Origin of the sequence: Nocardia sp. NPDC050799 (genome assembly GCF_040654015.1) — a bacterium.
In the GTDB taxonomy this organism is placed as follows: Bacteria; Actinomycetota; Actinomycetes; order Mycobacteriales; family Mycobacteriaceae; genus Nocardia.
The window spans coordinates 1-115343 of record NZ_JBFAHF010000025.1 but is presented as its reverse complement, the minus strand read 5'-3'; the positions used below and the strand labels follow the sequence as shown (position 1 = coordinate 115343).

105 protein-coding genes, 2 tRNA genes and 2 pseudogenes are annotated in these 115343 nt (G+C 68.5%); 58 read left to right on the top strand and 51 right to left on the bottom strand.

What is annotated here, in order from left to right:
• Window positions 1-45: 45 nt before the first annotated feature.
• From AB0H42_RS24300 to aceE, 6 genes are all read right to left on the bottom strand, one after another.
• Window positions 46-1479, bottom strand: coding sequence for a carboxyl transferase domain-containing protein (locus AB0H42_RS24300; protein WP_357059544.1), 1434 nt, complete (start codon window positions 1477-1479; stop codon window positions 46-48).
• A gap of 124 nt (window positions 1480-1603) precedes the next feature.
• Window positions 1604-2854, bottom strand: coding sequence for a KasA/KasB family beta-ketoacyl-ACP synthase (locus AB0H42_RS24295; RefSeq protein ID WP_357059541.1), 1251 nt, complete (start codon window positions 2852-2854; stop codon window positions 1604-1606).
• 10 nt (window positions 2855-2864) lie between these two features.
• Window positions 2865-3167 carry a meromycolate extension acyl carrier protein AcpM gene (gene acpM, locus AB0H42_RS24290; RefSeq protein ID WP_030524039.1) on the bottom strand — a complete coding sequence of 101 codons (303 nt, stop codon included), beginning with the start codon at window positions 3165-3167 and terminating at the stop codon, window positions 2865-2867.
• A 129-nt stretch (window positions 3168-3296) separates the two neighbouring features.
• Window positions 3297-4211: an ACP S-malonyltransferase gene (locus tag AB0H42_RS24285; protein ID WP_357059539.1), complete on the bottom strand. Its 915-nt coding sequence runs from the start codon at window positions 4209-4211 to the stop codon at window positions 3297-3299.
• A 128-nt stretch (window positions 4212-4339) separates the two neighbouring features.
• Window positions 4340-5674 (bottom strand): helix-turn-helix domain-containing protein, encoded by a 1335-nt coding sequence (locus tag AB0H42_RS24280; RefSeq protein ID WP_357059536.1) that lies wholly within the window; start codon window positions 5672-5674, stop codon window positions 4340-4342.
• A 10-nt stretch (window positions 5675-5684) separates the two neighbouring features.
• Window positions 5685-8495 carry a pyruvate dehydrogenase (acetyl-transferring), homodimeric type gene (gene aceE, locus AB0H42_RS24275; RefSeq protein ID WP_357059562.1) on the bottom strand — a complete coding sequence of 937 codons (2811 nt, stop codon included), beginning with the start codon at window positions 8493-8495 and terminating at the stop codon, window positions 5685-5687.
• A gap of 244 nt (window positions 8496-8739) precedes the next feature.
• Here aceE and AB0H42_RS24270 point away from each other — a divergent pair, with 244 nt between their 5' ends.
• The 5 genes from AB0H42_RS24270 (at window position 8740) to AB0H42_RS24250 (ending at window position 11192) form a co-directional block, all read left to right on the top strand.
• Window positions 8740-9294, top strand: a complete 555-nt coding sequence (locus AB0H42_RS24270; protein WP_357059533.1) for a hypothetical protein — start codon at window positions 8740-8742, stop codon at window positions 9292-9294.
• A gap of 129 nt (window positions 9295-9423) precedes the next feature.
• Window positions 9424-9846, top strand: a complete 423-nt coding sequence (locus AB0H42_RS24265; protein WP_030524044.1) for a DUF3052 domain-containing protein — start codon at window positions 9424-9426, stop codon at window positions 9844-9846.
• Window positions 9847-9912: 66 nt separating this feature from the next.
• Complete coding sequence (locus tag AB0H42_RS24260; protein WP_063059853.1) at window positions 9913-10377, top strand: peroxiredoxin; 465 nt, start codon at window positions 9913-9915, stop codon at window positions 10375-10377.
• 31 nt (window positions 10378-10408) lie between these two features.
• A tRNA-Val gene (locus tag AB0H42_RS24255) sits at window positions 10409-10483 on the top strand.
• A gap of 217 nt (window positions 10484-10700) precedes the next feature.
• Complete coding sequence (locus AB0H42_RS24250; protein WP_357059531.1) at window positions 10701-11192, top strand: hypothetical protein; 492 nt, start codon at window positions 10701-10703, stop codon at window positions 11190-11192.
• Window positions 11193-11683: 491 nt separating this feature from the next.
• On the opposite strand, the gene AB0H42_RS24245 is transcribed toward AB0H42_RS24250, so the two are convergent.
• Window positions 11684-11989, bottom strand: a complete 306-nt coding sequence (locus AB0H42_RS24245; protein WP_357059528.1) for a hypothetical protein — start codon at window positions 11987-11989, stop codon at window positions 11684-11686.
• A gap of 159 nt (window positions 11990-12148) precedes the next feature.
• Here AB0H42_RS24245 and AB0H42_RS24240 point away from each other — a divergent pair, with 159 nt between their 5' ends.
• Window positions 12149-13090: a helix-turn-helix transcriptional regulator gene (locus AB0H42_RS24240; RefSeq protein WP_357059525.1), complete on the top strand. Its 942-nt coding sequence runs from the start codon at window positions 12149-12151 to the stop codon at window positions 13088-13090.
• A gap of 334 nt (window positions 13091-13424) precedes the next feature.
• A complete protein-coding gene (locus tag AB0H42_RS24235) occupies window positions 13425-13769 on the top strand; it encodes a hypothetical protein (protein ID WP_357059523.1) in 345 nt (114 codons plus the stop codon).
• 44 nt (window positions 13770-13813) lie between these two features.
• Here AB0H42_RS24235 and AB0H42_RS24230 read toward each other — a convergent pair whose 3' ends face one another.
• Entirely contained in the window at window positions 13814-14989 is a 1176-nt protein-coding gene (locus AB0H42_RS24230; protein WP_357059520.1) for a helix-turn-helix domain-containing protein, read from the bottom strand.
• A 126-nt stretch (window positions 14990-15115) separates the two neighbouring features.
• On the opposite strand from AB0H42_RS24230, the gene AB0H42_RS24225 reads away from it, so the two are divergent.
• The 6 genes from AB0H42_RS24225 to AB0H42_RS24200 are packed head-to-tail and all read left to right on the top strand — an operon-like array spanning window position 15116 to window position 21591.
• A complete protein-coding gene (locus AB0H42_RS24225) occupies window positions 15116-16144 on the top strand; it encodes an NAD(P)-dependent oxidoreductase (RefSeq protein WP_357059518.1) in 1029 nt (342 codons plus the stop codon).
• On the top strand, window positions 16144-16797 hold the full coding sequence (locus AB0H42_RS24220; protein ID WP_357059515.1) for a hypothetical protein: 654 nt from the start codon (window positions 16144-16146) through the stop codon (window positions 16795-16797). The genes AB0H42_RS24225 and AB0H42_RS24220 overlap by 1 nt, the downstream gene beginning before the upstream one ends.
• An 11-nt stretch (window positions 16798-16808) precedes the next feature.
• Window positions 16809-17666 (top strand): fumarylacetoacetate hydrolase family protein, encoded by an 858-nt coding sequence (locus tag AB0H42_RS24215; RefSeq protein ID WP_357059512.1) that lies wholly within the window; start codon window positions 16809-16811, stop codon window positions 17664-17666.
• Window positions 17663-18937 carry an MFS transporter gene (locus tag AB0H42_RS24210; protein ID WP_357059509.1) on the top strand — a complete coding sequence of 425 codons (1275 nt, stop codon included), beginning with the start codon at window positions 17663-17665 and terminating at the stop codon, window positions 18935-18937. The genes AB0H42_RS24215 and AB0H42_RS24210 overlap by 4 nt, the downstream gene beginning before the upstream one ends.
• A 9-nt stretch (window positions 18938-18946) precedes the next feature.
• Window positions 18947-20074, top strand: a complete 1128-nt coding sequence (locus tag AB0H42_RS24205) for a zinc-binding dehydrogenase (RefSeq protein ID WP_357059507.1) — start codon at window positions 18947-18949, stop codon at window positions 20072-20074.
• Window positions 20071-21591, top strand: a complete 1521-nt coding sequence (locus AB0H42_RS24200; protein ID WP_357059504.1) for a CoA-acylating methylmalonate-semialdehyde dehydrogenase — start codon at window positions 20071-20073, stop codon at window positions 21589-21591. The genes AB0H42_RS24205 and AB0H42_RS24200 overlap by 4 nt, the downstream gene beginning before the upstream one ends.
• Window positions 21592-21769: 178 nt before the next feature.
• Here AB0H42_RS24200 and AB0H42_RS24195 read toward each other — a convergent pair whose 3' ends face one another.
• Window positions 21770-22255, bottom strand: a complete 486-nt coding sequence (locus AB0H42_RS24195) for a hypothetical protein (protein WP_357059502.1) — start codon at window positions 22253-22255, stop codon at window positions 21770-21772.
• A 266-nt stretch (window positions 22256-22521) separates the two neighbouring features.
• Here AB0H42_RS24195 and AB0H42_RS24190 point away from each other — a divergent pair, with 266 nt between their 5' ends.
• Window positions 22522-23499 (top strand): YdcF family protein, encoded by a 978-nt coding sequence (locus AB0H42_RS24190; RefSeq protein WP_357059499.1) that lies wholly within the window; start codon window positions 22522-22524, stop codon window positions 23497-23499.
• A 104-nt stretch (window positions 23500-23603) separates the two neighbouring features.
• Window positions 23604-23816 carry a hypothetical protein gene (locus AB0H42_RS24185; RefSeq protein ID WP_357059496.1) on the top strand — a complete coding sequence of 71 codons (213 nt, stop codon included), beginning with the start codon at window positions 23604-23606 and terminating at the stop codon, window positions 23814-23816.
• Window positions 23817-23829: 13 nt separating this feature from the next.
• Here AB0H42_RS24185 and AB0H42_RS24180 read toward each other — a convergent pair whose 3' ends face one another.
• Both AB0H42_RS24180 and AB0H42_RS24175 read right to left on the bottom strand, forming a co-directional pair.
• On the bottom strand, window positions 23830-25077 hold the full coding sequence (locus AB0H42_RS24180) for an MFS transporter (protein WP_357059494.1): 1248 nt from the start codon (window positions 25075-25077) through the stop codon (window positions 23830-23832).
• A gap of 77 nt (window positions 25078-25154) precedes the next feature.
• The gene (locus tag AB0H42_RS24175; RefSeq protein ID WP_357059491.1) at window positions 25155-25772 is read right to left on the bottom strand and encodes a TetR/AcrR family transcriptional regulator; all 618 of its coding nucleotides are present in this window, start codon (window positions 25770-25772) and stop codon (window positions 25155-25157) included.
• 429 nt (window positions 25773-26201) lie between these two features.
• Between AB0H42_RS24175 and AB0H42_RS24170 the strand changes: the two genes are divergently transcribed.
• Window positions 26202-26834: a hypothetical protein gene (locus tag AB0H42_RS24170; protein ID WP_357059489.1), complete on the top strand. Its 633-nt coding sequence runs from the start codon at window positions 26202-26204 to the stop codon at window positions 26832-26834.
• Between the two features lie 258 nt (window positions 26835-27092).
• On the opposite strand, the gene AB0H42_RS24165 is transcribed toward AB0H42_RS24170, so the two are convergent.
• From AB0H42_RS24165 to AB0H42_RS24145, 5 genes are all read right to left on the bottom strand, one after another.
• A complete protein-coding gene (locus AB0H42_RS24165; protein WP_357059559.1) occupies window positions 27093-28043 on the bottom strand; it encodes a cytochrome P450 in 951 nt (316 codons plus the stop codon).
• Between the two features lie 843 nt (window positions 28044-28886).
• On the bottom strand, window positions 28887-29420 hold the full coding sequence (locus tag AB0H42_RS24160) for a DUF3145 domain-containing protein (RefSeq protein ID WP_357059487.1): 534 nt from the start codon (window positions 29418-29420) through the stop codon (window positions 28887-28889).
• Between the two features lie 101 nt (window positions 29421-29521).
• The gene (locus AB0H42_RS24155) at window positions 29522-30346 is read right to left on the bottom strand and encodes a serine hydrolase domain-containing protein (RefSeq protein ID WP_357059484.1); all 825 of its coding nucleotides are present in this window, start codon (window positions 30344-30346) and stop codon (window positions 29522-29524) included.
• A 296-nt stretch (window positions 30347-30642) separates the two neighbouring features.
• Window positions 30643-31773, bottom strand: a complete 1131-nt coding sequence (locus AB0H42_RS24150; RefSeq protein ID WP_357059482.1) for an NDMA-dependent alcohol dehydrogenase — start codon at window positions 31771-31773, stop codon at window positions 30643-30645.
• A gap of 303 nt (window positions 31774-32076) precedes the next feature.
• Window positions 32077-33141 (bottom strand): phosphotransferase family protein, encoded by a 1065-nt coding sequence (locus tag AB0H42_RS24145; protein ID WP_357059479.1) that lies wholly within the window; start codon window positions 33139-33141, stop codon window positions 32077-32079.
• 79 nt (window positions 33142-33220) lie between these two features.
• Between AB0H42_RS24145 and pabB the strand changes: the two genes are divergently transcribed.
• Window positions 33221-34690 (top strand): aminodeoxychorismate synthase component I, encoded by a 1470-nt coding sequence (gene pabB / locus AB0H42_RS24140; RefSeq protein WP_357059477.1) that lies wholly within the window; start codon window positions 33221-33223, stop codon window positions 34688-34690.
• A 79-nt stretch (window positions 34691-34769) separates the two neighbouring features.
• Window positions 34770-35159: a hypothetical protein gene (locus AB0H42_RS24135; RefSeq protein WP_357059474.1), complete on the top strand. Its 390-nt coding sequence runs from the start codon at window positions 34770-34772 to the stop codon at window positions 35157-35159.
• Window positions 35160-35163: 4 nt separating this feature from the next.
• On the opposite strand, the gene AB0H42_RS24130 is transcribed toward AB0H42_RS24135, so the two are convergent.
• Window positions 35164-35649 (bottom strand): hypothetical protein, encoded by a 486-nt coding sequence (locus AB0H42_RS24130; RefSeq protein ID WP_357059471.1) that lies wholly within the window; start codon window positions 35647-35649, stop codon window positions 35164-35166.
• Between the two features lie 88 nt (window positions 35650-35737).
• Here AB0H42_RS24130 and AB0H42_RS24125 point away from each other — a divergent pair, with 88 nt between their 5' ends.
• On the top strand, window positions 35738-37735 hold the full coding sequence (locus AB0H42_RS24125; RefSeq protein WP_357059468.1) for a TerD family protein: 1998 nt from the start codon (window positions 35738-35740) through the stop codon (window positions 37733-37735).
• A 19-nt stretch (window positions 37736-37754) separates the two neighbouring features.
• On the opposite strand, the gene AB0H42_RS24120 is transcribed toward AB0H42_RS24125, so the two are convergent.
• Window positions 37755-39200 carry a DUF1254 domain-containing protein gene (locus AB0H42_RS24120; protein ID WP_357059465.1) on the bottom strand — a complete coding sequence of 482 codons (1446 nt, stop codon included), beginning with the start codon at window positions 39198-39200 and terminating at the stop codon, window positions 37755-37757.
• Between the two features lie 92 nt (window positions 39201-39292).
• Window positions 39293-39586 (bottom strand): hypothetical protein, encoded by a 294-nt coding sequence (locus tag AB0H42_RS24115; RefSeq protein WP_039823503.1) that lies wholly within the window; start codon window positions 39584-39586, stop codon window positions 39293-39295.
• A gap of 220 nt (window positions 39587-39806) precedes the next feature.
• Between AB0H42_RS24115 and AB0H42_RS24110 the strand changes: the two genes are divergently transcribed.
• Window positions 39807-40082 (top strand): hypothetical protein, encoded by a 276-nt coding sequence (locus AB0H42_RS24110; protein WP_030524066.1) that lies wholly within the window; start codon window positions 39807-39809, stop codon window positions 40080-40082.
• Window positions 40083-40319: 237 nt separating this feature from the next.
• Here the strand turns inward: AB0H42_RS24110 and AB0H42_RS24105 are convergent, their stop codons facing one another.
• The 3 genes from AB0H42_RS24105 to abc-f all read right to left on the bottom strand — a co-directional run bounded on the left by AB0H42_RS24105 (window position 40320) and on the right by abc-f (window position 43818).
• Entirely contained in the window at window positions 40320-41495 is a 1176-nt protein-coding gene (locus tag AB0H42_RS24105) for a macrolide family glycosyltransferase (RefSeq protein WP_357059463.1), read from the bottom strand.
• 11 nt (window positions 41496-41506) lie between these two features.
• The gene (locus AB0H42_RS24100; protein WP_357059556.1) at window positions 41507-42115 is read right to left on the bottom strand and encodes a CatB-related O-acetyltransferase; all 609 of its coding nucleotides are present in this window, start codon (window positions 42113-42115) and stop codon (window positions 41507-41509) included.
• A gap of 95 nt (window positions 42116-42210) precedes the next feature.
• Window positions 42211-43818: a ribosomal protection-like ABC-F family protein gene (gene abc-f / locus AB0H42_RS24095; protein WP_357059460.1), complete on the bottom strand. Its 1608-nt coding sequence runs from the start codon at window positions 43816-43818 to the stop codon at window positions 42211-42213.
• Window positions 43819-43972: 154 nt separating this feature from the next.
• On the opposite strand from abc-f, the gene AB0H42_RS24090 reads away from it, so the two are divergent.
• Entirely contained in the window at window positions 43973-44611 is a 639-nt protein-coding gene (locus AB0H42_RS24090; RefSeq protein WP_357059458.1) for a TetR/AcrR family transcriptional regulator, read from the top strand.
• A 92-nt stretch (window positions 44612-44703) separates the two neighbouring features.
• On the opposite strand, the gene AB0H42_RS24085 is transcribed toward AB0H42_RS24090, so the two are convergent.
• Entirely contained in the window at window positions 44704-45351 is a 648-nt protein-coding gene (locus AB0H42_RS24085; RefSeq protein ID WP_357059455.1) for an enoyl-CoA hydratase/isomerase family protein, read from the bottom strand.
• Between the two features lie 20 nt (window positions 45352-45371).
• Window positions 45372-46016, bottom strand: coding sequence for a helix-turn-helix domain-containing protein (locus tag AB0H42_RS24080; RefSeq protein ID WP_357059452.1), 645 nt, complete (start codon window positions 46014-46016; stop codon window positions 45372-45374).
• A gap of 310 nt (window positions 46017-46326) precedes the next feature.
• Here AB0H42_RS24080 and AB0H42_RS24075 point away from each other — a divergent pair, with 310 nt between their 5' ends.
• Window positions 46327-46566 carry a DUF6374 family protein gene (locus AB0H42_RS24075; RefSeq protein ID WP_357059449.1) on the top strand — a complete coding sequence of 80 codons (240 nt, stop codon included), beginning with the start codon at window positions 46327-46329 and terminating at the stop codon, window positions 46564-46566.
• Window positions 46567-46604: 38 nt separating this feature from the next.
• Here the strand turns inward: AB0H42_RS24075 and AB0H42_RS24070 are convergent, their stop codons facing one another.
• The gene (locus AB0H42_RS24070) at window positions 46605-48335 is read right to left on the bottom strand and encodes a BCCT family transporter (protein ID WP_357059446.1); all 1731 of its coding nucleotides are present in this window, start codon (window positions 48333-48335) and stop codon (window positions 46605-46607) included.
• A gap of 342 nt (window positions 48336-48677) precedes the next feature.
• Here AB0H42_RS24070 and AB0H42_RS24065 point away from each other — a divergent pair, with 342 nt between their 5' ends.
• Window positions 48678-49691 (top strand): NAD-dependent epimerase/dehydratase family protein, encoded by a 1014-nt coding sequence (locus AB0H42_RS24065; protein ID WP_357059443.1) that lies wholly within the window; start codon window positions 48678-48680, stop codon window positions 49689-49691.
• A 141-nt stretch (window positions 49692-49832) separates the two neighbouring features.
• The gene (locus AB0H42_RS24060) at window positions 49833-50300 is read left to right on the top strand and encodes a MarR family transcriptional regulator (protein WP_357059440.1); all 468 of its coding nucleotides are present in this window, start codon (window positions 49833-49835) and stop codon (window positions 50298-50300) included.
• 22 nt (window positions 50301-50322) lie between these two features.
• Here the strand turns inward: AB0H42_RS24060 and AB0H42_RS24055 are convergent, their stop codons facing one another.
• The 4 genes from AB0H42_RS24055 to AB0H42_RS24040 form a co-directional block, all read right to left on the bottom strand.
• Window positions 50323-51117 (bottom strand): acyl-CoA thioesterase domain-containing protein, encoded by a 795-nt coding sequence (locus tag AB0H42_RS24055; RefSeq protein ID WP_357059438.1) that lies wholly within the window; start codon window positions 51115-51117, stop codon window positions 50323-50325.
• 277 nt (window positions 51118-51394) lie between these two features.
• Window positions 51395-52051, bottom strand: coding sequence for an isochorismatase family protein (locus tag AB0H42_RS24050; protein ID WP_357059436.1), 657 nt, complete (start codon window positions 52049-52051; stop codon window positions 51395-51397).
• A 79-nt stretch (window positions 52052-52130) separates the two neighbouring features.
• Window positions 52131-53279, bottom strand: a complete 1149-nt coding sequence (locus AB0H42_RS24045; RefSeq protein WP_357059433.1) for a chorismate-binding protein — start codon at window positions 53277-53279, stop codon at window positions 52131-52133.
• A gap of 9 nt (window positions 53280-53288) precedes the next feature.
• Window positions 53289-54095 (bottom strand): SDR family oxidoreductase, encoded by an 807-nt coding sequence (locus AB0H42_RS24040; protein WP_357059430.1) that lies wholly within the window; start codon window positions 54093-54095, stop codon window positions 53289-53291.
• Between the two features lie 86 nt (window positions 54096-54181).
• On the opposite strand from AB0H42_RS24040, the gene AB0H42_RS24035 reads away from it, so the two are divergent.
• Complete coding sequence (locus AB0H42_RS24035) at window positions 54182-55834, top strand: AMP-binding protein (protein WP_357059427.1); 1653 nt, start codon at window positions 54182-54184, stop codon at window positions 55832-55834.
• A 47-nt stretch (window positions 55835-55881) separates the two neighbouring features.
• Here AB0H42_RS24035 and AB0H42_RS24030 read toward each other — a convergent pair whose 3' ends face one another.
• The 8 genes from AB0H42_RS24030 to AB0H42_RS23995 form a co-directional block, all read right to left on the bottom strand.
• Window positions 55882-56124 (bottom strand): phosphopantetheine-binding protein, encoded by a 243-nt coding sequence (locus AB0H42_RS24030; RefSeq protein ID WP_357059425.1) that lies wholly within the window; start codon window positions 56122-56124, stop codon window positions 55882-55884.
• An 8-nt stretch (window positions 56125-56132) separates the two neighbouring features.
• Complete coding sequence (locus AB0H42_RS24025; RefSeq protein WP_357059554.1) at window positions 56133-56969, bottom strand: siderophore-interacting protein; 837 nt, start codon at window positions 56967-56969, stop codon at window positions 56133-56135.
• 2 nt (window positions 56970-56971) lie between these two features.
• On the bottom strand, window positions 56972-58309 hold the full coding sequence (entS, locus tag AB0H42_RS24020) for an enterobactin transporter EntS (RefSeq protein ID WP_357059422.1): 1338 nt from the start codon (window positions 58307-58309) through the stop codon (window positions 56972-56974).
• Window positions 58306-59304: an ABC transporter substrate-binding protein gene (locus tag AB0H42_RS24015; RefSeq protein ID WP_357059419.1), complete on the bottom strand. Its 999-nt coding sequence runs from the start codon at window positions 59302-59304 to the stop codon at window positions 58306-58308. Before AB0H42_RS24015 ends, entS begins: the two co-directional genes overlap by 4 nt.
• Window positions 59305-59382: 78 nt before the next feature.
• Window positions 59383-66498, bottom strand: coding sequence for an amino acid adenylation domain-containing protein (locus AB0H42_RS24010; RefSeq protein WP_357059417.1), 7116 nt, complete (start codon window positions 66496-66498; stop codon window positions 59383-59385).
• Between the two features lie 152 nt (window positions 66499-66650).
• Window positions 66651-67496 (bottom strand): ABC transporter ATP-binding protein, encoded by an 846-nt coding sequence (locus tag AB0H42_RS24005; protein ID WP_357059414.1) that lies wholly within the window; start codon window positions 67494-67496, stop codon window positions 66651-66653.
• Between the two features lie 7 nt (window positions 67497-67503).
• The gene (locus AB0H42_RS24000; protein ID WP_357059411.1) at window positions 67504-68583 is read right to left on the bottom strand and encodes an iron chelate uptake ABC transporter family permease subunit; all 1080 of its coding nucleotides are present in this window, start codon (window positions 68581-68583) and stop codon (window positions 67504-67506) included.
• Complete coding sequence (locus tag AB0H42_RS23995; RefSeq protein ID WP_357059408.1) at window positions 68580-69548, bottom strand: iron chelate uptake ABC transporter family permease subunit; 969 nt, start codon at window positions 69546-69548, stop codon at window positions 68580-68582. The genes AB0H42_RS24000 and AB0H42_RS23995 overlap by 4 nt, the downstream gene beginning before the upstream one ends.
• A gap of 635 nt (window positions 69549-70183) precedes the next feature.
• Here AB0H42_RS23995 and AB0H42_RS23990 point away from each other — a divergent pair.
• The 5 genes from AB0H42_RS23990 to AB0H42_RS23970 all read left to right on the top strand — a co-directional run bounded on the left by AB0H42_RS23990 (window position 70184) and on the right by AB0H42_RS23970 (window position 74509).
• Window positions 70184-70828 (top strand): MspA family porin, encoded by a 645-nt coding sequence (locus AB0H42_RS23990; RefSeq protein ID WP_357059405.1) that lies wholly within the window; start codon window positions 70184-70186, stop codon window positions 70826-70828.
• Between the two features lie 66 nt (window positions 70829-70894).
• Entirely contained in the window at window positions 70895-71557 is a 663-nt protein-coding gene (locus AB0H42_RS23985; protein ID WP_357059404.1) for an MspA family porin, read from the top strand.
• A 313-nt stretch (window positions 71558-71870) separates the two neighbouring features.
• Complete coding sequence (locus AB0H42_RS23980) at window positions 71871-72413, top strand: YaeQ family protein (RefSeq protein ID WP_357059401.1); 543 nt, start codon at window positions 71871-71873, stop codon at window positions 72411-72413.
• Between the two features lie 67 nt (window positions 72414-72480).
• Window positions 72481-72927, top strand: coding sequence for an SgcJ/EcaC family oxidoreductase (locus AB0H42_RS23975; RefSeq protein WP_357059399.1), 447 nt, complete (start codon window positions 72481-72483; stop codon window positions 72925-72927).
• 235 nt (window positions 72928-73162) lie between these two features.
• Complete coding sequence (locus AB0H42_RS23970) at window positions 73163-74509, top strand: MFS transporter (RefSeq protein WP_357059396.1); 1347 nt, start codon at window positions 73163-73165, stop codon at window positions 74507-74509.
• On the opposite strand, the gene AB0H42_RS23965 is transcribed toward AB0H42_RS23970, so the two are convergent.
• On the bottom strand, window positions 74450-75109 hold the full coding sequence (locus AB0H42_RS23965) for a response regulator transcription factor (RefSeq protein ID WP_357059394.1): 660 nt from the start codon (window positions 75107-75109) through the stop codon (window positions 74450-74452). The genes AB0H42_RS23970 and AB0H42_RS23965 overlap by 60 nt on opposite strands.
• Window positions 75106-76119 (bottom strand): histidine kinase, encoded by a 1014-nt coding sequence (locus AB0H42_RS23960; RefSeq protein ID WP_357059392.1) that lies wholly within the window; start codon window positions 76117-76119, stop codon window positions 75106-75108. Before AB0H42_RS23960 ends, AB0H42_RS23965 begins: the two co-directional genes overlap by 4 nt.
• Window positions 76120-76294: 175 nt before the next feature.
• On the opposite strand from AB0H42_RS23960, the gene AB0H42_RS23955 reads away from it, so the two are divergent.
• The 3 genes from AB0H42_RS23955 to AB0H42_RS23945 are packed head-to-tail and all read left to right on the top strand — an operon-like array spanning window position 76295 to window position 78375.
• Window positions 76295-76570, top strand: a complete 276-nt coding sequence (locus AB0H42_RS23955) for a hypothetical protein (protein ID WP_357059389.1) — start codon at window positions 76295-76297, stop codon at window positions 76568-76570.
• Window positions 76567-77064 carry a CBS domain-containing protein gene (locus tag AB0H42_RS23950; RefSeq protein ID WP_245713224.1) on the top strand — a complete coding sequence of 166 codons (498 nt, stop codon included), beginning with the start codon at window positions 76567-76569 and terminating at the stop codon, window positions 77062-77064. The genes AB0H42_RS23955 and AB0H42_RS23950 overlap by 4 nt, the downstream gene beginning before the upstream one ends.
• 27 nt (window positions 77065-77091) lie before the next feature.
• The gene (locus AB0H42_RS23945) at window positions 77092-78375 is read left to right on the top strand and encodes an ArsB/NhaD family transporter (RefSeq protein ID WP_357059387.1); all 1284 of its coding nucleotides are present in this window, start codon (window positions 77092-77094) and stop codon (window positions 78373-78375) included.
• 218 nt (window positions 78376-78593) lie between these two features.
• Here AB0H42_RS23945 and AB0H42_RS23940 read toward each other — a convergent pair whose 3' ends face one another.
• Entirely contained in the window at window positions 78594-79916 is a 1323-nt protein-coding gene (locus AB0H42_RS23940) for an NtaA/DmoA family FMN-dependent monooxygenase (RefSeq protein WP_357059384.1), read from the bottom strand.
• A 278-nt stretch (window positions 79917-80194) separates the two neighbouring features.
• Window positions 80195-80878: an NAD(P)H-binding protein gene (locus AB0H42_RS23935; protein WP_357059380.1), complete on the bottom strand. Its 684-nt coding sequence runs from the start codon at window positions 80876-80878 to the stop codon at window positions 80195-80197.
• A gap of 60 nt (window positions 80879-80938) precedes the next feature.
• On the opposite strand from AB0H42_RS23935, the gene AB0H42_RS23930 reads away from it, so the two are divergent.
• Window positions 80939-81328 carry a helix-turn-helix domain-containing protein gene (locus AB0H42_RS23930; RefSeq protein WP_357059377.1) on the top strand — a complete coding sequence of 130 codons (390 nt, stop codon included), beginning with the start codon at window positions 80939-80941 and terminating at the stop codon, window positions 81326-81328.
• Here the strand turns inward: AB0H42_RS23930 and AB0H42_RS23925 are convergent, their stop codons facing one another.
• Entirely contained in the window at window positions 81329-82753 is a 1425-nt protein-coding gene (locus AB0H42_RS23925; protein WP_357059374.1) for a WGR domain-containing protein, read from the bottom strand.
• Between the two features lie 200 nt (window positions 82754-82953).
• Here AB0H42_RS23925 and AB0H42_RS23920 point away from each other — a divergent pair, with 200 nt between their 5' ends.
• From AB0H42_RS23920 to AB0H42_RS23890, 7 genes are all read left to right on the top strand, one after another.
• Window positions 82954-84123, top strand: coding sequence for an FAD-dependent oxidoreductase (locus AB0H42_RS23920; protein WP_357059372.1), 1170 nt, complete (start codon window positions 82954-82956; stop codon window positions 84121-84123).
• A gap of 115 nt (window positions 84124-84238) precedes the next feature.
• Window positions 84239-85183, top strand: coding sequence for a TIGR03564 family F420-dependent LLM class oxidoreductase (locus AB0H42_RS23915; RefSeq protein ID WP_357059370.1), 945 nt, complete (start codon window positions 84239-84241; stop codon window positions 85181-85183).
• 245 nt (window positions 85184-85428) lie between these two features.
• Entirely contained in the window at window positions 85429-86229 is an 801-nt protein-coding gene (locus AB0H42_RS23910) for an ABC transporter permease (RefSeq protein WP_357059551.1), read from the top strand.
• Window positions 86226-87287 carry a glycine betaine ABC transporter substrate-binding protein gene (locus tag AB0H42_RS23905; protein ID WP_357059368.1) on the top strand — a complete coding sequence of 354 codons (1062 nt, stop codon included), beginning with the start codon at window positions 86226-86228 and terminating at the stop codon, window positions 87285-87287. The genes AB0H42_RS23910 and AB0H42_RS23905 overlap by 4 nt, the downstream gene beginning before the upstream one ends.
• 38 nt (window positions 87288-87325) lie before the next feature.
• Window positions 87326-88072, top strand: a complete 747-nt coding sequence (locus AB0H42_RS23900; protein ID WP_357059549.1) for an ABC transporter ATP-binding protein — start codon at window positions 87326-87328, stop codon at window positions 88070-88072.
• 160 nt (window positions 88073-88232) lie between these two features.
• Window positions 88233-89204 carry a prolyl aminopeptidase gene (pip, locus tag AB0H42_RS23895; protein WP_357059367.1) on the top strand — a complete coding sequence of 324 codons (972 nt, stop codon included), beginning with the start codon at window positions 88233-88235 and terminating at the stop codon, window positions 89202-89204.
• A gap of 147 nt (window positions 89205-89351) precedes the next feature.
• A complete protein-coding gene (locus tag AB0H42_RS23890) occupies window positions 89352-89801 on the top strand; it encodes a nuclear transport factor 2 family protein (RefSeq protein ID WP_357059364.1) in 450 nt (149 codons plus the stop codon).
• 265 nt (window positions 89802-90066) lie between these two features.
• Here AB0H42_RS23890 and AB0H42_RS23885 read toward each other — a convergent pair whose 3' ends face one another.
• Together AB0H42_RS23885 and AB0H42_RS23880 are read right to left on the bottom strand one after the other, a co-directional pair.
• Window positions 90067-91227: an alkane 1-monooxygenase gene (locus tag AB0H42_RS23885; RefSeq protein WP_357059361.1), complete on the bottom strand. Its 1161-nt coding sequence runs from the start codon at window positions 91225-91227 to the stop codon at window positions 90067-90069.
• A 235-nt stretch (window positions 91228-91462) separates the two neighbouring features.
• On the bottom strand, window positions 91463-92749 hold the full coding sequence (locus AB0H42_RS23880; RefSeq protein WP_357059360.1) for a lipase family protein: 1287 nt from the start codon (window positions 92747-92749) through the stop codon (window positions 91463-91465).
• A gap of 402 nt (window positions 92750-93151) precedes the next feature.
• Here AB0H42_RS23880 and AB0H42_RS23875 point away from each other — a divergent pair, with 402 nt between their 5' ends.
• On the top strand, window positions 93152-94399 hold the full coding sequence (locus tag AB0H42_RS23875) for an amidohydrolase (RefSeq protein ID WP_357059359.1): 1248 nt from the start codon (window positions 93152-93154) through the stop codon (window positions 94397-94399).
• Window positions 94400-94784: 385 nt separating this feature from the next.
• On the opposite strand, the gene AB0H42_RS23870 is transcribed toward AB0H42_RS23875, so the two are convergent.
• Both AB0H42_RS23870 and AB0H42_RS23865 read right to left on the bottom strand, forming a co-directional pair.
• The gene (locus tag AB0H42_RS23870) at window positions 94785-95051 is read right to left on the bottom strand and encodes a hypothetical protein (protein ID WP_357059357.1); all 267 of its coding nucleotides are present in this window, start codon (window positions 95049-95051) and stop codon (window positions 94785-94787) included.
• A 176-nt stretch (window positions 95052-95227) separates the two neighbouring features.
• Window positions 95228-95536: a hypothetical protein gene (locus AB0H42_RS23865; RefSeq protein ID WP_357059354.1), complete on the bottom strand. Its 309-nt coding sequence runs from the start codon at window positions 95534-95536 to the stop codon at window positions 95228-95230.
• A 134-nt stretch (window positions 95537-95670) separates the two neighbouring features.
• Here AB0H42_RS23865 and AB0H42_RS23860 point away from each other — a divergent pair, with 134 nt between their 5' ends.
• Both AB0H42_RS23860 and AB0H42_RS23855 read left to right on the top strand, forming a co-directional pair.
• On the top strand, window positions 95671-96876 hold the full coding sequence (locus tag AB0H42_RS23860) for a helix-turn-helix domain-containing protein (RefSeq protein ID WP_357059352.1): 1206 nt from the start codon (window positions 95671-95673) through the stop codon (window positions 96874-96876).
• Window positions 96877-96941: 65 nt separating this feature from the next.
• Complete coding sequence (locus tag AB0H42_RS23855) at window positions 96942-97538, top strand: hypothetical protein (protein ID WP_357059349.1); 597 nt, start codon at window positions 96942-96944, stop codon at window positions 97536-97538.
• 26 nt (window positions 97539-97564) lie between these two features.
• Here AB0H42_RS23855 and AB0H42_RS23850 read toward each other — a convergent pair whose 3' ends face one another.
• A complete protein-coding gene (locus tag AB0H42_RS23850; RefSeq protein WP_357059347.1) occupies window positions 97565-98752 on the bottom strand; it encodes a Fic family protein in 1188 nt (395 codons plus the stop codon).
• A gap of 368 nt (window positions 98753-99120) precedes the next feature.
• On the opposite strand from AB0H42_RS23850, the gene AB0H42_RS23845 reads away from it, so the two are divergent.
• Window positions 99121-99759, top strand: coding sequence for a site-specific integrase (locus tag AB0H42_RS23845; RefSeq protein WP_357059345.1), 639 nt, complete (start codon window positions 99121-99123; stop codon window positions 99757-99759).
• Between the two features lie 48 nt (window positions 99760-99807).
• Here the strand turns inward: AB0H42_RS23845 and AB0H42_RS23840 are convergent.
• Window positions 99808-99881, bottom strand: a tRNA-Ile gene (locus AB0H42_RS23840).
• A gap of 260 nt (window positions 99882-100141) precedes the next feature.
• Between AB0H42_RS23840 and AB0H42_RS23835 the strand changes: the two genes are divergently transcribed.
• The 3 genes from AB0H42_RS23835 to AB0H42_RS23825 are packed head-to-tail and all read left to right on the top strand — an operon-like array spanning window position 100142 to window position 102302.
• The gene (locus AB0H42_RS23835) at window positions 100142-100885 is read left to right on the top strand and encodes an SDR family oxidoreductase (RefSeq protein WP_357059342.1); all 744 of its coding nucleotides are present in this window, start codon (window positions 100142-100144) and stop codon (window positions 100883-100885) included.
• Between the two features lie 16 nt (window positions 100886-100901).
• The gene (locus tag AB0H42_RS23830; RefSeq protein ID WP_357059340.1) at window positions 100902-101885 is read left to right on the top strand and encodes a saccharopine dehydrogenase NADP-binding domain-containing protein; all 984 of its coding nucleotides are present in this window, start codon (window positions 100902-100904) and stop codon (window positions 101883-101885) included.
• A 48-nt stretch (window positions 101886-101933) separates the two neighbouring features.
• Window positions 101934-102302 (top strand): hypothetical protein, encoded by a 369-nt coding sequence (locus AB0H42_RS23825; protein ID WP_357059337.1) that lies wholly within the window; start codon window positions 101934-101936, stop codon window positions 102300-102302.
• Between the two features lie 7 nt (window positions 102303-102309).
• Here AB0H42_RS23825 and AB0H42_RS23820 read toward each other — a convergent pair whose 3' ends face one another.
• Window positions 102310-103149: a helix-turn-helix transcriptional regulator gene (locus AB0H42_RS23820; RefSeq protein ID WP_357059335.1), complete on the bottom strand. Its 840-nt coding sequence runs from the start codon at window positions 103147-103149 to the stop codon at window positions 102310-102312.
• Window positions 103150-103453: 304 nt separating this feature from the next.
• Here AB0H42_RS23820 and AB0H42_RS23815 point away from each other — a divergent pair.
• From AB0H42_RS23815 to AB0H42_RS23805, 3 genes and pseudogenes are all read left to right on the top strand, one after another.
• Window positions 103454-103904, top strand: a pseudogene (locus tag AB0H42_RS23815) (nitroreductase/quinone reductase family protein).
• Between the two features lie 1002 nt (window positions 103905-104906).
• On the top strand, window positions 104907-105428 hold the full coding sequence (locus AB0H42_RS23810) for a hypothetical protein (RefSeq protein ID WP_357059332.1): 522 nt from the start codon (window positions 104907-104909) through the stop codon (window positions 105426-105428).
• A 126-nt stretch (window positions 105429-105554) separates the two neighbouring features.
• Window positions 105555-106229, top strand: coding sequence for a VTT domain-containing protein (locus AB0H42_RS23805; protein WP_357059546.1), 675 nt, complete (start codon window positions 105555-105557; stop codon window positions 106227-106229).
• Between the two features lie 24 nt (window positions 106230-106253).
• Here the strand turns inward: AB0H42_RS23805 and AB0H42_RS23800 are convergent, their stop codons facing one another.
• Window positions 106254-107789: an aldehyde dehydrogenase family protein gene (locus tag AB0H42_RS23800; RefSeq protein ID WP_357059329.1), complete on the bottom strand. Its 1536-nt coding sequence runs from the start codon at window positions 107787-107789 to the stop codon at window positions 106254-106256.
• Between the two features lie 221 nt (window positions 107790-108010).
• On the opposite strand from AB0H42_RS23800, the gene AB0H42_RS23795 reads away from it, so the two are divergent.
• From AB0H42_RS23795 to AB0H42_RS23770, 6 genes are all read left to right on the top strand, one after another.
• Window positions 108011-108469: a DNA-binding protein gene (locus AB0H42_RS23795; protein ID WP_357059326.1), complete on the top strand. Its 459-nt coding sequence runs from the start codon at window positions 108011-108013 to the stop codon at window positions 108467-108469.
• Window positions 108469-108942, top strand: a complete 474-nt coding sequence (locus AB0H42_RS23790) for a Zn-ribbon domain-containing OB-fold protein (protein ID WP_356993640.1) — start codon at window positions 108469-108471, stop codon at window positions 108940-108942. The genes AB0H42_RS23795 and AB0H42_RS23790 overlap by 1 nt, the downstream gene beginning before the upstream one ends.
• Window positions 108935-110005, top strand: coding sequence for a lipid-transfer protein (locus AB0H42_RS23785; RefSeq protein ID WP_357059323.1), 1071 nt, complete (start codon window positions 108935-108937; stop codon window positions 110003-110005). Before AB0H42_RS23790 ends, AB0H42_RS23785 begins: the two co-directional genes overlap by 8 nt.
• The gene (locus AB0H42_RS23780) at window positions 110002-111156 is read left to right on the top strand and encodes a thiolase domain-containing protein (RefSeq protein WP_357059320.1); all 1155 of its coding nucleotides are present in this window, start codon (window positions 110002-110004) and stop codon (window positions 111154-111156) included. The genes AB0H42_RS23785 and AB0H42_RS23780 overlap by 4 nt, the downstream gene beginning before the upstream one ends.
• 169 nt (window positions 111157-111325) lie before the next feature.
• Complete coding sequence (locus AB0H42_RS23775) at window positions 111326-112525, top strand: beta-ketoacyl synthase N-terminal-like domain-containing protein (RefSeq protein WP_357059318.1); 1200 nt, start codon at window positions 111326-111328, stop codon at window positions 112523-112525.
• A gap of 10 nt (window positions 112526-112535) precedes the next feature.
• Window positions 112536-113273, top strand: a complete 738-nt coding sequence (locus AB0H42_RS23770) for a TetR/AcrR family transcriptional regulator (RefSeq protein WP_357059315.1) — start codon at window positions 112536-112538, stop codon at window positions 113271-113273.
• Window positions 113274-113462: 189 nt separating this feature from the next.
• Here AB0H42_RS23770 and AB0H42_RS23765 read toward each other — a convergent pair.
• Window positions 113463-113552 (bottom strand): annotated as a pseudogene (locus AB0H42_RS23765) (helix-turn-helix domain-containing protein); the annotation flags it as partial.
• Between the two features lie 669 nt (window positions 113553-114221).
• Between AB0H42_RS23765 and AB0H42_RS23760 the strand changes: the two are divergent.
• Complete coding sequence (locus tag AB0H42_RS23760) at window positions 114222-114827, top strand: DUF6461 domain-containing protein (protein WP_357059312.1); 606 nt, start codon at window positions 114222-114224, stop codon at window positions 114825-114827.
• Window positions 114828-115343: the final 516 nt, after the last annotated feature.

Genomic DNA, 115343 nt, shown 5'->3' with positions numbered 1-115343 from the left:
ACACCTTCTCGGTATCCGCCCCCAGCACGGGAAGCACCGCCGAAATCACAGCGGGATGTTCTTGTGGTGGCTGGCCCGGCACGGCGCCGCCGCCAGCGCGGCCGCGATCTTGCTGCGCGTATGCGCCGGGTCGATGACCTCGTCGACCACCCCGATCGCTACCGCCCGCTCCACCCCACCGGCGATGGCTTCGTGTTCGGCGGTGAGCCGTTCGTGCAGCGCTTCCCGCTCTTCCTCCGGCGCCGCGGCCAGAGCTTTCTTGTGCAGAATCCCGACTGCTGCCTTCGCGCCCATCACCGCGACCTCCGACCCCGGCCAGGCGTAGACCGCGGTGGCGCCCAGGGAGCGGGCATTCATGGCGATGTAGGCGCCGCCGTAGATCTTGCGGGTGACCAGCGTGACCCGCGGTACCCGGGCTTCGGCGAAGGCGTGCAGCAGTTTGGCGCCGCGGCGGACTACGCCGTCCCATTCCTGGCCGACGCCGGGCAGGTAGCCGGGGACGTCGGTGATGACGACCAGCGGGATACCGAAGGCGTCGCAGAGGCGGACGAACCGGGCGGCTTTCTCGGCGCTTTTGGAGTCCAGGCAGCCGCCCAGCCGCAGCGGGTTGTTGGCCAGGACACCGACGGTGCGGCCGGCCAGGCGGCCGAGGCCGGTCACCATGGAGCGGGCGTAGCCGCCCTGGAGCTCTTCGAAGCTGGATTCGCCGTCGACATTGTCGAGGAGTTCGTGCACCAGCGGTTTGACGTCGTAGGCGCGTTTGGCCGAGGCCGGCAGCATGGCCTGCAGGTCGACATTTCCGTGCTCGGCGGCGACGAGGTCGAATTCGCCCTGTTCGGCGAACATGGAGACCAGGCGGCGGGCGCGGTGCACGGCGTCGGCTTCGTCGTCGGCGACGATATGGGTGACGCCGGATTTCTTGCCGTGGGTTTCCGGGCCGCCGAGGGTGGCCATATCGACCTGTTCGCCGGTGACGCTGCGCACCACATCGGGGCCGGTGACGAAAACGCGGCCCTCGGGGGCCATGATCACGATATCGGTGAGCGCGGGACCGTAGGCGGCACCACCGGCCGCGAAACCGAGTACCACCGAGATCTGGGGAACCCGGCCCGAGGCGCGAACCATGGCCTCGAACACCAGGCCGACCGCGTGCAGGGCCTCCACCCCTTCGGCGAGCCGAGCACCACCGGAATGCCACAGACCGACCACCGGCGCGCCGGAATCGATGGCGGTGTCGATCGCGTCGACGATATGCCGGCAGCCCTCCACGCCCATGGCGCCGCCCATCACGGTGGCATCGGAGCAGTAGGCGACGGTGCGGACGCCGTCGACCTCACCGACGGCCGCGAGCACACCCGACTTGTCGCGCGCGTGCAGCGGCAGCACCGTGCCGGGGTCGAAGAAGCGCTGGAGCCGCCCGAGGGGATCACGCGGATCGGTCGCGGTTTCCTGATGGCGGGCCGGAGCGATAGTGGTCATCGCGTTCTCTCCTCGAAAATGTGCGCCCGAAACGCGGGCCACTTGGTGTCGAAGCCCGGACGGGGCCGCCCGGAAGAAACCCGGCGGCCCCGTCTATGGGTCGTCGAACAGTTCGGACGGACCGTCAGGCCCGGCCGAAGGCGAGCGCGACATTGTGCCCACCGAAACCGAACGAATTGTTGATCGCGTACTCGATCTCCTGGCGCCGGGCTTCGCCCTTCACCACATCGAGGTCGATCTCAGGATCCTGGTTCTCCAGGTTCAGGGTGGGCGGCACGATACCGTCCCGGATGGCCAGCACGGTGAGCACGGACTCCAGCGCACCGACGGCGCCGATGGAATGTCCGAGCGCCGATTTGGGCGCGTAGACCGAGGCGTGGTTGCCGACGGCCTTGTTGATCGCCTTCGCCTCGGCGGTGTCACCGATGGGGGTGGCGGTGGCGTGGGCGTTGATATGGGTGATGTCCTGCTTGGACAGACCCGCGGTCTGCATGGCCCGGGTCATGGCGCGGGCGGCGCCCGTGCCCTCGGGGTCCGGTGCGACCAGGTGGAAACCGTCGGAGGTGATACCGGCGCCCAGCAGCCGGGCGTGGATGGTGGCACCGCGCGCCTTGGCGTGCTCCTCGGTTTCGAGGACCATGAGCGCGCCGGCTTCGCCGAAGACGAAGCCGTCGCGGTCCTTGTCGAAGGGACGCGAGGCGCCCTTCGGGTCGTCGTTGCGGGTGCTCATCGCGCGCATCATGGTGAACGCGGCGATCGGTACGGCGTCGATGAAACCTTCGACGCCGCCGGTGACGACCATATCGGCATCGCCCATGACGATCATGCGCCACGCGTTGGCGATACCTTCCGAGCCCGACGAGCACGCCGAGACCGGAGTGACCACTCCTGCCCGGGCCTTCAGCTCGAGACCGACGACGGCGGACGGCCCGTTCGGCATGACCATCTGAACAGCGAGCGGCGAAATCTTGCGATATCCGCCGTTCTTCAGTTTGTCGACCGAATCGATGAGCGCGTCACCGCCACCCAGTCCAGTGCCGATGGCCACACCCAGCCGATCCAAATCGACGTCCGGGCTGCCCGCATTACGCCAGACCTCGCGGCCGAGCACGGTCGCGAGCTGCTCGACATAGGCCATCCGACGGATCTCGACCCGGCTCAGCAGGCTGTCGGGACGAACTTTCAGATGGCCGCCGATGCGGACCGGTAGGTCGTATTCCTCGATGAAGGAATCCTCGAGAACGTCGATACCGCTCTCGCCGTTGAGGAGACCCTTCCACGTCGCATCGACGTCACCCGCGATCGACGTGGACGCCGCCAGGCTCGTGACGACGACATTCGGGAAGTTCCCGTTCAAGGTGGAAGGAGTGGTCACGGTGTCGGCCCTACTCGGCGTTGTCGAACTTGGCCTTGAGCTCGGCGGCGGTGTCCGCGTTCTCCGCCTCGAGCTTCTGGATGTAGGCGACGGCGTCGCCGACGGTCTTCAGGCTGGCCAGATCCTCGTCCGGGATCTTGACCCCGTACTTGTCCTCGGTCTGAACCGCGATCTCGACCATGGACAGCGAGTCGATGTCCAGGTCATCGACGAAGGACTTCTCGACGGTCACCTCGGAGGGTTCGATACCCGTAACCTCTTCGATGATCTTGCCGAGTTCCTCGACGATTTGTTCCTGGGTCAGAGCGGCCACTTCGTGGCTCCCTTCTAATTTTCTCGGGTAGGGCTCTACATATTTCTTCGGGCCGAGACGACGCACGGTTACGTCGCTTCGGTGCCGTGCTCCCGTCGAGGGTTCGTCGGAAACACGGCCGTAGGCAAGCTAGCCGGAGCTCGTGAGCTCGGCCAGCGCGGGGATGTCCTCCGGGGTCTTCAGCGCCAGGTTCGGGGTGCCTTTGAGCTCCCGTTTGGCAATGCCGACGAGGGTTCCCGCCGGTGGCAACTCCGCCACCGCCGAAACACCGGCCTGCCGGACGGATTCGGTGCACAGGTCCCACCGGACGGGCCGGGTGACCTGCGCGGCGAGCTTAGCCACCGCGTCCGCGCCGGACTCGACCGGCTTGCCGTCGGCGTTCGACAGCAACGGGCGAGTCGGCTCGTGCGGGGTGATCTCGGCGATCGCCGCCGCCACCGCCTGTTGAGCGGGAGCCATGAACTCGGTGTGGAACGCGCCCGCCACGGGAAGCGCCCGTACCCGGGCCTTCTCCGGCGGATTCGCGGCCAGTTCGGCCAGTGCGTCCAAGCGTCCCGCCGCCACGATCTGACCGGTGGCGTTGCGGTTGGCCGGGACCAGTTCCAGTTCTTCGAGCCGCGCCAGCACGGTGGCCTCGTCGCCACCCAGCACCGCGGACATGCCGGTCGGTTCCAGCGCGCACGCCTTCGCCATTTCGGCACCGCGGATGGCTGCCAGCGTAACTGCTTGGTCGGCGGAGATCACGCCGGCGACCGCCGCGGCGGCGAGTTCGCCCACCGAATGGCCGGCCACAATGGTGTCGACCGGCACCCGCCGATCGCCGATCTCGGCGAAGGCAAGCAGCGCGGCGGCCACCACGAGCGGCTGGGTCACGGCGGTGTCGGTGATCTCTTCGGCGGTCGCTTCGGTCCCGAGCCGGATCAGATCCAGGCCGGAATCCTTCGACCACAGTGCGAGGCGGTCACGAGCGCCGGGCAGGTCGAGCCAGGGCGCGAGCATGCCGGGTGTCTGAGAGCCCTGTCCAGGGGCGAACAACGCGATCACGTACCTAAGAAAACACTGTGAGACCCCTTTTGCGAGATGTCGACGTGGATGAAGCTTGCCGACCGCTTTTGTATGGTCTCCACAAAAGCCCGCGTGGTGTGTCCGGATCGACCGAATTGGGGTTCGCGTTACAGCCCGCCCTTGTCCAATGGGACAAAAGAGTCCTCTGAGGTTTGTGACGACGATTCGTTACGCGTTCGTGTCAAACGACCGACGGTGGCGGCGATTCGTAACACATACGCATCCCGCGGATTGAGCGGATCACGACCGGTTACTTCCCCGATCCGCTTCAGGCGATACCGCACAGTATTTGGATGAACGTACAGTTGACGGGCGCACATCTCGACCGCACCACCGCATTCCAGGTAGGCATCCAGGGTGTCCGCGAGGGCGGCACCGGCAGAAGCCAACGGAAGGACAAGGTACTCGACGAGCGCGTCGACCGCACCTCGATCGCCGAGCAGCGCCCGTTCGGGCAGTAGTTCCATGGCGTGCACCGGGCGCGGAGCCTCCCGCCAGCCGATCACCGCCTCCATCCCGGCGAGCGCCTCCAGGGCACTGCTGTGCGCGGCGCCGAGGGTGCGCGTGGTCGGTCCGATCACCACCGGGCCGTCCGAGAATGCCTCGGTGAGCAGATCGGCCATGAACGGCGAGGTGTGCAGGGTGTCGCCCAGGGTGCCGCTCACCACCATCACCAGGCGGGCACCCTGGACCACCGCCAGCGCCGCCCGGCCGTGCCGGGCCGCGATGGTGTGCACCGCGCCGACCACCGACACCCCCTGATCCCGCGGCGGCGTACCCACCAGGACCGTCGCGGGGGCGGTCGCGTCCCAGTTCAGGGTGGCCGCCCGGGAGAGCATGTCGGGACCGGTGTCGCCGCGCACCACCGCGTCCACCACCAGCGCTTCGAGCCGGGTATCCCAGGCGCCCCGGGATTCGGCCGCGCTGGCGTACACCGAGGCGGCCGCGAAACCGAGCTCACGCCCGTATCGCAGAACCGCCTCGGTGAGCGCGACCAGTTGCCGATCGTTACGCGCCAGCGCCGGCAGCCACTGCTCGAAGAACTCCATGGCCACCCGCACCATGTCCACGGTCTGGCGCAGCGTCAGCCGCCGCGCCAGATCCTGCGGAATGACCTGGAAGGCGTCCAGGCTGAACCGGATATCACTATCCGGGTCCTGGAGCCATTCCAGGAAGTTGACCACCGCGGTCTGCACCAGCATCTGCACACCGGCGCGCTGCGCGGCGTCCAGATCGGCGAAGAACGGCAGCCGATCCTGCATCGACCCCACGGCTTCGGTGGACAGCCGCCCGGAGAACTGCTTCACGCGTCTGAGCAGCGTGTCCGGTAGTGGGTCGCGGGTCTGCCGGTTCGGCGACAGCGCGCCGGTCGGCAGGTACACCTCGTGCTCGCTGGAGCCGTCGGAGACCCGGCGCGGACGGGGTGGTCTGCGTTCGATCATCGAACCGCCGTCACTCCGCGTCTCCGGCGCCGCCGGCGGTGAACTCCGGCGCGGCCGACACATCGTCGATGCGGTACCGGGCGGCGGCCTCGGCGGCCTTCGCCGGATCCAGCTTGCCGATCCGGCCCAGTCCGGCCAAAGCGGCGACCACGATGGATTCCGCGTCGACATTGAACACCCGGCGTGCGGCCGGCCGGGTATCGGAGAACCCGAATCCGTCGGTGCCCAGCGTGGTGAAATCGCCCGGAACCCATTTCCGGATCTGATCCGGTACCGCGCGCATCCAGTCCGTAGCGGCCACGAACGGGCCCTGCGCATCGGCCAGCGCCCGGGCCACGTAGGGCTGCCCCGCGTCCTCACCCGGGTGGTGCAGCGCCTCGATCTCGAGTTCGAGGGCCTCCCGGCGCAGCTGACCCCAGGAGGTCACCGACCAGACGTCGGCGGCCACACCCCAGTGGTCGGCCAGCAACTGCTGGGCCCGCAGACCGTCGGGCACGGTGACACCGGAGACCAGGATCTGCGCCCGGACATCACCGGCGCCACCCTTCTTGTACAGGTACAGGCCCTTGAGCAGACCGTCCACGTCGAGACCCTCGGGCTCGGCGGGCTGCTGGTAGGGCTCGTTGTACAGGGTGAGGTAGTAGAAGATGTTCTCCCCACCGAACCCGTCCACGCCCGGCGTACCGCCGTACATCCGGCGCAGGCCGTCGCGCACGATATGGGCGATCTCGAAGGAGAACGCCGGATCGTAGGAGACCACGGCCGGGTTCGTGGCCGCCAGTAGCAGCGAATGGCCGTCGTTGTGCTGCAGGCCCTCACCGGTCAGGGTGGTCCGGCCGGCCGTCGCGCCGAGGACGAACCCGCGGGCGAGCTGATCGGCCGCGGCCCACAGCCCGTCGCCGGTGCGCTGGAACCCGAACATCGAATAGAAGATGTAGAGCGGGATCATCGGCTCGCCGTGGGTGGCGTAGGAGGTACCGACCGCGGTGAACGACGCGGTGGAACCGGCCTCGTTGATGCCCTCGTGCAGGATCTGCCCGACCGCGCTCTCCTTGTAGGCGAGCATCAGTTCCGCGTCGACCGAGGTGTAGAGCTGGCCGTTGCGGTTGTAGATCTTCAGCGAGGGGAACCACGAGTCCATACCGAAGGTGCGGGCCTCGTCCGGGATGATCGGCACGATGCGCTTGCCGATCTCGGGGTCGCGCAGCAGTTCCTTCATCAGCCGCACCAGCGCCATGGTGGTCGCCACGTTCTGCTTGCCCGAACCCTTGCGTACCGATTTGTACGCCTCGTCACCGGGCAGTTTCAGCGGTGCGATGTTCGTACGCCGCTCCGGCAGGAACCCGCCCAGCGCCTTGCGGCGATCCAGCATGTACTGGATCTCCTTGGTCTCCGGGCCCGGGTGGTAGTACGGGGGCAGGTACGGATCCTTCTCCAGCTCGGCATCGCTGATCGGGATCCGCTGCAGGTCGCGGAAGTCCTTGAGGTCCTGCAGGGTCAGCTTCTTCATCTGGTGGGTCGCGTTGCGGCCCTCGAAATGCTTACCGAGGGTGTAGCCCTTGATGGTCTTGGCCAGGATCACCGTCGGCTGGCCCTTGTGCGCCAGCGCCGCCGCGTAGGCCGCGTACACCTTGCGGTAGTCGTGACCGCCGCGCTTGAGGTTCCAGATCTCCTGGTCCGACAGATCCTGCACCAGCGCCTTGGTGCGCGGGTCACGGCCGAAGAAATGGTCGCGGACGTAGGCGCCGTCGTTGGCCTTGTAGGTCTGGTAGTCGCCGTCGGGCGTGGTGTTCATCAGGTTCACCAGCGCACCGTCGCGGTCGGCGCCCAGCAGCGCGTCCCACTCCCGGCCCCAGATCACCTTGATGACATTCCAGCCGGCCCCGCGGAAGAACGACTCCAGTTCCTGGATGATCTTGCCGTTACCGCGGACCGGGCCGTCGAGGCGCTGCAGGTTGCAGTTCACCACGAAGGTCAGATTGTCCAGACCCTCCATGGCCGCCACATGGGCGAGACCGCGCGATTCGGGTTCGTCCATCTCGCCGTCGCCGAGGAACGCCCACACATGCTGATCGGAGGTGTCCTTGATCCCGCGATCGTGCAGGTAGTGGTTGAACCGCGCCTGGTAGATGGCGTTCATCGGGCCCAGGCCCATCGACACCGTCGGGAATTCCCAGAAATCGCTCAGCAGCCGCGGATGCGGATACGAGGGCAGGCCCTTGCCGAGGCCGCCGTGGCTGTACTCCTGGCGGAAACCGTCGAGCTGATCGGTGCTCAGCCGGCCCTCGAGGAAGGCGCGAGCATAGATACCGGGCGAGGCGTGACCCTGGATGAAGATCGAATCGCCGCCGCCGGAATGGTCCTTGCCGCGGAAGAAATGGTTGAACCCGACCTCGTAGAGCGCCGCCGAGGACGCGTAGGTGGAGATATGCCCGCCGACGCCGATACCCGGGCGCTGCGCGCGGTGCACCATGATCGCCGCGTTCCAGCGGATCCAGGCCCGGAAGCGCCGCTCGGTCTCCTCGTCGCCGGGGAACCAGGGCTCGTTCTCGGTCGGGATGGTGTTGACGTAATCGGTGGACGTCAGCGAAGGAATGGAGACCCGCCGCTCACCGGCGCGTTCGAGCATCCGGAGCATCAGGTAACGGGCCCGGCCGGGACCTTCGCGCTCGAGCATCTCGTCGAACGACTCGAGCCATTCGCTGGTTTCCTCCGGATCTATATCCGGTAGGTAAGACGCCACTCCTTCACGAATCACACGGACTCGGCCACCGGCGGGCGAGCCGTTGGCGTCGCGAGGGGTGGGAGCGGAACCCGGCACAGCGGATTCCGCCGGGACGCCAGAGTGGATCAGATCGGTCAAAACTGCTCCTCGTACAGGGGGTGGTCGAGCTGATGGCTGCGGTGACCCCGAATGGCCCGCTGGTGTGCGGATCACTCGTGACGACTTTTCCGGGCGTACCCGCGCACTCGCGTGGCACGTCCCACATCATCATGTCAGCCGCCGATCCAGTACCGTTCGACAGGCACGTCTCACTGCGGTTACCGAGGAGTCGGGGAGGACGATGGAAGGGCTGGACCCGCGCCGGTTCGGGCTGGTGTGCGCCGCGACGGCCCTGGTGGCAGGCGCCGCCGTGGCCGGGTGCGCACAGCAGGTCGAAGGTATCGCGACGCCGAACGCCGCCGAGGCGACCTCCTATCGCGCATACGCCTCCTCCTCGTCCGCCGCCGCCACCTCGTCGCAGATCGCGGCCGCCCGGGACAAGGCCATCTCCGACAACTGCACCCTCTTCCCGGGCACCACCGGGGTCGGGGTGAGCAAGTACAACGAGTTCGTCGACGCCCACGACAACGACGCCCCCGACTACGACGCCAAACGCGACGGCGCCGTGACCGCGCTCGAGGACGCCGCCAAACAGGTCGAGGGCGGAGTGAACACCGCGGGCGCGCAGCTGCCCGACGAACTGCGGACGAAGTTCGTCGCCTACGTCGACTCGGCCCGGGCCCTCGCCCAGGCCACCCGGGAGATGACCTACGCCTCCCCCGTCGGACCGCTCAACGACGCCAGCAAGCGCGTCAACGACGCGCGCAACGCGGTACGCGATGCCTGCCCCAAGTAATCCGGATCGCCCGTCACCAGCGGTTTCCCGCGACATAGAAAATTCGATCCACCCGATCGGCTTGCGTTAGGGCCGATAACCATGTTCGCTTGCAGATATCTGTAGTCGGGAGTTGAGGAGGACGCCACCGTGGTCGCCGCGGCGGACGATCAGAATTTCGCTCAGAAGCTTGGCATCACCCACGGCATGGTTGTCCAGGAGCTGGGCTGGGACGAGGACACCAACGACGACCTCCGGGCCGACGTCGAGGAGACCTCCGGCAGTGAACTGCTGGACGAGGACTCCGACGAGGTCATCGATGTCGTCCTGCTGTGGTGGCGGGACGGCGACGGGGACCTGGTCGACGAGCTGATGGAGGCGATCGGCCCGCTCGCCGACGACGGCTTCATCTGGGTGCTCACCCCCAAGACCGGTAACGACGGCCATGTCGATCCCAGTGAGATCGCCGAGGCCGCACCCACCGCGGGGCTCACCCAGACCTCCGCCATCAAACTCGGCGAATGGTCCGCCAGCCGTCTGGTGCAGCCCAAGGCCCCCACCAAGCAGCGCTGAGCCGCCCATAGCTGTACGCGCGCCCCGCGCCACGGGGTGCGCGCACCCGAGATTTGGAGGATCCTCATGCCCCTAGAGGTCGGTGCCCAGGCGCCGGAGTTCACCCTCAAGGACCAGAACAATCAGGAGGTCTCGCTGTCGGACTACCGCGGCGAGAAGAATGTCCTGATCGTGTTCTACCCGCTCGCCTTCACCGGCATCTGCCAGGGCGAGCTGTGCAAGGTCCGCGACGAGCTGCCGCGGTTCCAGAACGACAACACCGAGATCCTCGCGATCTCCGTCGGCCCGCCGCCCACCCACAAGATCTGGGCGGCCGAACAGGGCTACACCTTCCCGCTGCTGTCGGACTTCTGGCCGCACGGCGCGGTGGCCCAGCAGTACGGCGTCTTCAACGACGTGACGGGTTTCGCCAACCGCGGCACCTTCGTCGTGGACCGCGAGGGAATCATCCGTTTCGCGGAGATGAACGGCCCCGGAGAGCCCCGTGACCAGGCGGCTTGGGAGAAAGCGCTCGCCGCGCTAGATTCATAGACCGTTCCCCTCGGACACCGTCCGGGGGTCCGGGCGTATAGCTCAGCGGTAGAGCTCTGGTTTTACACACCAGCGGTCGGGGGTTCGAACCCCTCTGCGCCCACCAGTTCCGACCCAGGTCAGGGCCGGTTTACCCACTCTCGCCCGATTCCCACTGCCGGTCTGGTCCGCAACCAGTCCGCAGCGCCAGAACTTCACCCCAATTCATGCGCCCTCAGTCCGGGCTAGTCCGTCTTGAATGCCGCGTCCAGAGCGGCCCGCGACTGGCGGCGCACGGCCGGGAAGATGTGCCCGTACAGGTCGCCGGTGAGCTTGATGGAGGAATGCCCCATCCACTCTTGGATCTGACCCTGTGGGAGGACTCGGTGCGCACGCTGTCCTCGTCCGCGGCGGCGACCTCGCAGGAGCTCGCGTCACGCTCGCTCCCGACGGCCGCCGAACTGGACGGGCAGATCAAACGGGCACTGGATCCGGCGCTGCCGGATTCCGAGCGGACCGCGCTGATCGCGGACGGGGAGGCGTTCGCGCAGGCGATTCCCGATATGTACAAGGCGCTGCAGGACAATCCACGGGCCGTGTACGGCGTCACCGATCCGGTGTTCGACAACCACGACGGTACGGTGACCGCGACCTTGCGACTGGACAAGGACGGCTCCGGCACGGCCGTCCGTACCACCGTGATTCAGGTCCTCCCCGTTCGTGCGCAGAATCGACGCGAAGCTGTGCCGGAGAGAGTGCAGGGTCACCGCACTGTCGATACCGGCGAGTTCGGTCGCCGGGGCGAGCACCCGCTTCGCGAAGTTGTTCCGCCGTAGCGCGGTGCCCGATGCCGCGGTGGATACGAACTCGCCACCGTCGCGCCCGGCGCACAGTTCCTTCAGCGGCTGTTCCAGATGGGTCGGGATGAATACGCGTCGGAGGCAGAAGGGTCTGCAATGGATGGGCCGCAGAAATTGAGCGAAAGCGCGTTCCCAGCGGCGCGCCACACCGTTCCCGCAACCCTGCTGTAAACCCACCCGCGCAAAATTGGCCGTTCCGGCGTAACACACAGTGGCACAACCCTTTTCATGGGCCTACGGCCTGTCTCACACCCACCTAGGACCGCCACACACGGCTTACAGTCAAATATGGGCCCTGACCTGCGGTTATTTCCCCGAAGGGCCGTTTCTGGCCGCCTATCGACGCCGAAACCTCTTGTCGCTGTGTCCATCTCGCTCGGCGGGCCGATCGCCGGGTACGGGTAGGACCACGGCCAGCACTAGCACGGCCAGCGGAATACCGGCCGCCACGACCAGGCCGAGCGCGATCAACGCCCGCCCACCAGTACCGACCAGCGCGCGAAGGACAACCGGGGTAGCACCGTTTCCAAGTCGGCGACGTCCATTATCCGGTTCAACTCCAGCGGGCCGAGGTGGTGCGGGCCGGGCATCACCACGGCGTCCACGTCGGCCGCGCGCACCTGGTCGGACAGCGGGAGCACGGACACTACTTCCGGCCAGATCACCAGGTAGCCGAGATGACGCGCCAGACGCTGGACCTGTGCCCGGTCCCATGCCATAGACGTGCTGATGTCCAGATCTACGTATCCGAGTGCGGTCGGCCGGTTGCGCATCGGGTGCCCCTGTCCCTGTGTCCCCTGCGGTCGGTGGTGTGCACCTGCCGCCGAGGAATTCACCCGGCGGCAGGGCCGAATTCGACGCTATGCGTACAGGGTTCGCGCGCCTACGGTTTCGGCGTCCACAGGTGTCCGCAGCCCGTTTACGCTGGAGTGGTGGAAACCGGGGCACTCATGCGAGCCGCTCGTGAGGCGGCGGGTATCTCTCTGCGCTCGATGGCGGAACGGACCTTCTACAGCAAGACCTACCTATCGGCTATCGAGACCGGACAACGCCCTATACCCGCCGGGGTCACCACCGCCTATGAACGAGTGCTCGGGACCACGGACCTGGGCCGACTGACCACCGTTGCGCGCTCGGCCGCGAGCGTGGACACCAGGGCCCTGTCCGACGTGGCCGTGATGCTCTCGGCAACGCGCCGGATCGAGGATGCGACAGGCGCGCTCGCGGTACTCCCGGCAGTGCGCGGTATGGCGACGATGACCGAGGAGTTCGCACAGTCCGCGCGAACTGCGCACTCCGCTGCCGCGTCGGCACTGGCGTCCGAGGTCACCCAGTATCGGGGCTGGCTTGAACACGCGGTGGGTGCGGACGCCGCAGCCCGGCGCAGCCTGTCCACGGCCGTGGAGCTTGCCGCCGGGTCCGGCGACCCGGACCGGCTCGTGCACAGCCTCGGTTTCGCGGGATACGTCGCGTGGAGCGCGACCGGCGATTACGCCGAGGTGATCGCCTTGTCAGACGCGGCGCTGGCCGTCCGAGGCGCTCACCCTGTCCTTGTCGCCTACGCCAGGATGCGCCGGGCCGAACTGCTTGCCGCCCGTGGCGAGACGCGGCATGCCCGTATCGCCCTTGCCGAGGCGGACGCGGCCACCGAGGCGGCGGACGGTGTGGAACCGCCGGAGGCGATGTACTGGTGGACGCCCGGTTTCGGCGGTGTCCAGCGGGCAGGGGTGCTGTCGATACTGGGAGACACGGCCAGCGCCGCAGCGGAAGCGGCGGACGGACTGGCCGATATGCCCGCAGAGCACCTCCGGACCGAATGGCTCGCGTCCGCGCTGCGCCGTGTCGACCCGGACATGAGCCCGATCGGCGGGTAGGCATGGTGCCCGCGCGGGAGTCCGCACAGTCCGCAACCGGTCCGCAGAAGCGGACTGTAACCGTATGAGGACGCATGAAGCGGAGTACACCAGCGTGCATGATGCGCGCTGGTAGACGGGCAATTCCGGGAATCTGCGTAAGCGGCCATGAAAAGCCGTCTACGCAGAACCGGCAATTTACACACCAGCGGTCGGGGGTTCGAACCCCTCTGCGCCCACCATCCTGAAGCCGACGTGTGGGACCACATCAACATTCCCGCCGTCGCGGAGACCAGCGAGCTCGGCGCGGCGATGACCTCTGAACAGCGGGCGAAGGCGTGCGGTGGAACCGGCGTTGGACGTGGGCGCGTCCGAGATCGCCATCGAAGGCTTCGCCGCCCGCGAGACGTACACCCGCGTCGTTGGGGATGCGCTGCGCCGCTACAAGACTGACCGGCCGATCCGGGTCACGAGCTGGCCGCCTCGCGGATCTGCTCGCAGTGGCGGTGCCGCACAGGCTCGCAGCGCCGCGCTGCGGCAAGCGCTGGAGGTCGGTACGTGCCGGATCGCCGGTCACCTGCCGCGCTCGAACAGGCTTCTCACATCCGGTGGGCCGCAGCGCGGGATTTGGTCATTGGTGGCGGGCAACCATCTTCAGGGCCAGGCGGTGCCGCGGGCGTCGTCGCCGACGACGGTGTAGATTTGCGCACCGCCGTCGGAGATGGCAGTCACAGTGCCGTCCCGTCACGCTGTGTGCTCTCGGTGAGCCCGCAACCGCCGCCTCCGCAGGGCCAGCGCGATCTCGACAATGTCGGGGAACGTCGTCGGGTTCCGGCCGGTCAGCTCCTGAATCCGGCGCACCCGGTGGTTGACGGTGTTCGGGTGCAGGTAGAGGGCCCGGGCAGTCGCGGACTGGGAGAGGTTCTCGGCCAGCAGAGTTTCCAGGGTTTCGATGAGGTAGGGGCGGCTCAGCAGCGGCCCGATCACCGCGTCGTACAGCGCATCCGCCGCCACGATGTGTCCACCGAGCATGATGTCCACCAGTGCCTCCCGGTACTCGACGACCGTCACCGGCCCGTCCGCCCGCGTAGCCGCGACCTGTACCGCCTCCAGGGCCTGCCGGCACGAGCCGGTGCTGGCGGCCAGCGAGTCGGCGGCGTCCCCGATCCCGCAGATCAACGGCACGGCGCCGCTCGCCGTGGTCAGTACGGCGCGCAACCCGGCACGGGCCTCATCGTCGCCCGCGGAGTGGCAGGCGAGGATCAGCAGCGCATCCTCCACATCGGCCATCACGATGTGACGGAACCGGCCCCGCCACAATCGCGGCAGTCTGCGCTGCAGGGTTTGCGCGCCCGCTTCCCCGCGGTCCCGGACCGCCGCCGCGATCCATCGGCCGTGCGTCCCGATACCGAGTGTCCGCGCCCAGCGGTCGAACCGGGCAGGGCTCACATCGAGGCCGCGGGCCAGCGAGGTGACCAGTTCATCGGCAACCCGGCGGCGTTCGGCCTCGATGGCGCTCGAGGTGTCCCAGTAGGAGTTGATCATCGCGTCGGTGAGCGCGTCGAAGCAGGAAATTACCAGGTCGGCATAGGTCTCCGCCGCCGCGCCCGCGTGCGCCACCAGATCCAGCACGAGCACCCGCTCGGTCTGCCGGTACGCCTGGATGATCGACTCCAACGGCACCTCCTGGTTCGCTCGGCGCGCGCCGAGCTCCCGGGCGGGGCGTCGCTCCTCTTCGGTGGGCCCGCCACCGCGGTGTGCTACGCGCACCGCGAGTTCCAGGTTCTCGCGCACCGACGGGATCAGTTCGGCGTAGGAGAACCGCTCCTCGACGTAGCCGGGGTAGACGTGCCACATCCGCGTGGCAGCCCGTGTGGTCAGCACGTCGAGATCCGGCGAGTACGGCGATTGTGGGAGCACCATAAAATCCTACGGCCACATATGTCGGAATCGGGCCATAGCTCCAAGAGGACACACAATGCGAGGGTGGATCTGTCGGCGCCGACGGGTACGCCGACGACGCGTACTCACAAAGGAGGGCCGACGGTGGCCGACATCGCAGCAGACATCACCGCGCTCGAGGAATCCCTCACCACTCCCACCCCCGAGGTGGTCGACGATATCGCCCGGCTGGAGGGCGACATCGTGATACTCGGGGTCGGCGGCAAGATCGGCCCGAGCGTGGCCGGGATGGCCGCGCGGGCAATTCGGGAGGCCGGGATCGACAAAACGGTCCACGGGGTGGCGCGGTTCTCCGATCCCGCCGCTCGCGCCACGCTGGAGCAGTACGGGGTGCGGCCGGTCCCGGCGGATCTCACCGACGACGAGCAGCTCGCCGCGCTCCCGGACGCCGCCAACGTGATCTACATGGCGGGCAACAAGTTCGGAACCGTCGGCAACGAGCACTTCACTTGGATGATGAACACCTACCTGCCCGGACGGGTGGCGCAGCGGTACCGCGACTCGCGGATCGTCAGCTTCTCCACCCTGGTTACCTACCCCCTCGCGGACGTCGCCACCGGCGGGTCCCGGGAGGCCGACTGGCCCGGAATCGTCGGCGAGTACGCCGCATCCTGTGTGGGACGCGAACGAATGTTCGAGTACTTCTCCCGCAAGCACGGGACCCCGGTGCTGCAATTCCGGCTCGGCTATTCGATCGAGACACGCTACGGCGTGTTGCAGGAGATCGCCGCAGCCGTGTACGGGGGCATCCCGATCCCGTTGGCGATGGGCCACGCCAGCGTAATCTGGCAGCGAGACGTCGCCGCGTACGCCATCCGCTCACTGCACTTGGCGGACTCCCCGCCCCGCAAGCTCAACATCACCGGCCCGGAAATCGCTTCCGTCCGAAGGCTGGCCGAACTGTTCGGTGAGCGATTCGGCCGCGCGCCCGTCTTCGAGGGCACGGAGACCGGCACCGCGTACGTCATGGACGGCACCGAGCTGCAGACAGCTTTCGGCTTCCCGAGCACCACGCTGGCCGACATGATCGACATGGTCGCCGACTGGGTGGTGAAGGCCGGGCCCACCATCGGCAAGCCGACCAAGTTCCAGCAGCGGGACGGGGCGTTCTGATGGGCGGCTTCGAGACCGTCCTGGGTACCGGGGCGATGATCAACTGGCTGACCGTCGAGAACACCGATGTGCCGCTGTTCGACGACTGGTACAGCTACGAGCACCTCCCCGAGCGGGTGTCCACGCCCGGCTTCCGCCGGGCCCGCCGGTTCGTGGCGAGCCACCCCGTCTCGGACACCTCGACGGACTTTCTGACCGTTTACGAAACCGACGACGTGGACGTGCTCTCCTCCGCACCCTACCTGGCCAAGCTGAACACACCGACCGAGCTGACGCGCCGCGTCGTCCCGCTGTTCAAGGAATTCCGCCGGTGCGCGGCTCGGACCACCGCCGTCTTCGGGGCGGGGTCCACCGGCCGGGTGCTCGCCGCCGAACTGGATCCGGCGGCGGACCGGGCAGCCCTGCGGGCCACGGTGCCCCGGCTGATCGCCGAGCACCGCCTGCACGCCGGCTCGTTGTACGAGCCCGACGCCGCTGTCAGCGCCGCGAAGTCGGCCACCGCCGAGGGGCGCGACACCGCCTCCCAGCAGCACGCCGAGAGTGCGCTGTTGCTGCTCGAGCCACACACCGGGGTCGGTCCGCAGGACCTGGCCGCCGACCTACCCACCATTGCCCGTGAGTTCGAGCTGGTGTTCGAGCTCCGATCGAACTGAAGGAGACCGCTGTGCGGATCGCCACCGTCCACGACCGTCTGGCCCTGCTCACGCCAGCCGGCGCCCTCGATGTCGCAACCGCCAGCAACGGCGAGTTCGGCCCGGACCCACAGACCGCCTTCGACGACTGGGTAACTTTCCGGGAGTGGGCCACGACCGCGCACGGCGACGCGGTGGCGTTCACGCCCGAGGACCTCGGCCCGCCTGTCCCGCGGCCCCGCCAGGTCTTCGCGATCGGGCTGAACTACACACGCCACGCCCACGAGTCCGGGCTACCGGTCCCCACCCAGCCACTGGTGTTCACCAAGTTTCCCAGCGCGATCACCGGGCCGGCCGGGGAGATCGTGCTCAGCGGGCCCACCGTGGACTGGGAAGTGGAGCTGGTCGCCGTCATCGGCACCGAGGCGCGCAATGTCACCGAGGCCGACGGCTGGTCCCACGTCGCCGGACTGACCGCGGGACAGGATCTCTCCGACCGTACCCTGCAGAACGCGGGCGCGCCGCCACAGTTCAGCATGGGCAAGTCCTACCCGGGGTTCGCGCCGATCGGCCCGTATCTGGTCACTCCCGACGAGCTGGCGGACCCGGACGACCTCCGGGTCGTGACCACTGTGGACGGTGCGGTCCGCCAGGACTCCCGGACTTCCGACCTGGTGTTCTCCATCCCGCAGCTCGTCTCGTGGCTCTCCGGTGTGGTCACCCTGCTGCCCGGGGACCTGATCTTCACCGGCACCCCCGAGGGTGTCGGCCTCGGCCGCACGCCTCAGCTCTACCTGCACCCCGGCGAGGTGCTCGAAACCACCATCGAGGGCATCGGCACCATGCGCCACACACTCCTCCCTCCAACGACGAAGGGTCCCAGGATATGACCACACAGACCGGGCGGGTGACCGCGGCCGCGGTGACCGCGGCCAGCGCCTACACCCCGCGTCAGCGCAGACTTATCCTCGCCTTCGCGATCGTCGGCGCGCTCATCGAGAGCATGGAACTGAACCTGCTGAGCTTCCCGCTACGGGACCTGGCGGCTTCGTTCTCGGTGAGCAGTCAGGCCGTTGTCGGCGTGATCACCCTGCAATCGCTGGCGTCCATCGCGGGCGGCTTCCTGTTCGGCTGGCTCGCCGACCGGTACGGCCGCCGGCTGACCTACGTGACGTTCACAGGGTTGTACTCGGTCGCCGCGGTGGCGGGCGGGTTCATCACCGATTTCGAGCTGTTCACCGCGACTCGCGTGGTCGCCGGCCTGGCGATGGGCGGGGCGTTCGGCGTGATCTTCTCGATGTTCGCGGAGAGCTGGAAGTCTCCGAAGCGGGGGCTGATGGGCTCGGTGCTGCAGGGCATGTTCATCGCGGGCACGCTGATCACCCAGCTCGTGCTCTACACGACGATCTCGGCTCTCGGCTCGGACTCCGGCTGGCGGTCCGGATTCATCGGGATCGGCCTCGGCTGCCTGCTGATCGCGGCGGCGGCCGCGATCTGGCTGCCGGAGTCGAAAGTCTGGCAGGCCGCCCGATCGGCTCCGAGCGTATCCGCCGACGGTGCACCCCGGGGCCGCCCGGACGCCGCCCTCGTCCGCGGCGGTCTGTTCCTCACCCTCTGTACCACGGGCGTGTTCGCGGCCAGCTACTCCTACATCACCTTCGCCCCGACCTTCCTGCGCGAGGTCGTCGGAGCCGACCTCGCGACGTCGACGCTGGTCCTGACCCTCGGGACACTGCTCGGAATCGCCTCGTACGTCGTGGCCGGCGCCGCGTCGGACCGGGTCGGCCGGCGGAAGGCGACGCTGGGTGCGGGCGTCGTGGGCGTGCTGGGTTTCGGCGCCTTCGCACTGCTGGCCTCCGGCAGCCCCCTGCTGGCGATCATCGCACTGATGGGACCGGCGATCGGCTACGCGGGCTTCGGCGTACTGGGCACCTGGATCTCCGAGTACTACCCGACGCGCTTCCGCGCCTTCGGCTCCGGCGCCACCTACTACGTCGCGCGCGGTGTCGGCTCCGGGCTGTTCCCGCTGGCCACGTTGTCGTTCGCGGGCGGAGACCTGCGGTACGCGCTCGCGCTCGGCGGTATCGGCGCGATCGTCGGGCTGATCGGCTGCCAGTTCGTGCCGGAGACCGTGAACAAGATCATCAGCGCAGATCAGTAGGGAGAGACGATGACGGACACAATGCTCGCCGCGGTGTGGGAACGCGCGGACGAACCCTTCCGGTTGGAAGAAATCCGGCGGCCCTCGCCGCGGCGCGGGGAGGCGCTGGTGCGGGTCTCCTCGTGCGGCGTCTGCCATACCGACCTGCACGTGATGAAGGGCGAAGTAAACTTCCCGGCGCCGGCGGTACTGGGCCACGAGATCTCCGGGCAGGTCGTGGAACTGGGCCCGGACACCACCTCCACGACGGTACAGGTCGGCCGGCAGGTGGTCGGTGCGTTCATCATGCCGTGCGGCAGCTGCCGGGCCTGCGGCCGCGGCCGGGACGATATGTGCAGCGAGTTCTTCGGGCAGAACCGGCTCCGGGGGGTGCTCTACGACGGCAGCACCCGGCTCTACCGCACCGACGGCACCCCGCTGGCCATGTACTCGATGGCCGGGTTCGCCGAGTACGCGGTCGTCCCGGTCACCGCACTGGCCCCGCTACCCGACGGCCTCGACGCCGAGTCCGCCGCGGTCCTGGGGTGCGCGGGCCTCACCGCCTACGGGGCCGTGCACAACGCGGCCGCACTGCAGGCGGGCGAAACCGTCGTCGTGGTGGCAGTGGGCGGTGTCGGGTCCAGCATCATCCAGCTCGCCAAGGAACGCGGCGCCACCACCGTGATCGCCGTCGACGTCGACGCGGACAAGCTCACCGCGGCGCGCGGTCTCGGCGCCGACCACGTCGTGAACTCGCGGGACACCGATCCGGTCTCCGCCGTGCAGGACATCCTCGGCGGCCGCGGCGCCGATGTGGTCTTCGAAGTGCTCGGGCTGCCGCAGACCTTCGAGCAGGCGGTCCGGATGGTCGGCGACGGCGGCCGGATGGTCGCTGTCGGGATCGCGGCGGGGGCCGCCAGTGCCGCTGTCGAGATCACCCCGCTGGTCCGGCGCGGGGTCCGGATCATCGGTTCGTTCGGTGCACGGACCAGGGTGGACCTGCCCGCCGTCGTCGGATCGGCGGCGACAGGGGCACTGTCGCTGCCGGACACCGTCACTCGGCGGTACCCGTTGGAGCGGGTCAACGAGGCATTCACCGATCTGCGGGACGGACGAATCCGTGGCCGCGCGATCGTCCACATGGGAGAGAACGCATGAAGACACTCAACTCTCAGCGAACCGCGGTCCGCCGGCTCCATCACTGGATCGCCGGGAAGCCGGTGGCGGGATCCGCTGACTCACTGGGACCGGTCACCGATCCCGCGACGGGCGAGGTGACCGCCCAGGTGCCGCTGGCCTCGGCGGAAGAGGCCGCCGAGGTCGTCGCGGCGGCTAAGGCGGCGTTCCCGGGATGGCGGGACACCTCACTGGCCAAACGCACCCGGATCCTGTTCCGCTTCCGCCAACTGCTCGACGAACGGGCCGACGAATTGGCCGCGATCATCACTTCCGAGCACGGCAAGGTTCTCTCCGACGCCGTCGGGGAGGTGGCCCGGGGTCAGGAGGTCGTGGAGTTCGCCTGTGGTGCTCCACATCTGTTGAAGGGCTCTGCCACCGAGAACGCCTCCACCGCCGTGGACGTGGAGTCGATCCGCCAGCCCCTCGGCGTCGTCGGGATCATCTCGCCGTTCAACTTCCCGGCCATGGTGCCGATGTGGTTCTTCCCGGTGGCGATCGCCGCGGGGAACACGGTGGTGGTCAAACCCTCCGAGAAAGTGCCGACCGCGGCGCTGTGGCTGGCGGAGCTGTGGCAGGAGGCGGGCCTGCCCGACGGTGTGTTCAACGTCCTCAACGGAGACAAGACTGCCGTCGACGCCCTGCTGACCAACCCGGACGTCAAGTCGATCTCCTTCGTAGGATCGACTCCGATCGCCCGGTACGTCTACGAGACCGGCACCGCCCACGGCAAGCGCGTGCAGGCGCTCGGCGGAGCGAAGAACCATATGGTGGTCCTACCGGATGCCGATCTGGATCTGGCCGCGGACCAGGCGATCAACGCCGGCTTCGGCTCAGCCGGGGAGCGCTGCATGGCGATCTCGGTCGTGGTAGCCGTGGGAGAGGTCGCGGACGCGCTCGTCGACAAGATCGCCACCCGTGCCCGGGACCTGCGCACGGGGGACGGGCGCCGGGGCTGCGATATGGGCCCGCTCGTGACGGAGGCGGCCCGGGAACGGGTCTCCGGTTACATCAATGCCGGTGCCGCCGCGGGCGCCACCCTCGTCGTGGACGGCCGGACCGGCACCTTCGATGCCGAGGGCGACGGCTTCTTCGTCGGGCCCACCTTGTTCGACCACGTCACCCCGGACATGTCGATCTACACCGACGAGATCTTCGGCCCGGTGCTCGCGGTGGTCCGCGTCGGCACCTACGATACGGCCGTGGAGCTGATCAACGCGAACCCGTATGGCAACGGTACGGCGATCTTCACCAACGACGGCGGTGCGGCACGGAAGTTCCGCAGCGAGGTCGAGGTCGGGATGCTCGGCATCAACGTGCCGGTGCCGGTCCCGATGGCGTATTACTCGTTCGGCGGCTGGAAGAACTCGTTGTTCGGTGACACCCACGCACACGGCAGCGAAGGCTTCCACTTCTTCACCCGCGGCAAGGTTGTCACCACCCGCTGGCTCGACCCGAGCCACGGCGGCATCAACCTGGGCTTCCCCCGCAACACCTGATCGACGGTGACCGGCGCGCCGGGGACCGCACGATCTTGCGGGCCGGCTGCCGTCGTACCACCGCCGACAAGGCGGCCTCGCCCAGCCGAGTCGCCGGGCGCGGCCGCGTCGCCGGTGTCGGCTCGTTACTTCCGGATCCGCGCCGGACAACGAATTACACCCACGTAAGACGTCCTCTTTATCGCTGCTCGGGCGGATCCGACGCGGATCCGCTGCGGCGGCGACCACCACCGCCGCGATCTCCGTCTCGGGCCGGTTCAGGATCCCGGCCGTGAACAGTGGCAGGCCGAGAATCCTCGTGCCGCCGCCGACCGCGGTCCGGATGGCTTCGCGGACGGCCCAGCCGGAGGATGTCGTCCGACAACGCGCCCTCGTCACCACCGGACTCACGAGGGTTGACCAGCAGCGCCTGTTCCGGCCTCGTGGACAAGAGCGCGAAGAGTCGTGGACGGCAGGCGTCGATCAGTTCGTACCGGATCGAGCTCCAGGCCGCGTCCGGATATGCCTCGCGTAACGCACTCCCGAGCGAGCCGACCCCGGCTCCCACCGACACCGCGATCGTATCGATATCGAGTTCCCACGGGCGATTCGTCGAAGCCAACGAGAACTTCGTCGTGCCGATCACACCGAGTTCGGTGATGTCGACGGCGTTCGATGCTGTCAATGTTCATCTCCCCCGGTCGCGTTCACGCGAGGCCGAGTATGCCATCCATGGACGCGAGCCGGACTCGCGCACAACGTTTGTCGCCGGATCGCCGAGCGTTCGACGGCGTGGTCGCGCGACTGCCACCGAACGGACTCGGCCAGAATCCATCCACCGCACCCAAATCCAGAAGGCTTCCAACGCAACACTTTCCAACGACGAGAAAGGCTGTGATATCCGCTTTGCGATGATATGTCCGCAGTGGCGTCCGGGGTCGAAAGGGTGTGATGGGTCGAGCAGGGGGACCCGGCCCGGGCGATCCGGCGGAATTCATGCGCCAGGCGGCCGAACGGGCCGCGCAGTCGGCGACCACAGGCGCTGCCGATACCAGCTCGCGAGTCTCGCAGCTGGCGGATGCGGGGCGGGCCTTGGCCCACGGCCTGCTCCGGACCGACCATGATGGGGCGGTCCCCGTCGACGCGACCGCACGGGCGCTGATCCGGGACGGCCATGTGCACGGCGACCGCTGGGAGCCCGCATACACCGAGTGGTTGCAGGGTCTGCGTGATCGCGGGGTGGACACCGACCGCGCAATAGCCGATCTCGGCACCATCTGGGACTTCTTGCGCCACGACCCGAAGTGGACGTTCGACCCCTCCCTGGAGTACGGGGGCGTACTGATGTTCGGCAGTCCCGATATCGGTGGTGCGGCCGCACTCACCGGGTTCGTTCGGCATCGGGGACTGACCGATGTCCCTGTGGTGTTCTCCGGCTACGCGGACCCGGGCAAGGGCGACACGGTTCCCGAAGCGGTGCGGTTCCGGACACAGGCCGAGAAGGTGGGCCTGGGCGCCCACCGCATCCTGGAGGATCGGGCGGCCAGGAATACCGGTGAGAACGCGACCAACTCGTTGGAGTTGCTCCGGGAAAATGGCAGAGCGGTCAGTTCGGTCATCGGCGTGTGCACACCGCAGCACGCGCGGCGAGTCTGGGCCACGATCATGAAGCAGGGCCCCGATGTCGAGCACGCGGCCGTCATCACCGCCGACGTCTCGGTGGAGAACTTCCTGCGCTACGGCATGCGGACCGACGCCGCCAGGGCCGCGCCGCCGGGCGAGACCGCCTCCGCGATCATGGGTGAGATCAAACGTCTCGACGACTACCCCGCCGAAGGCCATATCGTCGCCCAGGCCGTCCCCGACCACATCCGCGACACCTACGACAGACTCGCCGAAGTATTCCGCCCGACCGGAAAACGTTTCTGAACACGGCGGAACGACGACACCACCGTGCCTGTGCTCGACACCACCTCACGGTGGTCCCGGCGGCCTCGTCTCGACCACGATGGCGTGGTCCGGACCACGCCATCGTGCCATTCTTCGGTGACGACAAAGGGAGCCGCCTCCACCGACCACCGAGTGCGGCCGACACAGCGCTGCTGGAAGACATCGAAGCGCGTTTCGCCGGACCGGCGGCCGAGTTCCCCTCGCCCCAGGAACTGGTCGCACTGGCGGGTGACAACCCGAAGCTCGGCGAGGGCCTGACGCGAGGAACTCAGTGGTACGGAGCGAAGAAACTGTGACGCTACCGAAAACTCAGGCGTGCACGTACCGGTCCGGCTCCCGCACGGCCGGCTCGGGGCCGGCGCCGTGGCGCAGGTACGGGGAGCGCAGGGCCGGCAGGATCACGGCGAACGCGAGTACGGCGAGCACGATTCCGAGGACCAGCGGCGCCCGGAGTCCGTGGCCGGGCAGGAGGCTCGAACCGACGGCCGAGCCGAGGATCACGCCGAGTGTGATGAAGGAGGTGTGCACCGTGTTCACCAGAACCCCGGTGCCGCCCGCGCGCTGCACCCGCACGGCCATGGCCGGGTTCATCGTCACGCCGACGAGCCCGATTCCGAGAATGAACACCACTGCGGTGGGCTTGAAGTCGGTCCAGGCCGCGAAACCGGTGAGGAACACGATATTGAGCAGTGTGCCGATCAGCAGCGTGGCGACGGTGTGGCGATCCGCGAAGCGGCCCACGACGGCATTGCCCACCACGGTCGCGGCACCGTAGGCCAGGAGCAGCAGGGGCACCGCGCTGTCGGCGAATCCGCTGATCCGGGTGAGTACCGGGGTGAGGAAGCTGAAGACGGAGAAGGTCGCGCCGATGATCAGGGTGCTGGAGACGAGAGCGAGCAGCAGTTGGGGGCTGCGGAAAGCACGGAGTTCGGCGGCCGGAGACGCGGCGGCCGTGTCGTCTCCGGCGCCCGGCCGGCCCGGGTCGCGGACGAAGGCCAGGGTGAGGGCGGCGGCGAACGCGGTGAGCACGGCCACCGTCCAGAAGGCCGCTTGCCAGCCGATGCGGCCGCCGATGAAGGTGGCCAGTGGCAGTCCGAGCAGGGTGCCCAGCATGAGTCCGCTCATCGCCACGGAGACCGCGCGGCCCCGGAACTGTTCGTCGACCAGCCGCATGCACAGCGATACCGCGAGACCGAAGAATGCCTGGGCGGCGACACCGGTGACGATCCGGGCGACCACCATCACCGCGTACGAGGAGGCAAGGGCCGCCAAGAGGTTTCCGGCGAGGAAGATCGCGAAGACGATCATGAGCGCGGGTTTCGGGGAAATCCGCAGCAACGCCGCGACGAGTACCGGGCCGCCGAGCGCCATGGCGGCGGCGAACACCGTGACCAGGTAGCCGATTCGGTCGATGCCGGTGTGCAGGCTCTCGGCCAGTTGCGGCATCAGGCCGGCGACCGCGAATTCGCTGGTCACCATGGCGAAAATGCCGGCGGCCAGAACGTAGACGGCGGCGGGGACCGCGGCGGTGCGCGCGGCGGGGAGGGTCGGTGGCACGGGAAACTCTCCTGAGTTTTGTAATGATCAGTGCAAAATTCGGGCGCGAAAACGGCGGCGATCGGCTCATCAGCGGTTCAGTCGTTCGCCGGATCCGGCCGCAGCGCCCGCAGCGTGGCCGTGATGATCTCCCCGGACCACGGGGCCGCGACCCGGCCCTGCGAGGAGATACGCAGACCGGCGACCGCCGAGTTCACGAACGCGGCGAGCCCTTCGGCGGAAACGCTTTTCGTGACCTCCCCGGCGGCCTGACCCACCCGCAGGACGGCGCTCAGCAATTCCAACCGGGCGGCGGTATCCCGGCCGATCCGCTCGATGCTCTTCTCGTGCACGGGATCGTCGGCCAGCTCGGCCACCGAATTCACCGCCAGGCAACCCCGCGGCGCCCCGGACCCGGCCCGTTCGACCTCCTCGGCCACGACCCGGCGCAACAGCGCCTCGATTCGTTCGACGGTGCCGAGCGAATCATCACCGATGACCTCCTCCGCGCGCGCCAGGGTGCTCTCCAGATAGGCGTCGAGGCACTGCGCGAAGAGTTCGTCCTTGCTACCGAAGGTGTTGTACAGGCTGCTGCGCCCCAGCCCCGTGGCCCGGCAGAGGTCCTCCGCACTGGTGGCGTGCAGGCCGGCGCGCTGGAACTGACTCGTGGCGGCCGCGAGCACCTTCTCGTGTTCGAAGCTGCGCGGTCTGGCCATGCGCCGACCCTAACGCATTATGTAACGAACTGTCCATAACCCGGAGGTGCCGGGCCCACCCGCGGCTCGGCCGACGACCCGACGCAGCCAGGCGACGTCGGCAGTCTCGCTGCCGGCGCGTTGGCCTCCCGGGCCCTCGCCCCGGTGGTGTTCAGCGCCTTTCGGTCGCGTGCAGGGCGGTACCGAGCGAGAATCGGCAGTGTGCCCGACGGGATCATCCGCGCCATGCGCGAAGTACTCCAACGTGCGAAGAACCTCGTCCCGGATGTGGCGAAACTCAGGTCTCGACCGCCACGGTCGGTGAGCGAGAAGGCGCACGGTGCCGCGAATACGGTCGGCGATACCGATCGCGATCTGCGCAGACCGATCGATGATCTTGCGTCGCCCGAGAGCGATCACGCCCAGGCGCCCACGCGCCGGGTACGCGTCGTGTCGGGGCTCGGCGATGACATCGATGACCTGGTGATGTCGTCTCGTTCGTTGTCACGGGATATCCATGGTTTGCAGCAGCGGGGATGGACATTCGAGCGTGGAGGTCTGGACGCCTACACCGACCACACGAGCAAGAAGATCATCGTGCCCGATGCCGAAGTCATCGATATCGAGGAGGGATACCGTGAAATGCCCATCGGTTCCGCTGAGATGACTCGCCACCTGGCGCAACAGGTGGAATATGCCCGCAGAAGCGATCTGATACGCACCATCGCGCCACCGGGCATCGATGAAATAGGTGACAAACGGGGGTGGGCCGATCGCCAGGTACAAAAACTGGTGGAGCGCGATACCGCCTCGTATTTGGCGGCCGCGCGGGCGCGCCGTGAAATATTGGAAGAGAGCGGAGTCGATATCGACGAGAGATACTCCCATGACCCGGTGACGACCGAGGCGCAGAACATCGAGCGTTCCATGAACTGGCGGGACGGCCTTCGAGAACTGAGTCATACGGTCGGCGACCAGCCGTTTCCGGAGTCCGGGCCGTTCGGGCCGGGCCGGCGGGAAGACCACACCATTGTGGTGGAACAGATGTGGGAGAGTTTCCGCGGACAGCAGGGCGAGTCGTGAAGGGCCGGTCTCCGCGGAATCAGCTTTCGAACGGACCGTTGGTGACGCTCTCGAACAGATCGCTTCTCGTAGCCAGAAGATTACGAGGGTGGTAACCGGGGTGCCGGCGCGCCCGGCCCGCACCACCTCGGCCCGCTGGAGTCGAACCGCCGGACCGAGTGGGCCGCGAAGTAGGGGCAGGCAGCGGGCCGGTGCACCCCGGCGGGCCGCTCGAGCCGGTCCACCGTGCGATGGACCGGATCTATCGCAGACGTAGCCTCACACGGCCATCGGCGGGATCGGGACGAATACAACGGGCAAGCACGCCAGCGAGCGATGATAGGGCCCGGGCCGCCACTGCAGATCCTCGACAGGGACCGCCAGTTTCATCTCGGGCAGCGCATCGAGCAGTTGATCTATCGCCGCGCGAGCGATGGTAGCGGAAAGATCCTTCGCCGGGCAGGTGTGGGGGCCGGCGCCCCAGGCGAGATGAGATCGATTCGCAGTGAAATCGCCGGAATGCACTGCGGAATCGTTATTGCACGCGGACATGCTGATCAGCACAGGCTGATGCGCGGGTAGCCACACGCCGTCGATGAGAATCGGCTGCCGCGGATAACTGAAACAGAAGTTCGCCAGAGGAGGATCAGTGAACAGCAACTCATCCAGCGCGTCGGCGGTCGAGAGACTGCCGCTGATCATTCCGCCGCCGAACCGGTCGTCGGTCAGCATGAGTCGCAGGGTATTCAAGATGAGGTTGACCGTCGGTTCGATCCCCGCCCCGTAGATGACGACCAGTTGGTGGATCACCTCCTCCTGGGTCAGTTCCGCGCTGTGCGCGATCATTCGAGTGGTGATGTCGTGGCCGGGCTCGGCGATCTTGCGCATAGTCTGCTCGTACAGCGCCGTTTCCAATATCACGTTGCCCTCTTCGGCACCTGCGGAGGTATCGAAAATGCTGGCCATGCCCTGCGCGACACGCGCCCCGATATCGGGCGAGCAGCCGACCAGAGTGTTGAGGACCTCGAAGACGAGGGGGTGCACGAACTGAGCGAGCAGATCGGCGTGTCCGGCGGCGCAGAAGCCGTTGATCAGCGGCACCGCGATCTTTTCGACCAACGCCTGGGTGGTGTGCAGGTCGATCCCGTTGATAGCGAATGTGTTGGCCGAGCGCAGCCGAGCATGAGCCGCTCCGGTGTTACGCAACGCATTCGGCCGCCACTGCAACATCGGCCGCACGGGACAGTCGAGCGGCACATTCGCCTCCCAGGCCCGAGGGTCCGCCGGGAAGTGCTCGGGGTCGTGCAGTATTCGCTTCGCGGTCTCGTAATCGACCACGAGAGTGGCCGGAACACCCGGTGCGATCTCCACGGGAACCAGCGATCCGTAGCGGGCTCTCAGCTCCCGGTATACGCGCTGGGGATCCGAGGCGAATTCCTTGGTGTATATGGCTACTCGCGGGTCATCGGCATCGATCACCGAACTGGGTGCGATCGGGCGGCCGGCATAGGAAGACAGAGGCGTTTCCAGCGGCTGGGACATGGGCACAGGAAGACTCCAGGTGTTTCAACAGTGACAAACGAAATATGACGCGGGGGTGGCCGACCTGGACTCAGGATCGGTCGGCGCGGGACACACTGGCAGGGCAGGTGTCGTTGTTCTTCATACCGCCGGACACAGGTTGATGACGACGACTGCCGGTGATCACCACAGCAGGGCTCGGTAGTCGATTCGACACGCGCCCGGGACTGCCGCCACGGTACATCGGACGGCTTCCTGGCTCATGCGCTCCCTCGGTCGAAGCGATTGCGATCCGCTGGCAGAGATTCACCGTGATCGCACCCTCTCCCGGGGAAGGGCGAACACTCGGCAACAGGGTACCGACCGGCATCGAAAACCGCAGCGAAAACCGTGACCGAGCCGGCCGCGGTGGTGGAGACCCCTACCGGGAGCCACCGTGGCCTGCCGGTTCGCCACTCGGATCGCCGGCCCGGTACGACAAGCTCGGCTCGCCGAACCGGGTACCCCGTCGCCGGGGTCGTTCCCCGGCCGGGATGGGCGATTTCCGGGCTCTCAGCCGACGTCGCGGCGCAGCCAGGTGACCTCGGCGCCCTCGCTGCCGCTCCGGTAGACCTCCAGGTCCTCGTCCCAGGCGGTCCCCAGCGCCCGGTCCAGTTCGCCGGCCAGATCGAACGCGCCGTACCGGCCCAGTTCACGATCGGCCTGCAACAGGATCCGCAGGCGCATCTCCCCCACCATCACATCACCGTTGGCGCTGGTGGAGCCGTGCCAGAGGCCCAGCGACGGCACGAAACTGTACCGCTCCCCGTCGACCCCTTCGCTGGGATCCTCGGTCACCTCGAAACGCAGGACCGGCCAGGAACGCAGCGACTGCGCGATACGGGACGCGGTACCGGCCGGACCCACCCATTCGGTCGTTGCCCGGAGCCGGCCGGGAGCGGCGGGTTGCGCCGTCCAGCGCAGCGAGGCCGGAGCCCCGAGAGCGGCCGCGAGCGCCCATTCGATATGCGGGCACAGCGCGGCGGGCGACGAGTGGATGTACACCACACCCGCCGTTGTCTCCGCGTATCGGGACGATCCGCGCACCACGTACACCTCCGGTTTCGACGATGCTCGTCTTCCCCAACGGGTCCGTCGAAAAGGCGTTGCCCGAGTGTACTCGAGTGCCCGGTGTTACACGTGTTACTTCACTTGGTGTTGCGCGCGAGTGTCGCCTCCGCGATGACCGAATCACTGAACGGAGGCCATACTTCGCGCGACCAGTCGCCGAAATTCTCGTCGCTCAAGGCCACACATGCCACGCCGGGGCGCGGATCCACCCACAGGAACGTCCCGGACTGCCCGAAATGACCGAAGGTCTCGGGCGAATTGGTGGCCCCGGTCCAGTGCGGCGACTTCCCGTCCTTGATCTCGAAGCCCAGGCCCCAATCGTTGGGCCGCTGCGAGCCGAAACCCGGCAGGACACCGTCGCTGCCCGGGAACTGGACGCTGGTGGCCGCCGCGAGGGTCTGCGCCGAGATCAGGCGCGGTTCGAGAAGTTCGGCGGCGAAACGCGACAGGTCGGCGAGAGTCGAATTCGCGCCGTGCCCGGCCGAGCCGGTCAATTCCGAATCGACCATGCCCAGCGGTTCGAAGACTCCCTCGCGCAGATACTGCGGGAAAGGGATACCGGTGTGTTCGGCGACCGCGTCGGCCAGCAGTTCGAAACCGGCGCTCGAATAGATCCGTTTGGCACCGGGCCGAGCCAGGATATCGGTGGTGTCGAAGGCCACGCCGGAGGTGTGGGCCAGCAGGTGCCGGATGGTCGCGCCGGGCGGCCCGGCGGGCTGATCGAGTTCGATCGCCCCCTCTTCCACGGCGACCAGCACCGCGTAGGCGGCCAGGGGTTTGGTGACCGACGCCAGGCGGTAGACCCGGTCCGTTTCACCGGCCGACCAGCGCCCGTCCCGGGTGATCACACCCGCCGCGGCATGCCTGACCGGCCATTCCTGGATCTGCTCGAGTGCGCGCACACCCCGAGGTTACGAGACGGAACCGGCCCCGCGGAACCCGGCCGAGCAGTTACCGGAAAGCAGTGGGAAACCGCCGCGCGCCCGCGGTCGGCCAGGGTATCGCAAACGCGCTGCGGCGGAGCGGATCACCAGGTCGTATGCGTCAGCGGACCGCGCGGATCGGTTCGTCCCTCCGTGGCCGCGGCGCCGCCCGGCGGGGTACATCAGGTGGGGAAATCAAAGCGACGCAGCGGGCGAGCACCGGGTGGGCCGGTGAGGGGTCGGCCCACCCGGGAACGCGCGGGTACGCTCGCCGATCAGCGGTCGGCGTCGGTGTACTTGATGATGCCGCGGATGTTCTTGCCGTCCAGCATGTCCTTGTAGCCCTGGTTCACGTCCTCCAGGGAGTAGCTACGGGTGACCATATCGTCCAGGTTCAGCTGGCCGGCCTTGTACATGGACAGCAGGCGCGGAATGTCCTGGCGGGCGTTGCCGCCACCGAAGATGCAGCCCTTGACCGTCTTCTGCAGCATGCAGAGCAGGAAGTTGTTCATCTTCACGTCGGCGGCGTCCATCCGGCCCATGGAGGTGACGACCAGGGTGCCCGCCTTCGCGGTGAGGATCAGGCCCTCTTCGATGTATTCGCCCTGCATCTCACCCATGGTGAGAATGACCTTGTCGGCCATCCGGCCCTCGGTGGCCTCCATCAGCGGCATGATCGCCTCGGCCATACTGGCGTAGGTGTGGGTGGCGCCGAACTTCTTGGCCTGTTCCAGTTTCCACGGGTTCGGGTCGATGGCGACGACCTTCTGCGCCCCGGAGAGCACCGCGCCCTGCAGCGCGCTCATCCCGACGCCGCCGATGCCGACGATGGCCGCGGTATCGCCGGGCATCACATCGGCGACATGGGTGGCGGAGCCGAATCCGGTGGGCACACCGCAGCCGACCAGGCAGGCGACCTCGAACGGGATCTCCGGATCGATCTTGACCACCGAGCTGTAGTGCACCGTCATGTACGGCGAGAACGTGCCGAGCAGGCACATCGGAATGACGTCCTTACCGCGGGCCTGGATGCGGTAGCTGCCGTCGCTGATGGACTGCCCGGACAGCAGGCCCATCCCGAGATCACAGAGGGCCATGTTCCCCGATACGCACGCCGGACAGCGGCCACAGGCGGGAATGAACGACAGCACCACGTGATCGCCGACGGCCAGGTCGGGCGGGGTGCCGGGGCCCAGTTCGGTGATGACGCCCGCGCCTTCGTGGCCGCCCATGGCCGGGAACGACGGCATCGGGGTGGCACCGGTGACCATATGGTGGTCCGAATGGCACATTCCGGCGGTTTCCAGCTGGATCTGCACCTCACCGGCGCGGGGGTCACCGAGTTCGATTTCCTCGACCGACCACGGTTCGTCGATCCCCCACAGGATCGCGCCCTTCGTCTTCATTCGTGTCCGACCTCTCGCATGCGCGGGCTTTCATGTGACGGCCTCCACACTACGATACGAACTGGAACACGTTCTAGTGGTTTGGCGAAGATTTTCCCGGCAGAACTGGTCGGCCGACCATTGCCCTGCGGCCGGCGGTGGAAACCCACCGCCGGCCGCCGGCCGAGCATCTCCCGAATCGTCCGCTTCCACCGCCGATACCCGCGGGGCACCGCCTACGGACAGTCCCGCCGCGATACCCCCGGCCCGGCCCGGGGGAAGCACCGGCGCACGCCGGACGCATCGAATTAATGAAACCTGTTCTCACTCCATGAGTCCGCGCGCCCGCGCGAAGAGTTCGAGCGTGTTCGCGTGCAGGAACTCACCGACCTGCTTCGGTGCCTTACCCGCGAAGGACCGCGCGTAGGTGCCCTCGAGCACGATGCCGAGTTTGAAGCAGGCCAGCACCGTGTACCAGGTGACCGCGCTCAGGTCCCGGTCGGAGAACTTGCCGTAGTGCTCGACCATCTCCGCGCTCGTCGGCAGCGAACCGGCCTCGCCGAGCTTGCCGATCAGCGCCGCCCCGGAGGTGCCCGGTTCGGGCCGGGTCGCGATCTGCCAGCCGAGATCCAGCAGCGGATCGCCGATGGTCGACATCTCCCAGTCGACCAGGGCCGCGACCTCGGGCCGCTCGTAGGAGAACATGATGTTCGCGAGGTGGCAGTCGCCGTGCAGGATGCCGGGGGTCCATTCGGCCGGACGGTGGCGTTCCAGCCAGTCCGCCACCGCGTCCAGGCCCGGGATCCGCGGGCCGGGGTATCCCTCGTTGGCCGAGTACGACTCCAGTTCGTGGGTCCAGCGGCCGACCTGCCGTTCCAGGAACCCCTCGGGTTTGCCGTAATCGTCCAGGCCCAGCGCCCGGTAGTCCAGCGCGCCCAGCCGGGCGATGGCCTCCACCGCGGACAGGCCCATCTGCCGGCGGGCCTCCGGGTCCTCGGCGAAGGGGGCGGGTAGCTCGGTCTGCGGGTTGAAGCCCTCGATCGGCTCCATCAGGTAGAAGACCGCGCCCAGCACCGATTCGTCGGGTTCGGCGGCGATCACCCGCGGGGCGCGGACATCGGTATCGGCCAGCGCGCCCAGCAGTCGCGCCTCCCGCCGGATGACCTCGTTGCTCTTCGGGCGCAGATGCGCCGGACCGCGGCGCAGCACGTAGTCGCGCCCGCCCCGGGTGAAACGCAGCATGATGTTCTGCGTGCCGCCGCCGAGCGCCTTCACGTCCTGGAACTCACCGCCGGTGAGCCCCCGCTCATCCATCCAGTTCCCGACCACGGTGAAGTCGACGTGCTCACGATCCACGCCTACCGGCTGCGCAACAGACATGCCTGACATTGTGCCCCACCCGGCCGGATGAACTGCAGGCAACCGACAACAGTTCGATACCCGCCCGCGGCGTAGGGTTCGGGCCACGATGTCTTTCTCCGTGACCCTCCAGCACCGCGTTCTCGAGCGGGCCGTCGACACCGAGGCGGCCTTCCTGCGGTTGTACGGCGCCTCGCCCGCCGCCTTCTGGCTCGACAGCGAGCACGTGGAACCGGGGATGGACCGCTTCTCGTTCCTCGGCGACGCCTCCGGCCCGCTGGCCGAGGTGATCGGCTACCGGGTCGGCAGCGATACGGTCACCGTCCGAACCGCCGACGGCGTCCGCGAGTTCCGGGGCACCATCCTGGATCATCTGGCCGAAGCGCTGCGGACCCGGCCGGTCCCACTGCCGGAAGACTTCCCGTTCGATTTCGCGGGGGGCTACGTGGGGTACCTGGGTTACGAGGTCAAGGCCGATTGCGGCGGGTCCGCGGCATACCGCGCCCCGGCGCCCGACGCCCAATGGATCTTCGCCGACCGGGTGGTGGTCGTCGACCATCTCGCCGGCCGCACATATCTGCTCGCACTGGCCGACGATTCCGGCCGCGCCGCGGCCCGGACCTGGCTGCGCACCACCGCGGCGACCCTGGAGACACTGCCGACCTGGTCGAACCCGCCCCCGATCACCACGGCGGGCGATACCGCCGGTCTGGAGGAACACCTGGTCCGCGGCCGGGCGCGCTACCTGCGCGATATCGCCGACTGCCGGGCCGCGCTGCGGGCCGGTGAATCGTACGAGATCACGCTGACCGACCAGCTCGTCTTTCCCGCCACGTCCGGCGGACTCGACGTCTACCGCACGCTGCGCCGGGCCAATCCCGCGCCCTACTCGGCCTACCTGCGGTTCGGCGATCTGGAGATCGCCTGCTCCTCCCCCGAACGTTTCCTGAAGATCGCCCGCGACCGGACGGTCGAGACGAAACCGATCAAGGGCACCGCCCGCCGCGATCCCGACCCGGTCGTGGACGAACAACTGCGCCGCGCGCTGACCGAGGACCCGAAGACCCGGGCCGAGAACGTGATGATCGTGGACCTGCTGCGCAACGATCTGGGGCGGGTCTGCGAGATCGGCAGCGTGCGGGTGCGCGAACTGCTGGCCACCGAGACCTATTCGACCCTGCACCAGCTGGTTTCGACCGTGCGCGGCACCCTGCGCGCCGATACCGGGGTCGTCGACTGCCTGCGCGCCTGCTTCCCCGGGGGGTCCATGACGGGGGCGCCCAAGATCCGCACCATGCAGATCGTCGACACCCTCGAAACCCGGGCGCGCGGGGTCTATTCGGGGACGATCGGGTTCCTGGGGCTGGGTGGCACGGCCGACCTCAATATCGTTATCCGCACCGCGGTGCGCTACGCCGGGAACTGGCAGATCGGTGCCGGCGGAGCCATCGTGCTGGACTCGGTGGCCGAAGCGGAATACGACGAGATGCTACTCAAGGCCGCGGCGGTGTACCGGGCCCTGGCCAGCGGGCCGGGCGGCGCCGCCGCGCCGGCCACCGAGGTCACCGCGGCCGGATGAACGCCGCGGGCGGCCGAGAAGTATTGCGGGCCATCGGAAACGAGCGGCCCGATCCGGCGAACAGCGCGACAATGGAGCGATGGCACAGCTCTGGGTGAGAACACATGGTGGGGACTGGCTTCGGGCCGACCAGATCATCGAGATCGGCACGGAATCGGTGCGTGAACGCGGCCCCCACGACGGTCCGGGCGGCGTCGACGTCGTGGCCCGGTTGGCGGTGGCGACCGGCAACGGGCAATGGGACTACGACCGGGGCAGCGGCACCGTCGGACCGAGTGTCCGGGTCCTGGGACGGTACCCCGGCGCGGAGGCCGCCGAACGGATCGCCGACCAACTGGTACTGATCCTGCTCAGTGCGAACAAGAACGCGCAGATCACCTTCGACGACGCCGAGGTGCAGGTACGGCCCGTCCACGATCGCACCGCCCACGACACCCCCTACAACGGCCGGGCGTTCGACTCGCCCTGAGCGCTCAGGGCCGGCGGCGGGACCTTTTCTTCGATTCGGGTTCCGGTTCCGGAGATTCGGCCGCGGTGATTCCGGCCATCCGGCCGAGCCGGCCGACACCGGGCAACCGGGCCAGCGCGCCGAACAGATCCTCCCCCAGTGCGATCATCGCCTCCAGCCGCGGCAGCAGCCGGTCGTAGGCGGCGAACGCGGGGTCGGCGAGGGCGAGGGTGCGGTCGAGCCGGTCGATCGTGGCATTGAGCCGGTCGATGGCACTGGACAGGTTCTCCAGCACATCGGGCAGTTGCGCGGCGAGCTGCGCCGACGCCGGGGGCAGCCGTACCGCGGCGTCGAAGGCCTGGCCGGCGGTCAGCTGGGCGGCCTCCAGAGCCTGGCCGGCCGCGGACTGCGCGGCGTCCACCGCGGTCTGCGCGGCGGCGAGCACATCGGCGGGTGTGGGAACCCGCCGGGCGCCCGGCTTCTTGTCCCCCGGCTGCCCCGGTTCGGTCATGCGACAACTCTGCCGCATCGACCACGAAAACCGCTGCGACCTGCACACCTGTGGGCGTGTCGGCGGCACATGGCATAGTTCGACGACGATGGAACTGAGCAAGGGCGCCAATACGCCGATACCGACATCGCTTCTGGCCGTGGTGATTTCCTGGCGGTCGGACCATACGGTGGACGCGCACGCCCTGCTGCTGGGCAGCGACGGGTCGGTACGCGGCGACCGGGATCTGGTCTTCTACAACGCGCCCCGCCATATCTCCCAGGCCGTCACCCTCGACCAGGACCCCGATCCGGGTACTGCGCGGTTGAGCGTTTCGCTGCCGCGCACGGAGTCCGAGGTGGACCGCATCGTGGTGTCGGGCTCGCTCGAGGAGGCGACCTTCACCGATCTCGGCGAGGTCACGCTCACGGTCTTCGCGGTCGACGGCCCGGTCGCGGTGTTCACCGTCGACGCTTCGGAATCGGTCTCGGCCATGATGTTCGGCGAGTTCTATCGCCGGGACGGCGGCTGGCGGTTCCGGGCCGTCGGACAGGGCTGGGCCGCCGGGATGGCGGGCCTGATCACCGAGTTCGGCATCCAGGTCGACGAAGGTCCCGCGGCACGGCAGGCCACCCCGCCGGCGCGCCGCGACGAGAGCCCGGTCCGCCCGGCGGCCGAGGACGCCACGGAGCTAATACGACCGGCCGCGTCTCCGGCCGGGGACCGGAGTACCGCGGTCCTCGACCGCCCCGCCGATCCCGGGCATCACCGCGCCGGTGGCGCGGCCGACGACCCGGCCGGTGACCGGGTGGCCTCCCACCGTGACCCGGGCCGGGCCATCGCCGCCGCGAACGGCGCCCGCACCGCATCCCCCGGAACGCATCCGGGCAACGCCCACTATCGCCTCGACGAGAACCCGCCCGCCGCGGCTCCCGCCGCGCCCTGGGACCGTTTCGCAGAGCCGCAGCCCACCCGGCAGCTCCCCGGCACGGTCACCCTGCGCCGGCTCGCCACCACCGAGCCGGTACGCCTGGCCCCGCCTCCCGACCCCGACGGTGCCGACTGGTACCGCGACCCCGAGGATCCGGCGCGCCTGCGCTGGTGGGACGGGGAACGCTGGACCGCCGACCGGCGTCCGGCCGTACGACCGCACGCCCACGACTGCGACCGCTGCGGCGCGCGCCTGCGGCGCCGCGTCTTCGGCGGTCATCACCCGTGCTCGTCCTGCGCGGCGGAGACCGAGGAATTCCTCATCCACTGGCACACCCGGGCGGCCCGGTTGCTCACCGCGTCCGGGCCGCGCGGCCCGGACTGGGAGGCACTGTGGGCTTCCCTGCGCTACCAGCGCATCGACGCGGCCGCGGCCCGCGCCGCGCTGCAGCCCGCGGCGCTGCAGTATGTGGAGCGCCGGGTCGCCTTCGCCTTCGCCGACGGGCAGATCACCGCCGCGGAGTACGACGAGGTCGAATCCGCCGTCACCGAGCTCGGCCTGAGCGGTCCCCTGATCGATGAGCTGCGGTCGCGAATGGCACGCGGACGCGCGCTGTCGCGGTTGCGGGAAGGCGACCTGCCCGCGATCGCCAGCCCCGGCCTGCACCTGGACGCCGAGGAACTGGTCTATCTCGATATCGATGCGACCCATATCCGGGAGCTGGCCCGCGGACCCAAGCACACCGACGGCCGGCTGATCGTGAGCACCAAGAAGCTGCGTTTCGTGGGCGCGGGGGCGGGCGTCGAGCTGCCGTGGTCGCGGATCGTCTCGGTCGCCGCCGAATACGACGCCGTGGTGGTCGCGGCGACGTCGGCACGCGGTGGTGCCACCTTCGCCGTTACCGACCCGGAATACCTCGCGGCCGCACTGGAGGGCGCGTTGCGCATTGCGAAACGACTGGTCCTGGCACCGGGCCAACGGGATTCACGCAGTATCCCGCAGGAGGTGAAAGCGGAGGTGTGGCAGCGCGACGGCGGCCGCTGCGTGGAATGCGGAGACAGCCACTATCTGGAATTCGATCACGTGATCCCGCTCAGCCGCGGCGGCGCCACCAGCGCGGCCAACCTGCAGATCCTGTGCCGCGGCTGTAATCGCACCAAAGGGGCCAATATCTGATCGTATGGCGGCCGGAAGACTAGGACACCAGCGGCGGCGGCGACCAGTTGCCGTCCAGCACCCGGGATTCCGGCTCGTACAACCGCATGATCAAGGAGAACTGGCCGTGTTCGGGAATCGGCAGCCAGTTGGACCGCGGAAACCCGGCGCCGGGATCGGCAGCCTGCACCGCGAACTCCAGCGCACCGTCGGGCGCGAACCGCGGTGCCACCGGATGCCCGATGGTGTGCAGGTCCGCCGGGTTCGGTACCAGGTAGGCGTCGGCCCCGTAGGCGGTGATCGACCAGAACGCTTTCACCGGGGGCGCCTGGCCGGGTTCGAACCGCAGGGTGAACTCCCGCGGGTCACCGTTCTCGTCGGCCTCGTCGAACAGTGCGGGATAGAGCATGGCCTCGGCGATATTCGCGCCGACACCCCTTCTGGCGGTCGTGGCGCGCAGCAGATAGTTGGTGCCGTACCGGCCGACGTTCAGGGCCACCAGCCACCCGTCGCGCATCCGGGAGGCCGGATCGACGTAGGCGGCTATCTTCTTCTTCGCCGCGTCGGCGCCCGCGTCGAGTTCGCCGGTGCTCACACCCTCCGGGGACCCGCCCGGGCGGATGCCGATGGTGGCGAACCGCCGCATCGCCGGTTCGTCCTCCGGTGCCGGCGGATTGTCCTCCATCAGCTCGCACAAGCGGTCGAAGTAATCGCGCGACGACATCGCGGCGACCGAATCGCGGCCTGCTGGTTCCGACCAGTCCTGGTTACCCGGTATCGACTCGGATTCCGTGGCCGCCCGCGTATTCCACGCGCTGAGCGGCGCCAGCCGGAGCTGGGCCTGAAGAGCGCGAACGGCGGGAACGTCCGCGCTACCGCGCACCTCGATCCGCCCGTAGAGCCAGGCATCGGCGGTCGGCACCGAGAGTTGCACGACACCGGCCGGGAGTTTCCCGGCCCAGCCCGGTCCCGTCACCGCGTAGGTATAGGGCGGCACCGCGCCGGGCTCGGCCTCCGGTCGCACACTGCTCGGCGTGGACACCGTATTGGACCAGGCGTCGAGGACCTGCATCACCCAGTACCGATCCCGGATCTCCGGTACCTCGAACAGCACCGGTTCCTTGCGCAGATCCAGCCAGGCCACCGAATACATGTTGTCCAGGTCGATCCGGACCACCGTGCGCTGGCTCGCGGGCGGCAGGTCGGAGGTGTGCTGGAACCGATTCGTCGATACGTAGTCCAGTGCCCGCCGGCGGACCGAATCGATCAGGATCATCGAGTAACCGAAGATATAGGCGTCGGCCGCCACCTCCCGCCGGGCGGCCGGGGTGCCCGACGGCGGAATCTCGGTACCGGAGTCCTCACCCCCGCAGGCTGCCAGACCGGTGACGGCGACGAGACCCAGCATCGACCGCCGGGTCATGCGGAACCGGTCTGCCACCGGCTGCGTCATGTCTCCGGCTGCCGCGGCGGGCACTTCGCGCATTCGCACTCTCCCTGCTCATCGCTGTCGACGGACTGCGAGCAGGATACGCGGAGATAGCTGGAACATAGCGGATGCGGTCGGCGCGGCCGCTCTCAGATGGCGAGAACCGTGTTCATGATGGTGCCCGCACTGGTGGCGACGACGCCGCCGATCATGGCTCCGGCCACCATCTTCGGCGACTCCATACCGCTACCCGACCACTTCTCCCAGGCGAATTTGGCACCCGCGAAGATGATGCTGACCGTGCCCGACAGAATGGCCAGCCAGGTGCCGTACCGAACGAACTGGTCGATCTTGTCCGCCAGCGGCGGCGGCTCCGGGGTAGGGTCGCTGACCTGTGCGTATACCGATACTGCGTCCACAACCGACGCCGCGATGCTGCTCACCGTCTGCTCCCTCGCCGATACCGTCCGGGGCACACGGCCCCTCCTCCATCATCCAGACCGATACCGGTGCGGCGCAAGTTCTTGCCGCGCAGCGGCTTTCACGCTATAACCGCTGGTGACCCGAACACCTGCCCGGACCTGGGATTACTGCATACCACCCGGCGAGCGGTTACGATGCGTTAGCGTTCCCGCCCACCCCGAAACCAGAGTGAGCTGCGAGATGATACTGGCCGCCGTGACCGATACGCTGGCGCAAATCGGTAACCCCACACCCGAAGCACCCCCCATCTCGGATAAGTTCCTGCAACTGGTCAGGTATCTCACCTGGTTCGTGCTGCTCGCCGGGATCTGCGCGATCATCTACGCCGGCGGCAAGTTCGCCTGGGAGAAATGGTCCGGCGGCGGTCTGGAGTCCCCGAAGATGGTGGCCGGAGCCATGATCGGCGGCGTCATCGCGACCAGCGCGGGCACGATCATGAACGCCGTGATCGGCTGACGCGCCGCATTCCGCTCGGCCCCGGGTCGTCTCGTCCGGGTCGACACCCGGCGCACGCGGGTTCGCCTCGATGACCGCGCCCCGCCACGCGGCCGGACCGCGCTCGATTCCGTCGTAGTAGGAGCGCATCCGCGCGTCCTCGACATATCCACGCCCGAGGCGGACCCGGATAGCAAGTCCCCGGACCGCGTGAGGGTCGACCCGGGACGCAACTCGGCGCGGACGGCCGGGCCGAGGTCAGCCCAGCAGGTCCTCGATCAGGTCGGCGGCCCGCATCGTGCCACCTTCGTTTCGCGCCTCGGCACGCAGTCGCGCCGACCGGTCGGCCACCCCGGCGTCCCCGACGAGGTCGAACAACGCCGCGCGCAGATTCTGGGGAGTGGCGTCGTCGGTGTCGATACGGCGGGCCACACCCAGTTCCACCAGGCGGTCGGCATTGAGGAACTGTTCGGCGGCCTGCGGTACGGCAATCATCGGGACACCGGCCAGCAGCCCTTCGCCGCAACCGCCCATACCGGCATGGGTGAGGAACGCGTCCGCCCGGTCCAGGATGGCCCGCTGCGGGACCCAGGAGTGCACTTCGACATCGGCCGGAATATCACCGAGTTCACCCGGGTCGGTGTGCTTTCCGATCTGCAGCACGATATGCCAGCCGGGCAGGTCGCCGAAGGCACGCAGACAGCGGCGGTAGAACTCGGGCCGGTGGGTGTAGGCCGAACCCAGCGAGATCAGCAGGACCTTGTCCGCCGCGGCCGGGCGCACCCAGCCGCCGTCGGACCCGTCCGGGTCGAAACAGGGACCGACGAAGGTCACCTTTTCGGCATCCACCCGGTCGGCATGCGGTTGCATCGCCCGGGGTATCAGGGCCAGGGCCCGATCGGGCAGACCCGAGAAGGCGTCCACATCGGTGGTCACCGCACCGCGCTCGGCGAGCCACCGCGCGAATCGCGTCCGGTGGGCGTCGGCACCCGGCAGTTGCCGCAGGTGTGCCGCGACGTCCTGCTCGTACCCGTCCCAGCCCACGAATGTCGGAGACAACTGCAGGACGGGACGGCCCTGCGTTTCGGCGAGCGCGCGTGCGGCGTACGCGCCGATGTCGTACATGTACAGGTCGGCCGGATCGTCCCCGTAGGCCGCGGACAACTGCGGAAGGGCCGCGACGGCATCGTCGAGGAAAAGGTCCATCGCGGCGATCGGATCGTCGGGCCAGTTGTCGTCGGCGACCGGCAGCCCGGATGTGCACGGGACGAATTCGGCGCCGGTGGCGGTAATCGGATCGGCCACCACCGGGTCGTTGGCGTAGGTGACGCGATGGCCCCGGGCCACCAGTTCACCGATGATCGCGAGGCTCGGCAGCACATGACTGACGATCGGGATACCGACCATCGCGATATGGGCGTGGCGAGAAGGCACAGTGGTTCCACTCATTTCAGTTCGGCGGCGGCGGCTTCGAGATCGGCGATACTGCCCGCCATGATCGCCCGCACATGCCGGGTGATGTGTTCGACGGGCCAGTCCCACCAGGCCACCGCCAGCAGCCGGGCGATATCGGGCTCCGCGTAGCGGGTGCGGATGAGGCGGGCCGGATTCCCGCCGGCGATGCCGTAGTCGGGAACATCGCCGGTGACCACCGCGCCGGTGCCGATGATCGCGCCGTGGCCGATCCGGACACCGGGCAGGACCGTCACGCCGTTACCGATCCAGACGTCGTTGCCGACGACGGTATCGCCCCGGTTCGGCAGATCGCTCAGCAGATCGATGTGGTGCGCCCATTCACCGCCCATGGTCGGAAACGGGAAGGTCGACGGACCGTCCATGCGATGGTTGGCGCTGTTCATGATGAACCGCACGCCGGTGGCCAGCGCGCAGAACTTTCCGATGATCAGCTTCTCCGGCCCGTAGTGGTAGAGCACATTACGGGTTTCGAACACGGTCGGGTCGTCGGGGTCGTCGTAGTAGGAGAACTCCCCGGCCTCGATCAGCGGTGAGCTGATCAGCGGTTTCAGCAGGACCACACGCGGCTGCCCGGGCATGGGGTGCAGCACGGTGGGGTCGGCGGGAAGCGTGACGGGGTCGGCGGGCACAGCGGAACTCCTTCGATACGTGGGTGTGCCGGTTTCGGCGAGGGTCAGACGGATACCGTCGCCCGCAACGCGAGCCGGTCACCGTGCCAGCGCGCGCGCAGCCGGCGGTCGTGGCTGACGATCACCAGCGCGCCCCGGTAATCGGCCAGCGCGGTTTCCATTTCCTCCACCAGCCCGGGGGACAGGTGATTGGTGGGCTCGTCGAGCAGCAGCACGTCGAACGGTTGCACGACCAGCCGCGCCAGGGCCAGCCGCTGCCGCTGCCCGGTGGACAGCTCCGCGACACGGGTCGTCAGCTGTGCGCGACCGAACAGGCCCAGGGCCATGAGGCGTTCGGCGTGCCCGTCGAGGTCACCGGCGCGGCCACGGGCGAAGGCGGCCAGTAGTGTCTCCCCCGGCTCGGCGGGCGGCGGTTCCTGCGCGAGATAGCCGACCCGGCCGCGGCGGACGACAGTGCCGCCGTCCGGGGCGAGGACCCCGGCCAGCACCCGCAACAGCGTGGACTTGCCCGCGCCGTTCGGGCCGGTGATGAGCAGGCGGTCCCCGGTGGCGAGGGTGAGGCTCGTCGGGTCCAGCCGGTCGGCGACCGTGATTCCGGTGGCGTCGAGCACGGTGCCGCGCGTGCCGCCGGATTGCAGCGCGGGGGTGAAGCGCAACGGCGGCGGGGGCGGCGGCACCGGGTCGGCCAGCAGGCGGCGCAATCGTTCCTCGGCATTACGGACCCGCCCGGCCAGCGACTGTTGTACCCGGCCGCCCGCCCGGTCGTAGGCCATCTTGTTGTTGTCCTTCATCGCCCGGCCCGGGGCGACCCGGCGGGCCGTGGTGGCGGCGGTTTCCCGCAGCCGCTCGATATCGGTCTGCCATTGTTCGTGGGCCTGGACCCACCGCTGCCGCGCCGCGGCCTTCTCGGCGCGGAAGCCCGCGTAGCCGTTGCCGTATCGGACCACGCGCCGCCGGTCCGCGTCGACCTCCAGCAGGGAGGTCGCGACCCGTTCGAGGAAGACCCGGTCGTGGGAGACCGTCACCGTGGTGCCGCGACGGGTACGCAGATGGTCCTCCAACCAGGTCAGAGCGTCGTCGTCGAGGTGATTGGTGGGCTCGTCGAGCAGCAGTACCTCCGACCCGGCCGCCAGTACCGCCGCCAGCCGCAGCCGGACCTGTTCGCCGCCGGATAGCCCGCCGACTGCACGGTCGCGGGCGACCAGACCCAGGCCGAGACCGTGCAGGGCACGCTCCACCCGGGCATCGGCGTCGTACCCGCCGCGCAGTTCGAATACGGTCGTCAGTTCGCCGTATTCGGCGAATCCGGACTCGTCCCCGGCCGCCATGGCGGCCTCCAGGGCACGCATCCGGCCCTCGATCGCGCGCAGCTCGCTCAGGGCCCGGTCGATGACCTGCTGGACGGTCGTCTCCGGCGGTAGCTGCTCGTCCTGGGCGAGATAACCGATACCGCCGTCGGCCTGGACGACGATCTCGCCGGCGTCGGGCCGCTCCCGGCCGGCGAGCAGGCGCAGCAGGGTGGACTTACCGGATCCGTTCTCGCCGATGATGCCGGTGCGCTCGCCCGCGGCGAGCGCACACGTCACCTCATCGAGAACGCGCCGGCCGTGGAAGGACTTGGTGACCGCGAGCGCGGTGATCTGCGTGGGCATGGACACTCTCCGAAGCATTCGAGTACGACGCGGCCCCACGGGACCGCAGGACGGGGTGAACGCTTCGAATGAGCATCGACGACCTCACTATTGCGACGACTGTTGCATTAGCATGGTGCCACAACCCGCACCTCAGAGCAACCGGATGATCGAGATGACTTCTCCACCCCGCGCGGGCAAAGCTCCGCGCCCGGCGCCGCGACCGGGCGGCCGCACCGCGCGTATCCGCGCTCAGGTCCTGGAAGCCGTGCACGCGGAACTGACCGAGCACGGCTACGACGCACTCACCGTGGACACCGTCGCCGCCCGCGCGGGCGTCCACCGCACCACCGTCTACCGCCGCTGGCGCGACGTCGGCGGCCTGATCACCGACGTCTTCGCCGCGGCCGCCGATATCGATTGGCACCCCCGCGACACCGGCTCCCTCCAGGGGGACCTGGCCGCGCTCAACCAGGAGGTCCAGGACTCGCTCACCGAGGAACCGTCGATCGCGGCCGCCCTGATCGCGGTCTCGTTCCGTTCCGAGGAAGCCGCCCGCGCTCTGCGGCAGTTGTGGGAGAACCGATACGCCCAGTCCGAGATCGTCGTCGAACGCGCCGTGCGCCGCGGCGAACTGGCTCCCGGTGTCGACGCCCGCGCCGTACTGATCGCGGCCACCGCGCCGGTCTACCACCAGCTGACGCTGCTACGCACCCCACCCGACCCGCAACTCCCCGACCGTGCGGCGACAGCCGCGGCACTGGCCGCGCGCGGCGGCGCGTTCACCGGGCCGGGGCCTGCGAGCCGCGACTGAGGCGCTCATGCCGATGACAGTGCGTTCACTTCCGGCACCGGCCGCGGTGAGACCTGCCGGTGGACGATCGGACCAACGCTACGGGCGGGGTGTCATCGCAGGGCTACCACGACCGAGGCGAACATGGTGGTTTTGATGGCCCGGACCGTGTCGGGGTTCTTGCCGAGCAGACCGCTCAGGCGTTCGACGGCGCTGTCGAGTACCCGGCCCTCGGCGGCGATGCCGTCGACGAGTCCGGCGACCAGTGCCTGCGGGCCGCCGAAGCGGTGGCCGGTGGTCATTGCGGTGATCGCCGCCTGCGGGCCGAGTTTCGCCTGGATCAGCGCGGCCATCCCGGGCGTGAACGGGGTGTTGATGTCGACCTCGGGAAAACAGTAGTAGCCACGGTCTTCGCGCATGACGCGGTAGTCGTGCGCGATGGCCAGCATCGCCCCGGCACCGAAGCTGTGACCGTTTACCGCGGCCACGGTCGGCATCGGGAAGGTCAGGATGCGGGCGAACAGGTCCTGCACCCGATTCACGTACCACTCCACCCGGTCACCGTTGGCCAGCAGGAAATCCAGGTCCAGGCCGTTGGAGTAGAACTTGCCGGCCCCGATGGTCACCAGCCCCTGCGCGTGGGCCTCGACCTCGTCGAGGTGAGCCTCGAGGCCGTCGAGCCAGGCGGGTGAGAACCGATTCTCGCCGTCGCCGAGGTCGAGCACGGCGATTTTGTCCCGGTAGGACAATCGTGTGGTCATCGTGATGCCTTTCATTTCGCTCAGGCGATCGGATCGCCGGGTTGCGCCGGCTCCGGCGGAGTGAGGGTCAATACCGCCCGCACCGCCGCGGCGAGGCGTTCGCGCACGGCCGGCTCGGGCGCGCGCCGACCGCGCAGCAGTAGCGCGGTGGGTAGTTCCACCACGCAGTCACGGATGACGGCGACCGACTCGTGGTCGGCGCGATTCCACACACTGCGGGAGAGCCGGATGAACAGTGTGGTGAGGGCCTTGTCGAGGGCGTCCGACTGAATGGCCGCCTCGACCGGAATTTCTCCCCGGTCGAGGATTTCCGCGCGATTCACGGTCAGCAGGAACCGTCCGGAGATGGGGTGCCGGATCAGATATTCCGCGGGAGCGTCGGCCGCGGCCACGACGGCTTCGATGGCATTCCGCGGTGCCGGGCTCGCTGCCAGGGCGTTGTCGACGGCGTCGCGCTGCAGCGCCAGGAAGCACCGCGCGGCGCGCAGCCAGACCTGGGTCATCAGTCCCGCTCGTGATCCGAACGCGTGATAGATCGCTCCATTGGACACCGAAGTGGCCTGCGAGAGCGCGCGAACGGTGACCGCGTCGGAGCCGGATTCCGCGGCGATCCGCTCGGCGGCATCCATCAGCCGATCCAGGTCATGTGTGCGGTGCCGGGCCATGAACGAACAATAGCAGAGCAACTGCTCTAAATTCCAAGGGCATGAGCGGAAGTATAGGTACAGTTCATAAGGGGTGATCAGAGCATCACCCGAACAGCAGCCGCGCCGAATTCTCGAATTTCAGATCTATCGCTCTGAAATCAGGCGAGGGACTGACCCATGCACCCCTGTCGTACACCTCGGGGTGAACATCCACCACCGCCGCTCCACGACCGCTTCTCCGCCGAGCGCAACCCGCCGTGGACCAGGTGCGAGGCACGACGATTCGCACCTATCGAAAATATGTTCGAACTCCGGTACGGTTACCCGCATGCCCGAACTCGCCCCCATCCCGTTCGCCCGGCTCAACCTCGAACAGGTACGGGAACGACTTCTCGCCGCGGCGGCTTTCGGCGAGTCCCTCTCCCCCGATCAGCTCGAGGCCCTGGCCGGCAAGCTCAACACCGGCCTGAGCATCTACATCGAGGCGACCCAGAACAGCGCACCCCGCGCCCACCGCCCGGCGGTGCCCGGCCGGGCCTGCCTGGACTTCCGCGGGCACCTGCGCTGAACCCGGTCCGCGCCGCGGCGCGGACCGGCGCTATCGGGTCACCGGTCGCCCTCCACCACCGGCTCCCCGTCCACGACCTCGATGGGCGAGGTAACGAGTTCGAACTCGCCCTCGTGCTTGGCCACGCCCTGCAGCACCGCGCCCTCCACCAGTTCGACGCCCAGATTCGCCCGCACGATGAGCGGATCGCTGCGGACATCGCGGTAGAGCGAGACGCACATCAGCACCATCACCACCATGAACGGCAGCGACACCACGGTGGTGAGTGCCTGCAAACCGGTCAACGCGCCACTGAGATCGCTCGAATCGGCGATCACCAGCATGATCGCGGCGACCGCACCGGTGGCGGTACCCCAGAAGATCACGGTGAGCCGGGACGGTTCGATACTGCCCCGCTCCGACAGGGTGCCCATGACGATCGAGGCGGCGTCCGCGCCGGAGACGAAGAAGATACCCACCAGGATCATCACCAGCACGGTGGTGACCGAGGTCAGCGGATACTCCCCGAGCAGGTGGAAGAGCGCGAAATCGGGGTTCACGCTGCCGTCGGCCTCGGTGAGGTCGTGGGTATCGGTCTGCTGGCGGATGGCCGCGCCGCCGAAGATCGCGAACCAGACCAGGCTCACCAGGCTGGGCACCAACAGGACACCCGCCACGAACTGCCGGATGGTGCGGCCCCGGCTGATCCGCGCGATGAACATCCCGACGAAGGGGGTCCAGGAGATCCACCACGCCCAGTAGAAGATGGTCCAGCTCGACAGCCACGCCTCCATTTCCTCGCCGCCGGCTATTCCGGTACGCGAGGCCATGGTCGATAGCTCGGCGATGTAGTCGCCGACCGCGGTGGGCAGGAAATTCAGCACGAACAGGGTGGGCCCGGCAATGAATACGAAAGCCGCGAGGATCACCGCGAGCACCATGTTGATATTCGACAGCCACTGGATACCGCGGGCGACGCCGGAGACCGCGGACAGGACGAACGCGACGGTGAGCCCGGTGATCACTGCCACCAGGCCGACCTTGCCGACGGCGTCCACCCAGCCGTTGAACTCGAACCCGGCCCCGATCTGCAACGCGCCCAGGCCGAGCGAGGCCGCCGAACCGAAGAGGGTGGCGAAGATGGCCATCACATCGATCGCCTTACCGCCCAGGCCCTCGGCGCGCCGGCCGAGCAGAGGCCGGAACACCGACGAGAACAGCTGCGACCGGCCGCGCCGGAACGTGCCGTAGGCGATGGCCAGACCGGCGACGGCGTAGATGGCCCACGGGTGCAACGTCCAGTGGAACAGCGTGGTCGCCATCGCGACCTCGGCGGCCTGCGGGCTGCCCGCCGCGGCGGTGCCCGGCGGCGGGGCGGTGAAATGCGTCAGCGGCTCGGCAACACCCCAGAACATGAGGCCGATCCCCATACCGGCACTGAACATCATGGCGATCCAGGAGACCGTTCGGAACTCCGGTTGTTCGTCATCGGCGCCGAGCGGGATCTTGCCGTAGCGGCTCAGCGCCAGCCAGATCACGTAGACCACGAAGGAGGTGGCCACCAGGACGAACAGCCAGCCGGTATTGGTGATCACCCAGGACTGGGCGTGCGACGCGAAGCCGGCCAAACTGTCCTGGTCGAAGATCCCCCAGAGTACGAAGGCCACGGCTCCGACCGAGGTGATGCCGAAGACCAGCCAGTCGAGGCCGCGGTCCACCGGTCTGTATCTGCTCGAGCCCGGCACGCCGCTGTGACGCGTCGCGGATTTCCCGCCGGTGTCGATCGCCATGGACGAGTCCTTTCAGATCGCACGTGCGTCCGGCACCGAGGTCGCGGGATCACGCGGACCAGCCGTTACCCGGCCCTTCCGCGCACCGCGACCACGCCACCGAACCGGATGCTCCGAAAAAAACCGTACTCGCCCCCGATTCGAACGCTGCGTCGAACACGTGAACAGCGGGCAGCGCGCCCTCCCTTCAGGCCGCCGGATACGGCCTGGAAGTCCCGGATCGGCGATCCGGACATCTGTCCAAACTCCAGTACGGACTTTCGACCGGTTTCCTGTACAGAAATTGCCCGCCCCCGCGACACTCATACCCGGACCGACGAACCGATCAGGAGGCGCACCGGTATGGCGGACCCGGCGAAACTGGTGGTGGGAGCCTCGGGATTCCTCGGCTCGCACCTGACCCGCCAACTGGCGGCGACCGGAGCCCCCGTCCGCGTCCTGGTACGCCGTACCAGCGATCTCCGCGCCCTCGCGGATCTGCCGGTGGAGATCCACTACGGTGACCTGTTCGACGATCACGCTGTGCGCACGGCCATGCGCGACTGCGACGAGATCTATCACTGCGCGGTGGACACCCGGGCCTGGCTACGCGATCCCGAACCTCTGTTCCGGACCAATATCGCCGGCCTGCGCCATGTCCTCGACGCCGCCTGCGCCACCGGACCGCGGCGGTTCGTCTTCACCAGTTCCGCCGCCACCATCGGACGCCGGCCGGGCGGCGTCGCCGACGAGACCGTCGCGTTCGACTGGCCACACCTCGGCGGTCCGTACGTGCGCTCCCGGGTCGAGGCGGAAAATCTGGTGTTGCGCTACGCGACCGAACGCGGACTGCCCGCGGTGGCGATGTGCGTCGCGAACACCTACGGCCCCGGCGACTGGCAACCGACACCGCACGGCTCATTCGTGGCCGCCGCCGCGCTCGGCAGACTCCCGTTCCGCTTCGCCGGCAGCGGGTCGGAATCGGTGGGGATCGAGGACGCGGCCCGGGCCCTGATCCTGGCGGGCACGGCCGGACGACCCGGCGAACGCTATATCGTCTCCGACCGTTTCCTCACCAATACCGAACTGCTCACCGCCGCCGCCCACGCGGCCGGCCGGGAGCCGCCCCGGGCGGCCGTCCCGCTGCCCCTGCTGTACCCCGCCGCCGGTATCGCCTCGGCCGTGGCCCGGGTACGCGGCCGGGACAGCCGGTTCACGGTGACCTCGGTGAACCTGATGCACGTCATGTCCCGGCTCGACCACGGCAAGGCCGAACGGGAACTCGGCTGGAAACCCGAACCGGTGCTGGACGCGGTGGCCCGGGGCGCGCGGTTCTTCGTCGAACGCCGGTCCCGGCGGGCCGTGGCCGGCGACTGACGGCGGCCGGTGCACAGCGGACCCAAGTTGCACTCTACATACAATGTGTAGGATGCAATACACTCCCGGCCGCGTGGTATAACGACTGACGGGACGCCCGCCGCGCCGCCACGGCATCCGAGTACGAGCAGGACACCCGCCATGGACAAACCCACGCATCTGATCGAATTCGAGACCATGCTCCTGGGCCGGCACAGCCTCAATGCCCATCTGCGCCGCCCGGACCACCTCGAGCGCAGTGCCTATCTGGTGCTGCGCCGGTTGCGGATCGAGGGACCCATGTCCATCGGCGAACTCAGTGAGGCCTTCGGCCTGGACACCTCCACCGTGCACCGACAGACCGCGGCCATGCTGAAAGCCGGCCTCGTGAAGCGTATTCCCGATCCCGAGGGCGGCCTGGCACGCAAGTTCCGGATCACCGACGAGGGCGAGCGCCGGGTCCTGGCCGACCGCGACTACAACATCAACGCCCTCGACCGGCTCCTGCGCGGCTGGAGCAGCGAGGACGTACAGACTTTCGCCGCCTACCTGGAACGATTCAACACCGACCTCGAGGCCCGGGAGGCGCGGCCCTGGCCGCGGCCCTCCCGCACCGAGCCGCGGTCCTAGACGCGACGGGCCGCCACCGGTATCAGTAGCGCCGCATATCGACCTGGCGGCGCACATTGGACAACGCGGTCACCACGGCCGTCCCCAGCGGGCCACTCCGGTCGTAGAGAGTGGTGGTGCCGACCGCAACGCCCGCATAGGCGACCTGATCCTGCGCCAGCACTCCGATACCCGGGCCGGACGGCACCCGGGCAAGCGTCAGTGTGACGTCCGAGTTGATATAGCCGACCCCTTCGGTGCCCCAATTGCACATGAGGCTCGCGGCATCCCCGGCCATCCCCGCGCGCTGCAACGGCGTCACCGGCTCACCCGCGACCACCGGCAGCATGTTCTGCCAGATGGCCTTGCGTTCGGCGTTCTGCGTGGCCGCGAAATCGCGGGTCCAGGCGCCGTCACCGCTCTTGAACAGCGGGTACGCGCCCGCCTCCGAGGTGTCGGGGGCTTCGGGCACCGGGAAATCGTGCGGCGGCTGCCACAGGTCGCCGCCGGGCACCTCGCCGGTGCGCAGGTAGACCACGGTCGCCCGCGACCGCACCTCCCCGCGCTGTAGCAGTTCGGCGTCGGCGACACAGATGCGTTTACCTTCCCGGACCACCACGCTGCGCAGCGCGGCCGGCTCGTCGCCCACCGGGCGGAACAGATCCACGGTCACCCGGGCGGGGACGAACTCCTGGCCCGGGGATCGCGTTTCCAGCTCCCGCGCCAGCAGCCCGCAGATCGCCGGCCCACCCACCTGGGTCGGGCTCCAGCTGGACATGGCTATAGGGGTGGGCAGGTACTGCTCACCCTCCCTGGCGAAAAACGCGAACACGCCCATCGGCTCCTCTCACGCGGACCCCTGTCCCAGAATTACAACACGTTCTAGTTTACGGTCGCGTGAAGGGCCCGGCCCTGGCGATTCACACCGGTAGCTCCCGAGCGAGAACTCCCGCCGCCTCCCGGACCTCGGCCGGATCGCCGTCCCAGCGGCAGTCGGCCGCTTTCGCGGCCGAGCGCGAATCCTGGCGCCGCTGCGGGGAACTGGGCCGGACATACTGAACGCCCGGCCGCCACCCGGCCACACCGGCCGGCGGCGCCGGGCGCGCCGGTTCGGGTCAGGCCCCCGAAGCCACCACCGAGGGCTGCAACTGGCTCAGCATCTCGTCGGTACCGAGCACCATGCCGCAGCGGCGGGCGGTGTACTTGGAGGCGATCAAGTGTTCTTCACGACTGAAGTCGGCCACCGCGTCGTGCGCCAGGAACGCGTGGATATCGTTCATGAACGCCTCGGCCGCACTGAGCATGCAGCCCATATGGGCGTACACGCCGGTGACCACGAGCTGGTCCCGGTTACGGTAGCCGAGCAGTTGACGCAGATCCGTGCGCTGGAACGCCGAATAGCGCCATTTGGTGACCTGGATGTCCTGCTCGTGGGGTGTCAGTGCGGCGATGACCTCGGTATCCGGGCCGTCCGACATACCGGTGCCCCAGAAATCGGCGAGCAGGCCGCGCCGGTCGGGATGCTGATCGCCCGGCTGCATACTGTAGATCACCGGTATGCCCAGCTCGTGGCACCGATCGCGGAGCCGGGCGATATTGTCGATCATCGTCCGGGCAGGGTCGCGATCGAGCTGATAGGCCGTGACGAAGTAGTTCTGCATGTCGTGGATCAGCAGGGCGGCACGGTCGGGATCGAGTCTCCAGGCCACTCTGTTGGTGATCTCGTCGTCCAACGGCGGCATCGCATAGGGTGCGATCGGCTGCATGGCCATGTCCAGAACTCCTCATTTCTTGTGGCCCGCGACCTTCTGGAAGGCCGCGGGCCCGGGCGCAACGGGGGAAGGTGGTAGGTCAGGGCACCGCCGCCGGGCGGCCGGCCACGCCCAGCGGTCCGAGGACCCGCTGCAATTTCCCGGTGGTTTCGGCCAGTTCGTCCTCGGGATCGGATTCCGCGACGATGCCGCCACCGGCGTAGGCCACCAGGGTCCGGTTGTCGGCGGCGAGTTCGGCACAGCGGATGCTGACCATCCATTCCCCGTTGCCCTCGGCGTCGCACCAGCCCACCGCGCCGGCGTAGAAACCGCGTTCACCTTCGAGTTCGGCGATCAGCCGGGCGGCCGCCGCGGTGGGTGTACCGCAGATCGCCGGGGTCGGATGCAGTGCGACGGCCAGTTCCAGCGCCGACGGTCCGGCCACCGGGACGGTCGCGCCGATGGTGGTGCCGAGATGCCACATGGCCGGTGTCTCGGTGAGATCGGGGCGGGCGGGCGTGCGCACATCGGTGCACCGGTCGCGCAGCACCCCGGCCACATGGTCCACCACGAAGCCGTGCTCATGCTGATCCTTCGCCGAACCGAGCAATGTCTCGGCGGCGATCCGATCGGCCAGCGCGTTCTCCGGCACCCGCCGCGCCGAACCCGCGAGCGGATGGCTGGTGACCTCGGCACCGATCCGCCGCACCAGGATCTCCGGACTGGAACCCACCAGGTGACGGCCGGTGAACAGACCACCGGCCGCGGACAGGTCCACCAGGTAACCGTTACCGGCGGGGTCGGTGGAGACCAGGAGATCCAGCAGGTCGGCGGCGCGCACGGTCTGGTCGGCCCGGGCCCGCAGCGCCCGGGCGAGGACGACCTTGCGCAGCGGCTGGGCGGGATCGGCCAGCAGCCGCACCGCGGCGCCCACCCGGCGCAGATGCTCCTCCGGCTCCGGAAGGTGTTCGGTGACCGTGATATCGGGTGCGGTGACCGGCCGGGCGGTCCGGGGGCCGTCGGTCACCGAAATGGTGTCGGGAGCCCACAGTGCGGCCGGCGCACCGGGGGTGAACGGCAGCGCGCCGACGATATGGGAGACCCGGTGCGCCCGCAATTGCGCGACGGCCTCGGCGGGGCTGTGGAAGACACGCCCGCCGGCAGACGCGGTCACGGTGCGCTGCGGCCGGGACAGGACAAAGGCGGGATCCGCTGAATACGCGGGGTTCTCGACGTCGATGATGATCATCCTCTCGTGTCACATATCCAGCGTTGCGCCGCCGTCGACCCGCAGGTCGTGCATGGTGATGTGGCGCGCGGCATCGGAAACCAGGAAGCGGACGGCGGCGGCGATATCGGCGGGATCGGCGATCCGCCGCAACGGGATGCCCAGCCGGTAGTTCTCGGGGTCGCCGTCGAGGAGGCTGCCCCGTCCGGCCTCGCCGAGACCGTTCTCGTCGGAGTCCGCGTACATTCCGCGCAGCATCGGGGTATCGGTGGAACCCGGGGAGACCAGGTTGACCCGCACCCCGTGCGGCGCCACCTGGAGCGCGAGCGAGCGGGTGAACGCCGTGGCCGCGGCCTTCGCGGCGCCGTAGGCGGCGAGGTTCACCCGCGGGACAGTGGCGGAGTTGGAGGAGACGACCACGATGGAACCGGTTCCGGCCGCGACCATTTCGCGGGCGGCGCGCTGGGCCACGTACACGGCGCCGCCCGCGTTGACGGCCACACAGCGCTGCCATTCCTCCGGGGAGGTGTCCAGGGCGGAGCCGCCGATCATCGCGCCGGCGGCGTGGACGACCACCCGGGGTGTGCCGCGTTCGGCGAGCTCTTTGTCGAATGCTTCGGCGACCGCTGCCGCGTCACTGATATCGACTTCGGCCGAGGTCACGCCGGTGCCCTCGTGCTGGCGCCCGAGCCGGGCCGCGATCTCGTGTACCCGGGCATCCCGGTCCCACAGTGCGATATTCGCGGAATCGCCGGCGAGTTCGGCGGCGATCGCCGCACCGATTCCCCCTGCGGCTCCGGTGACGATGACCCCTTCGCCCCATTGCTTCGTGCCCATTAGGTTAGCCTAACCTGAAGTTACACCGTAAGGCTAGCATTCCGGTGTGACGTGTAACAAGATCGCTGATCGGAAAGAGGTGCTCCATGTCATCGCCCGCCCTCCCCGGTTTCACACCGTGGCCGCCGGACCAGATCGACCATTACCGAGCTGAAAAGCTCTGGACGGGCGAGACATTCGGATCTCTGCTGACAGCTCGTGCTACCGCGAGCCCGGAGGCGATCGCGGTCGTGGACGCGGCGAACCGCTGGACCTATGCCGAACTGGAGCACCGGTCCCGGTCGCTGGCCACCGGATTCGCCCGGCTGGGCATCCGCCCGCGGGACCGCGTGCTCGTCCAGCTGCCCAACCGCGCCGAATTCGTCGAAGTGATCTTCGCGCTGTTCCATCTGGGCGCACTGCCGGTGTTCTGTCTGCCCGCGCACCGGGCGGCCGAACTGATCCCCATCGCCACGGTGAGCGGGGCCGTCGCGATGGTCACCTGCGACCGGCATCAGCGATTCGACCATGCCGCACTGGCCGATACGGTCCGGCGCGAGGTCGAGACCCTGCGGCATGTCCTGCTGGTCACCGACGACCCCGCGCACGATTTCGCCGAGGATGCCGCGGACCTCGCCGACTACCGGGACGAGCCCGGCGACCTCACCGAGCCGGACGCCGGCGACGTCGCGTTCCTGCAGCTGTCCGGCGGTAGCACCGGGATCCCGAAGCTCATCCCCCGCACCCACGACGACTACCTGTACAGCGTGCGGCGCAGTGCCGAGATCACCGAACTGGGCCCCGATACCGTCTATCTGGCGACACTGCCGATCGCGCACAATTTCCCGATGAGTTCCCCGGGCATCCTCGGTGCGCTCTACGCGGGGGGCACGGTGGCCATGACACCCGACCCGACCCCGTCGACGGCGTTCGCGGCGATCGAGCGATTCGGTGTCACCATCACCGGCCTGGTGCCGCCGCTGGCGCGGCTCTGGGTCGAACGGGCCGAGAAGGGCGGCCAACTCCCCGATCTGTCCACCCTGCAGGTGATCCAGGTGGGCGGCGCCCGCTGCCCGGACGAACTGGCCCGCCGGGTCGGTCCCGCGCTGGGTGTCACCCTGCAGCAGGTGTTCGGCATGGCCGAGGGCCTGGTCTGCTACACCCGGCTCGACGATCCGATCGACGTGGTGGTCGGCACCCAGGGCCGGCCGATGTCGGAATACGACCGGATCAGGGTGGTCGATGACGCGGACGTGGACGTGGCGCCGGGTGCCGACGGAAATCTGCTGACCCAGGGTCCGTACACGATCCGCGGCTACTACGACAATCCCGAGGCCAACGCCCGCAGCTTCACCGCGGACGGCTGGTACCGCACCGGCGATATCGTCGCCCTGCGGCCGGACGGGAACCTGGTCGTGAAGGGTCGGGCGGGCGACTGGGTGAACCGCGGCGGCGAGAAGGTGTCGGCCGAAGAGCTCGAGGCCCATCTGCTGGAACATCCCGGAATCCGGGACGCGGTGATCGTCGGCACTCCGGACCCCGTACTCGGTCAGCGGATCTGCGCGTTCGTCCAGCCGCTGGACCCGCGGACCCCGCCGACACTGACCACGGTGCGCACCTTCGTCCGGGAACGCGGTATCGCGGCCTGGAAGATGCCGGACGCGGTGGTCACCGTCGCCGAATTCCCCGAGACGGGAGTGGGCAAGACCAGCCGCCGCGATCTGCGCCGACTGCTCGCCGAGGGGCACCGCACCGCGTGACCCCCGGTGCCGCGGACCGCGCCGGGCGCGCGGTCCGCGGTGCCCGGTCACGGGCACAGCACCGCCAGCCAGGACTCCAGAACGGGGTCACCGGCCAGCATCAACGGGTCGACGGTCTCGTGTCCCTCCGACCGCCACTTCTCCACCAGCTGCATGATGCGCACCGAATCCAGTCCGGCGTCGAGCAGATTGGTGTCGGTGGACAGTTCCTCCGGCGCCACGCCCAGCAGATCGGCCACATCGCGGATGAAGTGGTCGCGGTCGGCCACCGCGGTCGGCTCGTTCGTCATCTCTGTCCTCATTCCTCGCGGTCGAAATCCGCGACTCCGTGCTTCCAATAGCCCGCGATCAGGCAGTCCTTCGCCGGCACACCGAGTTCGCCGCGTACCCATTTGCGGATCGGCCGCAGCTGACCGGCTTCCCCGGCGACCCAGGCGTAGACGTTCTGTCCCTCCGGCACGGTGACCGTGCGGATCGCCTTCTCCAGCAGGTCGCCGGTCCCCGCACGCGCGTCGCCCCGGTGCAGCCACCGGACCTCCACGCCCGCCGGGGCCGCCAGTTCGATCTCCTGGCTCTCGTCGACCACTTCGACGAACACCCAGCCGGTCTTCTCGCGCGGTAACCATTCCAGCCAACGGGCGATCGCGGGGAGCGCGGTGAGATCGCCGGCGAACAGGTAATTGTCGTAGCTGGTGGGCACCACCACGCCACCGGGCGGGCCCGCGATATGGATGCGGGTGCCCGGCCGCACGGCCAGCGCCCACTCCGCGGCGAGGCCGCCGGGGTGCAGGGCGAAATCGATATCGAGTTCCCCGGCCGCGGCGTCGTAGCGGCGCACCGTGTACTCCCGTGAGATCGGCCGGGGCGCGGGCCAATCCAGCGACAGGCCGTCGCGGATCGGCAGCCGCAGGGTGCCGTCGGTATCCGGGAACACCAGGCGCACGTGCTCGTCGGGTACATAACTGTGGAATCCGTCGAGCTCGGGACCGCCGAAAGTGATCCGGATCAGCCCCGAACCCACCGGGGCGGTACGGATCACCTCCAGTTCCCGCAACCCGATCGGATAACCGACCTTCGCGCCGTGCGTGCCGGCCAGCACCTCGGCGATCCGCTCACGGTAGGCTCCGCGATCCACCATCACACTCCGTCCTTCTTCTCCTCGACCACGGCCCCGGCGGCCTTCTCTTCGACTACGGTGCCGCCGACCGGAACCTGCGCCGGCGGCGGCGGTTGCGGCGGCGCGCCCGCGGGCGCGGTGAGCCCGTACAGCGGCCACACCAGCACCAGCGCGAATACGAACAGGGCCAGCACCGCCGCGCCGTAGACCACCAGCGCGGTACCGGGTTCGACCAGATTGCCGATCGCCCCGGCCGCCATGGACCCGACCGCGGTACCGGCCACCGACTGCACCATGAGCAGCCCCGACATCCGGCCGCGCATATCGTCGGGGGCATTCTGCTGCAGTACCGCGTAGCGCAGGATGCCGTTCACCGCCCGGGCGACGCCGAACGCGGCCAGCCCCAGGAAACTCCACGCGGCCTGCGGCCAGATACCGGCCATGACCAGGCCGAGCGGCATGAGCGCCAGCGAGCCCAGCAGTACCAGTCCGTTGCGCCGCGTGCGGCCGATCCAGCCACTGGTCAGCGATCCCAGCACGGCACCCGCCCCGGGCGCGGCGTAGAGCAGGCCCAGCGTGGCGGGACCCGAGTCCAGGGCCCGGTCGGCGAATGCCGGGAGCAGTACCAGGGGTCCGCTGACCAGCATGGCGAGCAGACCGCTTACCAGTACCGCGCGAATAACGTTGTGCCGCATCGCGAACGCGATACCGTGTCCCAATTCCACCAGCGGATTGCGGATCTCGCGGGCCGGCGGTGGGGCGGACCCGATGGCCCGGATGAGCGATACCGTGCCCACGGTCGCCGCCGCGGCGGCGAAGAACGCGAAGGACACCCCGATCCGGGCGATGAGGACCCCGGCGATCGCCGGCGTGATCATGGTGCCCAGATCGGAGGTCAGCGTCGTCAGCGCACCGGCGGCCGGGACCTTCTCCCGGGGCACCAGCATGGGCACCAGCGCCATCATCGCCGAACCGCTGATGCCCCCGGCCAGGCCGTCGACCACGGCCGCCGCGTAGATCACCGCGAGGAACGGATCGGGCAGCAGCGCGTTCACGCCCAGCGCGAGGAACGCCAGACCCGCCGCCGACCGGGACAGCGAGATCACGGTGCGCCGGTCGTACCGGTCGGCGATCACCCCGCCGCCGAGACTGCCCGCGAACAGTGCGATCGCCATGGCCGTGGACACTCCGGCGACGTGCAGACTCGACCCGGTGAGCTCGTAGACCTGCACCGGCAGGGCCACCATCAGCAGACCGATACCGAGAACAGAGACCAGTCGCGCACCGAAGGCAGCGCGGAACCGCCGGCTCTCCCGCAACGGAGAGATATCGATGAGGAGGCCGGCGGGGGTTTTCACGTGAACTGCTCCTGGATCAGGTCGAGGGTGTCCATGACGCCGCGGTAGTCCGGCCGGTAGCTGGTGGCCGGCAGTTCGTAGACCTTCTTGTCCTTGAACGCGGGCAGCTGGGCGTACAGCGGATCCTTCGCGAGATCGGCCGCGCCCTTGGCACCGCTGAGCGGCACGACGAACACCACGGGCGCGTCCACGACCTTGGTCAGCAGTTCGGGGCTGAAACCGAACCAGTCGGCCGAGGGGTTCAGCTCGGGGTTACCGGCCTTGGCGAGTACCTGGTCGTCGGCCTGGAAACCCAGCTCGGCGAGCAGCGTCGGCAGCGCGGCGTTCGGCAGGATCATCTTCGGCTGCCCGTCGGCGGCCGACTGGAAGTAGCCGACCTGCTGTTCGGGGACCTTGATCGCCGCGGAAACCTGCTTCACCTTGTCGTCATAGGCCGAGATCAGGTCGGCGACCTTGTCGGCGCGGTTGACCACATCGGCGATCTGCTTCAGCTGATCCTGCCAGCCGGTGACATTGCCGGGCAGCAGTACCGTCGGCGCGATGGCGCTGAGCCGGTCGTAGGCGTCCACCGACTGTTTGGCCGGGAAGCCCTGGCCGCCACCGATGATCAGGTCGGGCTGGAGGGAGGCGACGAACTCCACGTTCACGGCCTGTCCCACCGGCACCATCTGGGTGCCCTGCTCCTTCGCCGCGTCGGCCCAGGTCTGCGGGAAATCGGCATTACGGCCACTGACCCCGAGCACCCGCGGGTCCGCCGCGGCCACCGGAACGTCGAGATCGTAGAGGTAGCCGGCCAGCGCCCCGTTGAGCACCACCACCCGCTGCGGATCCGCGGGAACCTCGATGGCGCCCTTCTCGGTCTGGACCGGGCGGGTCCCGGAGGCGGCGGCGGGTTCGGCATCGGAGCTACAGCCCGCGACCGCGACCACCACGACGAACAGACCGGCCACGAGGCGTAGCCAGGCCGCGAAGCGGCTGTGGGATAACAGCGACATAGGTGTTCTACTTTCTTTCTCGGACCGCCGGGACACCGGATGGTGCCGCGGCGAAGTCTCGGGGTCCGGGACGCACGGTCAGGTCCGCAGGGCCGCTTCGGTATCCAGCAGCGCGGCGACCTCCGACCAGCCGTCCTCGGAAACGATCCCGAAATGGGAGTAGGGCAAGCGGCGCGCGGTGATCCGCGCACCGGCGGCGCGCCAGCCCGCCAGCTGGGCGGCGACCCGCTCGGCATCGTCCTCGGCACCGGGATCGGCCGCGTACAGCGCCATCGGCCCGGCATAGCTCGGCGCCTCGGAGACGGTGACCATACGCAGCAGTTCACCGGCCGCGCCCCGGATGAGCGCCGCGAGATCCGGGGCGTCGTCGGGGAGTTCGGGCAGCAGGGCCGCCAGGCGCTCCGGATCCGCCAGCGCCGCGGTGGCCTGGTCCGCCAGATTCGCCAGCGGATGCGAATCGACCAGGCCCACGAACGCGACCTTCGCGCCGCACTCGGCGAGTGCCGCGGCGATCGCGTGCACGATATTGCCGCCGAGTGAGTACCCGAGCAGGTGGTAGGGCCCCTCGGGCTGGATCTCGCGGATGGTCGCCAGATAACGCGCGGCGAGTTCGTCGATGGTCGTGGCGCCCGATTCCGCGCCCCGCAGCGCCGGCAGTTGCAATCCGATCAGCGGCCGGTCGGCGCGCAGCCGCCGGGCCAGCGGGGTGAACTGCCACGCGGTACCGCCCACCGGATGCACACAGAACAGTGGTTCGGCCGAGCCGCGGGGACGCAGATCGAGCACATGGTCGAGGCGCCGGCCCAGCATGGCGATCTCCTCGGAGGGCGCGGCGAGATCCGCCGCCCGAGCCGGAACGACCTGCGGTGCCGCCGTCGCCACACCGTCGATCCGGGCCGCCAGCACCCGGGCGGTGGGCGCCTCGAAGATATCGTCGACCACCACCTCGTGACCCGCCCGGCGCAATCGGCCGACCAGCCGGACCGCGGTGAGCGAATGACCGCCCGCGGCGAAGAAATCGTCGTCCGGGCCGATGGCCGCCACGCCGAGCACCGCGGCCATGGCTTCGAGCACCGGCCCGGCGGCGGCGGACAGCGTCGGGTCCGCGACCGCGGTGACGGCGACGACGGGCGCTTCCACGGGATAGTCGGGGACCGGTAGCGCCTTGCGGTCGAGTTTGTCGCTGCTCGTCATCGGGATCTCGTCGAGTTCCACGAAGGCCGCCGGAATCATGTACTCCGGCAGAGCTTCCCGCACCGTGGCCCGCACCGCGTCGACGTCCAGGGCGGCGCCGGTCCGCGTCCGCAGATAGGCCACCAGGCGCTGATCACCCGGGTTGTCCTCGCGCAGGATCACCGCCACCTGGGCGATCTCGGGGCGGCGCAGGATCGCCGACTCGATATCGCCGAGTTCGATCCGCTGTCCCCGCAGTTTGATCTGACTGTCGGTGCGGCCCACATACTCGAGTTCGCCGTCGGCGCCCCAGCGGACCAGATCGCCGGTGCGGTACATCCGCTCGCCGCTCCCGGCGGGGTCGGCGACGAAGGTCCGGGCGGTCTGCTCCGGGCGGTGCAGGTATCCGCGGGCGAGCTGGACCCCGGTCAGGTACAGCTCCCCGACCACCCCGGACGGCACCGGCCGCAACCTGTCGTCGAGCACCCGCACGCCCGCGCCACCGGGCGGACGGCCGATCGGGACCGTCACGGTATCGGCGTCGTTGGTCGCGTGATAGGTGATACAGACCGCGGCCTCGGTGGGGCCGTACAGGTTGTTCACCCGGGCCCCGGTCGCGGTCCGGAACCGCTGTGCCGTCGCGGGCGGCAGCGGTTCGCCGCCGGTGAACACGCAACGCAGCGCGCCGCACCCGGACAGATCGCTTTCCTCGGCCGTGGTGGTGAGCATGGACGAGGTCATCTGGATCGCGGTGACCCCTTCCTCGGCCATCAGCCGTGCCTGATAGTAGGGATCGCGGTGACCGTTGGGGCGGGCCACCACGATCCGGGCGCCCACCAGCAGCGGCAGGAAGATCTCCAGCAGTGAGGCGTCGAAGGTCGCCGGGGTCCGGTACAGCACGGTGTCACCGATCCCGAACCCGTGCTGTTCCTGCAACCAGGCGAAGGTGTTCACGATGGCCGCGTGCGGGACCGTCACGCCCTTGGGCACCCCGGTGGAGCCGGAGGTGAACAGCAGGTAGGCCGCATTGTCCGGCCGCAACGGCGCGAGCCGGTCGGCGTCGGTGAGCGCGGTCTCCGCGAAATCCGCGGTGTCGAGCGTATCGACGGAAACCACGGGTGCCCGGCCGGTTTCGAAGGCGTCGGCGGCCGTGGTCAGTACCAGTGGTGTCGCGGCGGCCGCGAGGATGGTGTCCACGCGCTCGGCGGGCTGCCCCGGATCCACCGGCAGGTACACCCCGCCGGCCCGGCAGATGGCGTGCGCCGCGATCACCTGATCGGCGCCGCGCCGCATGGCCACCGTCACCACGGTCTCGGGACCGATGTCCCGGGCGACCAGCCAGCGGGCGAGCCGGTTGGCGCGCGCCTCGAATTCGCGGTAGGCGATCGTCGCGCCGTCGACCGTGATCGCGGGCGCCGCGGAATCGAGCGCGGTGTGCGGACCCCAGTCGGCCATGGTGTGGCCGCGGGTGCCCGGGTGACGGGTGGCCGCCAGCACGGCGCCGGTGGTGGCGCCGGGCTCGTCGACCAGGGCGGTGAGTACCGCACCCAGCCGGGCCGCCATCCGTGCGGCGGACGCGGCGTCCACCGCGCCGGGGTCGTGGTGCAGCATCAGGCGGAACCGGTCGCCGGGCAGGGCCGTCACCGTCACCGGGTAGTGGGTGAGGCTGTGCACCGTCACACCGGCCACCTCGACCTCGTGCGAGGCGTTACCCCGCACACCGGTTTTCGGGAAGTTCTCGTAGACCACCAGGGTGTCGAAAAGCCGGCCGATGCCGGCCGCCCGTTCGACCGTGGCCAGGCCCAGGTAGCCCTGATTCTGCAGGTCGAGTGTGGTCTGCTGGAATTCGGCGAACTGCACGGCCGCGGGCCGCGCGGGATCCAGGGTCAGCCGGACCGGGACGGTATTGCTGAACAACCCGACCATGCCCGCCACACCCGGCAGCTCGCTCGGCCGGCCCGACACCACCGCGCCGAAGACCACATCGTCGCGACCGAGCTGCTCGGCCAGTACCAGTCCCCACGCCCCCTGCAGCAGGGTGTTCATGGTCAGTCCGTTGGCCCGGCCGAACGATTCGAGCGCGGCCGCGGTCTCGAGAGCCAGCGGCACCTCCAGTCCCACCGCGGCCGACCGCGACCCGGGCGCGCCGACCAGGCTCGGCGCGGACAGCCCATCCAGGTATTCGGCCCAGCGCCGGACGGCCGCGTCGCTGTCGCGGGCGGCGAGCCAGGCCAGATAGGTGCCGTAGTAGCCGGGTTCGGCCAAGCGCTCGCCGTGGTAGAGCGCGAGCGTCTCGCGCAGCACGATCGGCACCGACCAGCCGTCGGCCAGCAGATGATGGGCGGTCAGCACCAGTCGGTGCGCGGTATCGGACAGCCGGATGAGCAGTGCCCGCAGCAGCGGTGGTTCGGCGATATCGAAGGTCCGCGCACCGGCCAGCTCTTCCAGCTCCAGCGCGCCCGCCGCGGCCGCGGCCGGTGACCGGTCGCGCAGATCCTCGACCTGCCACGCCACCCGCGGTATCCGCGGGATCACCTGCACCGGGCGGTCGAACTGCTCATACCGGAAGGCCGCGGCCAGATTCGGATGCCGTCCCAGCACCGTCGCGTACGCCGCGCCCAGCCGGTCCGGGTCCAGCGGTCCGGCCAGTTCGAAACGGGCGGTGAGCGTGTAGACATCGGCCGCGCCGTCGCGCAGGGCGTGGAAGAGCAGCCCCTCCTGCAATGGGGAGAGCGGCAGCACATCGGCGATCGGCCCGTACGCGGCGGTCAATTCGGCGGCGTCGCCCGGCGGAAGCGCTATCGAGACGGCGGTCGCGTCCGGCTGCTGCTGCGTCCCCGACACCGCCGCGGGGTCGATGTTTTCGGCCGCCGCGGCCAGATCGGCCAGGCTGCGGCGGGTCAGCATGTCCTGCGGGGCCAGGACCAGACCGCGTTCCCGGAGCCGGGTGCAGACCCCGATCGCGGTGATGCTGTCACCCCCGGCGCCGAAGAAGTCGTCGTCGATATCGACGGTCGCGCCGCCGAGCAGTTCGGCGACCACTTCGGCCACCGCGTGCTCGGCCGCGGTGGCCGGCGCGCGCCCACCGGCCGGTTCGGCCGGATCGGGCAGAGCGGCACGGTCGACCTTGCCGTTCACCGTCCACGGCAGTTCTTCGAGCACCACGATCCGGGTCGGGACCATCGGGTCGGGCAGGGATTCGGCCAACCGGTTACGGATCCGGGCACCGAGATCGCCCGGTCCGCCGCTGCCGTCCGGCACTTCCCGCCCCGGGACGACGTAACCGACGAGACTCGCCCGCCCCGCGATTTCCCGGATATCGGCGGCCGCCGCCGCGACCTCCGGGAGCCCGCTCAGCGCGGCCTCCACCTCACCGATCTCGATCCGGTGCCCGCGAATCTTCACCTGGGCATCGGCGCGGCCGGAATAGAAATAACCGCTACCGGGCTCCCAGCGCGCCAGATCGCCGCTGCGGTACATCCGTGACCCCGGCGGGCCGAAAGGATCGGCTACGAAGCGCTGAGCGGTGATTCCGGGTGCGCCCAGATAGCCCTGCGCGATGCCCGCGCCCGCCAGATACAGTTCGCCGGGCTGTCCGTCGGCCACCGCCTGGAGCCCGTTGTCCAGGAGATAGGCCCGCACCCCGGGCAGCGGGACACCGATATGCGGGTCCGCGCCGCGTACGGGCGCGCCGATGGCGTCGACGGTGGCCTCGGTCGGGCCGTACAGATTGACCGCGGTGATCCCGGCGCGCTGCACCTGCTGCCACAGATCGGGCGGGCAGGCTTCCCCACCCAGGACGAGCAGCCGCGGCGCGAGCTCGGCCAGCCCGTGCCCGAAGAGCGCGGCGGCCAGCGTCGGGGTCCCGTCCACCACTTCGATTCCGTCGGTTCGCATCGCCGCGACCAGCGCCGCGGGATCGCGCCGTATCTCGCTGTCGTACAGATGGATCCGATGGCCGTCGAGCAGCCACAGCAGTGGATCGAGAGCCGCGTCGAAGGCGAAGGACGTCGTATGCGCGACCGCGAGCCGCCGGCCCCCGGCCCGTGCGACGGTCTCGGCGTAGATGCCGGACCGGTGCCCGGCCACCAGCTGCGCCAGCGCGGTGTGGTCGATCACCACGCCTTTCGGCGTACCGGTGGAGCCGGAGGTGTAGAGCACATAGGCGGGGTGATCACCCCGGACGATCCCGGTCTCGGCCGCGGTCGGCGGTGTGCCCGGATAACCGCGCAACGCCTCGCGCACCGGGTCGCTGTCGAGTACCACTGCCGGCCCGTCGAGGGCACCGGCCAGGGCGCTGTCGGTGAGCACCAGGACCGGGGCGGCGTCGTCGATCATGGTCTGGCGGCGGGGCACCGGATGTTCCGGGTCCAGCGGCAGATACGTGCCGCCCGCCCGCCATACGGCCAGCAGCGCGACCACCAGATCCGCGGTCCGCGGTAGCGCGACACCGACGAGCCCGCCCGGTGTCACGCCCCGGTCCCGCAGATACCGGGCCAGCCGGTACACCTGCCCACCGAGTTCACCGGCGGTGTAGCGCTGTGCACCGCTGACCAGGACCGTGTCGCCGGCATACTCGGCGACCATCCGGTCCAGCGCGGCGGGCAGCGGTTCGGCGGTGCCGGCGGCGGACGGTCCGCAGCGCGCGGCAAGCAGGCGGTCGCGGTCCGCGCGGTCGATCAGTTCCAGGGTCCCGACGGCCACCTTGTCCAGTTCGGTGAACGCCTCGATCACCCGCACCAGACCCGCCACCCGGCGGTAGGCGGTCTCCGGATCGTTGGTCCGGGCATCACATTCGAAGCCGAGCAGCACCGATTTGTCGGGAAGCGGGGTCACCACCAGTCCGAGATCCTCCGGCGGACCGCCGGCCACGTTCCGCAGCACACCCTTGGCGCCGTCGAAGTCGAGTGCGAAATCGAAAACTTTGAGGTTCATGCCGATTCCGTGCAGCAGTTCCCCCGCCCCGAAACCGCTGAGGTCGCGGGCCAGGTCGGCACCGCTGTAGCGCTGATGCCTGCGCATCTCCCGCAGTGTCTCGGCGACCCGCACGCCGAGTTCGCCGACGGTGTCGTGGGCGTGCACGGTCAGCCGCAGCGGCAGCACGTTGACCGCCATCGCCGGGGTGCTCAGCGCGACCCGGCCGACCCGGCCCATCATCAGCATCGAGAGCACGACATCGGAATTGCCCAGCAGCCGCTGCACATAGGCGGCGTAGCAGGCGATCAGGCCGTCGGCCCAGGTGATCCGGTAGCGCTCGGTGCAATTGCGCAGCCGTTCCAGCGTTTCCACCGGCAGGATCGCCTCGGCGCGGAGGGTGCGCTCCACCGCGCCCCCGAGGGCGGTGCCGCGGCCGTCGAGCGAGGGCGCGGGGCTGAGCTGTTCGCGCCAGTAGCGCCGGTCGGCGGTGAATTGCTCGCTGTCGCGGTAGTTCTGCTCGTCGGCGACCAGCTCGGCGATGGTGCCGAAGGTCGCCCGGGGCGGTTCCGTCCGCCGGCGCAGCGCGGTGTAGTGCGCGGCGACCCGGCGCGACAGCAGGGCCGCGCTGTAGCCGTCGACGATCAGGTGGTGGTAGAGCTGCACACACCAGACCTCGGAGTCGGTGAGCCGGATCAGCGTGTAGTTGTACAACCGCCGGTCCACCATGCCGCGGCACCGCTGCGCCGCCTGATGACGTTCCAGTGCCACCGCTTCGTGGGCGAGCGAATGCGGTTCGGCCGCACCGCGCAGATCGATCATCGGTTGCAGCACGGCGGGTTCGTCGCAGACATACTGCCGTGGACCGGCCGCGGTAGCACGGAAACGCAGCCGCATGTTCTCTGCCTCCGCGACCGTGCGGCGGATCGCCTCGGACAGGGCCTCGACGTCGATCGGGGTATCGCCGGAGATCTCGAGGACCTCACCGACCAGATAGCGCCCGGAGTCCGGGTCGAACAGCTGCGCGTTCCATATTCCCAGCTGAGGGCCGGTGAGCGGTAACCCGGGATCGCTGGCCTTCGAGGCATCCTGCTCTGCCGCCGGCACGGCAACTCCCTTCGCTGTGAACCACATTCGGTGTGGTGCCGATACCGGTCCCTCTATCGACCGGCACGGCACACAACCACAGTTGAGGTTAGCCTAACCTTTACTAAAGTAAAACATCTATCAAGTAATAGGACCTGTCCAATTTGTCGCGTTCAGCCCGCGCGCACCGCGTTCTCGGCCAGCGGAACCACCAGCGGAGCTCCGGTTTCGGGATCGTCGATCACCCGGCAGCCCAGGTCGAACACCTGCTGCACCAGTTCGGCGGTGACGATCTCGCGCGGCGCTCCGGCCGCGATCACCGCCCCGTCCCGCATGGCGATCAGATGATCGGCGTACCGGAAGGCGTGATTCAGATCGTGCAGGACCGCGACCACCGTCCGCCCGGTCTGCCGGTTCAACTCGCGGCACAGATCCAGCAGCTGGATCTGGTGGGCGATATCGAGGAAGGTCGTCGGCTCGTCGAGCAGCACGATCGGCGTCTCCTGCGCGAGCACCACCGCGATCCACACCCGCTGCCGCTGACCACCGGACAGTTCGTCCACCAGCCGCCCGGACAGTTCGGCCACCCCGGTGGCGGCCATGGCCGCGGCGACGGCCTCCTCGTCGCGCCGCGACCACTGCCGGATCAGCGACTGATGCGGATACCGGCCGCGCGCCACGAGATCGGCGACCCGGATCCCCTCCGGCGCGGTCGAGGTCTGCGGCAGCAGCCCGATCCGCCGGGCGACCTCTTTGGCCGGATAGCTGCCGATCTGTTTCCCGTCGAGCAGCACCGCACCGGATTCCGGTGCCAGCAGCCGCGACAGTGCCCGCAGCAGCGTGGATTTCCCGCAGGCGTTCGGGCCGATGATGACGGTGAAGGTGCCGTCGGGGATATCGACGGTCAGTTCGTCGCTGATGACCCGGCTGCGGTAGCCCAGGCGCAACCGATCGGCGCGCAACCTGGCCGGCGCGGCGGCCCCGTCGGCGGCACTGTGCCCGAGTTTTTCGTCCACCATGATTCCCTCAGTTCCGTCGAGCCTCGGCCACCAGCAGATAGGCCAGATATGCGCCACCGATCGACGCGGTCACCACCCCGACCGGCAGGGTGGTCGGCGCGAACGCCCGGCGCGAGATCCAGTCGCAGACCACCAGCAGCAGCGCACCCATCGCCGCGGCCGGCAGGATCGCGGTCGTCGGGGTGCGCGCCAGGCGCCGGCCCAGTTGCGGCGCCGCCAGCGCGACGAACGCGATCGGGCCGGCCACCGCGGTGCCGACCGCGGTGAACGCGACACTGAGCACGGTCAGCACCAGGCGTGCCCGCCCCACCCGGATTCCGAGCGCCTGCGCCGCGTCGTCCCCCAGCTCCAGCACCTGCAACCGGTAGACGGCGGGAACCACCGCGACGGCCAGGATCGCCAGCACCACCAGGGCCGGCAGGATTTCGTCCCAGGTGAGCCCGTCCAGCGTCCCGACTCCCCACGCGGCGGCCGACATCGCCTCGTCGAGGTCGGCACGCAGGATGAGCCAGGTGTTGACCGCGGCCAGCATCGCGCCGACCCCGATACCGACAATGATCAGCCGGAAACCCTTGACGTTCTGCCGGAAGGCCAGCACGAAGATCGCGAGCGCGGTGAGCAGTCCGCCGCCCAGCGCACCGGCCGCGGTGGCGTAGTAGCCGCCACCGGACAGCAGCACCAGCAGCGCACCGGTGTAGGCACCGGAATTGAACCCGACGATATCCGGGCTGCCCAGCGGATTCCGGGTGACCGACTGCAGGATCGCGCCGCTGACCCCGAGTGCCGCGCCGAGCACCAGCGCCATGAGTACCCGGGGCATCCGCCATTCCCGCACGACCAGTTCGTCGCCACCCACCCCGTTGCCGAGCAGCGCCCGCACCACCCGGTCCGGCGGAATCGCGAAATCGCCGGTGCCCAGCGCCAGCAGCGCCACCACGCAGGCGGCGGCCAGCAACACGACCGTCACCACGAGGCCGCGCATCCCGAAACGGGCGGTGACACCGCGCAGGCGCAGTACCCGGACCGAACGGCCGAAATCGATGGTCGAGGCGGCACCGAGGCGCGGCGGCTTGCGCACGGTGGTCACGACTGCCTCATCTCCGAGCGGCGGGCCAGCCAGATCAGCACCGGCGCGCCCAGGAACGCGGTCACCACACCGGCGGACAGTTCGTCGGGCGGGATGGCGATCCGGCCCACCACATCCGCGAAGAGCACCAGCGTGGGTGCCAGGACCAGGGAATAGGCGACGATCCAGCGGTGGTCGGGGCCGACGATCCAGCGCGCGATATGCGGCACCGCCAAACCCACGAAGGTGATCGGGCCGACCGCCGCGGTGGCGGTGCCACAGAGCAGGATCAGCGCGAGCGCGGTACAGGCCCGGGTGCGGGTCACGTGTACGCCCAGCGCGCGGGCCAGATCGTCGCCCAGCGCCACGGCATTGAGCGAGCGGGCGGCGACGAAGGCCAGGATCAGCCCGGCCACGATGAAGGGCGTGGCGCCGGCGAGAACGTCGTAGCCGCGGCCGGTCAGCGCACCGGCGTCCCACTGCCGCATCTTGTCGAAGGCGGTCGAGTTCAGCAGGATCAGCCCCTTGGTGACACCGGTGAGCACGGCGGTCACCGCGACACCTGCCAGGGTGAGCCGGATCGGATCGGTTCCACCGCGCCCGACGGTCCCCAGCCGATACACCGCCACCGACACTACCGCGGCGCCCGCGAATCCGAACCAGACATAGGAGGCGATCCCGTCGGCGCCCAGATAGGCGACGGCGACCGCGATGGCGAACGCGGCGCCCGCGTTGATACCGAGCAGGCCCGGATCGGCGAGCGGGTTGCGGGTCAGGCCCTGCATCAGGCAGCCCGCGACCCCCAGTGCGCTACCGGCGAGCAATCCGAGCAGCGTACGGGGCAGGCGGTATTCGCTGATGACCAGGTCGTCGGGGGAGCCATCGGGCTCCCACAGTGCACTAATGATTTCCGTGATCGGAATATGCGCCACCCCGACCCCGAGACTCAGTAAGCAGGCGATTACCAGAAAGACTGCTCCCAGCAACCATCCAGACCACCTGCGGACACCCGCTTGTGTGTGGTATTCATAGGACGAACCGGCAGTCATGAGGCGGTGTCACACCTTCTGTGCATCGAATCATTCCTTCCGGTCCGTATGACGTAGGTCACTGTCATTACTCACAAAAGTCGTTACCGAGGCTTTATAGTGAGGAAAGGCTAACCTAACCGAAGACGGGCTGGCAACAGACTGCGCCGACACCGCACCCACGGTGTCCGCGAGCGGATTTCTCCCCGAACGGGGCGAGTATTCGTCCGGCGCAACGACGCACGAGCGAGAGGTGTGAGGGATGTGGACTCCGACGCTGCTGACGCCCGTGCGCCTGCTCTCCCCCTCGCCGCAGAGTTTCCGGTCGAATCCGGCCGGGTTGCAAGAAGATAGACAGGATGAGGGATAGATGATGCAGCCTTTCGTCACCTGATCGCCCAGGAAGACGATCCGACACCACCGGCGGTTTTCCGTAACCCCCGGATTTCACCTGCGAATGCGCAGTGATACCCCCCGAACCGCGGCTTATGCGCGTGCGCGTACAGGCCCGGGGATCACTGCTGCCTTTTTCGCCGGACGGCACCGTCCGGCCGAAATAAGGCGACATTTCGCAAAACCATGAGGGAACCACGATGAATATCAAGTCGATTGCTGCCACCGCGGCGATGACGGCGGCGGTACTGGGCGTCGCCGGAGGCATGGCGAGTGCCGACACCTTTGTGCCGCTCCCCGGCGGCGAAAAGCTCGGACCCGGCGTGAAGTTGAGCCGTGTCGACGAGAGCGCGCTCATCTCGCCGTCGCTGTCGGCCAACGGCGCCGGCCGGGTCGCCTGGCTGAGCGGACGCATCTTCGCGGACGTCAGCCAGACCCCGGAGGGCACCCCGGGCCCCTGGAAGGGCCCCACCAACGCCCCCGGCACCAACAACTCGTCCACCCACGGCACGTCCCGCGTCAGCGCCGGGTACATCGTCGGCTGCCAGGTCAGCATTGCCGACGACGCCATCTCGGCCGGCGTCTCGGCCAGCGTGAGCACCTCCAGCCTGGGCGCCAGTGGTTCGATCGGCATCAAACTCGGCCCCGGTCAGGTCAAGTTCGTCAATGTCGAAGGTGTCGATATCCCGAAGCCCGGCGTGTATTGGGTCGACTACAAAGACGTCGAAATCAATATCGAAGGGTGCGCCGGATACGCGCAGGCCCGTTCCTACGCCGTCGTCGAAATCATCGGCGACCATTATTCGAAGACCACCCTGTACGGAGCTCCGTTCAGCATCGGCTGACGCACGTCGTATCTGGTCGATCCAATCCGTCGCTGAACGGAATTCTTTTCCGAGAGGGAAACTGTCATGTCTGTCATCAAGAAAAGCGTCGTACGGGCCGCCGCCCTGGCGGCCGCGTCCGCGGCCGCGGTCGGCCTGTTCTCCACCGGCGCGGCCAATGCCGACACCTTCGTGCCGCTGCCGGGTGCCGAGCTGAACCACACCCTGCCCAACGGCCTGAACATCACCGCCCGCATCGCCAACGAATCGGCGCTGATCAACCCGTCGATGGGTTCGACACCGCTGCACCGCAACGCCTGGGTCTCCGGTAGCGCACAGGTCGAGGTGCACGGTCCGCACAAGGGCACCAAGATCACCCCGGGATATGTCGTGGGCTGCCAGGTCGATATCAGCGGTGGCGCCGGCAACGGTGGAGCCGGTGTGACCTCCTCCGGTGACAAGGTGACCGGCAACCTCAGCTCCGGCGCCAACCTGACCCTCGGCCCGGGCCAGGCCACCTCGTTCCTGCTGCTCGATATCGAGAAGCCGGACGTCTACGGCGACGAGGGCCACACCTTCGCTGTCAAGTTCACCGGCGCCAACGGTTCGGTGACCTGGTCGGATTCCACCATCGGGCTCAACGGCTGCGCCGGTTACGCCCAGGCCCGTGCCTTCGTGCGGGTCGAGACCACCACCGAACAGGGCATCTCCGAGTTCCGCGTGTGGGGTCAGCCCTTCAGCCTCGGCTGAGCCCGATCCAGCGGTTCCGCTCGACGGCAGTAGCCCCGGCCCGATGGCCGGGGCTACTGCCGCGATCGCCCGCGCGATAGAACCTCTCCGGCCATCCGGTCCGACACAGCCGCGGACGCGACGCCTCACGAGACGTTCAGGTTCCGGCGTATTTGTGACACTGCACAAGAACACTCGGATCGAGCGGAGCATTCCCGGCCTCCGTGCCGACACCTGGAATCTCCGTGCGGCCGTGCGTACTCCGCCGCCGTTCCGCCGTGCGCGGACCGGGCCCGGGACTTCGCCCGGCCACGTTCGTTAGGCTGACCGTCCTATGGCTACCGGCGCGACTCTGTACACCGTCACCCTGCACTTGTCCGATATCGATCGGGGCGTCTACCAGGAGCTGGAGTTGCGGATGGCCCGGCACCCCTCGGAGACCCCGGAATTCCTGATCACCCGGCTGCTGGCCTACTGCCTCGAATACACCGACGGCATCACCTTCAGCGACGGCGGCGTCTCGTCCACCGACGAACCGGCGGTTCTGGTCCGCGATCTCACCGGCCGGATCACCGCGTGGATCGAGGTCGGCGCCCCCGATTCCGACCGCGTGCATCGCGGCAGCAAACGCGCCGAACGGGTCGCGGTGTATACCCATCGCGACCCCGTCAAGGTGCTGGCACAGCTGTCCGGCAAACGGATCCATCACGCCGCGCACATCCCGCTCGTCTCCTTCGACCGGCCCTTCGTCGAAACCGCGGCGGCGGTTCTCGAACGCCGTAATACCGCCACCGTGTCGGTGACCGAACGCCAGCTCTATCTCGAACTCAACGGCACGTCGCTCAGTACCCCGATCGCCGAACAGCGACTCGCGTGAGCCCCCGGCCGGGACACCGAACCGCGGGGCTTGACCTCAACTGATGTCGAGGTTCCAGAGTGTCGGTATGCATGCGGAAGACCAGCGGAGTATCAGAGCCACCCTGACCGCCCACACCGAGCTGTGGGTGCGCCACGAAATGCGCGAGTGGGGAAAGTATTTCACCGAAAATTCGGATTTCATCACCCACCGCGGGATCTGGTGGCGGTCCCGCGAGGCGAACATCCGGGGCCATCTGGAGGTACCGGAGTCGGTGATCGCGCAGAAACGCGATTACACCCAGGAGATCGTGGCGATCGACGAACTGGCACCGGGCGTCGCGCTCGTCCACACCCGCTGGAGCTGGCCGGGCCACGTGCTGCCCGGCACGGAGACCGCCGCGGACCGGCAGGGGTTCATCACCCTCGTCCTGATCCGGCGCGACGGTGAGTGGCGCATCCGGGCCGCGCACAACACCCGGACGAATGGATCGGACGACTTCTCCCCGGAGCGAACCGCAACCGCGGCGCGATGATTCCGCGCGGTCGCCGGACCGCGCTCGCGCCCCGGTAGCGCACCGCCGGGAACACCCGGTCGACGCCGAGCCGGACCGCCGGGCCGGCACTCGCCGTACGGCTCCTTCGGCGACTCGGCTCGCCGAGCGCCATCGAAGGGCAATTTCGCTCTGCGCATCGACTTTCCTGCCAGTGGCGAGACGGCCGGCGGAGGCCTGGAGCCGCGCTCGGTTCGCGATGCGGCACCATCGGACGATGCGAACCGGTGCCCGCCGGCCCGAGGGACCCGCCGGTCCCCGGCCGGATACCGCCGAGCGGCTCCCGCCCGACTTCTACCGGCTCTGGAGCGCGTTCACCGCCGGCCAGCTGGGAAGTGCCATCGGCGCGGGCGCGCTTCCGCTGGCGGCGATCCTGCTGGTCGGCGCCTCCGATCTGCAGGTCTCGCTGATGGTGGCGGGCGCCGGGGTCGCCGCAGCCGCGATCGCGCTGCCACTCGGCCCGTTCCTCGAGTTCCGGCGCAAGCGCCCCGTCATGACAGGTGCGGGTATCACCGCGTGCGCCGCGCTGATCTCGGTGCCGATCGCCGCCCGGTTCGACATGCTCACCTACCCGCACCTGTGCGTGACCGCAGCGGTCCAGACACTGTGCGCCGTCGTCTTCAACGCCGCGCGCGACGCGCACCTCAAAACAGTGGTCCCCGCACGGCAACGAGTCCGAGCCGGAAGCCGGCTGGAGACCACCTTCTGGACCTCGACCACACTGGGCGGCCCGGTCGGCGGACTGCTCGTCACGGTATTCGGGACGACGACCACCCTGATCGTCGATTCGCTCGGACATCTGGTGTCGGCGCTCGGTATCCGCCGGACCCGCACGCCCGAAACCCCGCCCGCACAACGGGACGGCAACCGTCCCACCCCGGCCGGGATCAGAGCGGGCTGGACCTACCTCTTCGCGCACCCCACCCTGCACCGGCTGTTCTGGAACGCCATGCTCTTCGGCGGTTCGCTGGTGCTCATCTCGCCGTTGCTGGCGCTGCTCATGCTGCGGGAACTGGGTTTTCCGCCATGGCAGTACGGGCTGGCCCTCGGGGTGCCGGGGCTCGGCGGCCTGCTGGGGTCGTGGTGCGCCCCGCGGCTCGTCGCCCGGTTCGGTGAACACGCCGTCCTGCTCGGATCCGGCACGCTGCGCACCTGCTGGCCCGGACTGCTCGTGCTCGCCGGGCCCGGGCCACTCGGGCTCGCCGTCGTCCTCCTCGCCGAAACGCTGCTGCTCTTCTGCGCCGGCGTATTCAACCCGGTATTCACCGCCTATCGCACGAACCACACCGCCGACGACCACATGGTGCGCGTCGGCACCGCCTGGTCGATCAGCGCCCGATGCGTCCAGCCCGCGTTCATCGCCCTCGGCGGTGTACTCGCGACCGCGTTCGGCGTACGCGCGGCGATCGGCGTGGCGGCGCTGGCGCTGCCGGTCAGTGCCGCGCTGCTGCCCTGGGGCGGCGCGCGCGGAGACGCGGCGCCCACCCCGGTGACCGGACCGCGTTCAGGGCTCGATGAGCCCCGCGCGGATGGCATAGCGGGTCAACGCCAGCCGATCACGTAATCCCAGCTTCTGCAGGATATTGGCCCGATGCCGGTCCACGGTCTTCACACTGATGACCAGGTCACCGGCGATCTCGCGCGACGAATAACCCTCCGCGACCAGTTTGACGATCTCCTCCTCGCGCGGAGTGAGCAGACTGCGCGGCAGGGGCTCGTCCCGGTCGGCGTGCTGCAACCAGTCGCGGATCAGGGAGTTCACCGCGCCGGGATACAGATAGGACTCGCCGCGCAGTGTCGCCCGGCAGGCTTCGAGCAGATCGCGGTCGGCCACGGATTTCAGCACATAGCCGGAGGCGCCGACCCGCAGCGATTCGAAGAAGTACTGCTCGTTGTCGTACATCGACAGCATGAGGATCCGCACGTGCGGTGCGGCACGGTGGATCTCCCGCGCGGCCTGGATGCCGGTCATCCGCGGCATGGCGATATCCAGGATCGCGAGATCGACGGGAACGTGCCCGATCTGCTGCACCGCCTCGTGACCATTGGCGGCCTCGGCGACGACCGTGAGATCGGGTTCGGCGTCGAGGATCAACCGCAACCCGGAGCGGACGAGCGCGTGATCGTCGGCGAGCAGGACCCGGGCCACGGCCGGGTTCGTCACGGCGTGCTCCTTTCGCCTCGATGCGGGATACGCAGGCAGATCTCGGTGCCGCGCCCCGGCGGCGACTCGATGGTCAGGGTGGCGTCCACCAGCAGTGCGCGCTCACGCATTCCGCGGATACCGGCCCCGTCCTCGGCCACCCCGCCGCGTCCGTCGTCGGAAACCCGCAGCACCAGCGAATCGCCGTGCACCCGCAGGCTCAGCCCGACCCGGTGAGCGCCCGCGTGCCGGGCGATATTGGTCAGGCCCTCCTGGGCCACCCGGTAGCAGACGAGTTCGATATCGGGGTCCAGCCGCGGCAGTGCGCGGTCCACGTCGCGGGTCACACTGATGCCGGCCGTCGAGCTGAATTCGCTGCACAGCGCGCTGAGGGCGCTGGACAGCCCGAGATCGTCGAGGACGTCGGGCCGCAACCGCCGCGCGATACCGCGCACCTCGTCCAGACAGGAGCGCACGGTCTCCTGCGCGCCGTGCAGGACATCGACCACATCGGCGGGTGCGCGGTCGGCGGCCCGCTTCATCGACAGCAGCGCCACGGTCAGGCTCTGGCCGATCTCGTCGTGCAGTTCCCGCGCGATCCGCCGGCGCTCGCCCTCCTGCGCGGCCAGCGCGGACGCACTGGCCGCGGCGCGTTCGGATTCGAGCCGGTCGACCATGGCGTTGAACGAGTCGATCACCCGGGACAGGTCACCGTTGCCGCGCTCGTCGAGCCGGCCGCTGCGCCGCAGCGGGTCCACCCGGCGCATGGAGACGATGAGCTGATCCAGCGGAGCCAGGCTGGACCGCAACAGGAAGGCGTTGGCTGCCAAAATCACCGCCAGCCCGACCGCCAGCACCGGTATCTCGGTGAGCCGCACCCGGGACGACACGGTCGCCGGCGAGACCGCCAGCACCAGGGTGCCGAGTGTGAAGACGAGACCGTTGATGAGGAAGATCCGCCGGAACAGCGCATCGGCCGGGGTCCGGGTATGCCGCCGGAACAGGCCGTATCCAGTGTCCGGACGGTCCATGACCTCAGTGTGACCGTCGGTGCCCGGGCTGTCCATGGGGCGTGACACCCATCTTCCGGGCCGGCCGCTACACAGCTCCGGCCACCGGAGATGGGTAGCGGCACCGATGGTCGGCGATACCGCCCGGCGCCGAAACTGGAAGCCGAGAAAACCGGCTGCGGGAGGAGCGTTCGACGTGGACATCGACCGCGGCACGTTTCCGGGCCAGGGCACCGTGCACCACCTGCTGACCCGCAGCGGTGACCGGTTCGCGCTGGTGTCCGGTACCGACGGCGCGAAACACATCCACGTCTACCGCACCGCCCGCGACGAACCCGTCCACTCCATCGCGCTGGGCCCCGACGAAGCCGATCAGCTCGCCGAACTGCTGCACAGCAGACCCCTGCCCGACCGGGTGGCCCGGCTGGAACGGCTGATGGACCAGTTCACCGGCGACAGGAACCGGTCATGACAACCCTCTCCCCGCACGCGCGACGGGACCATCCGATGCAAGCACACGAGATCGCGGTCCAGCTGCCGACCGTTCGCACCGGCGACCCCGTCGCCAAGGCCATGCGATTGATGGTGGTCAACCGGCTGCCCGGCCTCATCGTGGTCGATGCGGCCGGCCGGCCCGTCGCGGTCCTGCCCGGGACCCAGGTGCTGCGGCTGGCCATCCCCAGCTCCTACCAGGACGACCCCGCGCTGGCGCGCACCATCGACGAACTGCACGCCGAACTGTTCTGGCGTGAACCCGGCGATCTGACCGTGGGCGACTGCCTGCCCGAACACGCACCGCGCCCGGCCGTGGTGCACCGCGACGCCACCCTGCTGGAGATCGCCGCCCTCATGGCGCAGCGGCACAGCCCGCTGGTCGCGGTGGTGGATCGCACCCGCACCCTCGTCGGCGGCATCACCCTCGAACGACTACTGATCAGCCTGGCCGTCGCCGGGCCCGACGACTGACCCGCCGGGCCGAGGGGAGGTGCGCCGATGAACCAGATCCTGGCGGTCGTCGTATTCGTCGGGGCGTTCTGGTTCATCGCCACCGAACGCGCGGACAAGGTGAAGGTCGTCCTGGTCGCGGCGGGGTTGATGACCGTGCTCGGTCTGATACCCGGCGAGCAGGTCTTCTACAACGCGCATGTCGGCATCGACTGGAATGTGATCTTCCTGCTGCTCGGCATGATGATCATCGTCGGCGTCATCAAGCAGACCGGATTGTTCGACTTCCTCGCCATCTGGGCCGCGAAACGGTCCCGTGGCAGCCCGTTCCGGCTGATGGTGATGCTGATGATCATCACGGCCGTCGCCTCGCCGCTCCTCGACAATGTCACCATCATCATGCTCGTCGCGCCGGTCACCATCGTGGTGTGCGGGCGGCTGGGTTTCGCCGCGCAACCGTTTCTCATCGCCGAGGTGCTCGCCGCCAATATCGGCGGCGCGGCCACCCTGGTCGGCGATCCGCCCAACATCATCATCGGCAGCCGGGCCGGCCTGACCTTCAATGATTTCCTGCTGCACATGGCCCCGGCCGTGGCGGTGATCTTCGTCCTGTTCGTGCTGTTCACCCGCTGGCTGTTCCGCGCGCATCTGCGTGAGCGTTCCGAGCACATCGAGACGGTGGCGGCCCTGCAGGAACGCCGGGCCATCACCGATCCGCACCTGCTGGCCCGCGCATTGCTCGTACTGGCCGGGGTCGTGGTGGGTTTCGGTCTGCATTCGATGCTGCACGTGGCGCCGTCGATCATCGCGCTGCTCGGCGCGGGCGCCATGGTGCTGATCTCCCGGCTCGATATCGGTGACATCCTGCGCGAGGTGGAATGGGGCACCCTGGTCTTCTTCATGGGCCTGTTCGTGATGGTTGCCGGTCTCGTGCACACCGGCGTGATCGAGCTCCTCGGCGACGCCGCTGTCGCCGCATTCGGCGACAATCCGCTGTTCGCGTCGGCGGTCCTGGTTTTCGGTTCCGCCGTCGTGGCCGCGTTCATCGACAACATCCCCTATACGACCACCATGGCCCCGGTCGTCGAGGGCCTGGTCGAACAGACTTCCGACCACGGGCAGGGCCGCGCGCTGTGGTGGGCGTTCGCCTTCGGCGCGGATTTCAGCGGGAACGGCACGGCGGTCGCCGCGAGCGCCAATGTGGTGGCCCTCGATATCGCGCGCCGGGCCGGGCACCGGATCACCTTCTGGCAGTTCACCAGGTACGGCATCGTGGTCACGGCGCTCAGCTGCGTGCTGGCCTGGGCCTATGTCGCGGTCCGGTACTTCTGAGCAGCGACATGCCACCCACTCGTCCATGCCGCGGCTCACTACTTCCGACTTCCGACCGGCGGCGGCCGGTGACACCGCCACCCGCTGAGCCACGAAGCAGGCCCGGCACCCTCGACCGGCACCGGCGACACCAGCCGCTGACCCACGGTGTGGTCTGGTACCCCGGCCGGCGGTCGACGCGACGATGTCGCCCCTGAGACTCGGCGAGCGCTGGCGCCCTATACCGCCACGCGCCCGGTGTCTACCTCGGGTAGCGGCGGCAGTTCCAGGTTCTCCCGAAATGTGGCACCGAGGTAGTCGGAGCCGACGATATCGCGGCGGCGTAGTTCGGGCAGCAGACCGTTGGTGACGAAATCCCGGGTGCGGGGATCGTCCAGGCCGCCCAGCGAGATGATGTCGAGCACTCCGGCGCGATATCGCTCTTCGATGGCATCGGCCAACTGCTCCGGCGTACCCGCCGCCGACCAGTGGCCGGTGTGCCGCGCTTCCAGGATCAGCTCACGCAGGGTGCGCCCGGAACCGGCGAGACGCGCGAAGATCTCCACCCGCCCACGCCGACGATGCACCGAATCCAACTCGGGGAGAGAATTTTCCGGGAGCGGCCGGTCCAGCGGGAGATCGGAGAGGTCGACCCCGCCGCCGAGCATATCCGCGAGCAGCCGGCGACCGGCTTCGAAGTCGAATGACTCCTCCTGTTCGCGGACCAGCCGCGCGGCCTCGGCTTCGGTCGCGCCATAGGTGGCGTGGAAGGAGCTGAAGATGTACGGCAGCCCCGCCGGCCGGCCCAGCTCCCGGGCGCGGGCACGGACCTTGTCCGTATACGCGTGGGCGTCGTCGAGTGTGGTCAGCGAAGTGAACACCGCTTCGGCGAAACGGGCGCCGAGTTCGATTCCGCCCGCCGACTGGCCGGCCTGGAACTGCACCGGGCGCCGCTGCGGCAGCGGCGGGATGTTCAGCGGACCGCGCACGGTGAAATGCTCGCCCCGGTAGTCGATCGGACGCACCCGGGCCGGATCGAGTACGGCACCACCGCGACCGTCCGGGGTGAGAGCGCCCCGCTCCCACGAGTCGAACAGGGCGTGTACCACTTCCAGCGATTCCGCGGCGCGCGCATAACGCTGTTCCGGGCCGGGCAACTCCTGATCGCTGTAGTTCTCCTCGCCCAGCGATGAGGTCACGGCGTTCCAGGCGGACCGGCCGTTGCTCACATGATCGAGCGTGCCGAACAGCCGGGCCAGATTGTACGGGTGGTGGAAGGTGGTGGTGACCGTGGCGATCAGACCGATATGTGTCGTCACCGAACTCAAGGCCGAGAGGTAGATCAGCGGCTCCTGTGCGCCGATCGCCCCCTGCGCGCCGAAACCGAGCAGGTCGGCCGCGAAGAGCGCGTCGAACCTGTGCTCCTCGGCCACCTTCGCGACGGCGATCGCGGAGTCGAGCGTCGACCGGCCCGGGTCCACCGCCGCCGCGTAGATATCGGTACCGCCGCTGACTCCGGTGACCGTCTTGAGATGCCGTCGAGGTCTGCTGCGTGATACCACCTTGCGACGATATGGCGCTGGTCGGCGCCTCGGGCAGCCTTGCGCTCACCGTGATTCGGAGGCTCGCGCACCGCGCCGCCGGGCCGCTCCGTAATCCCCCTTCGGATCACGGGGCGGCCCGGGTACCGGGTACCTCCCCGTTCGGGCCCCGGCCAGCCCATGTCGCGGTCGCCGGCCAATCGTCGTCGAACCCGCTCGACGACCCCTGTCGCGCAACGGTCGCGGCACCTCCCAAATCAACTGCGTGCACCCGACACTTCCGCCGGGGCGCACCTGTGTCACGCGGGAACCACCGCCACCCGCGCCTCGCGCACCGTGGGTTCCCCGATCTGATCCGCCACCGCCCGGGCGTACTGCGCGTGTGTGAGTCCCGCGGTGGCCTGCCACAGGGTGACCGGTCCCGCGACAAGCCGGTACTCACCCGCCGCGCCGGCGCCGAGGCCGGCGGGCGGGGTGAGGACCGCCCAATCCAATGCGGTGGTCGCGCGCAGCGCGGCGAGCTGACGCAGATGGGCTTCGGCGAACGGGCGGAGACGGGCCGGGAACAGGCCGGCGTCGTCGCCCAGGCGGCCGCCCGAGTCGAGTTCCAGGGTCGCCGCCAGCCCCACCGCGATCAGGCGGCGGTGCGGCCGATGCCAGTACCGGTCGAGATCGGCGACGATTCGCGCGTAGTAGTCGATCTCGAAACCGTCGAACGAATCCGGCGGCGCCGGGAACGGCGTCACCGCCGTCACCACCGCGTCCACCCCGTGCAGTAGCGCCTTCGACGCCACCAGATTCCGCGCGTCACCTGCGGTCACCCGCAGGTCGACCGGCAGGTCGCGGTGCCGGGCCTGCTCGCGCACCACCCCGGTGACCTCGTGCCCGTCCCGCAGCAGCGCCGCGGTGACCGCCCGGCCGACCCGTCCCGCCGCTCCGAGTACCGCGATATGCCGGCGGCCGCTGTCCGATGTGGTGCCCATGGACGTGACGGTAGGCCCGACCCGCCCGGTGACCGCAACGTAACTACCTACACTGAAACGGTGACCAGGCCCGACATCCAGCTCCCCTCCTTCGACCCGGTCTGCCCGATGAGCAGTTTCCCGATCCGGATCGGTGGGAAATGGACGGCCATGATTGTGCTGTCCCTGGAGAATTCGCCGCAGCGTTTCGGCGTACTGCGTCGGCATCTGCGCCCGGTGAGCGCCAAGGTCCTGGCCGAGACGCTGGTCTCGATGGAGCGGGACGGGCTGGTGTGCCGCCGCCCGGTCGGGGCCAGCGACGATCAGGGTGTCGAATACGAGCTGACCCCGCTCGGCCGCTCCCTGCTCGGCGTGATCGAACATGTCCGCGGCTGGGCCCTGGAGCACTTATCCGAATTGGACGGTGCCCGGGCCGCTTTCGACGCCGAGAGCGGTGCGCGCAGTGCCTGATCAGGTCAGCCGACGGATATCCCCGCGCACCCGGTAGAACCCACCGCGCGCCGACTCGGCCACCCCGTCCACCACATAGCGGGTGCCGGCCTGCCGGATATCCCGGGGGAACTGCACATTCCATTCCCGCCGGTAGCCCGGTGAGACGATGTGCACCCGCAGGCGCCCGCCCACGTCGATACATTCGACGACCACGCCGCCCCCGGCATCGGTGGTCACCTCCACGGTGCTGCTGGGCACCACGGCGGCCAGCGGCGGCGCCTTCACCGAGACGGTCTGCGGCAGCACACCCTGTTCGGCGTCGCGGACCGCGGTCTCGCTCACATCGAGGCAGGCCAGGGTGCCGGCGGTGGTGACGAGGTACAGCCGGTCGTCGTGATACTGCATCGAATACGCCGAACCGCAGCCGGTGCCGAGTTTCCAGAGCCGGCGGCCGCCGGCGTCGAAGCAGTACACCGACGAATAGTTGTCACCGGCGAAGACGTAGCGCCCGTCCGGCGAGGCCGCGCACGAGTACACCGCGGCATCGCACTGGAATATCCGGTCGGCGCGGCCGCCCTTGTCCAGCATGCGCACCTGGTTGCGCGCGGTACCGGCGTAGACCGCCGCGGCCTCCTGCCAGCCGAACAGCACCGCACCGCCGGTGCCGCGGTGCCACTGATGGTTACCGGAGCCCAGGTCGTATTTCGTGACCCCGCCCGAATGCCCGTGGTACACCCCGTCCGAGTCGATGCGCACCATCCAGCCCGAATCGCCGTCGCTGCGACGCGACCACAGCGATTCCTCCTCGTGGTCGATCACGGTGAGGCCGCCCTGCACATCGGAGACACCGAGGATGCCGTCGTGGATATCGAGCCAGTAGATATCGACATCGGCGGCGATATCGTAGGCCGCCCGCGGCACCTTGCCCGACAGATCGTAGACCCGGCCGTCGTCGCAGCCGGCGTAGATCCAGAAGTCGTCGGCGACAATACATTTGACCGCGTCGGGCAGCCGGAAGCGCCCGGTCACCGCACCCGCCGGGGTGAGCGTGAAGACGTCGCCGTTCTCGTTACCCACCCAGCAGCGCTCGGAGTCGATGAAGATACCGAACGCCGCGGCACCCGAATCGAAGGTCCACAGCACCGGCGCGGTCCGGGCGGTGGAACGTCCGCTGGCGATCGCCCGCCGGGTGACCGCCCGCGCCGCCCGCGCGCCCGGGACCGCGGGGGCATAGCCCTTGCGGACTTTCTCGCCGATCTTCTTCTGCGCCGCCGCCTGCGCCTTCTGCGCGTCGGCGAAGGAGCTGACCTTGCTCTGCCCCTGTTCACCGATCCGCCCGTACCGGATCGTCACCTGGGTGCCGTCCACCGCGACCTCGTAGAACTTGTGCGCCGATCCCCCTTCCTCCGACAGTTCGAGATAGGTCGTGGTTGCCGTGGTCATACTGGTCCCGCTCGTCGTCGTTGCGCTTCGACGCGAAAAGTAGCAACCGGTACCGACATACGGAACACCGTCGAAACCACGCCCCCGGAACTCGCGGGCACGGGGCGTCGCGGACACCGGCCGAGACGGTGCTCACACCGCGTCACGCACCCCGGCCCGGTCTCGTCTCCAGTGGTAGGAACCCAGAGAACGGAGCCACCATGCCTCAGCAGCGCACCCATGTGGTCGTGATCGGCGGCGGATACGCCGGAACCCTGGCCGCCAACCGGTTGCGCCGGCGGCCGGACCTCGAGATCACCCTGGTGAATCCACGCCCGGAATTCGTCGAACGTATCCGGTTGCACCAGCTCATCGCCGGTACGGGTACGGCGACAGCCGGCTACGACTCCCTGCTCGGGACCGGGATCCACCTGCTCGTCGACACCGCGACACGGATCGACACCGGCACCCGGACGATCCACACGGCCGCCGGTGCGGAACTGACCTACGACTACCTCGTCTACGCCGTCGGCAGCACCGCGGCGCCGGGGTCGGCGGTGCCCGGGGCGGCCGAATTCGCCTGCTCCGTGGCCGAACTCGAGCAGGCACAGCGGCTGCGCGCGGCGCTCGCCGGGACCGCCGCGAACGCGCCGGTGACGGTCGTCGGCGCCGGCCTGACCGGGCTGGAGACCGCCACCGAACTCGCCGAGCAGGGCCGGATGGTGCGGTTGATCTGCGGCGGTGTCCTGGGACCCGCGCTCAGCGCGCCGGGACGCCGTGCGGTGGCCGCCCGGTTGCGCCGGCTGGGTGTGGACGTCCTCGACACCGCGGTCGTCGGCGAGGTCCGCCGCGACGCCGTCGTCCTCGGCGACGGCACGGTGCTGCCCAGCGCGGTGACCATCTGGACCGCGGGTTTCGGGGTGCCCGACCTGGCCCGCGCCAGCGGCCTGACCACCGACGAGCTGGGCCGGCTGCGCACCGACGAAACCCTCACCAGCGTCGACAGCGACCGGGTGATCGCCGCCGGGGACGCGGCGGCCCCCTCCGGACAACCGCTGCGGATGAGCTGCCAGGCCGCGATCCCGCTGGGCGCCCAGGCCGCCGATACCGTGCTGAGCCGGCTCGCCGGCGATATCGCCGTACCCATCGACCAGGCGTTCGTCGGATCGGCTCTCAGCCTGGGCCGCCGCGGGGCGGTCATCCAGGTGGCCCGCCGCGACGACACACCGGTGAATGCCTTCTTGGCAGGCCGGGTGGCCGCGACGGTGAAGGAAGCCATCTGCAAGGGCACCCTCTGGCAGATCCGGCGCGAGGCGCGCAAACCCGGTGCGGCACTGTGGCTGAAGGGCGGCCGGAAGGCCGGTAGGGCTGCCGCCACCGCCGCGCGGTGAAACCCGCGACCGGGGGCGGGGGGTCACCATACCGGTACCCCCGGCCCCGGTCGCCGTTCCCGTTCGAAGTGAGTGAAACGGAATACGCTCCACCGGCCCGGGTGTTGGCGCCGACATGGCACTCAGCGCACCGATCGGAATCGCCCTCACTCCCCGCCCCGCCGCCATCAATGCCGTCGACGATGTGATCGAACGGGCCCGCCTCCTCCAGCGGAGCGGCATCGACCGCGCCTGGTTCGGGCAGCGTTTCGACTTCGATTCGCTGTCGCTGGCGGCCGTGGTCGGCTCCGCGGTTCCGGGTCTGCACGTCGGCACGTCGGTGGTCCCGATCAACCCACGCCATCCGCTCGTGGTCGCGAGCCAGGCGCAGACCGCCCATGCCGCCAGCCATCGCCGGTTCACCCTCGGCCTCGGACTCGGTGCGCGGGACCTGGAAGAACCCGCGTTCGGGATCCGCACCGAGCGGCCGATCCGCCGGCTGCGCGAGTACCTCACCGTCCTGCGCTCGGTACTCACCACGGGGACGGTCGATTTCACCGGTCACACCGTCTCCGCGGCGCCGCCGCTCCCGGCGGCGGTGGCCGGCGGCGACGGGCCCGATATCGTCGTGGCGGCCATGGGTCCGCAGGCGGTGGCCGCCGCGGGTGAACTCGCCGACGGAATCGTGCCGTTCCTGGCCGGACCCCGCACCCTCGGCGGCGATATCGTGCCGCGGGCCGAGGTCGCCGCCCGGTCCGCGGGCCGGCCCCGGCCCCGGGTGATCGCGGGAGTCGCGGTGGTGGTGACCGACCATCCCGAGCAGGTCCGGGCCCGGGCCGCCGAACAGATGGCCTTCTACGAGGGCATCCCGTCCTACCGCGCCGTCCTGGACCGCGAAGGTGTCGCCACCGCGGCCGAGCTGGCCGTTATCGGCACCGAGGCCGAGGTCGAAGCACAACTGCGCCGCTACGTGGAGGCGGGCGCGACCGAACTGCTCGTCACCCAGACCGACCTCGGCGGCCCGGCGGACGAACTGGCCACCTGGCGCTTCCTCGGCGCGCTCGGCGGCGTCCCGGTCTGATCCCGGCGCCCGGTTTCGCTCACGGCGCGCGCAACCCTGCCGGTTCCCACCCGCGGCCGGTACCGTCCTCACTCCCGCCGATCGCCGACGATCGGCTCGGCAGGCCCGGTCGGGCGGAGTGTGGAGCGTGTGGTGACCGACATGGGGCGAATCGTCAGGGGTGCGCGGTGACCGCGACCGAGATCGCGCCGGATACCGCCGCCGCGCCACCGGGTCCCGCCGCACGCCGCGCCGGCTACCGGCGGCTGATCCGGCCGGTCGCGACCCGGCTGGCCGCCCTGGTTCTGGTGCTCGTGCTCTGGGTCCTGGTCACCGCGACCGCCTTGGTCGATCCGCTGTACCTGCCCTCGCCCGGGGCGGTCTGGGACGCGTTCGTCCGCGCCAACACCCGGCATCCGATCGCGCCCGGCGTGGATCGCATGGTGATCGGTGAGCAGAACTACTACCTGTGGGAACATCTGGTCGCCAGCCTGCAGCGTATCGGGGCCGGGGTCGGCCTGGCCGTCGTGGCCGGACCGCTGACCGGGTTCGTCATGGGCATGCTGGCCCCGGTCCGGCTGGTCACCGAACCGATCCTGAACTTCCTGCGCGCGCTCCCCCCGCTGGGCTATATCGGATTGCTGATCGTCTGGTTCGGAATCGGGGACGTCTCCAAGATCTGGCTGCTCTTCCTGGCCGCGTTCCCGCCCATCGCCATCGCGACCCTGAACGGCGTCACCGGGGTCAAACAGGACTACCTGCATGCCGCGCGCTCACTGGGCGCCGGCCGGGTCCAGGTGATCCTCCGCGTCGTCCTGCCCGCCACCCTGCCCGAGGTCATCGGCGGTATCCGTCTCGCCACCGCGTTCGCCTGGACCACCGTGGTCGCCGCCGAACTCAACAACGGCATCCCCGGTATCGGCGGACTCGCCTACATCTCCGGCACGCAGCTGGACACCCCGCTGACCATCGCCTGCATCATCGTCATCGGTGGCGCGGCACTGGCCCTCGATTCCCTCCTGAAACTGGCCGGCGATGTGGCGGTCCCCTGGAAAGGCAAGGCATGAAACGCACAGTTCGGACGGTCGCCGCGTTGGTCCTCGCCCTCGGCGTGACCGCCACCGCCGGCTGCGTCCAATCCGGGCGCGGCGACAGCGGCGCCCAGGACGGCGGGACGGCCTGCCCGTTCACCCCCGACACCGAGGTCACCGCGACCGCCCGCATCGGATACCAGGCGATCCCCAATGCCGACCTCTACGTCAAGGACCGCGGCCTGCTGGAGGCATGCCTGCCGAACGCGACCGTCACCTGGAGCCAATTCTCCTCCGGCGCCGATGTGGTGCAGGCGTTCGGCGCGGGCAGTATCGATATCGGCACACTCGGCTCCAGCCCGGCCACCAAGGCGGTCTCGGCGCCGCTGAACCTGCCGGTGCGAGTGCTGTGGATCCACGATGTGATCGGGGAATCGGAATCGCTGGTGGTCGAGGACAAGGCGGTCACCTCGCTCGCGGGTCTGCGCGGTAAGCGGGTCGCGACGCCGTTCGGGAGTACCGCGCACTACAGCCTGCTCGCCGCGCTCGGCAAGGCCGGCCTGTCCGGCCAGGTGAACCTGATCAATCTGCAGCCGAACGCGATACCCGGCGCCTGGTCCGGCGACCAGATCGATGCGGCGTGGGTATGGGATCCGACCCTGTCCGAGCTCATCGAGGCCGGCGGCACCGTCCTCACCTCCAGCGCGGAGACCGCGGCCCAGGGCGCGCCGACCTTCGATGTCGCCGCGGCCACCACCGCCTTCCTCGACCGGAACAGCGCATTCGCGGCGGTGTGGGCGAAAGTCCAGAACTACGCGATCGAGCAGATCCGCGACAATCCCGAGGAGGCCGCGGTGGCGATCGGCGCCCAGCTCGGTATCGACCCGCAGCTCGCGCGCCCGCAGCTGGCCGGCTACACCTATCCGACCGCGACCGAGCAGGCCGGGCCGGAGTACCTGGGCGGCGATTTCGCCGGTGCCCTGCACAAGACCGCGGAATTCCTGCTGAGTCAGGGCGGTATCGAGGCGGTCGGCGGCGAACAGGCCTACCGGGATGCCATCTATCCGGACGCCGCGCGGGCAGCGGCACAGTGACCGCCACGACCCACCGGGTGACCCTCTCCGCGGTGACCATGAGCTACCCGGGCGGACAGTCCCCCACTCAGGTCCTCGCACCCACCGACCTGACCGTCGAGGGCGGTGAGTTCGTCTGCGTGGTCGGCCCGTCCGGCTGCGGGAAGACCACCCTGCTCAATATCCTGGCCGGGTTCCTGGCACCCAGCGGCGGCACGGTCCGGGTCGGTGACCGGCCCGTCACCGGGCCGGACCCCGATCGCGGCGTCGTCTTCCAGCAGCCGACCCTCTACCCCTGGCTGTCGGTCCGACGGAATGTCGAATTCGGGCCCCGGGTGCGGGGAGTCGAGCGCGCACGCCGACAGGCCGAAGCCGATCGACTGCTCACCCTCGTCGGCCTCGACCGGCTCGGCGACCGGCGCCCCTACGAACTGTCCGGCGGCCAGCAACAGCGCGTCCAGATCGCCCGCGTGCTGATCAACGATCCGCGGATCATCCTGATGGACGAGCCTTTCGGTGCCCTCGACGCGCTCACCAGGGAAAAACTGCAGAGCGAACTGCTGGCGCTGTGGCGGGAACGCCGGAATACCGTCCTGTTCGTCACCCACAGCATCGACGAGGCGCTACTGCTAGGGACGCGGGTCATTGTCATGGGTGCGCGGCCGGGCCGGATCATCTACGACGAACCGACCGCGTTCAAGCACGATCTCGGCGACGCCGGGTTCGCCGAGGTCCGCGCCGACCCGGGATTCATCGTCATGCGTGACGAACTCGCCCGGCACATCTACACCGCGCACGCCGCCTGAGCGTTCGATCCCGACCCGTCCGGCCGGCACCGGTCTCCGTCCGTCACACGAGTTCGCCGGGGTACCGAAAATCCGCCCACGGAGGGATGTTCACCGGGTCACGCGCTCGTAGGCTCGGCGAGACGACGGGTACCGGCGCGCCACCCACTACCGTTGCCCCGTGACCGCCTCGGAAATCCCGCAACCGTTTCCCGCGATCGAACCCTACGATTCGGGCCTGCTCGACGTGGGCGACGGCAACCGGATCTACTGGGAGACCAGCGGTAACCCGGCAGGCCGTCCCGCGCTGGTGGTCCACGGCGGACCCGGCAGCGGTGGCCGCCGCAGCGCGCGCACCGGGTTCGACCCGGAGGTCTTCCGGATCGTGCTGTTCGATCAGCGTGGCTGCGGTGAAAGCCGGCCGCACGCCGCGGATCCGGCGGTCGATATGCGGCACAACACCACCGAGCATCTGCTCGCGGATATGGAGGCGCTGCGCGAACACCTGGGTATCGACCGGTGGCTGCTCTACGGCGGTTCGTGGGGTTCGACGCTGATCCTCGCCTACGCCGAACGTCATCCGGAACGGGTCACCGGAATAGTGCTGGTCGGGGTGACGACGACCCGGCCGCAGGAGATCGACTGGCTCTACCACGGCCTGCGGCTGCTGTTACCGGTCGAATGGGAGCGGTTCCGCGCCGGCGCTCCGGCCGGCGTCCGGGACGACGAACTGGTCGAGGCGTATCGGCACCTGATGGAAGATCCGGATCCCGAGGTCCGGGCGGCGGCGGCCCAGCGATGGTGCGCGTGGGAGGACGCGGTGATCGCGCACGAAAACCTCGGCACGCCCGGCCAGTACAGCGCGAAACCCGATGCGGCGCGGCTGGCCTTCGTCCGGATCTGCACCCACTATTTCGCCCACGCCGCCTGGCTCGAGGACGGCGGCCTACTACGCGATGCCCATCGGCTCGCGGGCATCCCCGGTGTGCTCATCCACGGCCGCCTCGACCTGTCCGCACCCCTGCGCACCGCCTGGGAACTCGCCCGGGCCTGGCCCGGCGCCGAACTGCGGATCGTCGACGATTCCGGGCACACCGGCAGCCCCGCCCTGCGTACCGCCGTGCTCGACGCGATCGCCCGCTTCACCGACTGACGCGAGTACCGCTTCCCGGACGCGCGGGCTCGGGGTTCCCTATGATCAGCCGGCGACCGGCGGGTGTAACGCTCTGGCCCGAGTGCCGCCGAACGCGCTGTCCGATTGCCGCCGGCGGGCCATCCGCCGGACTCTGATAGTGGTTCCATGACCGCGACTTCCGCACCGTCGGCCCGGCTCGTCCTCGAAGGCATGTATCGCGCCGAAGCCGAGTACCTCGCCGCCGGTGGACCGGGCAACGCCTCGTTCAGCACGCTCGCGCCGTTTTTCGCCGCGGACGTCGAACTCCACCAGGCCGACGGTCTCCCCTACGGCGGCGTCTGGCGCGGCCATGCCGGTATGGAGCGTTTCTTCCTCGTCATGAGCGCCACCTGGGACCGCTTCGACATGGCCGAGCAGACGATCCTGTCCGATTCCGGTCCGCTCGTGGTCCACACGCATGTGCGCGCCCGCTCCCGCGTCACCGGCCGCGAACTGGATTTCCCCATCCTGCAGACCATCACCGTACTCAGCGGACTGATCACCGAAGTACGCCCGTTCTACTGGGACACCGCGGCCATCGCGGCCGCCTGTGCACCCACCCCCGCAAACGATTAGCGGGTGCAGCCCGGCCTCCGGCACACACCTCGAATCGAAACCATGGCGCGGGTTCGGAACCCGCCGAGGCGGCGCCGGGACTCGGTCTCGGGGAGGCGTACCCCGCTCATTCGCGGCATTTCCGCCCCGCTCTCCGAGCAGAACTCCGAAATCGAACGTTTCGAGGGTGTCTCCGGCATTGATTGCCTGCTGGTACCAGACCTCGGCTCACCAACCCGGCACCGCCGCTCATCGCCTCGAAGGCACGCCCCGAGAAGCGGCAGTGTCACACGAGTATGTCTCCGGACTTCCCGGGGGATTCACTCCGGGATCTTCGCGGTTTTCTGTTGACGAGCGTGATGTCGCCGTTGTAGTGGGCCAGGAGCCGGGGATTCATGACCGCGCGCCACAGCGGTGGGACGGCGGCGAGCAGAACCATGGTGGCGTAACCGAACGGCAGCTGTGGGGCCTCATCCGAACTGCGCAGCGTCTGGTAGCGGCGGCTGGGGTTCGCGTGGTGGTCGCTGTGGCGTTGGAGGTGGAGCAGGAAGACGTTGGTGACCAGGCGGTCGCTGTTCCAGCTGTGGCGTGGTGCGCACCGCTCGTAGCGGCCGTCGGCGCGGCGGGCCCGGAGCAGACCGTAGTGCTCGAGGTAGTTCACGGTCTCGAGCAATCCGATGCCGATCACGGCCTGTAGCGCCAGAAAGGGGATGACGACGGGCCCGAAGACGAGAATCATGGAACCGAACACCACGACGCTCATCGACCATGCCTGTAGTAGCTGATTGTCCCGGCTGAACCACTTCTTCCCCTTGCGGGACAAACGTTCCCGTTCCAGGGCGAGTGCCGAGCGGAAGCCGCCGACCGCGCTGCGCGGTATGAACGCCCACAGCGGCTCGCCGAAGCGGGCGCTCGCCGGGTCCTCGGGTGTGGCGACGCGGACATGATGGCCGCGGTTGTGCTCGACGAAGAAATGACCGTAACCGGATTGCGCCAGCGCCATTTTCGCCAGCCAGCGTTCGGAATGTTCGACCCGGTGGCCGAGTTCATGCGCGGCGTTGATGCCGATACCGGACACGATACCCAATGTCGCGGTCAGCCCGAGTTTGTCGACGAGTCCCAGCTCGGAGCCGGACCACATGTATCCCGCGATCGCCAGACCGATGAGCTGCATAGGCAGGAAGAGAAATGTGCACCAGCGGTAATAGCGGTCGTTGGACAAAGCCTCGTAGTCTTCGTCGCGCGGACTGATGCCATCGCAGCCCACCGCGATGTCCAGCACCGGAATCACCACGAACACGAGGATCGGACCGATCCACCAGAACAGCGTGAGCCCGGTCAGGTGTACCAGTTGCGACGGTAGTAGCGCGCAACCGGGCGCCACGGTGCTCAGAATCCAGAGATAGCGTTTGTGATCGCGCGCGTTCTCGCGTCTGAGAGGTGTCATATCCGTCTCGCTCTTGATTGGGTATGGCTGCTGAAAACGGGTGACGCTGAAACGCCGCATATCTCGATAGGCCGGGACGAGCGGTCCGGAGCAGAGTACAACCCCAGGACCGACCGACGCCGGGCACGGTAGCGCACGATACGCGGAGGCGTTCAGCCGAGATGCGTTGAGAGCGGCGAGTCTACTGCCCGATCGAGATACCGGAGTGCCGGAAGCGGTCGCAGCCTCCGCCGAACTACGGCAGGGCCGCGCAGTTCACGGGGGCCGGCACGTTGGCAAGGCGATCGGTCACCCACTGCTGCGAGGTCATCAGCGATGGGAAGAACGCCACATCGTGGGTACCCAGCAACCCGGCGGATATGGGGGGCAGACCGGCGTCCGAGTCCAGCTGAACGGTCGCACCGGCACCGCACCAACTCGCGGCCATACCGTGCACGGCCGCGTACGGCGCTCCCTCATCGTGCCTGGCCGAGTAGATACGGACCGGCACCGAGGGGGCGAGCCCGCCGAGCCGCTGCTCGTCGAATGCCCTTTTCAGTTCCGGGGAGCCATCGATCACGGCCGTGAGCGGCAGCCCACTGGTGGTCCACTGCGTCGTGTTCTGCGGTTGCGTGAAACTGCTGGAGAGGCCGCCGCATTTACCGATCGCCTCGTTCATGATCGCCTTACCGGTGTTGTTCAGCGCAGCGTCGAGTACCGGTCGGGTGTCGGGATAATCGGCGGCGATGCCGTTGACGATCCAGGCGATGGCCGTTCCGACACCGGGGCGGCCGTCGAAGCGCGCGATGTAGTCCTGGGGGCTCACCAGAGGTCCGCCCACATAGGCGCCGCGCACGTTCAGGTCGGGGGCATACTTCGGTTGCAGCTCGGCCGCCGCCGCGGAAGCCATCCCGCCCTGGGAGTATCCGTACAGCAGGACCGGCGAGTTCGGACCGAGTCCGGTATCGGGCAGACGCAACGCGGCACGCGCGGAGTCCAGTACCGCGTAGGCCTGTGTTTTGCGGTTGAGGAAGTTGTGGATGCCCGGCGCGTTGAGGTCGTGATAGTCCGTTATCACCACCCCCATACCGCGAGCGAGCAGTTGGTAGATCGCGATGACGTCGTATTCGAAGATCATATCGGCCGGCGGCTGGAATCGGACCACCTGCGACAGCATCGCCGAGGGCGCGCAGTCGGCGCCCTGTCCCTGGGTGCCGCCCGCGTACGCCACCAGCGGGCGTTCTCCCGGGCCGGTCCACGGCGCGAGCGGCTCCAGGTACGTGCCCACCACCGTGGTGGGCGCGTCATGGGTATCGCTGCTGGCATAGGTGAGGCGTATCGACCTCGCCGGGACCGTCCCGGGTATTCCGGGGGCCGACACCACTGTTTGCGACGCTTCGGCACGGAGAATGTCGCCCCCGGCGCCTTGCGCCTGTAACGGCGCCGGTGCCGTCCATGCCGGTGGTGCGGCGATCGACGCACCACCGGCGACGATGAAGGTTCCTGTCAACACTGCGACCCAGGCACGTTTTTCGCTCTTCATACCGATCCTTCATGCGTGTGGTTCATGCAGGGCAGTTATCGAGCCGGAAGACACGATCGCCGCAGACACAGCACGACACTGCTGGTCAGCGGACCATTAGCAGCAAAACGGTGACGCTTCGATTCAACAGATCAGATCGAATATCGCGAGTATCTCTGTTCAGCGCGGAAGCAGGAACACAGACATTTCGTATTACCGAGGCCACAGCTTAAGCCATGCGGTGGGCGCATGTCCGGAAGCCGCCGCCTCGATTCGGCACGAGTCGATCGCATTCCGGTCACCGCCGGCAACCGGATGGAAGAATGGCCGGACGCGCAGACCGCTCCGCGTGCGTACCGGCTCCATGGACGACCTGCTGGTCGGGTCATCTGCCCAGCAGAAGACGACATCGGAGGAGATCCCGTGGCCACATCAGGCGGCATCGGCACCGATAGGACCCTCGTAGATCTGTACAAGGACATCCACCGCCATCCCGAACTCGGGTTCCGCGAACACCGCACCGCCGCGCTCGTGGCCGACCGGCTGCGCGGCGCCGGGTTCGACGTCACCACCGGAATCGGACGGACCGGGGTGGTCGGCGTCCTGAAGAACGGCGCGGGCCCGACGGCCCTGCTGCGAGCCGATATGGACGCCCTGCCCGTACGAGAGGACACCGGCCTCGACTACGCCGGCACCGTCACGGTCACCGATGAGGACGGCCGCACCGTCCCGGTGGCCCACGCCTGCGGTCACGATCTGCACACAACCTGCCTGCTGGGTGCGGCACAGACGCTCGCCGCCGACAGCTCCGGTTGGCTGGGCACCCTACTGCTCGTGTTCCAGCCCGCCGAGGAGCTGGGCGCCGGCGCCCAGGCCATGGTCGACGACAGCCTGTTCGACCGATTCCCGATGCCGGATGTCGTACTCGGCCAGCATGTGGCGCCGCTGCCGGCCGGCAAGATCGCCGGGCATCCGGGCCCGGCGTACGCGGGTTCGGATTCGCTGCGCGTGCGGCTCGTCGGCCGCGGCGCACACGGATCCATGCCGGAGGCCGCGGTCGATCCCGTCGTGCTGGCCGCCGCGACGGTGCTGCGCCTGCAGACCGTCGTATCCCGGGAGATCCCGAGCACCGCGACAGCGGTACTCACCGTCGGCTCGATCCATGCCGGCGACGCCGCGAACGTGATCCCCGGTCACGCCGAAATCCAGTTGAACATCCGCAGTTACGATCCTGCCGTGCGCCGGCGCATCCTGGACAGCGTCGAACGCATCGTGCGCGGCGAAGCGGCCACTGCCGGCGCGCCGGAAGAGCCCACCATCACCGAGATCGAACGCTTCCCGGTCGTCATCAACGACCCGGCCGCATTGCACAGGACCCTCGAGGCCTTCGCGTCCTGGCTGGGGCCGGACAATATCCTCGATCCGGGAGCCGGCGCCGGGAGCGAGGATGTCGGCATCTTCGCCACCGGTTCCGGCGCCCCGCTGTCCTACTGGCTGCTCGGCGGCGCGGATCCGGCGCTGTTCACCACGGGCGATATGACCGACCCCGCCCTGCTCACCGTGCCCTCCAACCACTCGCCCCGGTACGCCCCCGTCATCGACCCGACGCTCCCGATCGGCGTCGGCGCCTTGGTGACCGCGGCCCGCACCTGGTTACCGGCCACCCGCTGACCCACCCACTCGGAGCCGGAGGGGCGGTTCGGAGCCCTACTCGATTCACGGGCCGAGCCGGGCACCCGCCCGAAAACAGCCCGTGGGATAGCAGTTCGGCTACTGCTGTCCCACAGGCTGTCTGCTTCTCCGTCCCGATCAAGCCGTCGGCCCTGACCTGGCCTCTCTCTGTGGGGCGGGTGGGGCTCGAACCCACGACCAATGGTTATGGGCTGACCGGTTTCGTCACATGTCATCGGTTCCCATAGAGCGTTGCAGCACAGCAGATTACGGTCCTTAAGCTCTCCGTTACGTCGTGACGTTTGTCGTCGATTGACGACCATATGCGCTGAATAAAGGATGGCCGGGATACTCACTGTCGAGTACCCCGGCCATCTGGCAGAACCTAGCGCTGGACCTCGCAGCTGTGGCCCTGGACCCGCACCCGCACGGATCGGCCATCAATCGTGGTCTTGACGATGTCGGTCAAGACGCGGCCGAGAAGGTCCTGACTCGATTGAGCGCTGACCGGGTGCCAGTCCTGCTTGGAGTCAACCTCGTCGTCCGGAACGATGCGATAGTCGAACTGGCGAACGATCTCGTCTTCGTCGTTGAGTTCGGATAGCAACAGCTGAGACCACAGAGCAATAGGATTACTCGGCAGAAGATTCATGAAGCCCGCCTTCCTGGTCGGTTGCCCAACCGGATGGCCAGGCTAACAACATATCTCGGTTGGCGCGCTGGCGTTTCACTCCCTTGAATACCGGCCGCCGCCCTACGCCCGGAACAGTGCGACCGTGAACCCGGCCAGCCCGAGAGCGAGCAGGGCAAGGGCGAAGTCGTGGCCTGTCACAGCTGCACGACCGGCCAGCGATACCCGCGCGGGTAGATCCTCACCGGAGTGACCAGGGCGGCAACGTCGGTGATCGCGTGCCTGGCCGAATCCGCGTGTTCGAACGACGGGACGACCACCGCGGCCGCGCTGTGCTCCATGACGGCGCCGGCAATGATCAGAGCGCTCGCCAGCGGGCCGGTATCGAGTCGTACCGTCCACACCAGCCGGTAGCCGTGACGCTCGGCCACCTTGTAGACGTCCACCCCGTCGCCTTGGACGTCCTTGCGAATCATCGCGATCGCCTTCGGCAGTTCCCCGACCATCACGCACCCCTTGCGCCCCGACCCCAACTGTTGGAAGGCACCCGGCCGGGCGTCGGGGTTCAACCCGGCCGGATGCTGTGCTGAGCATCACCGACCAGCGGGCAGAGTTTGTCCCGCCCTGGAACAATTGCCACATGGACACATTCGTCGGCCAGCGTGTGCGGACGATCCGCGCGCGGCGGGGCATATCGCAGCAGGTGCTTGCCGATCGCGCGGGGTTGTCCCGTAGCGCGATAGCGAAGTACGAGACCGGGGATCGGCCGGTGGACTCCCGCCGAACTCTGCTCGCTCTCGCTCAGGCGCTCAATGTCACGGTCGGTGAATTGACCGGGCAGCCCGAGCAGGAGAAGTTCGACCCAGCGACCGCCGGTTTCCACATGGCGGTGCCCGAGATCGAGACGGCGCTGTGGTCACAGGGCAACGTCACCGATACCCGACCACCCCGCAGCCTCGACGAACTGGCCGCGCTCATTCGCACAGCAACCAAGCTCCGCCACGACTGCGACTATGCAACCCTCGGCCCGATGCTCGCGCCCATGCTGGTGGACGCCTATCGGCACGTCCGCGACACCAAGACCGAACAGGCTTGGGATGTGCTCTGCACTGTCGCCTACGGCGTCGCGTCGGCACTGAGGGCACGCGGCTACCAGGCACTGGCATGGACTGCGGCACAGGAAGCCGAACGGGCAGCCGCCCGAGCTGGCGGTGTCGCACCGATCGCGGCCGCCGCATTCATCCAGGGGCAGATTCTGCTGTCGCGCCCCGGTGCGCTGCCTGCTGCTCTGGCGACCACGATGGGCACCGCGGAGAGGATCGCGGCCGACGTCCGGACCGCTGGGGAGATTGAGACGCTCGGGATGCTGCACCTGCAAGGCTCGATCGTCGCCGCGACGATGGACAACGACCCCGAACCCCACCTTGTCGAGGCGGCCGAACAGGCGGGCAGGCTTACGGAGGCTAGGCCGAATACCTCCGCGTCCCGCAACGAGTCCTTCGGTCCGTCGAACGTGGCCCTGTGGCGAATGTCGGCCGCGATGGAGCGCCGGGAACCCGGCCAGGTGCTCGCACTGGCGGCGCAACTCACTCCCACCGATCTGCCGAACGAAGGTCGCCGCGCACAGTACTTCGTGGAGATCGGCCGCGCGTACGCGATGCAGCGCAACTATCAGGATTCCCTCTACGCCCTGCTGCGAGCCGAGCATGCGGCCCCGCAGCACGTTCGGAACCTGAACCCCGCCAAGGAATTGGTGGGGCACATGATGCGCTCAGCAAGGCGTGATCTGACCACCGGAGACCTGGGCAGGCTGGCTCAGCGGGTGGGCGTGGTACCGACGACATAGCTCGAGAACATCGTCACTATGACACTAGCGTCCGATGAGCGGGCATCTGGGCAGCCGTGACGCGAGTGGCCGCAGTTGAGATCCTGCACACGGAACACTCGGAGCCGCCGACCCGATACGTGGACATGACAGACATTTGGGGGACCGTCCCAGCCTGGTTCTCAGCCATCGGCACAGTGGGTACCGCGATATCGGTAGCGGTTGGACTCAAGACCTACAACGCGGCGGCGGACGAGCGACGGGATAACGAACGCCGGCAGTCCCGGATGGTCACCATCGAGATCGACTACCCCGGAGGCGTCGCGGTCACTGTCCAGAACCGTAGCGCCGAACCGATCTACGAACTCGTAATCGAGTCGGCGCAGATGAGCACCGATCAAACCGCACGGTGGCGCATCAACCGGGGAGTTGCGGGCGCAAGCCCTACACAAGACGTTCTTGAGGGCAAGGCCAAAACCATGTTCCCGATCGAGTTCGTGGACTCGGAGGGAAAGGAATTCGACTGGCATTACCACGTAACCAAGGACGCGTTACAGCTGCACAGTTCAATTCGTCGACAAGGACGGCCGCCGGTGGCGTCGCACCGACTCGAACACTCCGTCCAGGGTTTACCGCTAATAAGCCCCACCGAAGATCATCACACCGGCGCCGTCCACTACTGATGGGCCGCAGGACGCCGGTGTCCGAATTACTTATTCGAGCCAGAGTCACACCAGGTCGGTGGGATAAATGCCTCTATAACTTTTCGGTTCGCGCGATAGCGACCCGGACCCGACCGCCGAGCAAGCCCCATCTTGCAGAGATCATTGAGATCTCGAGCTGGGGTTCGATCACCACACTGGGCGTACTTCTTCGCCAGACGAATGCTCAGTTCAGTCGCTTCCTGCCGGGAGACCCAACGGTCGCCAGGCAGTTCCAGCGCAAGTTCACGCTGACGATCCCGCGCGGGCGTTGATGGCATAGTTCGAAAAACCTCGTAGACGTGACTTTCCCAGTGGATACGCAGGTTCTCCTGGCGGACTCGCTTGATTTGATCGCGCAGCTCGTCCAGAAACCCCTGGAGGGCATAGCGTATGAAGGCGGTGACATCTCGTTGCGCCTCATCGAGAGCCAGGTAGTAGCGATTCCGGGTCTTGTTATAGAAGTCGGACAGCAAGTTGGTAGCTACGATCGGAACAATCCCGGACTCAGACAGGATTTGCACCTCGATCAGCCTGGCAAGGCGACCATTACCGTTGCCGAACGGGTGGATCCATGCGATGTAAAGGTGAGCAAGAATGGCCGAAAGAACGGCATTCACGAACCGCGACTCCGGCCGATCATCATCCCGTGGAGGGAATCTCATTTCTTCGAGCCACTTCACGAATCGGTCCAAAAGGTAAGGAACCTCTGAGTATGCGGGAGCAAGGTATTTGCCCGCATGAACGTTGTGTTTGCGCAACTTCCCTGGCTCAACCTCCGGTTGTTCGGGGATTCCTTCCAGGATCTGAGCATTGAGCTCACACAGTCTCTCGACAGTGATGGGGAGGCGCTTTCCTGACTGGAGAGCATGATCGATATCGCGGATGGCCCCGATGACGTTCTGCACCTCCCGTTCAAGGTATGCGCGGGACTCGCTGACCCCGGCGGAGCCCTTGTTCACGATCTCCTGAACCTCTGAATCAGAGAGGGTGTTGCCTTCGATCGCGGTTGTTGCCTGGACGCCTCTGGCTAGATAGACCGAGGCCATCTCCTCAGCCGCCTGAGGCTTGAGCGGCGCACCCGCAAGGTGCTGGCATTTACTCATAGCCTCACCGAATGCTATCCAAAGGTCGGCCGATATGCCCTTGGTGTCGTAGCTGAAGGCGATGAACGGGTACCGATCCGGGCGAGTCATGGACTAACAGTACCTCAATTCTGATCCTTCTGAGCAGCTCATTTGCACTATTGATACACTTTTTTGTCCAATCTGATGGCAAGACTTGCGGCGTAATCTGTGTCCAGATCTTTGGTCACACCTGCGGGCCGCGAACCATGTCATCGGGCCCTACTATGTACACCGACGCACGTAACCGCCGATCAGCCGGTACCACTCCTACAAAACCCGCGGCATGTGCGCTGTGCCCGTCCAGTCGCCACGCCGGTACCGTCAGCGGCAGGCCCTCCCGGTATCGGGCCAATTGCTCCGGCACCGGCCGTACGACTGTCACCGGCCATCTCCCAGCAGCGAGCACTATCCGCGGACGGCCGAAAGGCGCGGTGGCCGTGACGGCCGAGCAACTGGTTACCCTGCTGGTCGATATCCGGCACAGCGAAGCGCCTTACGACGATGGCCGGACGCTGGCGGAGTACTGCCGCGATGCTGACCTTGCCGACCCGATCACGATGTTCGTAGGCACTGGTTTGCGCCGGTCGGAGCTGATGGCGTTGCAGTGGGTCGACGTGGACGACCGGGCCAAAGTGGCGCGTATTCACGCAAAGGTGGTCCGCGTGAAAGGCGTCGGCCTGGTCCGCGTGGAGGACACCAAGACGGACGCGGGCGCGCGACTTATCCCCCTCCCAGACTTCGTCATGACGATGCTGAGGGCGCGGAGCCTGGATCCGCGACCCAGCGATGACGGGGTGATCTTCCCAAGTACGACGGGAACGCTGCGGGACCCGAGCAACTTCGGCAAGCAGTGGCGCAAGGTACGAGAGCAGTTCGGCCTGCCCGAGACCTCGAGTCATTCGTTCCGGAAGTCGCTCGCGACCCTCATAGACGATGCTTCCCTGTCGGCCCGTGTCGGCGCCGACCACCTGGGGCACGCTCATGTCTCCATGACGCAGGACCGGTACTTCGGCCGCGGGCGCCAGCACCCGGAGGTAGCCGCGATGCTGGACAGGACCCTGGTCCAAAAGCGATGATTAAACGATGAGAGCCCATCTCCCGGGGCGGGGAAATAGGCTCTGACGTGGGGCGGGTGGGGCTCGAACCCACGACCAATGGATTATGAGTCCACGGCTCTGACCGACTGAGCTACCGCCCCTGGCAGCGACCTGAGGTCGCAACTGTGGGATGGTACCCGGTTGCCGTGGCGGGGGCCAGTTGATCCCCGGGGTGCATGGCGGATCGCGTGCGCCGGCCCGGGCCGAGGCGCGGTCCTGGGTGTGACGCTCCCAGGCAAGCTCACCCTTCTCCCGGTTCCGCGGTCGGCGTTGACTCGGATCGAACCCGAAATCCGGGTGGCCGGGAACGCCGACGGTGATCTATCGGCCGGCCGGCCGCAATAGGAGAAAGTGGACACACGTGTCTGTTGTCGTCATCACCGGAGGTAGTCGCGGTATCGGAGCGGCTACCGCGATCGAATGCGCCGCACGCGGGATGGGCGTGATCCTCACCTACCACAGCGATTCCGGCGCCGCGGGGCACGTCGTCGAGACGATCACCGGGGCCGGCGGGACCGCGGTCGCACGGCAACTCGATGTGGCCGAGGTTTCGGCTTTCCCGGCTTTTCGCGAATCCGTCGAGCAGGTGCTGCGCGAGATGTGGGATCGCGCCGATTTCGAGTACCTGGTGAACAACGCGGGCTACGGCATGTATCACCCGTTCGCGAACGTCACCGAGGCCGAGTTCGACGGCCTTTTCGGTGTGCATCTCAAGGGGCCGTTCTTCCTCACCCAGACACTGCTGCCGCTGATGGCGGACGGTGGTCACATCGTCAATATGGTGAGTGCGACATCGCGGGTCGCGACTGCGGGCGTGGCGCCGTACGCGAGTTTCAAGGGCGGACTGCAGGTGCTGACCCGGTATCTGGCGAAGGAGCTCGGTGGGCGGCGGATCCGGGCCAATTCGATAGCGCCGGGGGCGATTCGCACCGAGCTGGGTGGTGGGCTGAACGAGGAGTTCGAGGCGCTGCTCGCCGCCGAGACCGCGCTCGGCCGGGTGGGCGAACCCCGGGACGTGGCGGGGGTGGTCGCGAGTCTGCTGTCCGACTCCGGCGGATGGATCAACGCCCAATCGATCGAAGTGGCCGGCGGCTACAACATCTGAAGGGGTGATCGGGCACATGACTGCACTCATGATCTACGGGGCAACCGGTTACACCGGCCGGATGACCGCCGAACACGCGGTGGCGGCCGGGCTGGACGTGGTTCTGGCCGGCCGTGACGAAACGCGGGTGGCCGGGATGGCGGCGGAACTCGGCGTCGGATATCGCGTCCTCGGGCTCGACGACCGGGACGAGATCGCGGACGCGGTGGCGGACAGCACCGTTCTGTTGAACTGTGCGGGCCCGTTCGCCCGTACCGCGGAGCCCTTGATGACGGCCGCGATCCGCGCCGGGGCGCACTATCTGGATATCGCCGCCGAACTCGACAGCTATCACCTGGCCGGAGCGCTCGACGAGGAGGCGAGGGCGGCGGGTGTGCTGCTGCTTCCCGGCAGCGGCGGCAGCGTGGCCATGCTCGGCTGCTTGGCGGGACGAGCTTCCGAGGGCGTCGGCGAGGTCCGGAGCATCCGTATCGCGCTGCATGTGGCGGGGGCCATGTCCCGCGGGTCGGCGCGGAGCGCGACCGAGGGGCTGACGACTCGGTGCCTGCGCCGGGTCGCCGGGGAACTCGTGGCACAGGACCCGGATCGGCCGCGCGTATTCGAATTCGGCGACGGACCGAAGACCTGCTTCCCGACGACCCTGCCCGACCTGATCACCCTCTGGCGGGCGACCAACGCACCCGATATCGAGACCTACGTGCACGTCTCGGGCGACGCCTTCCCCGGGGGCGATCTCGCCACCCTGCCCGAGGGCCCCACCGCCCAGGAGCGTCGGCGGGATCGGTATCAGGCCGCGGTGGAGGTCACCGGCGCGGACGGCACGGTCGGCAAATACGTGCTGGACACCGTGAACGGTTATACGTTCACGCCCATGGCCGCGGCGGAGGCGGCGCGACGGGTGCTGGGCGGCGAGTACCGTCCCGGCTTCCACACCCCTGCGGGCCTTTTCGGTCACGGGTTCGTCGAAACCCTCGCCGACAGCCGGATCGTGCCGCTGTGACCGGCGCGAAGAGCATCGACGGAGCAGGATCGGACGAAGGGAGACTTGGTGGCAGCCAACGGAACACCGGAGGAATCGATAACTCGTAGCGCCGACCGGCGCGCACTGCAGGTCCGGGAACTCTACGAACGGCTGGAACGGACCTTCAACGGCCGGGTGTGGACGACACCGGAGATAGCGATCGGATACTCGGCGGACGTCGGGCAGATAGCGCGCCTGGTACTCGCCGCGGAGGGAACGTGGGCGGTGGAAGGCGACCGCCACGCGCAACTGGAGCACAAACTGGCCGAATGCCTGTGGTGGACGTTCGTGCTGGCCGACCGGCTGGACGTCGATATGGAGTCCGCCTACCGCACCACCATGGACCGCATCTTCACCCAGTTGTCCGACCGGGTCGCGGAGGTCGGCGCCGAGTGAAGGGCGGTCAGCCGACGGACTTGTGCCGGGTCGCGTGCAGGGTGCCCAGCAATGCCAGGGCATCGGCGCTCGACGAATCGGCGAGCGCGGTGGCGACGGTGAGCTGCTGGCCGGGGGCACTGCGCACGTCGAAGGTCTGATAGTTCAGATGCAGCAGGCCCACGTCGGGATGGTGGATCGACTTCCGGGTCATGGTCAGGCCGGCAACGGTCTGGTCGTCCCACAACTCGCGGAACTCCGGGCTGTCGCGATACAGGCCCGACACCAGGTCGGTCACCGCGGGGTGGGGCGGGACGAATCCGTGCGCCAGCCGCAGCGCGCTGACAGCCGCGCGGGCCACGTCCGCCCAGTTGAGGTAATAGTCGCGGGCGGCCTCGCCGAGGAAGATCGTGCGCAGCACATTGCCGTCGCCCTGCACGGGGGCGATCAGGGCGGTCGCGGTGGGGTTGGCGGCGAGGACCCGGAAGGCGGCATCGGTCACGTAGGCCGCCGCGTGCGGGAAGGCGTCCATGGTCTGCAGCAGTTCGGGGGCGACCGTCGCCTCGGTGCGCCGGACGCTGGGCGAGAGTTTGGCGAGGCGGAAGGCGTGCTCGCGGGCATCGGGCGGGAGCCGGAGTGCCTCGCACAGGGCATCCACTACCTGGGCGGACGGTGCGCGTTCGCGCCCCTGCTCCAGTCGCGTGTAGTAGTCGGCGCTCACCCCGGCGAGGACCGCGACCTCCTCCCGGCGCAGGCCGGGCACCCGCCGGCCGCCGCCCACGGCCGGTAGTCCCACCTCGCCGGGGGTCACCCGCGCCCGCTGGGCCCGCAGGAACCGGCCCAGCGGACTGCTCGATGTATCCACCATGGTCTCGACGGTACCGCCGTTGGGCGACTCGTTCCTGGGTGCGGTACTCCCTGCTGCGCGGGGCCGACCGGCATTCACCGAACTGCTCGACAGGCTCACCGACAACTGGGACCGTCCCTGCTCCGGTGGCATTCCAGCGTGGTACCCGGCCGCCCGCGGACCATGCTCTTCCAGTGAGCTGCCCTCGTCCCACCGATCTGTAGCCCTGGACGGCTCCCGGTGCACCGGGGTGACGTGCGGCGGGGGCTCTCCTGTGTGCTGCAGCTGGCTAGGGTTGAGTCGTTGCCGGAGCGGAGGAGGGCGCGTGGCGAAACTGTTCGTGCGGGCGTTGCAGGTGCATCAGTGGGCTGTACCAGACGAGCGGCGGACTGGTGGGGCATCGGCTGCTGTTCGGGAATCCGACTCTGCTGTTGCGGACCGTGGGGCGCGAGACCGGGCTGGAGCGGACGTCGGCGCTGACCTATGCCAGGGACGGGGAAGATTATCTGGTCACCGCCTCGAACGGCGGGTCACCGCGGCCGCCGGGGTGGCTGGCGAATCTACGGGCGCGGCCGGAGTGCGCGATCCAAGTCGGGCGGCGCGCGTTCCCGGTTCGGGCCCGGGTCACTCTGCCCGACGATACGGAGTACGCGCGCCGCTGGGGGTTGGTGGACGCCGTGAATCAGGGCCGGTACAGCGAGTACCAGCGGAAGACGAAGCGTCCGATTGCCGTGGTCGTGCTATCGCCCGCGAGTGGTGCGGGTCAGTCGGAGTAGCTCTCCGAGCCGACCCGCGCACGCGCTCTCGGGGGACGGAGGTCCTCCGGGGGGCGGCTGGCGAGATGGACTACGGAGGCAACGAGAATCAGGATTGCGAGCACTACCAATGCGGTAACCACGGCACGCACAGTAACGATGTCAAGGGTGGTATTGCACCCCAGAACGGTCTATGGTGCGCGCGCCGGTTTCCGCTAACCGGAGACCGTTTCGCCGGATATGACGGATTTTCGGGCAGAGCGATATACCGCCGAACAATTTGGGATACAAACCCAAAACCTCTGACGCAGTGTGAAATTACACAGTTCCACCGATACCGAATCGGTACGGGCGCAACACGCCGACAGGTTCCTCGCCTGTGAAAAGCGACGAAGGCGAGTCCTATACGGAAGGCCTATTTTTGTGCGATCTCACAATCGGCTTCGCCCGTTCCATCCGAAATATTATCCGCGACTACAAGTTACAGGAACTCTGATCGAAAGGTGGCCGCCCTCTTGGTCTTCGACGGAACCGCCGTGGCCCGCCGGGCTCCCTCGAACGAGCTCTCGCGGCCGGTCGCTACGACGACGAGCCACCACCGCCGCAACTGCTACCGCCGCCCCCGCAGCTGCTTCCACCACCACAACTGCTACCACCACCGCAGCCGCTACCGGAAGAACCACCGCCGCCATGACTTCCACCGCTCGAGCCGTCTGCGGACCACATACCACTGGAGGAGGAATATCCACCCCGCCGCCGCGTTCGGTTACCGCCGCGCGACGAACTCACCGCGACGATCACCACCACAATGGCCGCGACCACCGTGAGGCAGGCCACCCCGATTCCCAACACGATGAACAGTGCCAGATCCATTTCTCAACGGTACCGAGGAAAACAGGCGGGCACAGAACGTTTTTCGACCGAGCGGCCACCGGGCGGCTCCCTCGATATCCGTCGCCGAGCCGGGACCCCGCCCTCCGATACCGGAAACCGGTCCGGCGGGCGGTCCGGGATAATGACGGCGTGTCCGCGTTCACCCTGTTCCGCCGCCGGCGCGGGCCCGATCCCGCCACCGTGGAGCGGGCGGTCGAGGAGCTCGAGCTCTCCGAAGCCGTCTACAAGACCTGCCCCTGGGAGCCCCGCGAACTCGTGGCCACGGGATTGCGGCAGTGGTTGCGCTGTTGCGGCGCGGCCATGGCGGACGGTCAGGTGATCGGGATGCCGTCGCACGCGGTCGACGAGGCATGGCACGGGCTCATCTTGTGCACGCGGCGGTACGCGCGGTTCTGCGAGCGCGCCTACGGACAGTTCCTGCACCACTACCCGGACGGCGACGACAGCGCGTCGGGCAGTGGAGAGGGCGACGACACGACGAGCCGGCTCGGCCGCACTGTGGTGGCGTGGTCGCTGGTGACGCGCCCGGGTGAGGAGTGTGTGCTCTGGGACCTGGATTCCCGGCTGGGACTGGCACAGCCCTGGGGAATCCCCGCGGAGCGGGTGGCCTCGATCGAGGCCACCCTGCGGCAGCACACCGCCGGCCGTTGAGCGGCTACCCGACCGCTATATATTCACTATTCGGGCAATCCGGATTAAGCCGACACGCCGCGCTGCGGTATCTTCGGCGGGGTGAGTTACTCAGCCGTCGCAGCGGCCACCACCGAACTTGCCCTGATGCCGGGTTTTCTGGACCCGGTGAATCTGCTCAACTCGTTCGGCACCTGGGTGCTACTCGGCCTGCTCGTCGTGGTGTTCATCGAGTCGGGCCTGCTGTTCCCACTACTGCCCGGTGATTCACTGCTGTTCACCGCGGGACTCATCGCGGCCTCCAAATCGGCGGAGATCGAACCCTTCGCGCCGATCTGGCTGCTCCTCGTACTGATCCCGATCGCGGCGATCGCCGGCGACCAGGTGGGCTACCTGATCGGCACCAAGGGCGGGACCACACTGTTCAAGAGCGACGACGCGAAGATCCTCAAGAAGTCCTATATCGACGAATCGCACGCGTTCTTCGAGAAGCACGGGCCGATCACCATCGTGCTGGCCCGGTTCGTCCCGATCGTGCGCACGTACGCACCACTGGTCGCCGGGGCGGCCAGGATGAAGTACTCGGTGTTCCTCACCTACAACGTCGTCGGCGGCGTGCTGTGGGGCGCCGGGGTCACCATGCTCGGCTACCTGCTCGGCCAGATCGCGATCGTGCGCGACAATGTCGATCTGATCTTCCTGCTCATCGTGGCCGTCTCGGTGCTCCCGATCGTCTGGGAGGTGGTCAAACGCTACCGCTCCGGCCGCGGGAAGACCGCCGCGGCGGACGCGGACGAGCCCGCCGATCACCCGGCCGCCTGATCGCTCCGGCGGCCGGGCCACCGGTCAGCGCACCAGGCGGCGCAGCAGTTTGTTGCCGAACAGGGTCCCGATGGTCTTCTCCAGCGTGGCGGCGGTGGCCTCGCTGTAGGGGTACCAGATGTTCTCCTTCTTCAGGCCCCATCGGTCCAGCAGCACCGGCTGCGGGTGGGCGAAGCCGCGCAGCGCGTCCCGGCCGTTGACCAGGCCCAGACCGCTGTCCTTGCGGCCGCCGAAGGGCGCCTCGGCGACACCGTAGATCACCGACGCGTCGTTCTGCACCACCGACCCGGTCTTGAGCTGTTTGGCCAGCCGCACGACCTTGGCCTTGTCCTTGGTGAACACACTGCCGCTGAGGCCGTACTGGCAGTCGTTGGCCATTTTCACGGCCTCTTCCTCGTCCCGGACGCGCATGATCGCGACGATCGGGCCGAAGGTCTCCTGCTGCATGATGTCCATATCGTGGGTGACGTCCACGACCACCGTCGGCTTGAAGAACACGCCCTCGGCGGTATCGGATTCTCCACCGAGCAGGACAGTGGCGCCCTTGGCCTTGGCGTCCTCGACGTGCTTCTCGACGATCTCGAGCTGCCGGTCCCAGAACAGCGGGCCGACATCCTTGCCCACGGCGCCGTAGGTCACCTCGGCGGCGCGTTTGCGCACCTCCTCGATGAACCGATCGGCGATGCTCTCCACCACGTAGATCCGCTCGACCCCGACACAGACCTGACCGGTGTTGAACATCGACAGGTACACCGCGCCGAGCGAAGCGCGGTCCAGGTCGGCGTCGGCGCAGACGATCATCGCGTCCTTGCCGCCGAGTTCGAGGGTGACCGGGATCAGCCGGCCCGCGCAGGCGGCCGCGATCTTCTTGCCGGTGGCGACGCTGCCGGTGAACGAGATCTTGTCGATATCGCCGTTCACCAGGGCCGCGCCGGTCTCGCCGTCACCGTGCACAACCTGCAGTACATCCTCGGGCACACCCGCCTCGTGCAGCACCTTGACCGCCCACTCCCCCGAGTGCGGGGTGACCTCGGACGGTTTGAGCACCACCGAGTTGCCGGCCAGCAGGGCCTGGGCGATCGGGTTCAGCGAGAGGATGAACGGGCCGTTCCAGGGCGTGATCACGCCGACGACGCCGAGCGGCTGATAGTTGATGACGAGTTTCTTCAGCGGCAGCATGTAGCCGTGCAGGCGGCGCTTCTCGTCGGCCAGGTCCTTGGTGGCGCGGCCACTCCAATAGTTCAGGAAGTCGCAGGCGGGCACCATTTCCACGGCCAGCGCCTCGACCCGAGGTTTACCGGTCTCCTGCATCACCGTTTCGACGATCTCGTCGCGACGGGCCAATAGCACCGAGATCGCGTTGCGAATGATCGCGGCACGTTCCGCGACCGGCCGGGCGGCCCAGCCGGGCTGCGCGGCGCGCGCCGTGGCCAGGACCGCGGCCACATCGTCGGCCGTGCTCACCTCGATCTCGCCGACGCGTTCGCGGGTAGCGGGGCTGCGCAGCTCGAGCCGCCGGCGTCCGTCGGCGGTCGGCTCCAGCTGTTCAACGATGGCCATGGTGATCTCTCCTCACCGGAGGAATTGGAACAGGTTCTACTTGAATTCGGAGCTTACGTCATGCGCGCGGGCGACGCACCGGGGATCGCCCGAACAAGTCCGGACTACCCACGATGCAGCTATCAACCGATTCAATCAAGTGATTGACACGGGGGTGCCGCGCGGGACACCATCGACACGCGGTCCAGTGCCGGACCGCGCCCCCGATCGGCAGGAGACCGATGACAGCCGAGTCCCCGGACGCGAGTCTCACCGCGCCCTACAGCATCGAATTCCCGTACAACCGGACGGTCGGCGAGAAGATCGGCACGTTCCTCGGCGGTCTGCGCGACGGCGAGCTGTACGGGGTGCGCACCGCCGCCGGCGCCGTGCTCTGCCCGGCCCTGGAGTTCGACCCGGCCACCGCGGCCCCCACCGGGGAGCTGGTCCGCCTGACACCCTCCGGCACCGTCACCCACTGGACCTGGGTGCCCACCCGGCCCGGCGACGAGATCGAGGCCGACCACTTCGCCTGGGCCCTGATCACCATCGACGGCACCGAGGGCGGCCTCTTCCACGCCGTCGATACCGGCGGCGACCCCTCCCGCCTCGTCGCGGGCCTGCGGGTGGCACCCCGCTGGCGTGCCGACCGGGTGGGCAGTATCCGCGATATCGTCTGCTTCGAAGCGGTGGAGTCGTGATGAGCACCCTGCCCACGCCCGTGGAATCGTTCACCAGCCCGCACAAGGTGGACTACACCTTCGTCGCCGGAACCGGGCGTTCGACCTTTCTGCGCGGGTTGCAGGAACGCCGGCTGCTGGCCCGCCGCTGCCCGTCCTGCGAGCGCGTCTACCTGCCCTTCCCCGAATTCTGCTCCCGCTGCCTGGTCGAGCTCGCCGCGCCGTTCGAACTGGACGGCACCGGCGTGGTGAAAACGTTCTGCGTGGTGAATTTCCCGTTCCCCGGCCAGGTGATCGACCCGCCGTACCTGGTGGCCTATATCCAGGTCGACGGTGCGGACACCACGCTCATGCATCTGATCCGGGACGTCGAACTCGCCGATGTGCACATCGGAATGCGCGTGGAACCGGTGTGGTGCGCCGAGGAGGACCTGGACACATCCATGAACAGCATCCGCTACTACCGGCCGGTCGCGGGAGGTTCCGATGCGTGATATCGCGGTGGTCGCATTCGCGCAGTCGCCGGGGACATCCGCCGACCGGCACGACGATATGGCCGAGATCCTGCTGCCGGTGATGCGCGAGGCGCTCGGCTCGGCCGGAATCGATCGCACGGAGGTCGATTTCTGGGCGTCGGGCAGCCACGATTTCCACGAGGGCCGGACCTTCGCCTACATCGAATCGCTCGACGCGGTTGGCGCCTGGCCGCCGATCTCGGAATCCCATGTCGAGATGGATGCCGCCTGGGCCGCCTATGAGGCGTGGTCGTGGCTGCAACTCGGCGAGGGCGAGATCGCGGTGGTCTACGGTGTCGGGCGCGGGTCGCTGGCCCACGATCTCGACCAGGTGACCGCCACCCAGCTCGACCCGTACTTCCTGGCCCCGCTGCGGCCGCATCAGGATGCGCTGGCCGCGCTGCAGGCGCAGGCGCTGATCGCCGCCGGGATGCTGGACGAGAAACAGCTGGCCGAGGTGGTGGTCCGGGCGCGGGCGGGCGCGGTGGGTAATCCGGGCGCGCAGGTGTCCGGGGAGTTCACGGTGGACGAACTGCTGACCGCGCCGTATCTGGCGTCGCCGCTGCGCGCACACGATCGGGGTCCGATCGGCGATGCGGCGGCGGTCCTGGTACTGGCGGCCGGTGATACCGCGCGGCGGCTGGCGCGGCGCCCGGCCTGGGTGCGCGGCGCCGATCACCGGATGGACAGCCACTATCCGGGAACGCGCGATCTGACCCGCGTCGACACAGTGACGGTGGCCGCGGCGAAGGCCGCCGCGCAGGCCGGTTTCGCGGCCCGCGAAGTCCAGATCGCCGAACTGCACACCGAGTACAGCTACCAGGAACCGCTACTGGCGCAGGCGCTCGAATTGTCCGGGGCAACGATCAATCCGGGGGGCGGGCCGCTGGTCGCCCGGCCCACCACCGCCACCGGGCTCATCCGGATCGGCGCCGCGGCACAGCACATCCTGACCGGTCGCGCGGACCGCACGCTGGCGCACGCCACCAACGGGCCCGCGCTCCAGCAGAACATGATCTGCCTACTGGAGGGAGACCGGTGAAACTCGCGGTCGTCGGAATCGGACAGAGCAAACAGGCCAAGAAGCGCAAGGTCACCATCGGCGCGATGGTGCGCGAAGCCGTCGACGAGGCAATGGTGGACGCCGAGCTGGACTTCGGGGATATCGACGCCGTCGTGCTGTCGAAGACGCCCGACCTGTTCGACGGGGTGATGAACCCCGAGCTCTACCTCGCCGATGCGATGGGAGCCCGCGGGCTACCGGTGACCCGGGTGTTCACCGGCGGCAGCGTCGGCGGGCACGCCGCCATCTACGGTGCCCATCTGGTGCAGGCGGGACTCGCACGACGAGTGCTGGTGGTCGCGTATTCGAAGGAATCCGAAGGCGATTTCACCTGGGCCCTGTCGCGCGGACTGCCCTTCAGCGCGCAGCTCGGCGCGGGCGCCGGGGCGCATTTCGCGCCGGTGATCCGGGAGTACATCCGCCGGTCGGAGGCACCCGAGCACATCGGCTGGCAGATCGCGGTCAACCACCGCCTCAATGCCACCCGGAACCCGTACGCGCATATCCAGTTACCGGATATCACCGTGGAGCAGGTGCGCGAATCCCGGATGCTCTGGGATCCGATCCGATTCCTGGAGTCGTGCCCGTCCTCGGACGGTTCGTGCGCGGTGGTGATCACCGGGGAAGCCGACGCCCACCACACCGGCCGTCCCCCCGCCTGGATCCACGGAATGTCGTGGCGCACCGAGACCGGCCATTTCGCGGGCCGCGACGAGGTGAACCCCGAGGCCGGACGGCAGTGCGCCGCCGCGGCGTACCGGCAGGCCGGGATCACCGATCCGGCCCGCGAGGTCGATACCGCCGAGCTCTACATCCCTTACAGCTGGTTCGAGCCGATCTGGCTGGAGAACGTGGGCCTGGCCGAGGTCGGCCAGGGGTGGAAGGTGGTGGACTCCGGCCGTACCGCGTTCGGCGGGGACCTGCCGATCAATCCGTCCGGCGGAGTGTTGTCCGGAAACCCCACGGGCGCCACGGGTCTGCTGCGGTTCGCCGAGGCGGCCATGCAGGTACGGGGTACCGCGGGTGAGCACCAGGTACCGGACGCGCGCCGCGCCATCGGCCACGCCATGGGCGGGGCGGCCCAGTTCCACGCGCTCTGGGTGGTCGGCTCCGAACCACCGAATTCCTAGCAGGGTTTCCGGCGCATCGACCCGCCCCACCACCGCATCGGCCCGGCACGGGCGACAACGCTTCCGCGGACCGCGGGACCACACGAGACGAGGAGAGAGCAGTGATGCGATACCTCGGCCTCCGCTGCGGCCTCCGCGGACCGCAAGTAACAGTTTCTGAGGAGAAATCATGACCGGACGGGTGTATGTCGCCGGCGTCGGGATGACCAAGTTCGAGAAGATCCAGTCCCGGGACTGGACCTATCCGGAGATGGTCGCCGAGGCGGTGGACCAGGCGCTCACCGACGCCGGAGTGGGTTACGACCAGGTGCAGCGCGCCGCCGTCGGGTACGTCTTCCAGCCGTCCACCGCGGGGCAGCGGGCGCTCTACGATATCGGCCTCACCGGTATCCCGATGGTGAACGTCAACAACAATTGCGCCACCGGATCCACCGCGCTCGTACTCGCCCGGGAATGGGTGCAGGCCGGACTGGCCGATATCGTGCTCGCGGTCGGATTCGAGCAGATGACCAAACAGGCGATGTCCGGCGACGGCACCATCCCGAAGGTCACCACGGTGGACCGGCACATGGACGCACTGAAGGCGGCCGCCGGTTTCGGGAACGCGCCGATGACCGCGCAATTCTTCAGTGCGGCCGCGGCCGAGCACATGCAGCGGTACGGGACCACCCGCGAACAGCTGGCCCGGGTCGCGGTGAAGAATCACGAACACTCCACCCGCAATCCCAAGGCCCAATTCCAGGACGCCTACACCCTCGACCAGGTGCTCGGCGACAAACTGGTCTCCGATCCGCTGACCCGCTCCCAGTGCTCGCCCATGTCCGACGGAGCCGGCGCGGCGGTCCTCGTGAGCGAACGCTACGTGCGCGAACACGGTCTCGATCGGGCAGTGCCGATCCTCGCCCAGGAGCTGGTGACCGATACCGGCGCCTCGTTCGAGTCGGGGTCGATGATCGACGTGGTCGGCGCGCCCATGGCGCGCATCGCCGGCCGGAAGGTGCTGGAGACCGCCGGGGTGGTTATCGACGATATCGATGTGCTCGAACTGCACGACTGTTTCTCCATCAACGAGCTGCTCACCTACGAGGCGCTGGGTATGTGCGGCGACGGTGAATCCGGCGCGCTGGTGGAGTCGGGCGCGACCACCTACGGCGGCCGCTGGGTGGTCAACCCGTCGGGTGGGCTCATCTCCAAGGGACATCCGCTCGGCGCCACCGGGCTGGCGCAGTGCACGGAACTGGTCACCCAGGTGCGCGGTGCGGCGGGTGCGCGTCAGGTGGCGGGCGCGCGGCTCGGGCTCGCCCACAATCTCGGACTCGGCGGGGCCTGCGTCGTGACCCTGTACGGTGCGCCGGGCGCGGTCTCCTAGAGTTCCGGTCATGACGAGAAGCCGGGTGCGGACCGGGCGGGAGATATCCTCGCCCGCCGCATCCCCGCGCCGGGGTCCGGCCGCGGCCCGCGGCGAGGCCCGGCCGGACCCCGGCCACGGGCACTCCCCCGAGGCCGGCCTCCCCACCGATCAGCGTCTGATCCTGGCCGCCGAACGGCTCTTCGCCGAACGCGGGATCGACGCGGTCTCATTGCGTTCGGTGATGGCCGAGGCCGGCGCGAACGTCGCGTCCGTGCACTATCACTTCGGTTCCAAGGACGCCCTGGTCGACGCACTGATCAGCCGCCGCAGCGAACAACTGCACACCCGCCGCGCCGAGCTGCTGGACGCCGTCGAGGACGCCGGCGCACCCGATGCCCGGGCACTGGCCGACGCCTTCGTCCGCCCGGTCGGCGAACTCGCCGCCGCCGGCGGCACACCGTGGATCCGCCTGGTCGCGGGCATCATGAGCGGTAACCATCCCGCCCTGACCAAGCTCACCGAGGGGTTCGCTCCCCAGGCTCTGCGTTTCAACGCCCTGCTGGAGCAGATCGCCCCCGGCGTCGCTTCCCGGACGATCCGTTTCCGCCTCACCCAGGCCATGAATCTCACGTTCCAGACCCTCGGCGACCCGGACGGTCTGCGCGGCATGCTGGCGCTCAGCGGAACCCGGCTCTCCCCCGACGAACTGCTCACCGAACTGATCGACACCGTCACCGCGATCCTCACGGGTCCCCCGGACCGCTGAGATCGTCGTCTCCCGCAGCCATCCGGCGATCTGCTCGGGTGACCACAGAGATTTCAGCTTGTCTTCCACCAAGGCCCGCAAGGGTGGGCAGGCCGCGAGCCCGGCCGGTTTCGGTCGCCGCGCGCGATGGCAGGCCAGCTGGTCAGCGACCGCGGCCCGGTAAGTGGCGTGGCCGCCGTTGCGGGCGATCTCGCGTGAGATCGTCGACGGCGAGCGCCCCAGCGACACCGCGATCATGCGCGCTGAGCAGCCCATAACCAGGCCCCGCGAGATCGACACGGGTCGGCCCGCGAAGTTCTGCAGTAGCTATTGCCGTGGGCGGGCTCAGCGGGCCAGGAAACGCGGCGAGGAGGGTAGAGCGGAGGTTGTTTCCGTCCGCCCGGTTGGCCGAACAGATGACCTTGTTGAGGTTTCGACACCCTCGCGGTCGGCACAGCCTCGAGCATCGAGGTAGGTGGCTTTGATCGCGAATTCGGACACTGCTCGATCGCGAATTTCGACAGCGTCTCGTCGTCGCTGGTCGCGAATATCGACACCACTTCACCGGCCTGGTTACGGTGCGGCGGTATGCAACTGACCTCTCGTAGCTGGGGTTGTCAGCAGTCATCGTGACGGATCGTCGCGTCACCACCGGGGGCCTCGACAGCAGAATCGGAACGCGTTCTCGATGTGCTCGGCGAGGAGTCCGCGTTCCTCGTGGGACCGATAGGCGGCATTTGCGGACGTTGGACTTCCATCGAGTCCCGCAACAGCCCGGCATGGGGAACCGGCTTGTCCGCCGGCGTGCCCGTCGTTACCAGACAACGGTTCCGGGCGGCCCCACCATGGATGTCGGTGGCTCATGGCAGTGTCCGTCGCTGTGACTGCTTCAGCTGATGGCGACACCTGGTTTCATGATCATGGACTGTGGTTCCCGACCTTGATCGCGATCAATGAACCGGGGGCGTCATGAACACCACGACCGGTGGCCTCGGGTGGATGTACGACAGGGATCTGCCGCTGGTCAGCCTCACCTTCGCGCGTCAGATCAACGCCCAGGAGCTGTTGGCGCGAATGGGCGTCGACCAGGACACAGTGGCGATGCGGGGGCCCGATGACTTCCACTACGAACTGGGCGGCCTTCTCTATACATCCGACGGATATGTGGTCAGCGCAGGGCATTACCGAAGCTGGGCGTGGGCGTGGGAGCACGGCAGTTGGAAATCCCTCCATGACCGGGGGCTGATGCTGCGCGCCTCGATCGGAACCGCGGCGCTGGAGCTGCGCGCCAGCATGAAACCGGGAGCGGTGTTCCAATACGCCGAGAACGGGCGCCTCATCACCGGACTCGACACCACCGACAGCAGCCTCGCACGGACAGGTAGCGACCCGCACCGCTTCGACACCGAGATCCAGGCCCTCGGCGGTCGACCCGAAGAATCCGAATACGGTCCCCGGGGATCCCTCGGAATGTTCTACGGGCTTGCAGAGCACCTCGGCGTCGGCATCCCTGAGGATGACCTCATCAACCGTCCCGTCCTCAGTGGCCGGCTCCTGTCCCCGGCCGCGCGGTAGCTGCCGAGTCACCCACAGCGCGTGCCGACTTTTTCGTGTGGTGCAGACGAACCATCACGTAATCGGCAATAGCCGGGCGTTCGGTGGTATCACTCGAGGCCGGAATCGCATCGCCGACCTGGAACATGTTCGCTCGTTGGATTACGGCAGTCGGTGGTCCGACGCCTCGCTGCGGGGCGGTCCCATGACCGGTGGCGGACGTCAGACGTCAGGCGCCGCGGTTCGGGTGCGGGTCGTCCGGCTGGGGTGGTGTCAAGATTCACCAGCGCCGAATCGAGCGGTGTCGGGATTCACGACCAAGGTGGTGCCGAGATTCGCGACCAGAACCAAAGTAGGCACAGCCCACGGCTGGCGTGGTCTCGGCGCATCCGCGCGTCCGGACCACCCCTTCCCGTACACAGCTTCCACTGTTCATAAATCGATGGCGATCTCAAAGGGTCAGCGCATCACCGCTGCTCAGATGTTCAGCGTAAACCTCGGCAGGACTGCGGTATCCGTGGATCCTGCGGGGCCGGT

Excerpts from the sequence above, each read along its gene's own strand:
- AB0H42_RS24145 (WP_357059479.1), bottom strand. The coding sequence starts at position 33,141 with ATGTCAGGCATGTCTGTTGCGCAGCCGGTAGGCGTGGATCGTGAGCAC.
- AB0H42_RS23770 (WP_357059315.1), top strand. The coding sequence starts at position 112,536 with ATGACGAGAAGCCGGGTGCGGACCGGGCGGGAGATATCCTCGCCCGCC.
- AB0H42_RS24015 (WP_357059419.1), bottom strand. The coding sequence starts at position 59,304 with ATGTCGCTGTTATCCCACAGCCGCTTCGCGGCCTGGCTACGCCTCGTG.
- AB0H42_RS23990 (WP_357059405.1), top strand. The coding sequence starts at position 70,184 with ATGAATATCAAGTCGATTGCTGCCACCGCGGCGATGACGGCGGCGGTA.
- AB0H42_RS23820 (WP_357059335.1), bottom strand. The coding sequence starts at position 103,149 with ATGGTGGATACATCGAGCAGTCCGCTGGGCCGGTTCCTGCGGGCCCAG.
- AB0H42_RS24280 (WP_357059536.1), bottom strand. The coding sequence starts at position 5,674 with ATGATCGAACGCAGACCACCCCGTCCGCGCCGGGTCTCCGACGGCTCC.
- AB0H42_RS24165 (WP_357059559.1), bottom strand. The coding sequence starts at position 28,043 with ATGTTGCAGTGGCGGCCGAATGCGTTGCGTAACACCGGAGCGGCTCAT.
- AB0H42_RS24055 (WP_357059438.1), bottom strand. The coding sequence starts at position 51,117 with ATGGGCGTGTTCGCGTTTTTCGCCAGGGAGGGTGAGCAGTACCTGCCC.
- AB0H42_RS24075 (WP_357059449.1), top strand. The coding sequence starts at position 46,327 with ATGCCCGAACTCGCCCCCATCCCGTTCGCCCGGCTCAACCTCGAACAG.
- AB0H42_RS23860 (WP_357059352.1), top strand. The coding sequence starts at position 95,671 with ATGGACACATTCGTCGGCCAGCGTGTGCGGACGATCCGCGCGCGGCGG.
- AB0H42_RS24070 (WP_357059446.1), bottom strand. The coding sequence starts at position 48,335 with ATGGCGATCGACACCGGCGGGAAATCCGCGACGCGTCACAGCGGCGTG.
- AB0H42_RS23915 (WP_357059370.1), top strand. The coding sequence starts at position 84,239 with ATGGCACTCAGCGCACCGATCGGAATCGCCCTCACTCCCCGCCCCGCC.
- AB0H42_RS24205 (WP_357059507.1), top strand. The coding sequence starts at position 18,947 with ATGACGGACACAATGCTCGCCGCGGTGTGGGAACGCGCGGACGAACCC.
- AB0H42_RS24300 (WP_357059544.1), bottom strand. The coding sequence starts at position 1,479 with ATGACCACTATCGCTCCGGCCCGCCATCAGGAAACCGCGACCGATCCG.
- AB0H42_RS23885 (WP_357059361.1), bottom strand. The coding sequence starts at position 91,227 with ATGACACCTCTCAGACGCGAGAACGCGCGCGATCACAAACGCTATCTC.
- AB0H42_RS24260 (WP_063059853.1), top strand. The coding sequence starts at position 9,913 with ATGCCCCTAGAGGTCGGTGCCCAGGCGCCGGAGTTCACCCTCAAGGAC.
- AB0H42_RS23945 (WP_357059387.1), top strand. The coding sequence starts at position 77,092 with ATGAACCAGATCCTGGCGGTCGTCGTATTCGTCGGGGCGTTCTGGTTC.
- AB0H42_RS24270 (WP_357059533.1), top strand. The coding sequence starts at position 8,740 with ATGGAAGGGCTGGACCCGCGCCGGTTCGGGCTGGTGTGCGCCGCGACG.
- AB0H42_RS23925 (WP_357059374.1), bottom strand. The coding sequence starts at position 82,753 with ATGACCACGGCAACCACGACCTATCTCGAACTGTCGGAGGAAGGGGGA.
- AB0H42_RS24090 (WP_357059458.1), top strand. The coding sequence starts at position 43,973 with ATGACTTCTCCACCCCGCGCGGGCAAAGCTCCGCGCCCGGCGCCGCGA.
- AB0H42_RS24065 (WP_357059443.1), top strand. The coding sequence starts at position 48,678 with ATGGCGGACCCGGCGAAACTGGTGGTGGGAGCCTCGGGATTCCTCGGC.
- AB0H42_RS23880 (WP_357059360.1), bottom strand. The coding sequence starts at position 92,749 with ATGAAGAGCGAAAAACGTGCCTGGGTCGCAGTGTTGACAGGAACCTTC.
- AB0H42_RS23790 (WP_356993640.1), top strand. The coding sequence starts at position 108,469 with ATGAGCACCCTGCCCACGCCCGTGGAATCGTTCACCAGCCCGCACAAG.
- AB0H42_RS23905 (WP_357059368.1), top strand. The coding sequence starts at position 86,226 with ATGAAACGCACAGTTCGGACGGTCGCCGCGTTGGTCCTCGCCCTCGGC.
- AB0H42_RS23800 (WP_357059329.1), bottom strand. The coding sequence starts at position 107,789 with ATGGCCATCGTTGAACAGCTGGAGCCGACCGCCGACGGACGCCGGCGG.
- AB0H42_RS23975 (WP_357059399.1), top strand. The coding sequence starts at position 72,481 with ATGCATGCGGAAGACCAGCGGAGTATCAGAGCCACCCTGACCGCCCAC.
- AB0H42_RS24035 (WP_357059427.1), top strand. The coding sequence starts at position 54,182 with ATGTCATCGCCCGCCCTCCCCGGTTTCACACCGTGGCCGCCGGACCAG.
- AB0H42_RS23980 (WP_357059401.1), top strand. The coding sequence starts at position 71,871 with ATGGCTACCGGCGCGACTCTGTACACCGTCACCCTGCACTTGTCCGAT.
- AB0H42_RS24120 (WP_357059465.1), bottom strand. The coding sequence starts at position 39,200 with ATGCGCGAAGTGCCCGCCGCGGCAGCCGGAGACATGACGCAGCCGGTG.
- AB0H42_RS23890 (WP_357059364.1), top strand. The coding sequence starts at position 89,352 with ATGACCGCGACTTCCGCACCGTCGGCCCGGCTCGTCCTCGAAGGCATG.
- AB0H42_RS23935 (WP_357059380.1), bottom strand. The coding sequence starts at position 80,878 with ATGGGCACCACATCGGACAGCGGCCGCCGGCATATCGCGGTACTCGGA.
- AB0H42_RS23970 (WP_357059396.1), top strand. The coding sequence starts at position 73,163 with ATGCGAACCGGTGCCCGCCGGCCCGAGGGACCCGCCGGTCCCCGGCCG.
- AB0H42_RS24190 (WP_357059499.1), top strand. The coding sequence starts at position 22,522 with ATGGGTCGAGCAGGGGGACCCGGCCCGGGCGATCCGGCGGAATTCATG.
- AB0H42_RS24210 (WP_357059509.1), top strand. The coding sequence starts at position 17,663 with ATGACCACACAGACCGGGCGGGTGACCGCGGCCGCGGTGACCGCGGCC.
- AB0H42_RS23805 (WP_357059546.1), top strand. The coding sequence starts at position 105,555 with ATGCCGGGTTTTCTGGACCCGGTGAATCTGCTCAACTCGTTCGGCACC.
- AB0H42_RS23830 (WP_357059340.1), top strand. The coding sequence starts at position 100,902 with ATGACTGCACTCATGATCTACGGGGCAACCGGTTACACCGGCCGGATG.
- AB0H42_RS23920 (WP_357059372.1), top strand. The coding sequence starts at position 82,954 with ATGCCTCAGCAGCGCACCCATGTGGTCGTGATCGGCGGCGGATACGCC.
- AB0H42_RS23795 (WP_357059326.1), top strand. The coding sequence starts at position 108,011 with ATGACAGCCGAGTCCCCGGACGCGAGTCTCACCGCGCCCTACAGCATC.
- AB0H42_RS24040 (WP_357059430.1), bottom strand. The coding sequence starts at position 54,095 with ATGGGCACGAAGCAATGGGGCGAAGGGGTCATCGTCACCGGAGCCGCA.
- AB0H42_RS24030 (WP_357059425.1), bottom strand. The coding sequence starts at position 56,124 with ATGACGAACGAGCCGACCGCGGTGGCCGACCGCGACCACTTCATCCGC.
- AB0H42_RS24245 (WP_357059528.1), bottom strand. The coding sequence starts at position 11,989 with ATGCGCAACCGGCCGACCGCACTCGGATACGTAGATCTGGACATCAGC.
- AB0H42_RS23870 (WP_357059357.1), bottom strand. The coding sequence starts at position 95,051 with ATGAATCTTCTGCCGAGTAATCCTATTGCTCTGTGGTCTCAGCTGTTG.
- AB0H42_RS24125 (WP_357059468.1), top strand. The coding sequence starts at position 35,738 with ATGGAACTGAGCAAGGGCGCCAATACGCCGATACCGACATCGCTTCTG.
- AB0H42_RS24100 (WP_357059556.1), bottom strand. The coding sequence starts at position 42,115 with ATGCCCGGGCAGCCGCGTGTGGTCCTGCTGAAACCGCTGATCAGCTCA.
- AB0H42_RS24085 (WP_357059455.1), bottom strand. The coding sequence starts at position 45,351 with ATGACCACACGATTGTCCTACCGGGACAAAATCGCCGTGCTCGACCTC.
- AB0H42_RS24005 (WP_357059414.1), bottom strand. The coding sequence starts at position 67,496 with ATGGTGGACGAAAAACTCGGGCACAGTGCCGCCGACGGGGCCGCCGCG.
- AB0H42_RS24135 (WP_357059474.1), top strand. The coding sequence starts at position 34,770 with ATGGCACAGCTCTGGGTGAGAACACATGGTGGGGACTGGCTTCGGGCC.
- AB0H42_RS24175 (WP_357059491.1), bottom strand. The coding sequence starts at position 25,772 with ATGGCCAGACCGCGCAGCTTCGAACACGAGAAGGTGCTCGCGGCCGCC.
- AB0H42_RS23785 (WP_357059323.1), top strand. The coding sequence starts at position 108,935 with ATGCGTGATATCGCGGTGGTCGCATTCGCGCAGTCGCCGGGGACATCC.
- AB0H42_RS23985 (WP_357059404.1), top strand. The coding sequence starts at position 70,895 with ATGTCTGTCATCAAGAAAAGCGTCGTACGGGCCGCCGCCCTGGCGGCC.
- AB0H42_RS23775 (WP_357059318.1), top strand. The coding sequence starts at position 111,326 with ATGACCGGACGGGTGTATGTCGCCGGCGTCGGGATGACCAAGTTCGAG.
- pabB (WP_357059477.1), top strand. The coding sequence starts at position 33,221 with ATGTCTTTCTCCGTGACCCTCCAGCACCGCGTTCTCGAGCGGGCCGTC.
- AB0H42_RS24110 (WP_030524066.1), top strand. The coding sequence starts at position 39,807 with ATGATACTGGCCGCCGTGACCGATACGCTGGCGCAAATCGGTAACCCC.
- AB0H42_RS23760 (WP_357059312.1), top strand. The coding sequence starts at position 114,222 with ATGAACACCACGACCGGTGGCCTCGGGTGGATGTACGACAGGGATCTG.
- AB0H42_RS24200 (WP_357059504.1), top strand. The coding sequence starts at position 20,071 with ATGAAGACACTCAACTCTCAGCGAACCGCGGTCCGCCGGCTCCATCAC.
- abc-f (WP_357059460.1), bottom strand. The coding sequence starts at position 43,818 with ATGCCCACGCAGATCACCGCGCTCGCGGTCACCAAGTCCTTCCACGGC.
- AB0H42_RS23900 (WP_357059549.1), top strand. The coding sequence starts at position 87,326 with ATGAGCTACCCGGGCGGACAGTCCCCCACTCAGGTCCTCGCACCCACC.
- AB0H42_RS23950 (WP_245713224.1), top strand. The coding sequence starts at position 76,567 with ATGACAACCCTCTCCCCGCACGCGCGACGGGACCATCCGATGCAAGCA.
- AB0H42_RS23850 (WP_357059347.1), bottom strand. The coding sequence starts at position 98,752 with ATGACTCGCCCGGATCGGTACCCGTTCATCGCCTTCAGCTACGACACC.
- AB0H42_RS24130 (WP_357059471.1), bottom strand. The coding sequence starts at position 35,649 with ATGACCGAACCGGGGCAGCCGGGGGACAAGAAGCCGGGCGCCCGGCGG.
- AB0H42_RS24220 (WP_357059515.1), top strand. The coding sequence starts at position 16,144 with ATGGGCGGCTTCGAGACCGTCCTGGGTACCGGGGCGATGATCAACTGG.
- AB0H42_RS24045 (WP_357059433.1), bottom strand. The coding sequence starts at position 53,279 with ATGATCATCATCGACGTCGAGAACCCCGCGTATTCAGCGGATCCCGCC.
- AB0H42_RS23865 (WP_357059354.1), bottom strand. The coding sequence starts at position 95,536 with ATGGTCGGGGAACTGCCGAAGGCGATCGCGATGATTCGCAAGGACGTC.
- AB0H42_RS23960 (WP_357059392.1), bottom strand. The coding sequence starts at position 76,119 with ATGGACCGTCCGGACACTGGATACGGCCTGTTCCGGCGGCATACCCGG.
- AB0H42_RS24080 (WP_357059452.1), bottom strand. The coding sequence starts at position 46,016 with ATGGCCCGGCACCGCACACATGACCTGGATCGGCTGATGGATGCCGCC.
- AB0H42_RS24050 (WP_357059436.1), bottom strand. The coding sequence starts at position 52,051 with ATGGCCATGCAGCCGATCGCACCCTATGCGATGCCGCCGTTGGACGAC.
- AB0H42_RS24150 (WP_357059482.1), bottom strand. The coding sequence starts at position 31,773 with ATGAAGACGAAGGGCGCGATCCTGTGGGGGATCGACGAACCGTGGTCG.
- AB0H42_RS24060 (WP_357059440.1), top strand. The coding sequence starts at position 49,833 with ATGGACAAACCCACGCATCTGATCGAATTCGAGACCATGCTCCTGGGC.
- AB0H42_RS24250 (WP_357059531.1), top strand. The coding sequence starts at position 10,701 with ATGCCCCATCCACTCTTGGATCTGACCCTGTGGGAGGACTCGGTGCGC.